Origin of the sequence: Sphingopyxis sp. MC1 (assembly GCF_000371385.1) — a bacterium.
In the GTDB taxonomy this organism is placed as follows: Bacteria; Pseudomonadota; Alphaproteobacteria; order Sphingomonadales; family Sphingomonadaceae; genus Sphingopyxis; species Sphingopyxis terrae.
In genome coordinates this window covers 1-113793 of sequence record NZ_AOUN01000006.1, presented here as the reverse complement: position 1 = coordinate 113793, position 113793 = coordinate 1, and the positions used below count along the sequence as shown (strand labels likewise).

Here is a 113793-nt window from a genome sequence, read left to right as displayed (position 1 = left end):
CGAGGATCAGCGCGAATTCATAGGCCGGCCCATAACAGGAGGCGCCCTGTGCGGCGCCGACGACGATCGGCCCCGGGTTTTCGCAGAAGCGGTCGAAGGCATCGGCCGCGGCGGCGGCATGATCGGTCGCGCATACCGATACGGTGTTCGCCTCCGGCCCGAAGCCCTCGATCTCGTCGAAGGCGAGTTTCGGCCCGGTCGCGATGACCAGATAATCATAATCGACGAAGGCGCCGTCGTTCAGCTCGACCTGATTTTCCTTGGGGTGGACGCGCTTTGCGCCGACCGCGGTGAAATCGATCCCCTTGCGCTTCATGACGGGGGGCAGGTGAACGCAGATCGCCTCGGGTTCGCGCCAGCGCACCGCGACCCAGGGGTTGGAGGGGACGAACCAGTAATTTTCCTGATCGGAAATCACCATCACCTCGGCCTTGCCCTTGGAAGCCTCCCGTATCTCGTAAGCTGCGATAGTGCCGCCGAGTCCGGCACCCAGAACGACGATCCGCGGTAACGACATCTTCTCTCTCCTTGCTCCGGCGCGCGTGGGGCGCCGCCGGCTTTCCCTGGGGGTGGCCGCGATGCGGGGCGGACGGTGTGCCTCCGCATCGCGACCGCACTCGATTTGGGGCGACCCAGAAGGATCGAGTGCAATATCTGTTGACCTTCATATTAGATTTAAATAATATTAGCAATAGCTGAATTAATCAACCCGCCACCGCTCGGGTCCGCGCAAGGAGATTTTGACCATGCTGAGCCTGTTTCGCCGTCCGGCGCACAAGGAAGTCACGCCGCACGCGCTTGCCGCGATGTTGGCGGCGGGCGAGGCGATTCTGGTCGATGTCCGCGAGGCCGACGAGTTTGCGAGCGGGCATGTCGCGGGCGCGCTGTCGATGCCGCTGTCGCGCTTTCAGGCGAGCGCGCTTCCCGCTGGCGGTAAGCCTGTGATCCTGACCTGCGCCGCGGGTCGCCGTTCGGCGATGGCGCTCGACAAGGCGGCGGCGGGGCGGCCCGACATCGACACCCATCTTGCGGGCGGCATGGGCGCCTGGCGCGCGGCCGGCCTGCCGGTCGTGACGGGGAATTGACGATGCGCCCATCATCCCTGCTCACCTCTGCGCTGCTCACCGGCGCCCTGTTCGCCGCATCGCTGTCGCTCGGTGGTTGTGGCGGCGAGACGAGCGCGCCCGCCGAAAAGAGCGCAGCCGTCGCGGGCGAAAGGCTGGCGTTGCAGCCGGTGACGATCACCGACTGGAAGGATGTTGGCGCGCTGGTAACGAGCGTCGACATGGCCGACGCCCGCGCGCGCATTCCCGGCATCCTCGACGGCCTGACCGTCCGCGAAGGCGACATGGTGCGCAAGGGACAGGTGATCGGACGCGTCGTCGACAGCCGGCTCGGCTATGAAGGCGCGGCCTATGGCGCGCAGGCGGCGGCGGCGCAGGCGCAGGCCGCACAGGCCGATGCCGAACTGGAGCGCGTGCGCTACCTCCATGCCAATGGCGTCTATGCGCAGGCGCGGCTCGATCAGGCCGAGGCGCAGGCGCGCGCGGCGCGGGCACAGGTTTCGGCGGCGCGGGCGCAGCAATCGGCGGTCGGTGCGGTCGCCGGGCAGGGCGCGGTGGTCGCCCCCTCGGCAGGGCGCGTGCTGATCGCGCAGGTTCCGGCGGGTTCGGCGGTGGCGCCCGGCACGTCGATCGCGACGATCACCTCGGGACCGATGGTCCTGCGCCTCGAACTGCCCGAAACCTTGGCCGACAAGGTTCATGTCGGTAGCGCGGTGCTGGCGACGGGGCTTTCGGACGACAAGGGCGCGGCGCCGCCGCGCGCCAGCGTCGGCCGCGTCTATCCCGCGGTCAGCGGCGGGCAGATGTCGGCCGACGTTCCGATCCCCGGACTTGCCAGCACGATGGTCGGTCGCCGCGTCACGGCGCGCGTTGCGGTCGGCGAGCGGCAGGCGCTGGTCGTTCCGCGCCGCTTCGTCGAAACCAGCTATGGCATCGACTATGTGACGATCATCGTCGGCAAGGATGCGACGTCGCGAGTGCCCGTCCAGATCGCGCCGACCGACGATCCGGCGCGGGTCGAGATATTGTCGGGCGCCACCAAGGGTGACACGCTGATCGCGGTGGCGCGCGGAGCGGCAGGCAAATGAGCCTAGGCCTGTCGGGGCGGCTGACGCGCGCGACGATCCGCAGTCCGCTGACGCCGCTGATGCTGCTCGCCGCCATAATGGTGGGGCTGCTCGCGATCATGACGATCCCGCGCGAGGAGGAGCCACAGATCAGCGTGCCGATGGTCGACCTGATGGTCGCGGCGCCCGGCCTGTCCGCGAGCGATGCGGTCGAGCTGATCGGCAAGCCGCTGGAGACGATCGTCAAGAGCGTCGACGGCGTCGAACATGTCTATACCCAGGCCGAAGACGACGGGGTGATGGTCACCGCGCGCTTTCTGGTCGGGTCCGATCCCGACGACGCCGCAATCCGCATCAACGAGCGGCTGTCGGCGAATATGGACAAGCTGCCGCAGGGCATCCAGCCGCCGCAGGTGACGGTGCGCGGGATCAGCGATGTGCCGATCGTCGTTCTGACACTGTCGCCCAAGGCCGGCGCGCGCGGCGACTGGAACGAGCAGGCGCTGCGGTCGCTCGCCGCTCGCTTGCGGACCGAGGTTGCGAAGGTCGACAATGTCGGCCTGACCTTCATCACCGGCGGGCAGGAGGAACAGCTTCGAGTCGTTCCCGATCCGGCAAAGCTCGCGGCGCATGGCGTCTCGCTCGGCGCGCTGATGGATGCGGTGGGGCAGGCAAACCGCAGCTTCCCGCTCGGGACGGTGCGCGAGGGCGGCGCGGCGACCGCCGTCGTTGCCGGACAGACGGTGCGCAGCGCCGAGCAATTGGCGACGATCACGGTGCGCGCCGCCAACGGCAATCCCGTCTATCTGCGCGATGTCGCGACGGTCACGCAGGGGCCGGGTGAGGATCAGGCGCGCGCATGGCGCTGGGCCAAGGGCGCGGGCGATCGCTGGTCGATGGCGCCCGCGGTCAGCCTGGCGATCGCGAAGCGTTCGGGGGCCAATGCCGTCAATGTTTCGGACGCTGTGGTCGCGCGGGTCGAGGCGCTGCGCGGCAGCCTGATCCCGCCGGGCGTCGAGGTCGCGGTGACGCGCAATTATGGCGAAAGCGCCAATGAAAAGGCGAACGAGCTGATCTTCCACCTCGGACTTGCCACGGTGTCGATCGTCATTCTGATCGGCTTCGCGATCGGCTGGCGCGAGGCGGGGGTGACGGCGGTGGTCATCCCGACCACGATCCTGCTCACCATGTTCGCGTCGAACATCATGGGCTTCACGATCAACCGCGTCAGCCTGTTCGCGCTGATCTTTTCGATCGGCATCCTGGTCGATGACGCGATCGTGATGATCGAGAATATCGCGCGCCACTGGGCGATGGCCGACGGGCGCAGCCGGATCGACGCGACGGTCGATGCGGTCGCCGAGGTCGGCAATCCGACGATCATCGCGACGCTGACCGTCGTCGCGGCGCTGCTTCCCATGCTGTTCGTATCGGGACTGATGGGCCCCTATATGGCGCCGATCCCGATCAACGCCTCGGCGGCGATGCTCTTTTCCTTCTTCGTCGCGATGATCATCGCGCCGTGGCTGATGGTGCGCTTTGCGCGCGATACGCTGGCGCAAGGCGCGCACGACCATGCGGGCGGGGGCAAGCTCGGCGCGGTCTATGGCCGCGTCGCCATCCGCGTGATCCGCGATCGCAAGAGCGCGCGCAATTTCCTGATTGCCGTCGGCGCCGCGACGCTCGTCGCCTGCTCGATGTTCTATTTCAAGGCGGTGACGGTGAAGCTGCTGCCCTTCGACAACAAGTCGGAGGTGCAGCTTGTCCTCGACATGCCCGAGGGCACGTCGCTCGAGACGACGGGGCGCACGCTCGACGCCGCCGCGGCGGTGGTGCGGCAGATTCCCGAGGCGAAGTCGATGGAGGCCTATGCGGGCACCTCGGCGCCGTTCAATTTCAACGGCCTCGTGCGGCACTATTTCCTGCGCAATCGGCCCGAGATGGGCGATTTGATGGTGACGCTGGCGCCCAAGGGCGAGCGCGACCGGTCGAGCCACGCCATCGCGCTCGATCTGCGCCAGCGGCTGAAGAAAGCGCTGCCGCTGCCCGCCGGTGGGTCGATCAAGGTCGTCGAAACCCCGCCGGGGCCGCCGGTGCTCGCGACGCTGCTCGCCGAAATATATGGTCCCGACGAAGCGACGCGGCGCAAGACCGCCGCGCAGGTCGAGGCGCTGTTCCGCACCGTCCCCTATGTGGTGGATGTCGATAACAGTTTCGGCGTCCCGCGCCCGCGGCTGCGGCTGATACCCGATCGGGCGCGGATGGACGCCTATGGCATTTCGGAGCGCCAGCTTTTCGACAGTATCGGCGCGCTGCTGGGCGGGCAGACCGTCGGCTATGCGCCGCGCGGCGACGGGCGTGACCCGCTGCCGATCCGCATCGCGCTCGATCAGTCGCAGCGCAGCTGGAGCGCCGACCTTGCCGCGACGCCGGTCGCGACGATGGGGCCGGGCGGGCGGCTCGTCCAACTCGGCGAGATCGTCGATGCGCGCGAGGAGGCGGGATCACCCGCGCTGTTCCGCCGCAACGGCCGCGCCGCCGATATGGTCACCGCCGAACTGGCGGGGGAATATGAAGCGCCCATCTATGGCATCTTCGCAGTCGACGATGCGATCGAGGCGTTCGACTGGAAGGCGCACGGGATGGAAAAGCCGGTGGTCCGCTTCAACGGTCAGCCCGACGATGAACAGGTGCCGACCCTGTTGTGGGACGGCGAGTGGGAGATCACCTGGGTGACCTTCCGCGACATGGGCGCCGCCTTCATGGTTGCGCTCTTGGGCATCTATGTCCTGGTCGTCGGGCAGTTCCGCAATTTCAAGATTCCGCTCGTGATCCTGACGCCGATCCCGCTGACCCTCGTGGGTATCGTGCTGGGGCATATGCTGTTCGGCGCGCCCTTTACTGCGACATCGATGATCGGCTTCATCGCGCTGGCCGGGATTATCGTGCGCAATTCGATCCTGCTGGTCGACTTCATCAACCATGCGAAAGGCGAGGGCAAACCGCTGCGCGATACGCTGCTCGAAGCGGGGATGATCCGCTTCAAGCCGATCGTGCTGACGGCGGCGGCGGCGATGATCGGGGCGGCGACGATCCTGACCGACCCGATCTTTCAGGGCCTTGCGATTTCGCTGCTCTTCGGACTCGCCTCCTCGACACTGCTCACCGTGCTCGTTATTCCCGCGATTTACATCGTCCTGCGCGACGATGGCCGTGAAGGAACCCTCTCCCCATGACCAAGCCGACCGACCTTTCGATCCTGAAGCGCGATGCGCGCGAGATGGCCGAGTATCTCAAGCTGCTCGCGCATCCCGAGCGGCTCCTGATGCTGTGCCAGATGGACGAGCGCGAAGTGTCCGTCGGCGAACTCACCGAGCTCAGCGGGCTGTCGCAATCGGCGGTGTCGCAGCATCTGGCGCGCTTTCGCGACCAGGGTATCGTGTCGGCGCGCGGCGAGGCGCAGACGCGCTATTATAGCCTGTCCGACGCCAAGATGCAGCGCATCATCGCGGCGCTGTGCGAGGCATGTCACGGGGACGAAGCGGCTTAACACTTGACCCGGAGCCGCCGCCGCGCTTGGAGCGCCGACGTGTTCCGGATACGCAAAACCCGTCTGCTGATCGCCGCCGCGCGGCAGCGTCGGCGGCTGCGCGAGAGTGAGGCGGCGTTCATCCTGCTCGCCGCGCTGGCGGGGCTGGCGGCGGGGGTGCTGACGAACATCCAGCAATTTCTGGCGCATGGCATCCAGCAGCTTCTTTATGGCGTCACGATCAACCGGCTGAGCGCGCTCGGCGAGATCCATCATCCGTGGAAGCTGGTCGCGCTGCCCATCGGCGGCCTTCTGCTCGTCCTGCTCGCGCGCGGCCTGCGCAACCGCAAGCGCATGCCCGTCGACGTGGTCGAGGCGAACGCGCTGCATGGCGGACGCATTCCCTTTGCCGACAATCTGGTGATCGCGTCGCAGACGATCATCTCGAACGGTGCGGGCGCGTCGGTGGGGCTTGAGGCCGCCTATGCGCAGATGGGCGGCGGCTTCGCCTCGCAGCTTGGCCAGTGGTTCGCACTGCGCCGCAACGATCTGCGCACGCTGGTCGGCGCCGGGGCGGGCGGGGCGATCGGCGCGGCCTTCGGCGCCCCGCTGACCGGCGCCTTCTATGCGTTCGAGATCGTCATCGGCAATTATACCCCCGCCGCGATCGCCCCGGTGATGGTCGCGGCGCTGTCGGCCGTGTTCGTCAGCCGCGCGCTCGGCGTCGATCCCTATCTGATCGCGACGACTGTCGACCGCGCCTTTTCGACCGCCGACTATCTTGCCTATGCGTTGCTCGGGCTGGTTGCCGCGCTGTTCGGCATCCTCATCATGCGGCTCGTCACCTTCGCCGAAATTCGCGTTCAGGGATGGCAAAGGATCGCAGGCTGGCGGCCGCTTATCGGCGGCTTGCTGCTGATCCCCTTGGCGCTGGTGTCGCCGCAGACGCTGTCGGCGGGGCATGGCGCGCTGCACCTTGATCTGGTGCTGCGCCCGGCGCTGTCCTTCCTCGCCATCGTGCTGCTGCTCAAGATCGCGGCGTCGGTCGTGTCGCTCAGCTTCGGCTTTCGCGGCGGGCTGTTCTTTGCCTCGCTGTTCCTGGGCTCGCTGATCGGACAGATCTTCGCGGGACTCGTCAACATGAGCCCCCTCGGCATCGCGCTCGATCCCAATGACGCGGCGCTGGTCGGCATGGCGGCGCTCAGCGTCTCGGTCGTCGGCGGGCCGATGACGCTCGCGGTGCTGATGCTCGAGACGACGCATGATTTCGCGCTGATGGGCGTGGTGCTGACCGCGACGCTGGTGTCGAGCGCGCTGACGCGCGAATGGTTCGGCTACAGCTTCTCGACCTGGCGCCTGCATTTGCGCGGCTCGAAGATCCGCAGTCCGCGCGACATCGGCCGGTTGCTGACGCTCACCGCCGGACGGATCATGCGCACCGACTGGACGGCCGTCCCCGCCGCCATGACCGTCGCCGATTTCCGCCTGCGCGTGCCGCTCGGTTCGACGGCCAAGGCGGTGCTGACCGATGGCGAGGGCCGCTATGGCGGAATCGTCGTCACAGCCGCGGCCTATCATCCCGACATTGCGGGTGATGCCCCGATCGCCAGCCTTGCGACGCTCACCGACGACACGCTGCACCCCGCAACCGGGGTCGAGGCGATGATCGCAGCCTTCGATGCCGCCTCGGCCGATGAACTGGCGGTGGTCGACGATGGCGGAAAGGTGATCGGCGTCGTCACCGAAAAACATGCACGGCGCCGCTATTTCGAAGCGCTCGAAGAGGCGCAGCGCGACCTGTTCGGCGAAAGCTGAAAAATTTGCGCCGGCGGATGGGGCCGCCGGCGCACCTCCCTAAGGGGGGAGGGAGAGGATAACGGAGTATCGTGCTTTGCCTTGCCGCTGTGGGCGTAATTGGCCGGCGGCGCGCCTGCGCTGCGCCGAAACGCGATTATCGCGCGACAAAGGTTGCGGGAGATAGCGCGGGAGGCCGGGGGCGCCGCGCCTGAGTTAGCGGGCGGCGCTCGCGGCCATCACCTGTCGTCCGTCGCTCGCGAAGGCACCAAGGACGATGGCATCATCGTCGCCGCGCAGCGCCAGATGCAATTCTTCGCCGCAGATCGCCGGAGACGTGCCGCGGAAATCGAAGCGGGTGAGGGCGTTGTCGCCGAAGTGCCGCGCCGCGAGGTCGAGAAGCAGCGTTGCGGTGAGCGGGCCGTGGACGACGAGGCCGCGATATCCCTCTTCTTCGGTCGCATAAGGCAGGTCGTAGTGGATGCGGTGGCTGTTGAAAGTCAGCGCCGAGTAGCGGAACAGCAGCGCCTCCGACGGCACAAGCATCCGGTGCGCGTCCCAGCCCGCGGGATCGAAGCGGCCCTCGCCCGGCGGCGGGGCTGGTGGGGCGCCGGCGGGCGCGGGTTCGCGGAAGACGATGGTCTGCGTCTCGCGCACCGCGAGTTCGCCGTCGCCATGCGTTTCGTGCGCGACCTCGGCAAAGACGAGCGTGCCGCTGCCGCCCTGCTTTTCGGTGATCGCGGCGACACGCGAGCTGCGCATCACCGACTGGCCGGGGCGCAGGGGATTGAGAAATTCGACCTTGCTTGCGGCCCACATGCGGCGCGGCAGTGGGATGGGGGGCAGGAAGCTGTCGTCGCTGTCCTCGCGTACCGGATGGCCGTCGGCGCCGAGGATCGCGGTAGGCGCGTCGGGGAGGCAGAGGCACCAGTGATAGGCTTGCGGAATGCTGTCGTCGGCGGGCGCGGCGCGGTCGAGCGTCGCGAGCCAGCGTTTGACTGCGCCGGCATCGACATGATCGTGGCGGATATCCTCGCGGCCGATCCAGGCACTCCAATCATTCATCAATTGCGTCCTCCGGTCAGCCCGCGCGCGATCACCTGCGCCTGAATCTCGGCCGCGCCCTCGAAGATGTTGAGGATGCGGGCATCGCAGAGCACCCGGCTGATCTCATATTCGAGCGCATAGCCGTTGCCGCCGTGGATTTGCAGCGCGGCGTCGGCGTTCGCCCAGGCGGCGCGCGCGCCGAGCAGCTTTGCCATACCGGCTTCGATGTCACAGCGTTTGCCGCTATCCTTGGCCCGCGCGGCGGCGTAGCTGAGTTCGCGCGCCATCACGAAGTCGACGAGGCTCATCGCCAGCTTGTCCGAAACACGCGGGAAATGGACGATCGTCTTGCCGAACTGCTTGCGGGTGCGCGCATAGTCGAGCCCGAGTTCGAGCGCGCGGCGCGCGACGCCGACCGCGCGCGCGGCGGTCTGGATGCGCGCGCCCTCGAAGGTGCGCATGAGCTGCTTGAAGCCCTGCCCTTCCTCGCCGCCGAGCAGCGCATCGGCAGGTGCGGTCATGGCGTCGAATTGTAGCGCATATTCGCGCATCCCGCGATAGCCGAGCACTTCGATCTCGCTGCCGGTCATGCCGGCGGCGGGGAAGGGATCGGCCTCGGTTCCGCGCGGCTTGGGGACGAGCAGCATCGAGAGGCCCGCATAGCCCTTGGCGTCGGGCAGGGTGCGCGCGAGCAACGTCATCAGGTCCGAACGCGCGGCGTGGGTGATCCAGTTCTTGGCGCCGTCGATGACCCAATGGTCGCCCTCGCGGCGGGCCTTCGTTTGGAGTGCGCCGAGGTCCGAGCCGACGTCGGGCTCGGTGAACACCGCGGTCGGCAGGATTTCGCCGCTGGCGATCCGGGGCAGCCATTCGGCCTTCTGCGCATCGGTGCCGCCATGAACGATCAACTCGCCCGCGATCTCGGACCGGGTGCCGAGCGAACCGGTACCGATCCAGCCGCGCGATAGTTCCTCGGTGACGATGCACATGACGAGCTTGCCGAGGCCGAGGCCGCCAAATTCCTCGGGAATACAGACGCCAAAGGTGCCTAGCTCAGCCATCGCCTGAACCGTCGCATCGGGGATCAGCTCATTGGCGAGGTGCCAGCTATGCGCGTGCGGGATGATCGCGGCGTCGGTGAAGCGGCGATACTGGTCGCGGATCGCGTCGAGGTCGGCGTCGTGGAGCGTCTCGCTTGGCCATTGACTTTCCGCTAGCGCGGCGGCGACCTCAGCGCGGGTGGCGGCATGGTCGGCGTCGAGCAGGTTCGCGCAGGCGTCGGCGAGCACGCGCGCCGCAGCGCCGAGGCCAAGATCGGCGGGGCGGAAAATCTCGTTCTGGCTCATCGGCAGGCCGCCGGTGAGCTGGCCGATGCTTTCGGCGAAAGCGAGGGTGGCGATCTTCGCGTCGAGCGGGTTTGCGCCCTTGCCAGCGTCGAGCCAGTCGAGTGTCGCTTCGAGCGCCGCGACCGTCGTCGCGACCCACGCGAAGCCATGCGCCGCGCGCTGCTCGCTGTCGATCGGACGCGCAGCCAGCCTCTCGGTCAGCGCCGCTTGCGCAGCGCTCCGATAGGCCTGTGCGGCGGCAAGCGCTTTGGTGAGATCGGCGCGCATCGTCAGAGCCTGCTCCCTTTCCCATCGTCACCCCGGACTTGATCCGGGGTCCATTGCGGCGCCGTTGTCATGGACCCCGGATCAAGTCCGGGGTGACGAGGAGAAGGGGTCGTGTTCAAGCTGGCCGCCGGTTTCTCATCGACCGCTGTCACGGTCAAACCGCGCGCTCGAAGATCGCGGCGATGCCCTGGCCGCCGCCGATGCACATGGTTTCAAGGCCGTATCGGCCGTCGCGGCGGACCAGTTCGCGTGTCAGATTGGCCAGGATGCGCCCGCCGGTCGCGCCGATCGGGTGGCCAAGCGAGATGCCCGATCCGTTGACGTTGAGGATTTCGTTGCGGCTGTCGTCCTCGCTCCAGCCCCAGCCCTTGAGCACGGCGAGCACCTGCGGCGCGAAGGCTTCGTTGAGTTCGACAAGGTCGATGTCGCCCCAGCCGAGGCCGTTACGCGCGAAGAGGCGTTCGACTGCGGGGACGGGGCCGATGCCCATGCGGCTGGGGTCGCAGCCCGCTGCGGCCGAGCTGTGATACCAGGCGATCGGTTCGAGCCCGAGTTCGTCGAGCTTGTCTTCGGCGACGACGAGGCACGCGGCGGCGGCGTCATTCTGCTGGCTGGCGTTGCCCGCGGTGACGACGCCGCCTTCGAGCGCCTTCAGTTTGCCGAGCGATTCCAGCGTCGCATCGGCGCGGTAGCCCTCGTCATGCGCGAAGACGACGGGGTCGCCCTTTTTCTGCGGGACCGAGACGGGGACCAGCTCGTCATCGAACAGGCCATTCGCCCAGGCGGCGGCGGCGCGCTGGTGGCTGCGCACGGCATAGGCGTCGCACGCCTCGCGGCTGATGTCATAATCCTTGGCGAGATTTTCGGCGGTTTCGATCATCCCGGTGATGACGCCGAAGCGTTCGACGGGCTGCGACATCAGCCGCCCGCGCGTCAGGCGGTCGTGTAGCGTCAGATTGCCCGCCCGCACGCCCTTGCGGATATCGGTCGAATAATGCTCGACGTTCGACATCGATTCGACGCCGCCCGCGACGACGACGTCGGACATGCCGGTCTGGACCATCATTGCCGCGTTGACGACCGCCTGCAGCCCCGAGCCGCAGCGGCGGTCGAGCTGATAGCCCGGCACGTCGAGCGGCAGGCCGGCGGCGAGCCACGACCAGTGGCCGATCGCTGGCGCCTCGCCATTGCCATAACCCTGCGAAAAGACGACGTCATCGACCCGCGCGGGGTCGATCCCGGTGCGCTCCACGAGCGCCTTCAGGATGACCGCGCCGAGGGCGCCGGCGGTCATGGAGGACAGCGAGCCGCCGAACTTGCCGACGGCGGTGCGGATCGGGGCGACGATGGCGGCGCGGCGAAGGGTCATTTTCTAATCTCCAAACATAAATTGCGTGTGCCCCCGCGAAGGCGGGGGTCCATCACCTGCCCTCTCAGCCCTCAGCAACCGCTGGCCGGCATCGCAAGGATCGGATGATGGGCCCCCGCCTTCGCGGGGGCACAGGAAGGGGAAGTGGGGCAATTCAGCCGACACCGACGATACCGGCATCGATCAGACGGGCAATTTCGCCCGAGGAGAGCGAAAGGCGCGAGGTCAGCACTTCTTCGCTGTGCTGGCCGTTGAGCGGGGCAGGGCGCGGGGGTTGGCGTTCCGCCTGCGGGATGGTCGCGAAGGCGCCCGCGGCGGGGTAGGCGAAGCCGCTGGGGTTCTGCGCCGCGCCGAAGATCGGGTTGTTCGCGACGAGCGCCGGGTCCTGAACCGCATCGAGCATCGTGCGATAGGGCGAATGGACGATCCCGCCCGCGTCAAAGGCGACGGCAAGGTCGGCATGGTCGCGGGCGGCGATCGCCTGTTCGAACAGCGGGTAGAGCGCATCGCGGTGGTCGAAGCGGAGTCCGTCGTCCTTGGCGAAGGAGACGCGGCGTTCGCTTTCGATGCGCGCGATGGCGTCGCCGAGATTGAGCGCCGCAATCAGGTTCGCCCATTGGCGCGGCGTGACGACGACGATCATCGTCCGCTGGCCGTCGCGCGTCACGAAGTCGCGTCCGAAGAGGCCGTAGACCGCGTTGCCGAGCCGCGGGCGGTTCTCGCCCGAATAGATGACTTCGGCGATGCCGCCGAGGTTGGCGACCGTGCCGATCGCGACGTCCGACAGGGGGATGCGGACCTCGGCGCCTTCGCCGCTGACGCTGCGCCGCTGGATCGCGGCGAGCAGCGCGAAGGCAGCATAGGCACCGGTGAGCAGGTCCCAGGCGGGGAGCACATGGTTGACCGGCTCGGGGCCCGCGCCGGTCAGCATCGGATAGCCGACGCTGTTGTTGACCGTATAATCAAGCGCGGGCGAGCCGTCGGCCCAGCCCATCACGCGCACGGTGATCAGGTCGGCGCGGCCCTCGGCGAGCCTGTCGTGCGAGAGAAAGCCGCCCGCCGGAAAGTTGGTGATAAACTGGCCGGTCGCGCGGACCAGTTCCTTGAGCAGCTCGCGTCCCTCGGGGCGGGACAGATCGAGCGCAACAGACTTTTTGGCGCGGTTGAGGTTTTCCCAATAGAGCGAGTTGTTCTGGGCGGTTACCGGCCAGCGGCGGAAATCGGGGCCGCCACCGATCTGGTCGACGCGGATCACTTCGGCGCCGAACTGCGCGCAATAGAGCCCGGCCGTGGGCGAGGCGACGAAGGAGGACGCTTCGATCACCGAGAGGCCGGAGAGGAGGTTATACATGGCCAACCCCGTTGCCGTGCCCCTGCGAAGGCAGGGGCCCATCATCTGTCCTCGCGATGTCCAACGACCGGCGGCGAGAGCGCGAAAGCATCGGTGATGGGCCCCTGCCTTCGCAGGGGCACAGGATAAGGAGGTGGACCACCCTCACGCCGCCGCAAACTCGCGGAGCATATGCTTCGCGATCTGGAGCTGCAGGATCTGCGTCGTGCCTTCGTAGATGCGATAGATGCGCGCATCGCGGAAGAAGCGCTCGGCGTCATATTCGGCGAGATAGCCCGCGCCGCCATAGACCTGAACGCAGGCGTCGACGACGCGGCCGCACATCTCGGAGGCGAAGACCTTGAACGCCGCGGCCTTGCGGAGAACATTCTCGCCCGCGTCGGCGCGGCGCGTGACGTCGTCCATCATGCATTCGGCGGCGTAGATGTCGATCTCGCTCTGTGCGAGCATCTGCTGGATGAGCTGGAAGTTCGCGATCGGCTCGCCGAACGCCTTGCGTTCGGTCGCATAGCGCACCGCGCTGTCGAGTGCGCGGCGGGCGTAGGCGGTCGCCGCGGCGCCGACCGACATGCGGCCGTTGTCGAGGCTCATCATCGCATAGGCAAAGCCTTTGCCGAGTTCGCCGCCGAGCAATGCCTCGCCGCCGACGCGGACGTCCTCCATGATGACGTCGGCGATATGGCTGCCCGACTGGCCCATCTTCTTGTCCGATTTGCCGATCGTGATGCCGGGGGCGTCGAAGGGCACCACGAAGGCCGAAACATGCGCGTTCTTCGGCAGATTTTCCTTGCTCGTCCGCGCCATGATCAGGCCGACCTTGGCGAAGGGCGAGTTGGTGATGTAGCGTTTGGTGCCGTTCAAGACCCAGCCATTGTCGGTCTGCGTCGCGCTGGTTTGCAGCCCCGCCGAGTCCGACCCCGATCCCGGCTCGGTCAGCCCGAAGCAGGCGATCTCGCCCGCCGCGACGCGCGGCAGCCATTCGGCCTTCTGCGCCTCGGTCCCGCCATTCTTCAATGCCGAGGCGAACATGCCGATGTTGATCGAGATGATCGAGCGGAAGGCCGGCATCGCATAGCTGATCGTGTGGATCGTCTTGATATATTGGCTGACGTTCATCCCCGCGCCGCCATATTCTTCGGGGATCGTCAGGCCGAAGAGGCCCATGTCGCGCATCTCGGACAGGATATCGTCGGGGATCGCGTCGCTCTCGATGATCTCCTTCTCGGCGGGGAGAAGGCGATCGCGCACATAGCGCTGAAGCTGTTCGATGAACTGTTCGAAGACGTCCGCGTCCATGCCGGGGTTGCTCATGAAAGGCTCCTCAACGCATTTCCAATTTCCGTATCCCCGAGCGAAGTCGAGGGGGCCGTTCGAGCGAAGCGAGAACCGGTGCCGTGATGGCCTCGGCTTCGCTCGGCAGAGGCCCTCGACTTCGCTCGGGGATACGGGTGGGTGGGAAGATTCATATTAGATCGGGTCGTAGGGGAAAACATGCGCCGACACTTCGTCGGCGCGCGCGAAGGCGGGGCGGAAGGCGGGGATCAGCTCGTCGGCGATTGCCTCGGCGGTCCAGCCTTCGAGCTTGGCCATCGAGCGCACGGGGCGCGGCTTCGAGAAAAGCAATATCTCGTTCTTGCGGACGCTGAAGATCTGGTTGGTCACATCCTTCGACAGGTCGGAGGCGAGATAGGCGACGAGCGGTGCGATCTTGTCGGGCGACATTTCCTGCAACCGCTTGACGCGCTCTTGCTCGGCCGGGGTCGTCGCCGGGATCGAACTGGTCATGCGGCTCCACGCGAAGGGCGCGATGCAGTTCGAGCGCACCCCGACGCGCGCCATGTCGAGCGCGATCGACTGCGACAGCGCGACGACGCCGAGCTTGGCGGCGGAATAATTGGCCTGTCCGATGTTACCGATAAGCCCGCTGGTCGAGGTGAAGTGGATAAAGCTGCCCGACTGCTGCTCGCGGAAGTATGGCGTCGCGGCCTTCGAGACGTTGAAGACGCCGGTGAGGTTGACCTCGATGACGCTCTTCCAATCCTCGTAGCTCATCTTGTGCCAGATGGTGTCGCGCAGGATGCCGGCGTTGTTCACGACGGCATCGATGCGGCCGAACTTTGCGACCGCATCCTCGATGATGCCGGCGGCTTCCTTGGGATTGGCGACATTGCCGAAATTGGCAGCAGCCTTGCCGCCCGCAGCGACGATGTCGTTCGCGGTGGTCTCCGCCGGGGCAGCGTCGCCGCCATCGCCCGCCTGCGCGACGCCGGGGTCGTTGACGATGACCGCTGCGCCTTGCGCCGCGCAGTGGAGCGCCAATTCGCGCCCGATTCCGCGTCCCGCGCCGGTAATCGCGACCACTTTGCCGTCCAGACAACCGCTCATGCCACTCTCCCGTCGAATCAATCGATAGCGCGATAGGGCGGGCAATGCATCATTTCAACATTGGGAATTGTTCTTTCATATATATGAAAATATAGAAGAGCCATGACTGGCCCCGTGCGTTCCGTTTCTCTGGCTTTCGCGATCCTGCGCCTGCTCGCCGACGCGGGACCGCTGACGCTGTCCGATATCGGCCGTAGCCTCGGCCTCAGTCCGTCGAGCTGCCTCAACCTTCTCAAGACGCTGGCGGGTGAAGGCGCGATCGAGCGCGCCGAGCCGGGCAAGCGGTACCGGCTGACGGCGGCCTGGCAGGCGGCTGCGCTGCTGCGCGACAATGGCGGCGCCGCTGCGCTTGCCGAACGCGCCCGCCCGCTGATGCTTCGCTTCGCGCAGCGCAGCGAGGCGGCGGTTGGCCTGTGGGCGGCGGTGTCGCGCGAGCGGATGCAATTGCTCGCGCATGCCGAAAGCGATGCCGGAATGCGGCTGCGCCTCGCCGACGAACAGCGCCAGCCGCTCGGCGGGGGCGCGGCCGGCCGAGCGCTTGCGGCAGCGCAGGGCGTCGATGCCCGTGAACTTGCGCGTCGTTTTGCACCGGTGCGCTGGCAGGCCGCGCTCGATTTCGACACCTATGCCGCGCAGGTGCGCGAGGCGGCGGCCAGGGGCTTTGCCATCGACGAGGGCTTCGCGCATCGCGGCGTCGTGACGGTCGCGGCGGGGCTGGCCGAGCCGCGCCCCGGCTTTTGCCTGTCGGCGTCGATCGTCGCGGGATCGCGCAGCGCGGCGGAGATCGAAGCGCTGGGGGATGGCTTGCGCCAATTACGCGATGCGCTCGGCGCGGGCGGGGTCGCCGACGCAGGGCGATAAGCTCTGGAATTGATGTGATAGCGGGACCATAGTGCGCGTCCAATCGCTCGGGATAGGATCATGGCCGAAGGCAAGCCCCGCTACACCCCTTACAAGCAGCCCGCGGGCGGATGGGGCGCCGCCGCGGCCACCGCAAAAGTGCTGCTCGAACAAAGCGTCGTTACCAAGGGATCGCGCGCGCTGCTGTCGATGAACCAACCGGGCGGTTTCAAATGTCCGAGCTGCGCCTTTCCCGATGCGAGCTGCACCAAGAAGCTGGAGTTCTGTGAAAATGGCGCCAAGGCGCTTGCGCATGAGGCGACGAAATTCCGGGTGACGCGCGACTTCTTCGCGGCGTACAGCGTCACCGAGCTGATGGCGCAGTCGGACTATTGGCTCGAGATGCAGGGGCGGCTCACCGAGCCGATGCGCTATGACGCCGCGACCGACCATTATGTGCCGGTGAGCTGGGACGACGCCTTTGCGCTGATTGGCCGGCACCTGCGCGCGCTCGACGATCCCGACCAGGCCGAATTCTACACCTCCGGCCGCACTCCGAACGAGGCCGCTTTCCTCTATTCGATCTTCGTGCGCGAGTTCGGCACCAACAATTTTCCCGATTGTTCGAACATGTGCCATGAACCGACGAGCCGTGGCCTGCCGCCTGCGATCGGGGTGGGCAAAGGGACGGTGATCCTCGACGATTTCGAGCATGCCGAGGCCATCTTCGTGATTGGCCAGAACCCCGGCACCAACGCGCCGCGCATGATGACCTGCCTCGTCGAAGCGCGGCGGCGCGGGGTTCCGATCGTCGCGGTCAATCCGATGCCCGAACGCGCGCTGATCCGCTTCACCGAACCGCAGGACATCGCGCAGATGGCGACCTTCGGCTCGACGCCGATCGCCAGCGAATTCGTGCATGTGAAGATCGGCGGCGATCTTGCGCTGATCAAGGGCATGATGCGCGCGATGTTCGAGCGCGAAGCCGCGGGCGAAACGGTCTTCGACCATGATTTCATCGCCGAGCATACCGAAGGTTTCGAGGAACTGCGCGACGACATCATGGCGCAGGACTGGGGCGAGATGGTCGCGGTGTCGGGCATTTCGGAAGAGCAGATCCGCCGCTGCGCCGAGGTCTACATCCGCTCCAACGCCACGATCATCTGTTACGGCATGGGGCTGACCCAGCATCAACTGGGATCGCGGCTGCTCCAGCAAGTTGCGGCGCTGCTGCTGCTCAAGGGCAATTACGGCAAGCCCGGCGCCGGCATCTCCCCGATCCGCGGTCATTCGAACGTGCAGGGCGATCGCACCGTCGGCATCGACGAAAAGCCGACCGAGGCTTATCTCGATCGCGTGCGCGATGTCTTCGGCTTCGAGCCGCCGCGCGCGCACGGCCATCACACCGTCGAATCGGTCGAGGCGATGATGGCGGGGACGGCGAAGGTCTTTATCGGGCTGGGCGGCAATTTCGTGCGCGCGGTGCCCGATACCGACCGCGCCTATGATGCGATGCGCAAGCTCGATCTGACCGTCGGCATCGCGACCAAGCTTAACCGCGGGCATCTCGTGCATGGCAAGGATGCGCTCATCCTGCCGGTCATCGCGCGATCCGAACGCATCGAAACCGCGGCGGGCGAGCAATTCGTCACGATCGAGGATTCGATGTCGAACGTCACCGCCTCGCGCGGGGTGCTCGATCCAGCGAGCGAACATTTGTTGCCGGAGGTCGAGATCGTCTGCCGCATGGCGATGGCGGCCTTGCCCGACAGCAAGGTCGATTGGGCGAGCTATATCGACGATTATGCCCGCATCCGCGACCGGATCGCCGATGTCTATCCTGCCGTCTACGCCGATTTCGGCGAGCGCATCAAAGCGCCCAAAGGCTTTCATCTCGACATCGCGCCGCGGCGCCGCGCATGGCTGACCCCGAACGGGAAAGCCAATTTCCTGCCGCTTCCCGGCCTGCACGTCGATGCGCCGGTCGATGATCCCGGCATGCTGCGGCTCGCGACGGTGCGATCGCACGATCAGTTCAACACGACGATCTACAGCTATAATGATCGCTATCGCGGCGTGTACAACGACCGGATGGTGGTGTTCATGAATGCCGAGGACATGGCGGCGCGCGGCTTGGCCGAAGGCGCGAAGATCACGCTGGAAACGATCAGCACTGACGGCATCGTGCGGCGGGTCGAGGGGCTGACCGCGATCGACTATCCGATGCCGGCAGGTTCCATCGCGGGCTATTATCCCGAACTCAACCCGCTGCTGCCGCTCGCCTATTATGACCCGATCAGCGGCTGCCCGGCGGCAAAGTCGATCCCCGTGCGGGTGGTCAGTATCTAAGCAAAGCGATCGAGATCGGACGGGTGGTTGATGTTCGGCAGGTCGACATCGCTCTCGACCGCACGCGCACCGATGCGGCGGGCGAAGCTGCGCACCGACCGGTCGTCCTCTTCGCCGAGGAGCGCGTCGAGCAGCGGAAGCGCCTGCACCGGCCACAGACCGATAACCGGCTGCGCGGCGAGAGATGCCGGCGGCGGGGCAAGCAGATCGCGCAGATTCGCGGGTAGCCGAACACAGTCGACCGGCACCGTCAGCACCGCATCGAAGCCTTCGCGCGCGGCATAGGCAAGCGCCCCGGCGATGCCGCCGAGCGGGCCGAGGTCGGGCTGCGGCCGGTCGGGTATCGCGGCGACGCGCCCGTTTTCGCGCCCGACGATGACGATCCGGTCGCATTGGGGGTTCAGCGCCGCGACGGCATGATCGAGGAGCGTCGTGCCGCCCAAGAGCGCCTGCGCCTTGTCGGAGCCGAAGCGGCGCGACTGCCCGCCGGCGAGTACCGCGCCGAGCAGCCTCATGCGATCATGCCCTGCGCGTCGCAGATGATAAGGGCATTGTCGGCGCGCGCCAGCGAGACGAGCGTCAGCCCGGCCGATGCGGCGCGCTCGGCGGCCAGGCTGGTGGGCGCCGAGATGGTGACGAGCATCGGGCAGCCCGCGCGTACCGTCTTTTCGACCAGTTCATAGCTACAGCGCGCCGACAGCAGGATGAAGCCGCCCGCCGGATCGGTAGCGCCGCGCGCGAGCGCACCGACAAGTTTGTCGAGCGCATTGTGCCGTCCGACATCTTCGCGAACGAGCAAAATTTCGCCATCGGGGTCGCAGAAAGCGGCGGCGTGGGCGGCGCCGGTCGCACGCCCGAGCGGTTGCCGCTCGGGGAGCGCCGCAAGCGCGCGCGCGATCGCCGCGCGCGGCACGGTGACGCGCGCGGTCACGGGTGGCAGCGGGCGCAGCACCGCGTCGATATTTTCGAGGCCGCACAATCCGCAACTGCTCTCGCTCACGCGCGTCCGGGCGCGGTCGAGCGCGCGCGCGGCGCAAGCGGGGGAAAGCCAGAGCCGCAGCGCATGGCCGCCGGGAACCGGCTGCGCGTCGATCCGGTCGATCTGCGCTGCCGTATCGACGAACCCCTCGGCCAGTGCGAAGCCGACGCCGAAATCTTCGAGATCGGCGGGCGTCGCCATCATCACGGCATAGGCGAGCCCCTGAACCTCGATCGAGACCGGCATCTCGACCGCGATCATGCGCTCGATGTCGGCATCGCCCGCCACCCCCAGACCCATCCGGCGCACCGGGCGCGGAAGGAAGGGCGGGGTATCGGCCATCAATAGGACCGCGGCATGCCGAGGACATGCTCGGCGAGGAAGGAGAGGATGAGGTTCGTCGAGATCGGCGCGACCTGATAGAGGCGCGTCTCGCGGAACTTGCGCTCGACGTCATATTCCTCGGCAAAACCGAAGCCGCCGTGGGTCTGAATACAGACATTGCCGGCTTCCACCGATGCGTCGGCGGCGAGCATCTTTGCCATATTCGCCTCGGCGCCGTTGGGCTGCCCCGCTTCATAAAGCCGCGCGGCTTCGTGAACCATCAATTCGGCGGCGCGCATATTGGCATAGGCACGCGCGATCGGGAAGGAGATGCCCTGGTTCTGGCCGATCGCGCGGCCGAAAACATGGCGTTCGTTCGCATAGTCGGCGGACTTCCGGATGAACCATTTGGCGTCGCCGACACATTCGGCGGCGATCAACGTCCGTTCGGCGTTCATGCCCGACAGGATGTAACGGAAGCCTTTTCCTTCCTCGCCCAACAGGTTGGCGGCCGGAATGCGCATATTGTCGAAGAAGACCTCGGTCGTCGCATGATTCATCATCGTGCGGATCGGACGGATGGTGAGCGACCCGTCGGCCAGCGCCTTTTTCATGTCGACGATTAAGGTCGAAAGGCCGTCGGTCTTTTTCGCCGCCTGATCTTTCGGCGTCGTGCGCGCGAGCAGCAGCATCAGGTCGCTATGCTCGGCGCGGCTCGTCCAGATTTTCTGGCCGTTCACGACATAATCGTCGCCATCGCGCACCGCGACGGTGCGCAGCGCGGTCGTGTCGGTGCCGCTCGTCGGCTCGGTGACGCCGAAGGCTTGCAGGCGCAACTCGCCGGTTGCAATTTTGGGCAGATAGGCTTGCTTCTGTTCTTCCGACCCGTGGCGCAGGATCGAACCCATGATGTACATCTGCGCGTGGCAGGCGCCGCCGTTGCAGCCTTCGGCCTGAATCGTCTCGAGGATCGCCGCCGCCGCCGACAGGCCGAGCCCCGATCCGCCATATTCTTCGGGGATCAGCACCGAGAGATAGCCCGCGTCGGTCAGCGCCTTGACGAATGCGGTGGGATATTCGCGCCTTACGTCGAGTTCGCGCCAATATTCGCCCGGAAACTCGGCGCACAGCCGCCGCACGCCCTCACGAATCTCGGGAAAATGCTCGCTGTCATAGGGGCTGAGCTGCATCGTCGCTGGTCCAATCCTCTCTTTGCTTCGCGCCGCTTAAGCCGAAGCGCCGCGCCGCCGCAACCGTCAAGCGTGAGAGCGCGGGCGGCCGATCACTCGGCCTCGGTGCTCAACCCCAGCGCCGGGATGCCGATCGACCGGCGTCCGCCGAAATCCGACCGCACCACCACCGCGCCCTGCCGCTCCATATATTCGACGAGGCGGCGGACCCGGCCCGGCGAGCGCGTGCCATAAGCCGCGCCGAGCGCATCGTCGTCGGGGCAGGGCGATCCCTCCATCGCGGCGCGCCCGATCAGCAGGAAGGGCGCGAGCATGTCGTCGGGCAGGCGCGTCGCCGCGTCGAGCAGGTCGTGCCATTGCGGCTCGGCGGGATCGAAGATGCCCGCCTTGGCGAGTGCGAAGCGGCGCCGGAACTGCGCAAGGTCGAGCGGCACCTGCCGCAGCTTCTGCATCCGGCAGCGCACCGAAAAATCCTGATAGAGAAAGGATTCGGCATGAAAGCCGCACGCCGGGTCGGCGAGCATGTCGCGCAGCGCCGCGATGACCACGGGTTCGGGATCGATCGGCGGTGCCGGCTCCGACGGCGGGCCGTCGTCGATGGGCGATGTGGCGGCTTCGGCGGGGACGACGAAGCGCTCCATCAACTCCTGCGCCGCGACCGGGCGTGGGGCCGGGGCGGGGGACGGCGCGGGTTGGGCGTCGAGATTGGCGAAGAGCATCGTCTGCATATCGGCCGGCTCGGCGCTTGGCAGCGGCAACAGGCTGTGCGTGCCCGCGCGCGTCGCGGTGCGTGTCGAGCCGATGCGGATCGATACGGGCCGCCGCGTGATCGCGGGACCAAGGCCGAGGAAGCAGCCGCGGTCGAGGTCGCGTATCTGCTCGGCCTGGCGGCGGTCCATGCCGAGCAGGTCGGCGGCGCGCGCCATGTCGATGTCGAGGAAGGTGCGCCCCATCAGGAAATTGCTCGCCTCCGCGGCGACATTCTTGGCGAGCTTTGCGAGCCGCTGCGTCGCGATGGCGCCGGCGAGGCCGCGCTTGCGGCCGCGGCACATCAAATTGGTCATCGCCGACAGCGAGGCGCGCCGAACCGCGTCGGACACTTCGCCCGCCGCGCTCGGTGCGAACATCTGGGCTTCGTCGACGACGACGAGCGCCGGGAACCAGTGCGCGCGCGGCGCATCGAACAGGGCGTTCAGGAAGACCGCGACGCAGCTCATCTGCGCCTCGATCTCCAGCGTGTCGAGGCTGAGGACGACCGAGGCGCGATGTTCGCGGATGCGCGCGCCCATCGCCGCGATTTCGGCCTCGCTATAATCGCCTGCGTTGACGACGATGTGCGAATATTGGTCGGCGAGGGTGACGAAATCGCCCTCGGGATCGATCACGATCTGCTGGACGAGCCCCGCGCTTTCTTCGAGCAAGCGGCGGAGCAGGTGCGATTTGCCCGATCCCGAATTGCCCTGGACCAACAGGCGCGTCGCCAGCAATTCCTGGACATTGACATGAACGGGCCGCTGCGCGCCGTCGATTCCGATTTCGATGCTGTTGTCCACTGCGCAGCCCCTAACGAGGCGTCCGCGCCGTGACAACCGGGCTCGGCGCTCGGCGACGGCGCGCGCCGCGTCAGCGGATGATCGTCCCGCCTTTCATCACATGATCGATCCGTTCGAGGACGCGGATATCGGTCAGCGGATCGGCCTTCACCGCGATCAGGTCGCCATAGCGGCCCGGTGCCACCGCGCCGACATCGCTACGGCCCATTTCTTCCGAAGCGCGGCCAGTCGCGGCCTGGATCGCCTGCATCGGCGTCATGCCATAACGGACCATATAGGCGAATTGCCGCGCGTTGAGCCCGTGCGGATAGACCCCCGCGTCGGTCGCGAAGCCGATCTTGACCCCCAGTTCGACGGCCCGCCTGAACGCCGCGCGCTGCGTGTCGGTGGTTTCGCGATTCTTGCGCAAATATTCCTCGGGCCAACCCTCTTTCGTCCCGATGTCGTTGATGTAATCGCCGTTGTAGATGTCCATCGCAAGCCAGGTGCCGTGCGCCTTCGCCATTTGCAGCGCTTCTTCGTCGGCGAGGCTTGCATGTTCGATGCTGTCGACCCCGGCACGGATCGCATTCTTGATCCCTTCGGCGCCATGCGCGTGAGCCGTGACGCGTTTGCCGCGTGCGTGGGCGATCGTCACGACGGCGCGAAGCTGATCCTCGGTGAGTTCGGGTGCACCGGGTTCGGTGCCGATCGCCAGCACCGCGCCGGTCGCAATCGTCTTGATGAAATCGGCGCCATGATCGAGCAGAAAGGCGGTCTTGGCCGCCGCCTCTTCGGGCGTCGCGGCGACCCCCAGCCGCATATCGGGCGGGAGCTGGTCATTGGGGACGACGCCGTTGAGTTCGCCGCCGCCGCCGGGGATGGTGATATAGGCGCCCGCGACCCACATGCGCGGCCCCGGTACATCGCCGCGGTCGATCGCATTGCGGAGTGCGACATCGGTCAGCCCGCGATAGGTGCCGACGTCGCGCACGCTGGTGAAGCCGGCGTCGAGCGTCACGCGTGCGTTGCGCGCGCCGACGAGCGCGGTTTCGGCGGGCGAGGCCTTCATCGGTGCGGCAAGATCGGCGCTCTGCCCCAGATCGGCGAGGTGCGTGTGCAGGTCGATCAGCCCGGGCAGCACGGTATAGGCCGACCAGTCGACGACCTGTGCGCCGTCGGGCGCCTTGCCGCACGGCGCGACCGCGACGATATGCTCGTCGGCGATGGTGATGCACTGGCCGGTGCGAACGGTGTCGGTCAGCCCGTCGATCAGGCGCCCGGCCTTTACATAGACGCTTGCCGCCGAAGCGGGCGCGGATGCCGCCGCCAGCGCGGCGATCAGCGCGAAGCGTTGAAGGTGTCGCACTGGCGCGGATCTCCGGTTTCCAGGCCGCGGCGCAGCCAGCTCATGCGCTGTTCGCTCGTGCCGTGGGTGAAACTTTCAGGAACGGGACGCTGCCCGGCCGAGCGCATCAGCGTATCGTCGCCGATCGCGTTGGCGGCGCGCATCGCTTCTTCCATATCGCCGGGTTCCATCACCGGCTGACCGTCCTTCGTCCGCGCGCGATTGGCCCAAACGCCGGCGTAGCAGTCGGCCTGCAGCTCCATGCGAACCTGCAGTGCATTGCCCTCGGCCTGCGACGATCGCGCCTGCATCTGGCGAACCTTGTCCGAAATACCGGTCAGCGTCTGGATGTGGTGACCGACTTCGTGCGCGACGACATAGGCCTGCGCCGCATCGCCGGCGGCGCCGAAGCGGCTGGCCAGTTCGTTGAAGAAGTTGGTGTCGAGGTAGACCCCTTGATCGGCGGGGCAGTAGAACGGGCCCATCGCGGCCTGTGCAGCGCCGCAGCCCGACCGGTTTTCGTCGGTGAAGAAATTGAGCGTCGGCTTGCGATAGCCGTCGACGAGCTGACCCCAGACCTGATGCGTCGAGCCGAAGACGTTGCAGGCGAATTTCTCCGCCGCCGTGTCGCAGGCAACCCCCTGCGGTGCGCCGCGGCTTTGTGCCATCGGGTCGGCGCTTCCGCCCCCGGTGCTAAGCAGGCTGGCGCCGGGACCGAGAAAGACGAAGGCGAGCACGCCGAGCAGCAGGATGGTCCCGCAGCCCATCTTGCGTCCGAGCAGCATCGGCAGCAGGCCGACGAGCAATCCGCCCATGCCGCCGCCCCCGCCGCCGAATCCGCCTCCGCCGCGACCGAGATCGCGAATGTCGTCGCCGGGATCATAATCGTCGAGGCGCATGCCTGTCTCCGCCGTCAAAGCCTTGTCGTAAAACGGTTGTGGCAGCAGCACCCCGCAATTGGAAGGGGATTCGCGCTGCACAGCGCCCTTGCATTGTTCGCTGTTGCGGCGCACAAAAGATGCGGGTGCCGACCCAGAAGAGGATCGTTTCCGAGTCCATGCCTCGCCGCGCTGCCCGAGCCGCCCTGCCGCTTCCCGACCTTGTGGTGCTCGTCCTGCAGGGGGGCGGTGCGCTTGGCGCCTTTCAGGCGGGCGTTTACGAAGCGCTGATCGATCTGGGGATCGAACTCGATTGGGTCGCGGGCATTTCGATCGGGGCGATCAACGCCGCCATCATCGCGGGCAATCCGCGCGACGAAGGGGTCGGAAAGATGCGCGCCTTTTGGGAGGGCGTGTCGTCGGCGCTGCCCTCGCTACCGGTGGTCGACAATGATGCGGTGCGCGAATGGGTGCATCTGGGCGCTGCCGCGCAGGTCGCGAGTTTCGGGGTGCCGGGATTTTTCGTTCCGCGCATCCCGCCGCCGCTTTTCGCCGAACGGCAAACGCCTGCCGCGGTCAGCTATTATGACACGACGCCGCTGCTCGCGACGCTCGACCGGCTGATCGACTGGGATCGGCTCAACACGGGTAATGTCCGGCTTTCGGTCGGCGCGGTCGCGGTCGAGACGGGCAATTTCCGTTATTTCGATACCCGCACCGACCGGATCGACGCGCGGCATATCATGGCGTCGGGTGCCTTGCCGCCGGGACTGCCGCCGATCGAGATCGACGGGCATTGGTATTGGGATGGCGGGCTGGTGTCGAACACGCCGCTCGAGCATGTGGTCGAGGCGGCGCACGAGGATATGCTCGTCTTTCAGGTCGATCTTTTCCCGGCGCGCGGCGATCGTCCGCACGATCTGGAAGAGGCCTGGTCGCGCGAAAAGGATATCCGCTATTCGAGCCGTACCCGGCGCATTTCCGACGGGCTGGTGCGGCGGCGCAAGGAGCATGCGTTGATCGACCGGATGCTGGCGAAGCTGCCGCCCGAGGCGCGCGATCTGCCCGAGGTCAAGGCGGTCCAGAAGATGGTCGATTGCAAGGCGCTGAACGTCGTGCAGCTCATTCATCAACCGCCCGCCTGGCAAACCGGTGCGCGCGATTTCGAATTCTCGCGCTCGACGATGGAGGCCAATTGGGCGCTCGGCCGCGCCGCGGTCGAAGCGGCGATGAAGGACGGACATCTTCTTGCCGAAAGCATCGCCGAAGGGCGATCGGACAGTTTCGCGGTGCAGGCCGACCTGCTGCGGCCCAAGGCCGGCTGACCGCCATCATTATCTCCCCCCGAAGAAAGGATTATTTATGCGACTGCAAGGCAAGACGGCTCTCGTCACCGGATCGACGTCGGGCATCGGCCTCGGCATTGCCAAGGCGCTCGCCGCCGAGGGCGCGAACATCATCATCAACGGCTTCGGCGAAGAGGCGGCGATCGAAGCCGAACGCGCGGCGCTGCAGGTGCTGAACGGCGGCAAGGCCGCCTATGATGGTGCCGACCTGACCAAGCCCGACGAGATCGAAGCGATGTTCAAGCGCGCCGACAAGGACATGGGCGGCGTCGACATCCTCGTGAACAATGCGGGCATGCAATATGTCGCGCCGGTCGAGGATTTCCCGGTCGAAAAATGGGACATGATCATCGCGCTCAACCTGACCGCGGCATTCCACACCATCCGCCATGCGGTTCCGGGGATGCGCAAGAAAGGATGGGGGCGGATCATCGGGACCGCATCGGCGCACTCGCTCGTCGCCTCGCCGTTCAAATCGGCCTATGTCACCGCGAAGCACGGCCTTGCGGGCCTGACCAAGACGGTTGCGCTGGAAGTTGCCGAAGCCGGCATCACCGTCAATTGCATCAGCCCGGGCTATGTCTGGACGCCGCTCGTCGAGAACCAGATCCCCGATACGATGAAGGCGCGGCACATGACGCGCGAGCAGGTCATCAACGACGTGCTACTCGCTGGTCAGCCGACCAAGCAGTTCGTGACGGTCGAGCAAGTGGCCGCGATCGCCGCCTTCCTGACCCGCGACGAGGCCGCGAACATCACTGGCGCCAATCTGAGCGTCGATGGCGGCTGGACCGCCGCCTGAGGGCGCTTGCGCGCGTCCCGCCCTTGAGCATTCGTCCGTCGCCTCCTAAGGGTTAACCAAAGCCGATCAGGAGAGACGGAGAATGCGGGGTCGCACTACGCTTGTTTCCACCCTGGCGCTGGGGTTGACCCTTGGCGCCTGCCAGACCGTGCCCGCCGTGCCGCCTTCGGCGGCCGACGCCCCTGCGTCCGCAGGAACGTGGCGCGCGACGGCGACCGATCAGGACAAGGAACGCATACGCAGCTGGTACAAGAGCTGGCAGGCGGCGCTGACCGATGCGCGCGCGAAAGGCTACGGCGCCGAAATCGAGCGCGAGGGCGTTTTGCTCGAGCCGATGGCGGCGCTGCCCAATCCGCACATTCCCGCCGGCGATTACCGGTGCCGGACGATCAAGCTCGGTACGCAGGGGCGCAGCACGCTCGCCTATATCGCTTATGACTGGTTCCGGTGCCGCATCGCCGACGAGCAGGGCATCGCGAGCTTCGTCAAGCTGACCGGATCGCAGCGTCCCGTGGGCCTGATCTTTCCCGACAGCCTGAACCGGCAGGTCTTTCTGGGCACGCTGCAGCTTGGCGACGAACGGCTGGCCATCGATTATGGTACCGACCGCATGCGCGATATGGCGGGGCTGGTCGAACGGATTGGCGACAATCGCTGGCGGCTGGTGCTGCCGGCGCCGGCCTATGAATCCTTGCTCGACGTGATCGAGCTGGTTCCCGCAAACTGACGGAAAGATTTGACGGGCGAGATTGACGGACAAAGGGGGATTTATGCGGATTTTGTGGACGGGCGTTGCGGCACTGGCGCTGACGATGCCGGCGGCGGCGCAATCGCTGGGCGATCAGGTGCAGCAGCAGATGCCCTCGCTGATGACGATCTACAAGGATCTGCACGCCAACCCCGAACTCAGTTTCATGGAGGTGCGCTCGGCCGGCATTCTTGCCGCCGAAGCGCGCAAGCTCGGCTTCGATGTCACCGAAAAGGTTGGCGGAACGGGCGTCGTCGCCGTGATGAAGAACGGCCCCGGTCCGGTGGTGCTGGTGCGCGCGGACATGGACGGATTGCCGGTGACCGAACAGACGGGCCTGCCCGGTGCGTCAAAGGTTCGCGTGACCACCAAGGAAGGCGTCGAAACCGGCGTGATGCATGCGTGCGGCCACGATACGCACATGACGTCGTGGATCGGCACCGCGCGGCTGATGGCGGCGAACAAGGATAAATGGTCGGGAACGCTGGTGATGATCGGCCAACCCGCCGAGGAGCGCGGCGCGGGCGCGCGGATGATGCTCGAAGATGGGCTCTATACCCGCTTTCCCAAGCCGCAATATGCGCTCGCCTTCCACGACGCGGCGCAGTTTCCGGCCGGAGCGATCGGCTATACGCCGGGCTATGCGCTCGCCAATGTCGATAGCGTCGACATCTTGGTAAAGGGGGTCGGCGGTCATGGCGCCTATCCGCAGGCAACCAAGGATCCGATCGTGCTGGCGAGCCGGATCGTCACCGCGCTGCAAACGCTCGTGTCGCGTGAAATCAGCCCGCTCGACAGCGCGGTCGTCACCGTCGGTAGTTTCCATGCCGGCGCGAAGCATAATATCATCCCCGACGAGGCGCGACTGCAGTTGACGGTTCGCAGCTATACCGACGAGGTGCGCAACCATCTGCTCGACGGCATTGCGCGCGTGGCCAAGGGCGAAGCGATCGCCGCAGGCCTCCCCGACGACAAATTGCCGGTGGTCAGCGTCGAAAAGGACGAATTCACGCCCTCGACCTTCAACACCCCCGATTTTACCGAGGATATGGCAGCGTTCCTGACGACGCGCTTTGGCGACAAGCGCGTGATCAAAATGCCTCCGGTCATGGGGGGCGAGGATTTCGGCCGCTTCTCGCGCGATGACAAGGACATCAAGAGCCTGATCATCTGGGTCGGCGGCGTGCCGCAGGCCGAACTCGATGCGGCGAAGAAGGAAGGGCGGACCCTGCCCAGCCTTCACTCGCCCTTCTGGGCGCCCGACGCGCCCGCGGTCATCTCGACCGCGACCGAGGCGCTGACGTCGATGGCGATGAAGCTGATGCCGAAGGGGTGATCGGCGGATTGGGGCCGACGCGCTGACCTGATTCGGGCGGCTCGGTCGCAGGCATGATCGGCCTGGCCCTAGCGCCATTTCCCAAATAAATTGGGATGGACCTGTCGGTGGCGCTGTGGTGAGCAAAATCCATGTCTGCGAATGACCCGTTTCCCGGCTTGTCTGCGCGTCTTACCGACCGGGAAGTGGAGGTTTTGCGCCTTTTGGTCGCCGGGCATACCGTCAAGACCATCGCGGCGCGCCTGGGGCGTTCGGAAACCTCGATCAATGAGCGCCTGCGCTCCGCCCGCCGCAAGACGGGGGTCGGCAGCAGCCGCGAATTGGCGCGCCTTCTCGACCTCCAAAAAACTTGTGACGAAAATATCGATCTTCCGAAACCGCCCTCCGATGTGGAGCCGTTGGCGCACACCGCAGCCATCGGGGTTCGCGGTTCGAAAGGATTGATCGCCATGCTCTTTGCAATATCCCTGGCCGCCGCCGGATTGATGTTTGCGGCCGCCCCGTCCGCCGACCAACCGGGTTCCTTGAACGCCGCCCATGATACGGCATCGCGTTCCTTGCCGCTGGTCGGAAGCTGGTCGCTGGACGCATCGCAGTTGCCCGAAAAAGAACGGCCCCGGCGGGTGACGATCAGCTTCCGGCCAGCGCAGGACGGCAAGTGGACGACGCGCGTCGAAATCGTTGCGCCCGATGGCTCGGTCAAATATTCGGAATCGACCGCCGCGCTCGATGGCGTCGCCGTGCCGATCACCGGCAATATGGGGTTCATCGACACCGTCGCCCTGCGTCAGCCGGCACCGGACACATTGGTAATGACTTTGGGCAAGGCAGGCACCCGGGTATCGACGCGGGTCTATACCGTCGCCAAGGATCTGAAATCGATGACCGAAACGATCGTCTGGTCGAGCGACAATAGCCAGAAGCTGGAAACCACGCATTTCAATCGCGTCGAGTGATCGACGCGTAGCGTCCCGTCGCCGGCAGGCGTTCTCCCAAATGTCCCCGGGAGGACTTGCAAGCGGCGGGGCGCTATCCTACATTTGAAAAGTGCGGGCCGGGCCCCTCTGGCGTCGGCGGGATATTTCCCGCCACGTGATGTCGGACCGCATCGGGTGACACCGATGCCTTGGCGGCCCATCCTCCCCCCTACCAAAGGGCCCGGCATCGGCGTCACCTGTTTTGAGCAATCTCAATCAGGAGGCGCCTTATGTCCATGAATACCCACATTTATCGATTGACCGTGCTGCACCGCAAGCTCGACGACGCCGTGCGTCGCGAGCGCGGACGGCGTGGCGGCGATCCGTTTCGCCTGTTGCGGCTGAAGAAGCTGAAGCTGGCGGTCAAGGATCGCCTTGCCATGCTCGCGCGGCGCCCGGCCTTCGGCCGCTAATCATCGATAATCCATGATATGGGCGCGTCGCTTGCGAGCGGCGCGTCCCTTCTTTTGGGACGGACGCATATGGAATTTCTGTTTTCCGACTGGCTCGGCACGCCGGTCTGGTTCTGGGCCGCCTTCATCGGCCTTGTCGTCGCGCTGACCGCATTCGACCTTGGCATCCTGCACAAGGAAAACAAGGAGATGGGGATCGGCGAGAGCCTGAAGCTCTCGGCGCTCTATATCGGTATCGCGCTGGCCTTCGGCGCCTGGATCTGGGCGGAGAAGGGCGGCGAGGCAGGCCTGCAATATTACACGGGCTTCTTCATCGAGAAGGCGCTGTCGATCGACAATATCTTCGTCATCTCGCTGATCTTCGCGACTTTTGCCATCCCCGCGCGCTATCAGTATCGCGCGCTGCTGTGGGGCATCGTCGCGGTGATCGTGCTGCGCGGGATCATGATCGCGGGCGGCGCGGCGCTGGTTACCGAATATGAATGGCTGCTCTACGTCTTCGCCGCCTTTCTGGTCTTCACCGGCGTCAAGATGCTGTTCCCGAGCGACAAGCCGATGGACGTTGCGGGCAATCCCGTCGTCCGCTGGCTGTCGCGGCACATTCCGATCACGCCCGATCTGCATGGCGAAAAATTCTTCGTCCGCACGATCGACAAGAAGAGCGGCAAGCTCGCGCTCGCCGCGACGCCGCTGTTCCTGGCACTGGTGGTCATCAATCTGGCCGACCTCGTGTTCGCGGTCGATAGTGTGCCGGCGATCTTCGCGATCACGACCGACACCTTCATCGTCTATACGTCGAACATCATGGCGATCCTCGGTCTGCGCGCGCTCTATTTCGCGCTCGCCGCCATGGTCCACCGTTTCCACTATCTGAAATATGCGCTGGCGCTGGTGCTCGTCTTCATCGGATCGAAGATCTTCGTTGCCGACTTCCTGCTCGGCGGGGCCAAATTCCCGCCGCTGATCAGCCTGGGCGTCACGGTCGCGTTGATCGCGGGCGGCGTGCTCTGGTCGCTCGTCAAGACGAAGGACGGCGACGCATCGGCGTCGACATAGGAAGCGTGCGGGCCGCTTCTATCCCCAACGGGGGGTAGAGGCGGCCCGAATTGCAACCTGCATGGGAACTCCGGCAGAATATGCCGGAGAGCCAGCGGACCGGATCAGATCGACAGGACGAGCGTGTCTTCGTCCTTTGGCGCCACGGGCTCAAAGGCCGGGAGCGGGTCGAAGCCTTCGTCGACCAGCTCGGTCTGCGCCAGTCCATCGAGCTTGAAATGGCCGAGCCGGCGCTCGTCGTCGGAACGCCAATTCTTGTCGAGGTTGAGCGCGCTGACGAACAGCGCGCCGTGGCGTTCGAACATCAGATGCGGCGCGAGGCGCATCACATTGCCATTGTAGCGCGCGGTCACGGTTCGCTTGCGCGCGATGGCTTCCATCAGTTTCAGTCGGGTATCGTTCATGGGGAGATGCCGTTTGTGGGGAGAGGGATTTTTCTATTTCCCCCATAATGCACGCAAATCGGCGGGATACAAGGCCAATGGGGTAAGTCACCGTATCCAGACAAAAATGCCCGCCGGACATCGATCGACGTCCGGCGGGCAGGCTTTCCTCCCCAGGAAAGCTCGGAAGGCGCGGGGGGCAACGAAAACCCCCGCGCCAAACTGGGTCAGGCGGCGAACTGGTTCATCGTATTGTCCTTGCCCGCGGCCTTGAGAGCCGCTTCGCCGGCGAAATATTCCTTGTGGTCGTCGCCGATGTCGCTGCCCGACATGTTCTGATGCTTCACGCAGGCGATGCCCTGGCGGATTTCCTTGCGCTGGACGCCCTTGACGTAGCCGAGCATCGCTTCGTCGCCGAAATATTCCTTGGCGAGATTGTCGGTGCTGAGCGCCGCGGTGTGATAGGTTGGCAGCGTGATGAGGTGGTGGAAGATGCCCGCCCGCTTCGCCGCGTCGCGCTGGAAAGTGCGGATGCGGTTGTCGGCCTCGATCGACAGCTCCGTCTCGTCATAATCGGCGCTCATCAGCTTGGCGCGATCATAGGCGCTGACGTCCTTGCCTTCGGCCTGCCAGCTGTCGAACACCTGCTGGCGGAAGTTGAGCGTCCAGTTGAAGCTCGGCGAATTATTGTAGGCGAGCTTCGCATTGGGCACGACTTCGCGGATGCGGTCGACCATGCCGGCGATCTGTTCGATGTGCGGCTTTTCGGTTTCGATCCACAGCAGGTCGGCGCCGTTCTGAAGGCTGGCGATGCAGTCCATAACGCAGCGATCCTCGCCGGTTCCGGGGCGGAACTGATAAAGGTTCGAGGGCAGGCGCTTCGGGCGCATCAGCTTGCCGTCGCGGTTGATCAGGACGTCGCCGGGGTTGCCCGCGCCTTCGACCTCTTCGCAGTCGAGGAAGCTGTTATACCGGTCGCCAAGGTCGCCCGGTTCCTTCGAGAAGGCGATCTGCTTGGTCAGGCCCGCGCCGAGGCTGTCGGTGCGCGTCACGATGATGCCATCCTCGACGCCGAGTTCCATGAAGGCGTAGCGGCAGGCGCGGATCTTCGCGATAAAGTCTTCGTGCGGCACGGTGACCTTTCCGTCCTGGTGACCGCACTGCTTTTCGTCCGAAACCTGATTTTCGATCTGCAGCGCGCAGGCGCCGGCTTCGATCATCTTTTTGGCGAGCAGGTAGGTCGCCTCGGCGTTGCCGAAGCCGGCATCGATGTCGGCAATGATCGGCACGACATGCGTTTCATGATTGTCGATTGCGGCCTGAACCTGCTTGGCCTTGAGTTCGTCGCCCTCGGCGCGCGCGGCGTCGAGATCGCGGAACAGCATGCCGAGTTCGCGGGCGTCGGCCTGACGCAGGAAGGTGTAGATTTCCTCGATCAGCGCCGGGACGCTGGTCTTTTCGTGCATCGACTGGTCGGGCAGCGGACCGAATTCGCTGCGTAGCGCCGCGATCATCCAGCCCGACAGATAGATGTAGCGGCCCTTGGTGGTGCCGAAATGCTTCTTGACCGAGATCATCTTCTGCTGCGCGATGAAGCCGTGCCAGCAGCCGAGCGACTGGGTGTAGTTGGCGGGATCGGCGTCATAGGCAGCCATATCGGCGCGCATGATCCGCGCGGTGTAGCGGGCGATGTCGAGGCCGGTGCGGAACTTGTTCTGGGCGCGCATGCGCGCGACGCTCTCGCCGCTGATGCCGTCCCAGGTGCCATCATAGTCGCGGATGAGGCGGCCAGCCTGTGCCATGTCTTCCTGATAACCCATCGTCATATCCTTGTGAGAGGTGATGGTTGGATGGTGGCGAAAGTGCCGCCGAAAGTGAAAAGCTTTGTCAATAATATTTGTGAAATATGGCCATCAGGTGTAAATTAGCGTGTAAATCGGTAAAGAAAGTTACAATTATGGCGGAGCGGCGGGTGTTTGCAGGTCCGGCGGTGCGCAAGGTCCGGCGCGAAGCGGCAATGACGCAGGCGGCGATGGCCGAGGCGCTCGATATTTCGCCGAGCTATCTCAACCTGATCGAGCATGGTCAGCGGCCCCTGTCGGCGACGGTGATCGTGCGCCTGGCCGAGCGTTTCGGCTTCGATGCCGCGAAATTGGGCGCCGAGGACGTGCCCGGCGGGCTTGCAGGCCTGCGGCGGCGGCTTGCCGATCCGCGCTTCGCCGATCTCGGCATCGGCGCGCAGGAGGTCGATGAATGGCTGCAGACTGCGCCCGCGACCGCCGCGGCCTTTGCGCGGCTGTTTGACGCGGCGCCGGAGGGGCGCGCGGACGTGGAGGGCGATGCCCCCGAAGTGGCCGCGGTGCGCCGCGCCATCGAGAAATGGCGCAACCATTTCCCCGACCTCGACGCCCGCGCCGAGGAACTGGCCGATGAATTGCGCCTTGCGGGCGGCGACCTTTACGGCACGATTTCGGAGCGGCTGCGCACACGCCACCAGCTTGGCATCCGCATCCTGCCCGCCGACGTCATGCCCGACCGGCTCCGCTGGCTCGACTGGCATGCGCGGCAATTGATGCTGAACGAACTGCTGCGCCCTGCAAGCCGGACCTTTCAGGCGGCGGCGACGCTGGCGCAGATCGAGGCGAAGGACGAGATCGATGCGCTGATTGCCGGCGCGGAATTTGCCGAAGCGGCGGCGGCGCGGCTGTTCGAGCGGCACCTGATCCAATATTTCGCGAGCGCGCTGATGATGCCCTATGGCCGCTTCCTGCGCGCCTGTGATGCGACGGGTTACGATCTGCTGTTGCTGCAGCGCCGCTTCGGGGCGAGCTTCGAGCAGGTGGCGCATCGGTTGACGACGCTGCAGCGCGTGGGTGCGCGCGGGCTACCCTTCTTCATGCTGCGCATCGACCGCGCGGGGCAGGGGAGCAAGCGTTATGCCGGCGCGAGCCAGTCGCCGCTCGTCGACGGCGATGCGCGCTGCCCCTTGTGGGGCGTCCACGAAGCGTTCGCGCGCCCCGGCGAGGTGGTCGCCGATCTGGTCGAACTGGAAGACGGATCGCGCTGGTTCACGCAGAGCCGCAACGTGGCGGCACCCGGCGCAACGGGGGGCGGGACGCCGGCACGGTTCGCGGTGTGCGTGGGCGTAGATGCCAAGGTTGCGGCGCCGCTGATCGCCGCGCGCGGCCTGGACCTGATGCGCAGCGCCGCGACGCCGATCGGCCTTGGTTGTCGTCGCTGCACGCGGACCGGCTGCGTCCAGCGATCGGCGCCGCCGATCGGCCGCCCGCTGCGCTTTCGCGAGGGCGAACGCGGCGTGAGCGCCTTCGATTTTGCGGGCGATTGAGTTTCCGTCCCAAAACGGGGCAGCGCATATACCCGCTTTTAAGAAAGTCTATGTAGCGCCGGAGGTTGGCATCGGGGGGATGCCAAGGACCTGTTGGGACCGCGCGTTATGTTGGTTCGGATAAAGCCCGAAGAGGCTCAGATCGGGATGTTCGTCCACGGCTTCGAAGGCTCGTGGTTCGATCACCCATTTTGGCGTCGGCATTTTCGCGTCGAAACGATGGAACAATTGCTGCGTATCCGCGCCTCCGCAATCGACGCGCTGATCATCGACAAGAGCCGCAGCGACATCGATGAAGCGACGGACGCGCCGTGGCCCGAGTCGGTCGCGGCGAAGCTTCCTGCGCGTCCCCAGCCATCGCGCGCCGCGGCACGGCCGATCGCCTGGCCCGAGCCCATGGTGCCGCCGCCTCCGCCGCCGCGCGACGAACCGCGCCAGCGCAAGGGCTATGCCGCCGAATGTCGCCGCGCGCGCCGCGCCATCGAACGGTCGCGCGAAGCGGTCAGCGAAATGTTCGAGACCGCCCGGCTGGGCCGCGCGGTCGAGGCCCGGCGGATGGTGCCGCTCGCCAAATCGATCGGCGCCTCGATCGAACGCGATCCCAAGGCGTTGATCAATCTCGTCCGCCTGAAGGAAAAGGACCAATATACCTATCTCCATTCGGTGGCGGTGTGCGCGCTGATGATGAATTTCGCGCGGCATCTGGAACTCGATGAGCGCGTCGTGCAGGATCTGGGCGTCGCCGGACTTCTTCACGATGTCGGCAAGATTGCGATTTCGGACGACATTTTGACCAAGTCCGGGGCGCTGTCGGATCTTGAGCGCGATTCGGTGCGCGGGCATCCGGCGGCCGGCCACCGATTGCTCGCCAATTCGAAGGATGTTCCCGACGCGGCGCTCGAAGTCTGCCTGCGGCACCATGAGAAGGTCGATGGCGCCGGCTATCCCGATGGCCTGTCGGGCGAGGCATTGTCGCTGTTCGCGCGGATGGGTGCCATCTGCGACGTCTATGACGCGGTGACGTCGGAGCGTCCCTACAAGGATCCGTGGACGCCGTGCGAGGCGCTGACCGAAATGCAGCAATGGCAAGGGCATTTCGATAGCCGTCTGCTCGAACAATTCGCCGACAGCCTGGGCATTTATCCGGTCGGGACGCTGGTGCGGCTGTCGTGCGGCGAACTGGGCGTCGTGACGGGCAGCGCGGGCGACTATGCTGAGGATGTCATGGTGCGCATCTTCTTCGATTGCGAGACGCTGACCGAGATCGCGTTCCACGACCGCGCCATCGGGCCATCGGCAGATAATCCGCGCATTGTGGGACGCGACAGCCCGACCTTCTGGCGCTTCGCCGATTGGGACGCGATGCGCCACCGGATATTGGCGGCGCAGGTCGATATCCTGCCCGCGGAGGGGGATGGCGCGCGCCTCGCGCCCTAACCGCGCGCCTTGGCGGCGGCGCGGACGTCTTGCGAGCGGTCGAGCGGCATGACGAGAATGTCGTCGCCGTCGACGATGACCGCGACGCCCTCCATCCCGACGAGCGACACGCGCTTGCCGCCGGCGCGGACAAGATTGCCGTGGCTGTCGTGCAGGAACGCGTCGCCGCTGACCGCGTTGCCGTCGGCATCCTTGCCGCCAGCGAGGGCGTGGACGGCCTGCCAGCTTCCGAGATCCGACCAGCCCATCGCCACGGGAACGACGGCGACGCGGTCGTCCTTTTCCATCACCGCATAGTCGATCGAATCGGAGGGCGCGGCAGCGAAGGCGTCGGCGTCGGCATAGAGCGCGTCGCCGTCATAACCGCCCGCAGCGACGGCGCGGTCGGCGGCTTCGAAGATCGCGCGGCAATGGGTGAGCATCGCATCGCGCATGCGGCCGGCGCGAAACAGGAAAATGCCCGCGTTCCAGCTATAGCCTCCTTCGGCAAGCATAAGTTCGGCCTCGGCCAGCGGCGGCTTTTCGACGAAGCGGGCGACCGCGAAACCATCGTCGCCGAGCGCGGCGCCGCTGGCGATATAGCCGAAGCCGGTTTCGGGGCGGTCCGGGGCGATGCCGAAGGTGACGAGCCAGTCCTGCTGCGCCAGATGCGCGCCCTTGGCGATGGCGGCGTGGAACGCGGGAACGTCGGCGATGATATGGTCGCTGGGCATGACGAGCAGCAAGCTGTCGGCGTCGGCGCGCGCCACCGCAAGCGCGATGGCGGCGGCGGTGTTGCGCGGCATCGGTTCGACGAGCAGCGCGACCTCATGATCGCCCATCTGGTCGCGCACGGTCGCGACATGGCCTGTCCCGCACAGGATCACGGGCGGCGTGAAATGCGGCCCGGCGGGGGTGCGGGCGACGGTTTGCCGGAACAGGCTTTCGGAGCCGGTCAGCGGCAGGAACTGCTTGGCGCGATCACCGCGCGATTCGGGCCAGAGGCGGGTACCCGCGCCGCCGCACAGGATGATCGGTTGAATTTCGGTACTCATCCCTTGGCTCTATCCTCTGTCAGTCGCGCGGTCATCCCCGAATAGGGCCCGGCGCGAGTGTAAAATTAACCGACACTTCACGCCTCGACCCTAGGATGACTGCCCGAAAGGGCCAGGCGCAACATGTTCCGTTTGTTCAAACATTATGTCCCGCACGCGGTCGTCTGGCTCGCATTGCTCGAATTTGCAGCGCTGTTTGCGTCTGCCAATGCGGCGTGGGCGCTTTATGCGCATATCGCCGGCTTCGATGCCGGTGACTTCGGCGATCGCTGGTTGCCGCTCACCACCTTTGCCGTCGCCAATTCGCTCGCGATGATGGCGACCGGCATGTATGGCGCCGAAGCGCTGCGATCGATGAAATTCGCGACGGCGCGCCTGCTCGCCGCGGTGTCGCTGGGCGTCATTTTCCTTTCGGTGGTCGGCTTTCTCTTGCCGACCGCGACGCTGTGGCGCGTCAACAGCTTTTACGCGATGGGATTGGCGATCGCGGCACTGTTTCTCATCCGGCTGGCGCTGACGCAAAGTGCGGGCGCCGATGCGTTCAAGCGGCGCATCCTCGTGCTGGGCGCCGGCGCGCGCGCAGCGCGGCTGCGCGCGCTGGCCGAGGCGCCGGGAAGCGGCATCGACGTCGTCGGCTTCGTTGCGATGACCGGGAACGAGCGCACGATTGCCGAGGCGGTCCCACGCGAAGCGATCGCGAACCTCTCCGACCATGTCGTCGCGCTGCGCGCGGGCGAGGTCGTGCTCGCGATGGAGGAGCGGCGCAACGCGCTGCCGCTCGCCGATCTGCTGCGCGTCAAGACCACCGGCGTGCATGTCAACGACATCGCCAGCTTCATCGAACGCGAAACGGGCCGCGTCGATCTGGCGACGACAAACCCCAGCGTGCTGATCTTTTCCGACGGCTTTTCGGCGGGGCAACGCATCTCCAAGGTCGGCAAGCGGCTGTTCGATATCGTTGCCAGCCTGATCGTGCTGGTGATCGGCCTGCCGCTCGCGCTGATCGCGGCGCTTGCCGTGAAACTCGATAGCAAGGGGCCGGTCCTCTATCGCCAGCCGCGCGTCGGTTTGTTCGGCGAACCTTATAATATCTTGAAGATCCGTTCGATGCGCACCGATGCCGAAGCGGCGGGCAAGGCGGTGTGGGCGGCGGAAAACGACCCCCGCATCACGCGCGTCGGCCACATCATCCGCAAGCTGCGCATCGACGAACTGCCGCAGCTCTGGTGCGTGCTGAAAGGCGAGATGAGCTTCGTTGGCCCGCGCCCCGAACGGCCGAGCTTCGTCGACGAACTCGAACGCCAGCTGCCCTATTATGCCGAACGCCATATGGTGAAGCCCGGCCTGACCGGCTGGGCGCAGATCAACTATCCCTATGGCGCGTCGGTCGAGGATGCGCGGGTGAAGCTGGAATATGATCTTTATTATGCAAAGAATTATTCGCCCTTCCTCGATCTTCTGATCCTGCTCCAGACGGTGCGCGTCGTGCTGTGGCCGGAGGGCGCGCGCTGACGATGACGCTGCTCGCCGGCCTTACGCATTTGCTCGCCGGGCTTGGAACCTTGGGCTTTTCGGGTGCCGCGATCTGGCTGCTCGTGCGGCCGCGCGCGCGCATGGCGGCCTTGCTCACCGCGCCGCGCGCCACGATTGCGGCGGCGGCGGCGATGGCCGTGTGGTGCGGCGCCTTGTGGCTCGCAGGGCCGGACAGTGCGGCCGCGCTCGTCGTTCAACCGCTGCGCGATGCGGCGATCCTGCTATGGCTCGGCGCCAGTTTCTGGAGTGCGGCGGCGCCGATGGGGCGGCCGCTGCGGCTGGTTCAGCGACTACTGCTGACGATCTGTTTCCTGATGTTCGGTATCGGCGCGCTGTCGATCTGGCAGGGCGGCGATGCGGCCGAATCCTGGGCGGCGCCGACGCTTGCGATTTCGGCGATGATCGTCGCGACCGGCGGCTTGATCGTCGTCGATGGCGGCGTGCGCCGCGCGAGCGCCGCGATCCGCACCCCGGTGCTGGCAATCGCCGGCGGCTTCGCGATGCTGTGGACCTATGAGCTCAATATCCAGTTCATCGGGGCGCTGACCGGTACCCGCGCGACGACGCTGATCGCGCTGCTTCCCGCGGTCGCGCTGTTGATCCTGCCGCTGTTCGTGCTCGCCGCGATGGACGTCGGGCGCGAGCGTATCCGCCTGTCGCGCAGCGTCGCGGCACGGGGGATGTTGCTGCTCGCTGCGGCCGCATATCTGGTGCTGATCGGCGTCGTCGGGGCGGTCACGCGGCTGATTGGCGGCGATTATGGAGAGGCGGCCCAGGGGATCTTCCTGATCGCGGCGCTGGGAATCGGCGGCCTGCTGCTGCTATCGGCGCCGACGCGCGCCTGGCTGTCGGTGATGATCTCCAAGCATTTCTTCGAGCATCGCTATGATTACCGTGCCGAATGGCTGCGCTTCACCGCGACGCTGGGCCAGTTCGGTGAACGGGCGGGCGATGGCGTGGAGGGGGGCGAGGATGGGGGCGATCTCCACCGCCGTGTCGCCAAGGCGCTTGCCGAACTGACCGGCAGTCCCGGCGCGCTGCTGCTGGTACCCGACGGGCAGGGCGGCTTTCGGGCCGCTGACCGGTGGCGCTGGGCCGAGGCGGGCGAAGGTGAGGGGCAGGGCGATGCGTCGCTGTCGCCGCGATCGGCCTATATGCTTCAGGAAACGCGGCACATCGTCGATCTCGACGCCGAACGCGCGGGCAAGCGGCAGGGGGCGGAGGATCTGGCGATTCCCGACTGGCTGCTCTCCGACCCGCGGGCGTGGGTGGTGGTGCCCGTGCTGCATTTTCAGCGGATGATAGCGGTCGTGGTGCTCCACCGCCCGCCGGTGTCGCGCGCGCTCGACTGGGAGGATCTCGACGTGCTGCGCATCGCGGGCCAGCAGGCGGCGAGCTATCTGGCCGAAGCGCAGGGACAGCAGGCGCTGTCGGAAGCCAAGCGCTTCGACGAATTCAACCGCCGCTTCGCCTTCATCATGCACGACATCAAGAATCTGGCGAGCCAATTGTCGCTGCTCGCGCGCAATGCCGAGCGCCATGCCGACAAGCCGGAGTTTCGTGCCGACATGATCGAGACGCTGCGCATTTCAGCCGGGCGCCTGTCCGACCTGCTCGAACGGCTGTCGCCGCGCGGGCGCGGACCCGCGGGGGAACGCGGACGGGTATTGATCGAGCCGGTGCTGAACGACGTTGCGGCCGAGGTGCGCGCGCGGCGCGCGCTGTTCGTCGGCTGTCAGGCTGGGCTGTCGGCGTGGGGCGATGCGGCGTCGATCCGCCAGATCGTCCAGCATCTCGTCACCAATGCCATCGACGCCTCGCCGTCCGATACGCCGGTGCAACTGATCGCGGTCGCCGAACAGGGCCGGGTGCGGATCGATGTCATCGACCAGGGCAGCGGCATGACGCGCGCCTTCATTCGCGACGAACTGTTCAAACCCTTTGTTTCGACCAAGGATGGCGGCTTCGGGCTGGGGGCGTTCGAGGCGATGGGATTGGCGCAGGCGATGGGCGGGCGGATCGAGGTGACGAGCGAGCCGGGCAAGGGCAGCGATTTCTCGCTGTGGCTGCCGCTCGCCGACGGGCGCGACGCGGTGAATGACGATCAGGACGACAGGAAAGCGGTAAATCAATGAGCGACACCGGCGCGCCCCACCCGAAACTGCTGGTCGTCGAGGACGATCCGGGGCTGCAGACGCAGCTCAAATGGGCGTATGAAGATTATGAGGTGCTGGTCGCGGGCGACCATGACAGCGCGATCGACCTGTTGCGCGCGGAAGAACCTTCGGTGGTCACACTCGACCTCGGCCTGCCGCCCGATCCCGACGGGACGCGCGAGGGCTTCCGCATCCTGCAGGCGATCCTCGAGCTGAAGCCCGATACCAAGGTGATCGTCGTTTCGGGGCATGGCGAGCGCGCCAGCGCCCTTGCCGCGATCGCGAACGGGGCGTGGGACTTCTATCAGAAGCCGATCGACATCGACGAGCTGGGGCTGATCGTCCGCCGCGCCTTTCACGTCCGCGCGCTCGAGGTCGAAAATGCGCGGCTTGCCGAGGCGGGGACGGGTGACAATCGCGTCCTCGGCGGCATGATTACCGGCGCCCCCGAAATGCAGAAGGTCGCGCGCACGATCGAGCGCGTCGCCAACCTCGACGTGTCGGTGATGCTGCTAGGCGCCAGCGGCACGGGCAAGGAATTGCTCGCGCGCGGGCTGCACGAGGCGAGCGGCCGCCGCGACGGCGCTTTCGTCGCGATCAACTGCGCCGCCATCCCCGAAAATCTGCTCGAAAGCGAATTGTTCGGGCATGAAAAAGGCGCGTTTACCGGCGCGCTCAAAACCACCGAGGGCAAGATCGAGCTGGCGCACGGCGGCACGCTGTTCCTCGACGAAGTCGGCGACATCCCGCTCCCGCTGCAGGTGAAGCTGCTGCGCTTCCTGCAGGAACGCACGATCGAGCGCATCGGCGGCCGCAAGCCGATTGCAGTCGACACGCGGATCGTCTGTGCAACGCACCGCGACCTCGACGCGATGATCGCCCAAGGGGCCTTCCGCGATGACCTTTATTACCGGCTCGCCGAAATGGTGGTGAAGATCCCCGCGCTCGCCGAACGGCCGGGCGACGCGGTGCTGCTGGCGCGGCATTTCCTGCATAAATATGCGCCCGAAATGAACCCGGCGGTGCGTGGCTTTACCCCCGACGCGTTGCAGGCGATCGATGCGGCGCGCTGGCCGGGCAATGTGCGCGAGCTGGAAAACCGGATCAAGCGCGCGGTCATCATGGCCGACGGCAAGCTGGTGTCGAAGGACGATCTCGACATGGCGGGGCGCGGCGACGAGCCCGGGGAAAGCCACCTCAATCTGCGCAGCGCGCGCGAAGCCGCCGACCGCGTGGCGATCCGCCGCGCGATGACGCAAAGCGAGGGGAATATCTCGCTTGCCTCGAAATTGCTCGGGATCAGTCGCCCGACGCTTTACGACCTGCTCAAGCAATATCGGATTCAGGCCTGAATGGCATGGCGCGGGCCTTGGCTGGCCGTGCTGGTCGCGGCGTCGGCGCTCGCCGGCTGCGCCGCGCCGCAGCCGCCGGGTTCGCGCGCCGACCTGCAGGAACGCCGCGCCGAACTGCAACGGGCGGTCGCCGACGATCCGCAATCGTTCGAACCGCGCATCCGGCTGATCCGCATATTGTTCCGGCTTGGCGACGGAGTGGCGGCTGAGGCCGCGGTCAAGGCGACGATCGAGGCGGGCGGCAATCGCGCCGTGCTGCGCCCGCTGCTCGCGCGCGCCTATGCGATGCAGGGCGACGGCCGCCGCGCCTTCGACGAACTCGACGGCGGTCCGATCGCGCCCGAAATGATGGGGGAGGCGGCGTGGGTCGCGGGCAACGTCCATCTGGCCAATGGCGACCTTGCGTCGGCGCGCGACGCCTATGACCGCGCGGTGCGCGAATTACCGCGCGATTCGATGTTGTGGGTCGATGTCGCGCGCTTCCGCAATGCCAATGCCGATATCAAGGGCGCCCGCGATGCGGCCGACTATGCGATCGAACTTGATGGAGCGAACAGCGCCGCGCTGGCGCTGAAGGCCAATCTCGTCCGCACCGAGGAGGGGCTGCGCGCATCGCTGCGCTGGTACGACGCGGCGCTTGCCGCCGATCCCGACAATGCCGGGGCGCTGATCGATCAGGCCGCGACGCTCGGCGACATCGGTCGCTATCGCGACATGCTGGTCGCGTTGCGCCACGCTGCGACGCTGATCCCCGGCGATCCGCGGATCTATTATCTGCAGGCGGTGCTCGCGGCGCGCGCCGACAATTATCAGCTCGCGCGCAGCCTGCTCCAGCGCACGCGCGGGCAGATGGACGACGAACCGGCCTTCATGCTGCTGAGCGCCATCGTCGAGTTGCAACTGGGCGGCGAGGCAGTCGGCGCGAGCTGGGCCGAGCGGCTGCTCGCCGAGCAGCCCGACAATTTCACCGCGCGGCGTGTGCTGGCTGCGGCGAACTGGGCCGATGGCGACGACGACGGCGCGATGGCGGCGCTGCAACCGATCGTCGATCGCGGCGACGCCGATAGCTGGTCGCTGCTGCTTGCTGCACGCGTCGCTGCCGAAGAAGGCCGAGGCGGCGTATCTGCGGATTATCAGGCGCGCGCCGCCAGTCTGGCGCGCGGCGAGGCGGGGCCCTTTGCGGTCGATAACGACTATGGCCTGGTCGCGATGGCGGCCGATGCCGCCCCGCTCGATCCGGCAAAGGCGATCCCGGCGATCGCGGCCGACATGGCAAGCGGCCAATATGCCCGGGCCATCGCGCGCGCGACGCGGCTGCGCGACGCCAATCGCGGCGTCGCCGACGCGCATATCCTGCTCGGCGACGCGGCGCTGGCGGGCGAGCGCTATGATCTTGCCATCGCCGCCTATCGTGCCGCGCGCGATCTCGACGCGGGCGAGCGCACGACGCTGCGGCTCGCCAACGCGCTGTATCGCTCGGGCGATCCGGCGGGATCGGGCGCGGCGATCCTCGCGCTGCGCAATCGCCAGCCATCGAGCCTCGCCGCCGAACGGCTGGCAGGGCACCTCGCGATGGACTTGCGGCATTGGGATCAGGCGATCGCCCATTTCGAACGGGTGCGGCAACGGATCGGCAACCGCGACGTGGTCATCCTGCGCGAACTGGCGCGGGCCTGGGCCGCAAAGGGCGACGACGCCCGCGCGCTGCCGATGATCGCGCTCGCCTATCGCCTGCAACCGCTGAACGCCGACATCATGCGGCTCTATGCCGATCTTCTGGAACGGCGGGGGAAGGACCAGGCAGCAGCCGACCTGCGCGACAAGGCCGATCAGATCGGACGGTGAGGGCTTAGCGTGCCCGCCCCCGGGCACAGATGCATTGTGACAGGCGAGCGCTTTGCGCTAAGGACGCCGAGGATTTCGGCCCAGGTGGGTGGGACGGCCGCAAGGAACAATGGAATGCAAAAGGAAGCGATGCCGCGCGTGAAGCGGCGCAAGCGGCTGGGCCCCGAAGTTCGCGAGGAGGGGCTGGCGGCGGCGCGGCGCTTGTTGCTTGAGGGCGGGCCCGGGGCGGTGACGCTGGCGAATATCGGTGACGACATCGGTATGTCGCATGCCAATGTCCTGCATCATTTCGGGTCGGCCGCCCGCCTTCAGTCTGCCCTGATGGGATCGATGATCAACGACCTGACGGTCGCACTTGGCCATGTGGTCGAATTGCTCAAGACCGACGCCGCGGCGCCGCGCGCGGTGACGGATCGGGTTTTCGACGCCTTCGACAAGGGCGGTGCCGGGCCGCTCGCGGCCTGGATCATCCTGTCGGGAGATGTGGCGCACCTTGAGCCCGTGCGCGAAGCGGTTTGCTCGCTCGTCGAAGCGATCGTTGGCCAATCGACGGACGAGGGCGCACAGAACCGGGTACGGGCAGCGGTGCTGATGATAGCGGTGAGTGCATTCGGCGACGCGGTGATTGGCCCTTATTTGCGCGACATGCTGGACCAGAAAGACGATGCGATGCGCGACCTGATGGCCCGTATCCTGCCCCTGTTCCTGCTTCCGTCGGGAATTCCGCCAGCCGCGTCCTGACCCTAGAATTGTTTTCGGATGTTAAGGCGGATGGTTCGGCCCAATGGGTCGATTTCGTCGCGCGTCAAACCGCGTCGCGTGGTCGCGCCCAAAACCGTCACCCTTTGATATCCGTTCAGAATATTCTGGACATCGAGGGATATTCTGAGATTGGACGCCCAATTTCGCGCGCGCGATATTCCGCCCTACCGTTCGGGCTCGACAAACAACCCCAGATTGAACTGCGCCCAGGATGGATAACGAAATTCCGTCGCGCCGACGGCGGCGTCCAAGCGGACGCGCGCCGGGCCATTCCAGTTCGCGTTCAGCGACGCCCCCATTCCGCGGCGCCCAACGGCCAGATTAAGCGCAACATTATGCCGGGGCAGCCCGCTGTCGCGTAACCGGTCGAGTACCAGAAGGCCGGGCCGTATGACCATTTTACTCGCCTGACCCGCCGGAATCTGGAAGATAGACCTCAGAATCGCTTCGCGATACTGAAGCCGAATATTCTTGGGTCCAGCGTAAATACGTTCGTGCTTAATCCCGTGTCGTCGCTGTTGGTGAAAAAGTCGGTGATGGGCGATTTGTTGAAGACATTTTTAACGTAGAACTGAAATGTCAATTCATCATCGGGCCGCATCAGTGTTACCGCCAGGTTGACATTGTCCCATCCCTTCAAGCGGTCATAGGCGCTATTATATACGCGTGCGAAGCTTTTGGACTGACGGTAATAATCGCCTCTCAGGGTCAGTTCCCAATCACCATTGTCGATGGGAATAGTATATTGGGCACCGATATTGAATGTCAGGCGCGGTGCGTTGGGCAGCTCATTGCCTTCCAGATCGGCAAAAAATCCGCGTCCGCCGTTGGGTGCATCGGTGATCGGATTATATTCGAACCCGTAAAACTGATAGAGCGGCAAGCCGTCGGTGATGGACGGGTCGAAGGTTCCCATTTCCTTGGACCCACCGCACAACGCCTGCAGGGCATTCAGGCCCACGCCGAACTGGGTCACGGGATTGCTGAGGATATTCTCGACGATCTCTCGCGGCGCGATGCAGTTCGATGGCAGCTGGATCCACGGGCGCAGCAACACCCAGTCCGGATTGCCCTGTGTGCGGTTCATCACGTCGATTGATCGGGCACCCTTCTTGAGGCGGGTTCGCAGATATCCCAGATTGGCGTCGACCCGGAAAGCGCGCGACGGCTGCCATGCGGTTTCGAGTTCGAGGCCCCAGCTCGTCGCGTCGAAATTTTCATTGAGCGAAATGCGATCGACGATCTGCGAGATCTGGTAGTCTTCGTAATCATAATAGAATGCCGTCGCGTTCAGCGTGACCCGCCCCCCGTCGAAGCTGTTCTTCGTCCCGATTTCAAAGGCGGTCACATATTCGGGCTTGAAGGTCGCCGGCAGTGGCTGGAACTGGACGATACGCGGGTTCAGATTTGGGCGCGGCGGGTTGGTGCCGCCGCCTTTGTAACCGCGCGAGGCAGACGCATAGATCAGAGTCTGGTCGGCAAAGCCCAGATCGGGCTTCCAGTCGATCACGATGCGGCCCGTCGGTTCCGACCATTTCTGGACGACATCGGGATCGGTCGGATATCCGAAGCTTACATTGCCGCCGCTCGTCCCGATGGTCCCGCCGCCGCCGCCAAGCAGCAACTGGCTTTGCACCGGCGTGGTGGTTTTCTTGTCCTTGGTCCAGCGCAGGCCTGCGGTGATCTTCAGATTTTCGGTGACGTTCCAATAAGCCTCACCAAAAATCGCCCAGGATTTCGTCCGCACCAGATTGCGGCTGAGAAAATAATTATGGCCCTGTTCATCGAGGGAATCGATCGGATTGGGGTCGACGTAAACGCAATCGCTTCCCGTCGTTCCGATCGGGCAGGGGTCGTAATTGGTCGTGCCATAGGGGGGCGAACGATTGTACAGATTATATGCGATGTAGGTGAAGGCGTTGTTGAAAACGAAATAGTCGTCCTGCGTTTTGAAATCGAGATAATTGACGCCAAGGTTGAAATTGAACGGTCCGTCGAAAGAGGATTGCAGACGAAACTCCTGCGACCATTGGCGATTGCGCGACCGGCTGAGATCGGCCGCCAGCAGGCGGTTGGAACAGCCCAGCTGCGGGTCGCAGAAAATGCCGCCCGGCGCGGCATGAGCCTGGCTTATCGGAACCCCTGTTTGCGGGTCGAGCAGCCCGGTCGTATCGCTGAACAACGGTCCGGATACGAAGCGATTATAATCCTGCGACGAATAGTAGCGATCGCGGGCATAGGCGGTCTGCGACACGAAGGTCAGGGCATCGGTGACGTCGAATTCCACATTACCCTGGAAGATATCGTTCTTGGCGCGAAAAACCGGATCATAGCCGGTCGCGATTTCCCTGAGGTTGCGCGACTGGGTTGCGTCGACAAAGGGGTCGGTCGGAAGGAAGGCATAGACCTGCTGAAAAGAATTGCCCGGCGGCAGGCCCATCGGAATGACCACCTGACCGGCGACGACAAAGGCAAGACCCGATCCGTTCGGCGTGCCATAGGCCGCATCGTCATACAGCGACGCCGACTGGCAACCCTGGCTGAAGCGGCCCCGCAGATTCTCTTCAAGTGGCGTGACGACGCCCGGCTGCGTCCCATCGGGAATCCGGATGCCATTGATCTCTGCCGGGCCGGGATCGCGCGTGCACAATTGTTTGCCGGTGCGCGACCGATCGTCATCTTCGTCGAAATGCTGCCAGATAGCATTGATTTTCAGGCGATCGCTGGGTTTCCACTGCATCGACAGGCGGGTCGACCAGAGCTGCCGGCCGTTGACGCGTCGCTGGGTAAATGTGTTGTAGTCGAACCCGTCGCGGCTTGTCAGTGCGCCGGCCGCGCGGATCGCCAGCGTGTCGGTGATGGGGACGTTGATCATCCCGCTGGCCCGCATCGTCTTGTAGTTGCCGACCTCGACCTTGGTATCGAGCTCGAACATGTCATCGGGCAACGCGGGAATCAGGTTCACCACCCCCGCCGTGGCGTTGCGGCCATAAAGCGTTCCCTGCGGGCCGCGTAGCACCTCGACCCGCTGCATGTCGAAGAGTTCGGATTCGAACAAGCGGTTGCGGATCAGCGGCGTGTTGTTGAAACTCACCGCGACCGCGGGATCGCTGGACGCCGAAATCGCCTTGGTCCCGATCCCGCGGATCGAGAAGTTGTACATGCTGAAATTGCTCTTGGAGAAATTCACATTCGGGACCGCGCGCAGCAACTCCGAGCCGCTTTCGATCTTGTAATTGTCGAGCGCCTCGGCGGAGAAGGCCGATATCGCGATCGGCACATCCTGAATGGCTTCTTCGCGCTTCTGCGCCGTCACGATGATCAGATTGCCGTCCGTTGCTTCCTCGGCCTGTGGCCCCTGCTGAGCGGCCGCGGGAGTCGCGATGGCGATTCCCAACGCGAGAAGGCTGACCGTGCGCGAAATGCGAGCGGGCCGGATGTGTAGCATATTCTCTCCCCTGATTTTGTGCCGGTAGCCGGCTGGAGCTTTCTCCTGCCAGGAAGCTGAGCCATGTTGATATTGATGTCAATATACATTAAAACCAATGTATATATGAATAAAGGCTTGGCGTCTTTTTAGTGACTTAGCGCACCTCTATGCCATGCTCCGCCCGCTCTCGGTCGCGCCCGCGCGCCCGAACGGAAGGCCGCCCCCCCCTTATCCGGTATCGTCCTGCGTGCGTGATACGCCCTGCGATCTTTGCCATCGCATCATGGGCGGGGCGCAAGAGGATCGCTATCGTCGTTGCAGCCGATATGAACGGTATCGGCTACGCCCTTTCGCGTCTCCCGGTCCACGCTCGCGGCGGCCGTCGCGCAGATCACAGGGCTGGGTTCCGCCGACGATGCGGCAGGATCGAGTCCCGTTCCATCCATTACGTGCGGGTATCGGCGATCGCGTGGCGTCCCAGCGGCGAGCCAATGGATCGACGCCCCTCACTCGCCGCGTTGCGGCCCCGCGGCTGGATCGGTGTCGAGCAAGTCTTCCAGAAACAGCGACATCAGCATGGCCTGGCTGCCGACGCCCGCCTTGGCATAGACCTGGCTGAGCTGCGCGCGCACGGTGCCCGGCGCCGCGCCGCGGAGCCGGGCGATTTCGGCGACGTCGCAGCCCTTGAGCGCGAAGAGCGCGACGTCGCTTTCTCCGCACGTCAGCGACCAGGTATCGAAGCGATGGGCAATATGGTCGGCGAGCGCGCCGCGCGCGCGGGCGAGCGCATCGTCGGCGCGCGCGAGGTCGCCTGCGATCCGGCGCAGATGGCGCGCGCCGAGCACGACGCCGGCGAGCAGGGCGAGGGCGACGAGGCATTCCATCATCACCTCGACGCTGAAGCCGCGTCCGGCCTGTTCGATCAGATCGTCGATGCCGTCGACGACGAAATAGCTCGCGGCGACGGCCTGAAGCGCCGCCACGGCGATCGGGCCGATCAGACGGGGCGAAAAGCGGCTTTTACCGGGCGCAGACTGGATAGATGGCATGGCACTTCCGCTTATCGGGACGGGAATAAGCGCCTGCTTATAGGGCGAAACGCTCCGCCGCGCTAATCGTGCGCCACACAAGGAGATGCAAATGACTGACAGGGAAAAGCAGGTGCTGACCAAGGTGCCGGCGGTGACGCTGGGTTTCTGGATCATCAAGATATTGGCGACCACCTTTGGCGAGACCGCGGGTGACACGGTGAGCATGTCGATGAATCTGGGCTATCTGGTCGGCACCGCGATTTTTGCGGCGGTGCTGGCGATCCTGATCGTCTGGCAGATTCGCGCCCGCGCCTTTCATCCCTTCCTCTATTGGGCGACGATCATCGCCTCGACGACGGCGGGCACGACGATGGCCGACTTTGCCACGCGCTCGCTCGGCATCGGCTATCCCGGCGGTTCGCTGATGTTGCTCGGTGCGGTACTGGCCTCGCTCGCGGTCTGGCACCGGATGCTCGGCAGCATCTCGATCCAGTCGGTGCACGAACCGCGGGCCGAGCTCTATTACTGGCTGACGATCACCTTTTCGCAGACGCTGGGCACCGCGCTCGGCGACTGGATTGCCGACGGCCCGCTCGGCTACCTGGGGTCGGCGATCATCTTCGGTGCGCTGCTCGCGCTGCTCGCCATCGCTTATTATCGCACCGCGATCAGCCATGTCGCGCTGTTCTGGGCCGCCTTCATCCTGACCCGTCCGCTCGGCGCCGTGGTCGGCGACTTTCTGGACAAGCCGGTCGACCATGGCGGGCTGGCGCTGAGCCGCGCCGGTGCCTCGGCGGTGCTTGCCATCGCGATCGTCACGCTGATCCTCGCTCTGCCGCAGCGCGCCGCCGCGGCGCACAGCGATGGTACGAACTGAGCGACCGGCTATTTCCGCTCGACCAGTTCGCGCAGCAGGAAGGCGTGGAGCATGGCCGCGCGCACCGCGTCCTCGGCATGGTCGGCGCCGACCGAGTGGCCGCCCTCCAGATATTCGTGATAATAGACGCGGTTGCCATAATCCTGCAGCTTTGCCGCAAATTTGCGGGCGTGGCCGGGATGGACGCGATCATCCTTCGTCGAGAGGTACAGAAAGATCGGCGGATATTTCACGCCTTTGCGGACATTTTGATAGGGCGAATATTTCGACAGGAAGGCCCAGTCGGCGGGATCGTCGGGATTGCCATATTCGGCAACCCACGAAGCGCCCGCGAGCAGCTTGTTATAGCGCTTCATATCCTCGAGCGGCGAGCCCGCAATGACCGCGCCATAAAGATCGGGGCGCTGCGTCATCGCGGCGCCGACCAGCACCCCGCCGTTCGAGCGGCCCGAAATGGCAATCCTGCCCTTGCTGCTGATGCCGGTCTTGACCAGATCTTCCGCGACGGCGTGGAGGTCGTCGAAGCTGTTCTGACGCTTTTCGCGCAGCGCCGCCTGATGCCAGGCGGGGCCATATTCGCCGCCGCCGCGAATGTTGGCGAGGACGTAAGCGTTGCCGTCCTCGACCCAGAACAGGCCGAGCGGGCCGGCGCGATAGGGTTGGCCAGTCAGATAGCCCGGCGTCTGCGCGGCGCGGAAGCCGCCATAGGCGTGGATCAGCGCGGGCACGGGGCCTTTGGCGCCGGCTTTGCGGACGAGGAAATAGGGGATCTTGGTGCCGTCCTTCGACGTCGCGAAGCGCTTTTCCACCGTCATGCCCTTGGCGTCGAAGGTCGCGGGGAGGCTTTGCACGACGCGCGGTGCGGCGCTGTCGGTGACGGCATAGAGCGTCGGCGGGTCGAGCATCGTTTCGGCGGTTGCGAAGATCGTGTCGCGCGTGGCGATCGCGCCGGCGAGATGGACCGTTGCATTGTCCGCCAGCGGCACCTCGCGCTGCGTCCAGGTGCCGCTCGCGGGATCGCGGCGCAGCGCGAACAGCTTGCCTTCGACATCGTCGAGCGCCTTGACCCAGAGGATATTGTCGGTCGCGCTGACTTCTTCGATCGCCTGCGCTTTCGTCGGCGCCATCACCGCCGCCATTTTCGCGGGGCGTCCGGCCGCCGCGTCGGCGAGCGACAGCGCGACGAGCGAGCCTTCGCCGAAGCCGTCGGCGGGCTTGTTGAGGAAGATGATCGCCTGACCGCCGATGACATCGCGCAGGTCGGCGGTGTCGGGGATCGGCGCCGGGACGAAGCCGGAGCCGTTGGCGGCGCGGATACTATAGTCGCTGGCATAGAAGCTCTTGTTGCGGGCGATGAGGATCCAGCGCGTCTTGCCGTCGTCGATCGCGATCGGGTTGATCCCGACGTCGCTCGCTTCGCCTTCGGCGACGACCGCTGCGCTGGCGAGCGGGGTGCCGCGCCTCCAGCGTTTGACGATGCGCGGATAGCCCGACGCGGTCATGCTGCCTTCGCCATAGTCGGTGGCGACGAGCAGCGTGTCGGCGTCTTCCCATGCCACCGCGCTCTTCGCCTGCGGCAACGCAAAGCCGTCGGCCACGAAGCGACCGGTAGTGCGGTCCCATTCGCGCACGACGTCCGAATCGGTGCCGCCGGGACTGAGCGAGACGAGGCAGCGCGTGTAGGTGGGGGCAAGACAGTCGGCGCCGTGCCAGACCCAGCTCTGTCCTTCCGCCTTGCCGAGCGCGTCGACGTCGATCAGCGTCGTCCATTCGGGCGTTCCGGCGAGATAGGCACTCAGCGGACTTTGCCGCCAGATGCCGCGCGGATGGTCCGCATCGCGCCAGAAGTTGGTGATGGTATCGCCCATCACCTGACCGGGGTCGGCAATCTGGCGGTCGTCGTCGAGGATCGCTTTCGCGCGCGCCCGATCCTGTTCGAAACCGGGGCGGTTCAAGATCAGCTTGTCGGTCGCGGCATTTTCCGCCTTCACCCACGCCAGCGCCTTCGCCCCCTCGATATCCTCCAGCCACAGCCAGGGGTCGGTATCGGTCGCGGCAAAGGCCGCCGCGGACAGCGAACAGGCAAGGGCGAGCGCGGCAAGGCGGGCGCGGGTCATCTCGGTCTCCATGAGCAGGGTCTGAAGCTGCTGTGCTAGCACTATCAGACACCCGATGGGAACCGCCTACTGGTCGATGACGATCGTTCCGGGGTGATGCTTGTCGAGATGCTTCCGGATGATGCGCAGGTTGCGCGTGTTCGACCGGAACAGAAAGTCGAAGGCGTCGCCGACAAGCGGGATGGCCCCAAGCGCAGTATCGACGCCGAGATTGCCCATCATCCGCCACAGCTTCCATTTGGGCATGCCCAGATTGCGCGCTTCCCAGATGATATAGGCCCCCATGACGGCGGTCACGACATCACCGACGACGGGCACCAGCCCGACGATCGCGTCGAGCCCGACCGGCCGATTGATGCCGGGAATGGTGAAGCTGCGTTCGAGGAGAAGCTCCAGCGTTTCGATGCGCTTGCGCAGCGCCGCGGGATTGTTGCGATCGGCAACCAGGGCTTCGAAAATCGCATCCGTATTGGGCGTCGAGGGGGGCATCGGCGTCCTTTCCAACCGCGCACGACGATGTGCGCCTATTATTAGTTGGGTTTGGCGAGCAGGCGATTCAATGGGTGGGCCGCTCGCGCATTGGGTTTGAACCCTGTAAGCCGCTGCGACGCGACCGACCAGCGCAGCGGCGTGGCGATCGGAATGAACGGGGTGTAGCGCCCCAGCATCGTTTCGATCTCGCCGATCTGGCGCGCGCGCTGGCCACTGTCGATATTGAGCACGGCCTGATCGATCTTCGCCTGTGCCTCGCGGTTGCACAGCGTGTCGCGCTGGCATGACAGCCGGCGGAGCGCCCAGAGCGCATCGTCGTTCGGCGCCACCTCGTCGATCAGGCGCAGGTCCGATGCCGCATCCATCGCGACGCGGCGGCTTTCGATACCGATACGGGCAAAGTCGGCGGCGACATAGGCAAAGAGAATGCGGCCACCCGGTGTCTGGGGGACCGCGATGCGGAGCGGCGCAATCTCTCGCCCGGCGGCGCGCCAGCTATCGACCACCCGCTTCGACTGGGCGAAGCGTGAATCATTGTCGAAGTCGGCCCAGGCAGGCTGCAAGGGTTCGGGGCCGCCATCGCGGCGGTACACCGCCGGCCGAAGCGAACGCTGCGGTTGCCATTCGGCAAGGCCAAAGGCGTCGATCAGGCGCTGCCGCCGCACGACGCGCGACAGGGCGTCGCGGTTGATATCGGAGGCGAGGAACCCTTCGGCGCTGGTGAAGGAGAGTCCGAAGAGCCCCGGCACCGGATCGACGATCAGGCGCGAGCGGCCGATGCTGGAGACGAGGAAATAGGGGAGGGTCGAAAAGCGGCCGCCGATCACGCCGTCGGCATAGCCATTATTGTAGCGTGCGAGCGCTCCGGCGGGCGTTGTGCCGACAAGTTCGACCGATGCGGCGGGATCGTTCGCGGCGGCTTCGGCGGCCTCGGGATCGTCGGCGAGCGGGTCGGGCGCGGGCGTCAGCAGCAGAGCGCGTCCGGCCTTGCGCGATCGCATCGGCCCCCAGCCCATGCCCTTGTAGACGATCGTCATCGAAGGCTGCGCGAGCAGTTCGAGCATATTGGGCTGCGGCACCGCGAGCCGGATTTCGATGACCTGATCGGTCATCGCACGGATCGTCTCGATCTCCGGGAAATCGTCCTTCAGCAGGTTGCGGCTGTTCGTGCCAAGATAGCCGCGCAGCACCGAAGCCACGTCGTCGGCCGTGACTTCGCGACCGTTCGACCATTTGGCCTCGCGCAGCCGGAAAATATAGCTGCGCGCGTCGCCGGTCACCGTCCAGCGTTCGGCAAGGCCGGTGTCGATCTGGCCGTCGGCGTCATAGCCGACAAGCCCCTGCGCCGTCATTTCGAGCAGCGCCGCATTGGGCGCGGACAGTTCGCCGTTGAGCGGGCTCGCCGCCGCGTTCAGCGGCCCCATTGCGGCGATCCGCACCGGACCTCCGCCGCCGCCGAACAGGCCGCACCCGGCGAGGCCGGCGACCAGCAGCACGGTGCCCGCGAACCGCGCGCCGCGGCGCGAACGGAGGCTGCGGCGCGTCATATCCCTGTGCTTCCCCTGTGCCAGCGGTTGGTGCGGACGGCGGGACTCGAACCCGCACACCCGTTCGGATAGCAGATTTTAAGTCTGCTGCGTCTACCGATTCCGCCACGTCCGCGCACCGCGGCCTGTCATGCCGATGGGTGAGGGGAGGTCAAGTCATCTTTGCCGCTTTGTCCTGGCGCGCTCCTCGGCTAGACCGGCGCGCATGACAGCGGTTCTGGAAATTTCCGGTCTGGGAAAGACTTACAAGAGCGGGCATCGCGCTTTGGCGGGTGTCGACCTCAGCATCGAGAAGGGCGAGATATTTGCGTTGCTCGGCCCCAATGGGGCAGGCAAGACGACGCTGATCAGCATCGTCTGCGGTATCGTGACGCCGAGCGAGGGCAGGGTGACGGTCGGCGGTCACGATCATGCCCGCGACTATCGCGCGGCGCGATCGATGATCGGGCTGGTGCCACAGGAACTGCATACGGATTCGTTCGAAACGGTGATGGCCACCGTCACTTTCTCGCGCGGGCTGTTCGGCAAGCCGCGCGATCCGGCGTTCATCGAGCAATTGCTGAAGGATCTGTCGCTTTGGGACAAGCGCGGCAGCAAGATCATGGAATTGTCGGGCGGCATGAAACGCCGCGTGATGATCGCCAAGGCGCTGAGCCATGAACCCGAAATCCTCTTCCTCGACGAACCGACCGCGGGGGTCGATGTCGAACTGCGCCGCGACATGTGGAATATGGTGCGGGGCCTGCGCGAGCGCGGGGTGACGATCATTCTGACCACCCATTATATCGAAGAGGCGGAAGAAATGGCCGACCGCGTCGGCGTCATCACGCGCGGCAAGCTGATCCTCGTCGAAGAGAAGAACGCGCTGATCAAGAAGCTGGGGCGCAAGACGCTGACGCTCAATCTTGCCGAACCGCTCGATGCCATTCCGGCCGAACTCGGCGACTGGACGCTCGAACTGGCGGGGGAGGGGCATGAGCTTGTCTATGAATTCGACAGCCAGGCGGAGGCGACCGGCGTGCCTTCGCTGCTGCGGCGGATGACCGATATCGGCATCGCCTTCAAGGATCTGCACACGCGGCAAAGCTCGCTCGAGGATATTTTCGTCGGGCTGGTACACGAACCCCGGGACGGCGAAGGAGCGGCGGCATGATCGGCAACGTCCGCGGTATCCGCGCGATCTACATGTTCGAGATGGCGCGCTTCGGGCGCACGGTGTGGACCAGCCTGATGCTGCCCGTTATCACCACCACGCTCTATTTCGTCGTCTTCGGATCGGCGATCGGTAGCCGGATGAGCGACGTCAGCTCGGTGCCCTATGGCGCGTTCATCGTGCCGGGGCTGATGATGCTGACGATGTTCACCGAAAGCATCAGCAACGCGAGCTTCGGCATCTACATGCCCAAATGGACAGGGACGATCTACGAGATGCTGTCCTCGCCGATGTCGCCGCTCGAATTGCTGATCGCCTATGTCGGCGCGGCGGCGACCAAATCGGTGATCATCGGCGCGATCATTTTCGCGACCGCGCATCTGTTCGTCGACATTCAGGTCGCGCATCCGCTGCTGATGGTCGGCTTCATGGTGCTGATGGCGGTGACCTTTTGCCTGTTCGGCTTCATCATCGGCATCTGGGCCCAGAGCTTCGAGCAGCTGCAGGTGATCCCGTTGCTCGTCGTCTATCCGCTGACCTTCCTTGGCGGCGCCTTCTATTCGCTAGACATGCTGCCGGCCGCGTGGCGCGCGGTGACGCTGTTCAATCCCGTCGTCTATCTGATCAGCGGCTTTCGCTGGACCTTTTTCGGACAGGGCGACGTGGCGATCGAGGTCAGCATGGGCGCGGTGGCGCTGTTTCTGGCGCTGTGCCTCGGCCTGATCTTCTGGATGTTCCGCACGGGCTACCGGCTCAAGAACTGAGGCTGAAATTTGTCATTGCGAGCGTAGCGAAGCAATCCAGAGCGGTTTACGCCGGCTCTGGATTGCTTCGCTACGCTCGCAATGACGAGGTGTGAACCTTCAGCCGTTCAGCCGCTCGCGCATTTCCTTGCCCGGCTTGAAATAGGGCACGCTCTTGGCGCTTACCGCGACCGGCGCGCCGGTGCGCGGATTGCGCCCGGTGCGCGACTCGCGTTCGCGGGTCGAGAAGGCGCCGAAGCCGCGCAGCTCGACGCGGCCCCCCGCCGCAAGCTGCTCGACGATGGCGTCGAAGAATTCATCGATGATGCGTTCCACCTCTTCGAGGCGCAAATCGCTGTTTTCACTCGCGATCATTTGAACCAGTTCCGACCGGATCATCAGCTTCCCCTAGTTATCACGCGCGCCCCACGGGCGCAGGCCATCCGGTCTTTGCCGGTTCCACAGCGTGAGGACCCCTCCCAACGCGGCATGGAACCTATCATGATTCAGGGTTCTTTCAAAACATATCGCTGAAAGAAAAAGGCCCGCAGAGGGACACTCTGCGGGCCTTTTGTTTCACCGCAAAAGCGGGGAAGGATTAATCCTTCTTGCCGGCCTTCAGCGCTTCGCCGAGGATGTCGCCGAGCGACGCACCCGAATCCGACGAACCATATTGTGCGACGGCTTCCTTTTCTTCGGCGATCTGCATCGCCTTGACCGAGAAGCTGGGCTTCTTCGAACGATCGAAGCCGGTGACCATCGCGTCGAACTTCTGACCGACCTGATAGCGTTCGGGCCGCTGTTCGTCGCGGTCGCGGCCGAGGTCGGCGCGCTTGATGAAGCCGGTGGCGCCATCTTCGCCGGCCTGGACTTCGAGGCCGTTGTCGCGGACTTCGAGGACCGAGACGGTGACGACATCGTTCTTCTTCAGCGAGCCCGAAGCGGCGACACCGCCGCCGACGGCCGGAGCACCCTTTTCAAGCTGCTTGATGCCGAGGCTGATGCGTTCCTTCTCGACGTCGACGTCGAGAACGACGACCTGCACATTCTCGCCCTTGCGGTGGAGGTGCAGTGCTTCTTCGCCCGAGATGCCCCACGCGATGTCCGACATGTGAACCATGCCGTCGACGTCGCCCGGAAGGCCGACGAACAGGCCGAATTCGGTCGCGTTCTTGACTTCGCCTTCGACAACCGAGCCAACCGGATGCGCTTCTGCGAAGGCACCCCAGGGGTTCGACTGGGCCTGCTTGAGGCCAAGCGAGATGCGGCGCTTGTCGCTGTCGACTTCGAGGACGATGACGTCGACTTCCTGGCTCGTCGAAACGATCTTGCCGGGGTGGACGTTCTTCTTGACCCACGACATTTCGCTGACGTGGACCAGGCCTTCGATGCCGGGTTCGAGTTCGACGAACGCGCCATAGTCGGTGATGTTCGTGACCGTACCGGTGAGCTTCGCACCGACCGGATACTTGGCGGCGACGCCTTCCCACGGATCGCTTTCGAGCTGCTTCATGCCGAGGCTGATGCGCTGCGTGTCGCGGTTGATGCGGATGATCTGCACCTTGACCGTGTCACCGATGTTGATGACTTCGCTCGGGTGGTTGACGCGCTTGTAGCTCATGTCGGTGACATGGAGCAGGCCGTCGATACCGCCGAGGTCGACGAACGCACCATAATCCGTGATGTTCTTGACCGCGCCTTCGATGATCTGGCCTTCTTCGAGGTTCTGGATCAGGCCCGAACGCTGTTCGGCGCGCGTTTCTTCGAGGATCGCACGGCGCGAGACGACGATATTGCCGCGGCGGCGATCCATCTTGAGGATCTGGAACGGCTGCGGCAGGTCCATGAGCGGGCCGACGTCGCGCACGGGGCGGATGTCGACTTGGCTGCCGGGAAGAAACGCCACGGCGCCGCCGAGGTCGACGGTGAAGCCGCCCTTGACGCGGCCGAAGATGACGCCTTCGACGCGGGCTTCCTTGTTGAATTCTTCTTCCAGGCGGTCCCAGGCGGCTTCGCGGCGAGCGCGGTCGCGCGACAGCATGGTTTCGCCATTGGCGTTTTCGACGCGGTCGACATAGACTTCGACTTCGTCGCCGACGTTGAGGTCGGCCTTCTGGCCGGGCATCGCGAATTCGCGAAGCGGCACGCGGCCTTCGCTCTTCAGGCCGATGTCGATCACTGCCAGGTCATTTTCGATCGCGGTCACGGTGCCCTTGACGACGCGGCCTTCAAAGCCGCCATCAGCACCACCCAGCGATTCGTCGAGCATCGCGGCGAAATCGTCGCGCGACGGAAAAGCCGTAGAGGCCATATGGGTTCTTCCTTACTTCATTTGTTCCGGCCAAGCGGTTGGTTCCGCTGGTCTTGTGGCCGATCCGTCCTGCCCGCCGGATGCAAAGCAGAACATCCTCGGGACCGGTTGGCGGCAGAAGCACGGGCAAAGCAAAAAGGGCGCGACGGGAATAACCCATCACGCCCGACGCTCGATATGGAGCGGCGGTTCGTCCGTGCCTCGACCGGCCACAAGGCCCGTCGGACGGCGCGCGTATAGTCGCGAACGTGGCTTTCGGCAAGGCGAAAAGCCCTATCGGCCGCGGGCCTCTGTCAGCCGCGCGCCTTTGTGCGATCCGTGACGAAGGCAATGGCGGCGGCGATCGCGGCATCGCGGTCCATCGCCGAGGTGTCGAGCAGCATCGCATCGTCGGCACGGAGCAGGGGGGCGTCGGCACGGCCCGTGTCGCGGGCATCGCGAGCGCGAACATCGGCGAGCACCGTGTCATAGCCGATCTCGACCCCGCGCCCCAGCATCTCGGCATGCCGGCGGCGGGCGCGTTCCTCGGCACTCGCCGTGACGAACAGCTTGGCGTCGGCGTGCGGCGCAATCACGGTGCCGATATCGCGCCCGTCGAGCACGGCGCCGCCGGGCTGGTTGGCGAAATCGACCTGCCGCTGGAACAGCGCCTTGCGCACCGCGGGATGCACCGATGCGCGGCTGGCGAGGCTGCCCGTGCTTTCATAGCGAAGCGCGGGATCGTCGAGCAAGGCGTCCGGAAAATCGCAGGCGGCGAGGGCATCGGCCGCCTTGTCTGGATCGCCATGATTGAGCTGCGTCTGATAGCCCACGGCGCGATAGAGCAGCCCGGTGTCGAGCACGGGGAGACCAAAATGCTCGGCAAGTGCCTTGGCGATGGTGCCCTTGCCCGACGCGGTAGGGCCGTCGACCGCGATGATCATGCCTGCAATCCGTCCAGCAACGCCTCGAAATTGGGAAAGCTCGTTGCGACCGGTGCCATGTCGTCGATCGTCACGGGGGCCTTGCTGACGAGGCCCGCAATCGCGAAGCTCATGCAGATGCGGTGGTCGAGATGGCCGGCGACGGTCGCGCCGCCGGGCAGCGGGTCGCCGCCGGTGCCGTGGATGACGAGGCCGTCTTCGCTCTCCTCGACGCGCGCGCCGATCGCCGCGAGACCCGCGGCCATGACCGACAGCCGGTCGCTTTCCTTGACGCGCAGTTCGTCAAGGCCGGTCGTCACCGTCGTCCCCTCGGCCAACGCGGTGGCGACGAAGAGGATCGGATATTCGTCGATCATGCTCGGCGCGATGGCCGGATCGACCGCGATGCCGCGAAGCAGGCTGTGGCGGACGCGCAGGTCGGCGACGGGTTCGCCGCCGACTTCACGGGGATCGAGCAGTTCGATATCCCCGCCCATTGCCTGCAGCACCTCGACAAGTCCGGCGCGGGTCGGGTTGAGGCCGACGTTGGCAATGGTGACGTTCGATCCGGGAACGAGGAGCGCCGCGACAATGAAGAAGGCTGCCGACGAGGGGTCGCCGGGCACGTCGATTGTCTGCGGCTGCAACTCGGCTTCGCCCATCACCGAAATCCAGCGGGTGCCATCGGGCTCCACCTCGACGTCCAGCGTGGCGCCGAAGCCCTTGAGCATCCGTTCGCTATGGTCGCGCGTCGGCACGGGTTCGATCACGGTGGTGATTCCCGCCGTATTGAGGCCCGCGAGCAGGATCGCCGACTTGACCTGCGCCGAGGCGACCGGAAGGCGATATTCGATCGGCACCGCGGGCGCGAGGCCGCGCACCATCAAAGGGAGGCGGCCGCCCGGCGAGGCCGTTATGTCGGCGCCCATCTGCGACAGCGGATCGATGACGCGCCCCATCGGGCGCCCCGACAGGCTGGCATCGCCGGTAAAGGTCGTCGTGATCGGGTGGCTGGAAACAAGGCCCATCAGCAGGCGGGTCGATGTCCCGCTGTTGCCCATGTCGAGCGCTTCGCGCGGCTGCAGCAGGCCGCCGACGCCGACGCCGTCGATCACCCATTCGCCGTCGCCGGTGCGGTCGATGCTCGCCCCCATCGCGCGCATGGCCGCGGCGGTGGCGAGGACATCATGCCCCTCAAGCAGCCCGCTCACGCGGCTGGTGCCGACCGCGAGCGCCGACAACATCAGGGCGCGATGCGAAATGCTCTTGTCGCCGGGAATCGCGATCCTACCTTTAAGCGGAGCGGACGCGGCGAAGCTGCGGGGGCGGGCAGTCTGGTCAGTCATGGCGTGCGGCTTTTGACAGCGGCCCGACAATCTGGCAAGGCGCACGCCGATTTGACGGATCGCCGGCCCGGCGCCCATCTTTTTCCGAAATATCAACCGATTTCCAAAAGGTTACGAGGCTTATATGGTAAAGGCTGAATGGGGCACGAAGCGTAGCTGCCCGAAATGTGCCACCCGATTCTATGATTTGACCAAGGATGATCCGGTCAGCTGCATCAATTGCGGCTATTCCTGGATTCCGGAATCGGTGCTGAAATCGAAGCAGCCGATGCCCTTCGAGGAAGTCGAGAAGCCGACCAAGGTCAAGGAAGAGGCCATCGACGAGGATCTGGATCTGGACGTCGATGTCGATGAAGACAGCGATTCGCCGGATAACGATGTCGATCTGGGCGGCGATGACGATCTGGGCGTCGCCACCGGCGACGACGAAGACGACGAAAGCTGATTTTTCGGCGAGGGGCCAAAAAAGCATCGCGGAGATGCATTTGGCCCCTTGCATCGAACGCAGGCGCTGCTAAAGGCGGCGTCCCGGTCGCACCACCCAGGGCGGCCAGACGAAATGGCACGGGGCCTTAGCTCAGCTGGGAGAGCGCTACAATGGCATTGTAGAGGTCAGCGGTTCGATCCCGCTAGGCTCCACCATTTCCTCGAAAACAAGAGGTCCGACGCACCGGCGTTCGGGCCTTTTTCTTTGCCGTGCCGGTTGGTGCGGCGCGTCAGAGCGCCATTTCTTCCTTTTCGAACACGGGTTCGAAGCCGATCGGGTCGGCCAGGCTGATCCGGTCGAGGATCGCGGCGGTATCGTCGCGCACCTTCAGCATCAGCGTGCGCATCCGGCATTCGGCTTCGGGAAGGCAATTCTTGCAGGTTTCGTGGGCGTTGCGGCTGGCGCACGGCACCAGCGCGAGCGATCCGCGCGTCAGGCGGACAAGATCGCCATAGCTGATGTCGACGGGCGGCAGCGCAAGCTGATAGCCGCCATCGCGTCCGCGCTGCGAGATGAGCAACCCTTCGCGCGCCATTTCCGACAGGATGACGGTCAGGAATTTGGGCGGGATATTCTGTGCCTCGGCAATGTCCGCGAGTTGGACCTGACCCTTGCCCCAATGATCGGCAAGATGCTGAAAGGCACGTATCGTGTAGCGGGTCTTCTGCGAGAGCATGGCGCGCTGTCTGATCCACTTTGCCGATAATTTCAACCTCCCGACATGACAATTATCGCCTCAGCGCCAGCCCCATTGATTGAAATCACAGCGCGGCGTAGTTTCGCGGCGATAAGCGGGGTCGCGATCACAGGTTTTGGCACGGGTTTTTGGAGCCGCATATGAAGCGAATCATGTTGGTCCCCGCCTGGGCCGCCGTCACCTTGCTGGCGGTGGCGCCCGCGCAGGCACAGTTCGGCGGGCTGTTGCGCAAGGTCACGACGCCGACGCCCGCCCCGACGGCGAGCGAAAGCGACAATGGCGGTTGTCCCAAGGGCAAGAAGGGCAGTAGCGTCGGCCGCGGCATATTGGGCGGTGTGATCCGGGATGCGGTGGGCGACGCGGCCAGCAAGGCAGGGGTCTATTCCTATGTGCCGATCGCCGAGGTCAGCGGGACGCTGACCGACGCCATCGCTTGCCGCCTCGACCCCGCCGAACAGGTGCAGGCCGCCAAGGCCACCGAAGAGGTGACACGCGGCGAAGCGGTCGGCGCGACGTCGAACTGGACCAGCGAAACGCGCGACAATGTCAGCGGGTCGTCGACCGTGGCTTCGATCAACACAGAGGACGGCGGCAGGAAGTGCATGACCGTCAACGACTTCGTGATCGTCGATGGCGAGGAAACCCGTGTGTCGAAACGCATGTGCAAGGGGCCGGGTGATACGCGCTATGTTCTTGCGGCCTGAATTGCCGAAGCTCGCCCTCACGGCGCTTGCGGTCGTCAGCCTGACCGCGGCGACCGAGATGGACCCGATCAATCCGACCTGTCCGCTCAACCCCAATTGGTCGGCCAATCCGACGATGAAGCTGACGGTCGAAAAGCGCGGCACGATGAAGGTGATGCTCGCCGAAGGCCGCGTTGATTCGGGACTGCCCGACCGGCTGAGCGCCGCGCTGAAGGCCAATCCGGACGTATCCGAGATATGGCTGCGTTCGCCCGGCGGCGATGCGCGCGCCGGCAACGCCGCGGGGCGCATCATCCGGTCGAACCCCGGCCTTGCGACGCGCATACCGAGCGGCTGGGCCTGTTTCAGCGCCTGCAATTTCGTCTTCATGGGCGGCGCGCCGCGGCTGATCGAGCCGGGCGGCGAGTTCATCGTCCATATGTTTACCAGCACCGGCGACCGCTCGCTGATCGACGAAAGCGTGGCGATGGGCACCGATGCGACGACCGAGCTGATCGGCGACGTCGAACAGGACAGCGCGCTGCTGGCGAGCGAGGACAATGATTTCCTGATCAAGATGGGCGTGTCGCGCAAATTGCTGACCGACATCATGTATCGGCAGAAGGCGGTGAAGGGCAGCGGCCCGGACAAATCGACGCGCCGCTGCCTGACGCTCGACGAAGCGCTGAAATATGGCGTGACCTACGCGGTAGAATAGCGACGGCTGAACAGCGTTGCATATCGCAACGAAACGCATAGACTGGCCGCCGATATATGGGAGAGCCAGCCATGACCGACATGACGCACGATCACGCATCCTTCCGTTCGATGATCGACGGGACGCAGGAAGATTGGGATATCATCGCGCGCGAGCAGAAGGAATTTGCGCCGCAGAACGGCAAGCGCATCCTCGATCATCTGAAACTGCTTGGCGGCGATTATGGCGGCTTTCCCGTCGACCGGCTCGAGCATTGCCTGCAGACCGCTACGCGCGCGCATCGCGATGGGCGCGACGAGGAATATGTCGTGATGGCGCTGCTCCACGACATTGGTGACACGCTGGGCGCGTTCAACCATCCCGATGTCGCGGCGGCGATCCTCAAGCCCTTCCTGTCAGAAGAAAATCTGTGGATCGTCCAGCACCACGGCATCTTCCAGGGCCATTATTTCTTCCACTATCTCGGGCTCGACCGCGACATGCGCGACCAGTTCAAGGACCACCCCTATTACGCGGCGTGCGCCGAATTCTGCGAGAAATATGACGCGCCGGCGTTCGACCCCGACTATGAAAGCGAACCGCTGGAATTCTTCGAGCCTATGGTGATGCGCCTCTGCTCCTATCCGCGCACGAGCATCTACAAGAAGGTGATGGTCGAAGAAGCGGCGGAGTAGGCCGCAGCGTTCATGGGTAATACCCGGCGAAAGCCGGGGTCAGAAGGCGCGCAAAAGGACCCCGGCTTTCGCCGGGGAGCACTAGTAGTTCACTTGCCCTTGAACTCGGTCTTGCGCTTCTGAAGGAAGGCCGCGATGCCCTCGGCGGCATCGGCGCTGTTGCCGGCCAGATACTGGCCCATCGCCTCGGCGTCGAGCGTGTCGGCATAGCTTTGCGTCAACCCGCCGCGCAGCACCTTGCGCATCGTGCCGAGCGCAACCGTCGGTCCGCTGGCCAGCCGCTTTGCGAGCGCTTCGGCTTCAGCCATCAGCGCGTCATCCTCGACCGCCTTGTAAATCAGTCCCCAATCGGCGGCCTGTTCGGCCGAGATTTTCTCGCCGAGCATCATCATCTGCGTCGCGCGCGGCAGGCCGACGAGCCGTGGCAGCAGCCACGACGATCCGCCGTCGGGGACGAGGCCGATATTGACGAAAGCCTGGAGGAAATAGGCGCTTTTGCCAGCAATCGCGAAATCGCCCGACAGCGCAAAGCTGCATCCGACCCCTGCGGCGGGGCCGTTGACCGCGGTCACGACCGGAATGTCGAGATTGGCGAGCGCGAGCAGCATCGGGTTATAATGGTTGCGCAGCGCCTTGCGACTGTTCGCGCCGCCGCCGACAGCGGTTGCGCTGCGATCGCCCGCCAGATCCGCGCCCGAACAGAAACCGCGACCCTCACCGGTAATCAGCAGCGCACGCGCGCCAAGGACGCCCATCCAGTCGAGCGCGGCGCGGATATCGTCGGCCATCGCGGGCGGCATCGAATTGAGCCGTTCGGGACGGTTGAGCGTGATCTTCGCGACATTGTCGCTGCACGCGAGCTTGATCGTGTCGAAGGTCGGTATGTCGGTCATGGGGAAGAATCCTCTCGCGGTCTTTACCTTTACGTTCACGTAAAGGTGTGACCGATTCGAAGGATGAGTGCAAGGGGCGTTGCACGGTAGCGACAGTGCGCTCGGGCCCCGATGCCCCGCGCCGGTTTGACATCGCGTCGGCAATCGCACACCGGAACAGATGATAGCTGGGGTGATTTGACCGGGGGGAGGGCGACTGTGAATCTGGAGCCATATCGGAGACATCGCCGAATTTTGACCGCAAGTCTGGTCGGCACCGCGGTCGAATTTTATGATTTTTATATCTACGGCACCGCGGCTGCGCTGGTCTTCGGGCCGCTTTTCTTTCCTTCGGAATCGCCGTCGGCGCAGCTGATGCTCAGCTTCATGAGCTTCGGGCTCGCTTTTTTCGCGCGGCCGGTCGGTGCCGTCGTGTTCGGCCATTTCGGCGACCGGATCGGGCGGAAGTCGACGCTCGTCGCCTCGCTGATGCTGATGGGGGCCTCGACGCTGCTTATCGCCTTTCTGCCGACCTATGCGATGGTCGGCTGGGTCGCGCCTTTGCTGCTGTGCATCCTGCGCTTCGGCCAGGGCTTCGGGCTGGGCGGCGAATGGGGTGGTGCGGCGCTGCTCGCGGTCGAAAATGCGCCGACCGGATGGCAGTCGCGCTTCGGCATGTTCCCGCAGCTCGGTGCGCCGGTCGGGTTCATCGCCGCCAACGGACTGTTCCTGTTGCTGGGCCTTTGGCTGAGCGATGCCGATTTTGCGGCGTGGGGCTGGCGTATCCCCTTTCTTGTTTCCGCCGTGCTCGTCGGCCTTGGCCTGTGGGTGCGGCTAAAGATCGGTGAGACGCCGGCCTTTTCGGAGGCGCTGGAGCGCGACGCGCCCGTCGGCGTGCCGATCGGCGAGTTGCTGCGCGGCCACTTCGTCGCGACGCTTGCCGGCACCTTCGCGGTCGTCGCCTGTTTTGCGATCTTCTATCTCGCGACCAGCTTCGCCCTCGCGCACGGCACCACCACGCTCGGCTATCCGAAGGAGGAATTTCTGCTCATCCAGCTCGGCGCGATCCTGTTCATGGCGGGCGGCATTATCTTTGCGGGCTATGCCAGCGATGCGTCGAGTGCGCAGCGCGTGCTGCGCTGGGGCTGCGGCGCGACGATGCTCGTCGGTTTGCTGTTCGGTCCGGCGCTGGCCTCGGGCAGCTGGCTGACGATCTTCGCAGGTCTCGCCACATCGCTGTTCGTCATGGGCCTCGTCTACGGCCCGCTCGGGAGCTGGCTGACCGGCCTGTTCCCCGTGCGCGTCCGCTACACCGGCGCGTCGGTCGCCTTCAATGTCGGCGGCATATTGGGCGGCGCAGCCGCGCCGATCGCGGCGCAGGCGCTCGGTGACTGGCGCGGAACCGAGGTCGTCGGCCTCTATCTGGCGCTCGCCGGACTGGTCAGCTTTTGCGGCCTGGCCTTGGTGGCAAAAATTGAACGCGGTGACGCGTGAGGCGCAATGTCATTGCCGCGTCATCATTGAATCTCTAACAAACGGATAGTCTCCCACCACCGCGAGATCTGCCCATGTCCTTGATCGCCCGCCGTTCTTTCATCGCCTCATGGCCGGTCATCGCCGGCCTCATGCTGCCGGGTTCCGCGGCCGCTTTGGCGCCGACGGTCTTCGCCACACCGATCAGGCTGCAGGGCAATCGCGTCTGGCTTGATGTGTCGGTGGAAGGCTTGCCTCCCGAACCGTTCATTCTCGACACCGGGACCACGGAAAGTCTGATTTCGGATAGCTGGGCGAGTTCCGTCAAGCTGCGCGAACGCGGCGCGAGCATAATCGGCGGCCTGGGCGGGGTCGAGCGAACGTCGGTCCTTCGGGTCGAGGATGTGGTGATCGGCGGCACCTTTCGCATCCCCTATATGGAATTTCACGGCACCAAGTCGGTCGTCGATTCGCGCACCCGGGGATTGATCGGCGCGCCGCTGTTTACCGATATGGACAGCGATCTTGATTTCGTCGCGAACCAGTGGCGCATCTATCCCGATGGCCGTAGCGAGCGGCCTGGCATGTATCTGATACCGGAAAGCTATATGCCCCGCCGGGCGAGCTACGGTTTGACCACGCCCGTGCAGATCGGCGATTTTTCCGGGCGCTTCCTGATCGACACAGGCGCACCCCGCAACATCCTGCTCGATGGCAAGGCGGCGCGCGACATCGGTTGGTGGGATAGCGAACGACCCTATGTTCCCGTGCGTGCAAGCGGCTTCGGCAAAGGAAGTCTGCGGACCCGTATGTTCCGGGCGGACAAGGTCCTTCTTCACAAATTCGCCTTTCCGCGCGCGCTGGTCACACTTGCGGAGCCCGGCCCGCGGAACGGCAATTTCGATAATGTCGAGGGGTTGGTCGGGTTGGACATGATCCGCCATTTCCACCTGTCGACGGACCCCAAGCGCAAACAGCTATGGATGGCGCCCAACGGACTCGATTTTGCAGGAACCGAGCGCTATCCGATGTCGGGGCTTTGGCTTGACCGTAAAGGCACGCGTATCGTGATCGAGGATGTCGGCAACGGCAGCCCGGCCAAGGACGCCGGGCTGCAACCGGGTGATACGCTTGTGGGGGTCGAATGGAACGCGATGTTGCGCCGGCTGGGCGGCAAGCCCGGGGATCAAGTCGCGTTCGATTACGAACGCGACGGGACGCGCGGTCACGCGCAGTTCAATCTGAAACCCTATCTTTAGGCAGCACGGAGCAGCGTCAGCTTAGCTTTTCCGACCTTTCGCTCCGCTTCGATCGCGAAGCCCGCGACGTCGACGCTTTCTTTCTCGCCTGTTTCGATCGAGATCCAGCTATCGGCATCGACCCAGCCGAGCCGCGCCAGCTTGTCGAGTGCGACACTGCCCGCGCCGGTTGCATAGGGCGCATCGAGCAGCAGCAGATCGAAACTGCGCGGTGCCGGGCCAAGCGCGAGGACCGAACCGGCCCGCACGTCAGCGCGTCCGGCCGCACCGAGCGCCGCCAGATTCTTGCGCAGGGCGTCAATTGCTTCGCGATCCTGCTCGCCGAACAGGCAATGCGCGGCGCCGCGCGACAAGGCCTCGATCCCCAGCGCGCCCGACCCCGCGAACAGGTCGGCGACATACAAGCCCTCGAAACTACCGAGCCGGCTTGCAAGCATGGAGAAGAGTGTCTCGCGCGTGCGGTCGGCGGTCGGGCGAGTGGCATCATTCTTGGGCGCGATCAACTTGCGACCGCGCCATTCGCCGGAAATGACGCGCATCAGCTCATCCGCCGCCGGAACTGGAACAAGGCATCGCGTGGTACGACCTCGACCGCGCCGACATCGAGGCCGTCGAGCTCGAAAGCGCCATATCGCGTCCGGATCAGGCGGCTCACCTGCAGCCCCAGATGTTCGAGCACGCGGCGAACCTCGCGATTCTTGCCCTCGGTCAGCGTCAGCTCGATCCACTGGTTGCGCCCCGTCCGCCGTTCGAGATTGGCGTCGATCTTGCCATAGCGGACCCCGTCGATCTCGACCCCCTCGACCAGTTCCTCGAGCTGCGCTTGGCTGATGTCGCCAAACGCGCGGGCGCGATAGGTGCGCTCGACCCCGCTGGCGGGCAGTTCGAGCTGGCGCTTGAATTCGCCGTCATTGGTCAGCAACAGCAAGCCCTCGGTATTATAGTCGAGCCGCCCGACGGGCATCAGCCGCGGCAGCCCCTTGGGCAGCACGTCATAAATCGTCTTGCGTCCCTTGGGGTCGCGCGCCGCGGTCAGGCAGCCGACCGGCTTGTAGAAGCGATAGAGGCGCGTCGATACGGGCTTTGCGACCGGATTGCCGTCGACGGTCAAGCCCTCGAGCGATGAGAGCAGCGGCGCCGGTTGCACGATCACCGCGCCGTTCAGTGCAATGCGGCCTTCCTCGATCATTCGTTCGACATCGCGCCGTGACCCGACGCCAGCGCGCGCCAGGAGCTTGGTGATGCGCTGCGGCCCGTCCTCGCGCTCCTCTTCCTTCGGCGGAGCCTTACGCGGCGGTTGTGCAGCGCGCGCGCTGCGGCGGCCACGCGGAGCGTCGCCCTGCGGGGAAGCGGGCGGGCGGGACGGCGAACGGGGTGGGCGGCGTGTCGTCATCGGAACGGATGCGGCTTTCATATCGTTATTCGGGAAAAGGGATGTTGTAATATGGCCACGCTCATAGCCGGAAAAGTGTCGCTTCGTCGATGGCAAGCAAAAGCAATCTTGCGAGGACGCGCACGCAGAGTCATGCGGCGGACGGAAGGTAGGTAAAATGCTCTTCGCGTCCCGCCCGTCCTGCTTCAAACGGCTGCTGATCGTCGAGGATGATCCGCTGGTCGCTTTCGACAATGAGCGGACCCTGAAGCATGGTGGCTATGACGTCGTTGCGACGGTCGATTCGGGCGAAGCGGCTGTCGCGATGCTGGCAGACAAGACGATCGATGCGCTGATCCTCGACCTCAAGCTCGCGGGGCACATGACGGGACGCGAGGTTGCGCGGCTCGCGCGCGACCGCGGCGTTGCCGTACTGCTGGTAACGGGGCAATGTCCCGAAGATGCGGGCGACATCGCGCTCGCCTGCCTGACCAAGCCGCACGGGGCGGCGGCGCTTCTCCACGCGGTTCGCGCCGTCGAGACGATGGTGTGCAAGCACAAGATGCCGCGCAAGGTGAGCGGGATGCAGACCTATTGGCGTCCCGAGGCCGCGTAACCGGCCCGCTGCCTCCACCGAACCGGCGGTTGAGTGCCGATGCGCGAGGAGGATCCCGTTGAAGATATTGCTTCCGCTGTTCAGCTTGGCTTTGGGGGCGGCCGCCGCGCTCCTGTTCGGGCCATCCGATCGACCGTCCGCCGCCATTGCGGCTTCGACGCCGCCCGCGGCGCCCGTGCTGGTCGAGTTGTTCACCAGCCAGGGTTGTTCCTCCTGTCCGCCCGCCGACCAGTTGCTCGAAAGACTGGATGCCGAAGGCTCCGTGGTCGCGGTCAGCCGCCCCGTTACCTATTGGGACCGGCTGGGATGGAAGGATACGCTCGCTCGCGCCGCGAACGATGCGCTTCAGGACCGCTATGCGCGGCGCGGGCTGCCGGGGGCGGGCGTTTACACCCCCGAAGCCGTCGTGCAGGGGGACGCGGCCGCCGTCGGATCGGACGAGCGGGCGCTGCGCCGGATGATCGGCTCCGCGCCGAACGACGCGGCGCTTCGCCTTGACGGCGACCGGGTGGTCGCTTCGCGGTCCGCAGCGGGTGCCGAAATGCGCTTTCTGGCGATTGCGCACCGCGCCTCGGTCGACGTCACCCGCGGCGAGAACGGCAACCGGAGGCTGGGTTATACCAATGTCGTGCTGGCCGAGGCGGCGGCTCCTTGCCCCGCAAGCGGCGCCTGCGCGGCTGCAATGCCCGCAGCGATCGCGGGCCAGCGCGGCGCCGACCGCTGGGCGGTGCTGTTGCAGGACCGCGCCGGCGGGCGCGTGCACGCCGTCCGCTGGATCGGGCGCCCCGCCAAATAGCTGCTTCCAATTTGGTCCTGTTGCTTTAGGCCGAACGGTTCGATGCGTCGCCGGTCGGCCGGGCGCGACAGGGAGGATCTATGCAGGCAGATATGGCGCCGCCGCCACCGCAAAGCTGGTGGGACAGCATCCGGCCCTATCTGGAACGCGCGCCGCTGGCGGCGCTGCTGCTCGGCATTTCGTCGGGATTTCCCTATGCGATGATCGGTGCGACCTTGACGACGCGACTGTCGCAGGACGGTTTCGAAAAATCGTCGATCACCGCCTTTTCGCTCGCCTTTCTCGTCTATAATTTCAAACCGCTATGGGCCTGGATCGTCGATACGATCCGCCTTCCGGGGGCAGGGGTGGTCGGCCAACGGATCAGTTGGCTGATCCTGACGGCCATGCTCGTCATGCTGGCGGTCGGCAATCTCGCGCTGGTCGATCCGCAGCAAGTCGGCCAGTCTCCCGTGGGGCACCTCATGCAGCGGTTCGGGCTTGGCCATGAAGGCGAATTCGCCGCGCTGTTCGAAATGGCGGTCGGTGCGGTTCTCGTGGGTGCAGCGGGCGCGACGTTCGACATTGTGATCGACGCCTACCGGATCGAGATATTGAAGCCCGAACAACTCGGAGTCGGATCGGGCATGTCGCAATATGGCTGGCGGATCGGATCGGCGGGGGCCGGTGCGCTCGCGCTCTATCTTGCCGCGCGGCAAGGATGGGAGGCGGCCTATCTGGCATGTGCGCTTTTTGCATTGCCGGCGGTCATTGCGGGCTTTTGGGTCGGCGAGCCCGAGCGGCACCGCGCGGCACTCTCGCGCGAAGGCAAGCCAGGACTTGTCGCGGGTATCATCGGTCCCTTCCGCGAGTTTTTCAGTCGCCATGGCGCCTGGCTGGTGCTGCTATTCATCCTGCTTCACAAGATCGGCGATACGCTCGCGAATCTGACGCTGCGCCTGCTGCTCAACGATCTTGGCTTCAGCAATGACGAGATTGCGATCTACGACGTCGGTATCGGCTTCTGGGCCTATCTGATCGGCATTTTCATCGGCGGGATTCTCTACGCGCGGATGGGCATGAAAAAGTCGGTACTGCTCAGCCTGATCCTGATGGCGGTGAGCAATTTCAGCTTCGCGCTGCTCGCGGCAGCGGGCCACAGCAATTGGGGCCTCGCCGGCGCGATCGGGTTCGAAAATATTGCGAGCGGCATCGGCGGCGTCGTCGTCGTCGCCTATTTCTCAGCACTCTGCGATCTGCGCTTCACAGCGGCGCATTATGCGCTGATCTCCTCCGCCGCGAGCATTGTCGGTCGTTTCCTGACCGGCACCACGGCGGGCGCGATGATGGACAATATGGGCAATGTGAACTTCTATCTGTTCACCGTCGCCGCGGCCCTGCCGGGTATTGTCCTGTTCTGGCTGATGATGCGCAGCGGGCTCGTTGACCAATCGGTCGGCACGGCGGGTACCCGGCATGCGCGCGAGGCGTCGGCCTAATCGGGCAATTCGCCGTTCGCGCGCAGCACCTCGCCCGCAAGGTAAAGCGAGCCGGCGATCAGGACGATCTCGGTCACAGGGTCTACGGCCAATCCGGCCAGCGCAGCTTCGATGGTCTCGGCCGCGAGCGCTTCCGGCCCGAAGGCTGAGGCGCCATGATGCTCGTGCCCGGGCACCGGCACGACGGTGATCGAGGCGAGCTTGCCGGCCAGGGGATCGATCAACGCCGAGGGATGCTTGTTGGCGAGCATCCCGGTGACCAGATGGATGCGGCGCGCATCGCCCGCAAAATGCTGCGCGAGTTGATGCCCTGCATCGGCGTTGTGCGCGCCGTCGAGCCACACCGTCGTGGCGGGCGGGAGCAGCTTTGCGAGCTGTCCGCTCTCCAGTCGTTGCAACCGCGCCGGCCAGTAAGCCGCGGCCACGCCGCGCTCGATCGCGCCCGCATCGGGCTTCGGACCTGGCGCGAGATGGAGCATCGCAATCGCAAGGCCTGCGTTGCGCATCTGATGCCCGCCCGCCATGCGCGGGCGCAGCAAGGCGGGGAGTTCCCCGTCCATCGACCGCCAGCGAAAGGCGTCGCCGACGGCTTCGACCGACCAGGTTTCGCCCTCGACGAACGGGACCACGCCCGCCGCCTCGGCCCGGTCCGCGATTACCCGCGCCAGCGGCGGCGGATAGGCGAGCGTCGCCAGTGCGGCGCCGCGCTTGATTATGCCGGCCTTTTCCCACGCGATCCGTTCGGCAGGACGCGTCGGGGTGCCGTCTTCGGGAGCGAGCAGAAAGGCCTCATGGTCGATGCCGAGCGAGGCGATGCCGCACACCGCCGGGGCCGGGATGATATTGGTCGCATCGAGTCGTCCGCCCAGCCCGACCTCTATGATGCAATCGTCGGCGGGGATGCGCGAAAAGGCAAGGAAAGCCGCCGCCGTCGTCACCTCGAAAAAGCTTGCGTGCAGCCCTTCCGCGACGTCGAGGACTTCGCCAAGCAAGGCGGCGAGCGCCGCGTCGTCGATCAGGGTGCCCGCCAGTCGGATGCGCTCGTTGAACCGGACGAGGTGCGGGCTGGTATAGGCGTGGACCCGGCGCCCCTGCGCCTCAAGTATCGCGCGCAGATAGGCGCACGTCGATCCCTTGCCGTTGGTCCCTGCGACATGGAAGGTCCGCGGCAGCCGGTCCTGCGGATCGCCGAGGCGCGCGCACAGTTCGGCGATGCGTTCCAGCCCCAATATGTCGCGACCCGGCGACAGCGCCGCTAGACGGTCGAGCTGCGCCTGAACGGCGGGATCGGAACTGTGCGCGTGGTCGGGCATGGATTCTCCCTCCGTCCGTCAGGAGGAGGGATCAAGCCGCCTTTTCGGGCGCGAGATAGCCGATCAGGCGGCCGAGCGTCGCGGGCAGCTCCTTGCGATGTACCACCATGTCGATCATCCCGTGATCGAGCAGATATTCGGCGCGCTGGAACCCTTCGGGCAGCTTTTCGCGGATCGTATTTTCGATCACGCGCTGGCCCGCAAAGCCGATCAGCGCATTGGGCTCGCTGATCTGCACATCGCCCAGCATCGCATAGCTCGCGGTCACGCCGCCCGTCGTCGGGTCGGTGAGCAGCACCACATAAGGCAGGCCCGCGCGGCGCAGCCGCTGGAGCGCAACCGTCGCGCGCGGCATCTGCATGAGCGACAGCGTGCCTTCCTGCATCCGCGCGCCGCCCGCGGCGGTGATCGCGATGTAGGGGACGCCGCGCTTGATCGCGGCCTCGACCCCGGCGACGAAGGCTTCGCCGACCGCCACGCCCATCGATCCGCCCATGAAAGCGAAATCCTGCACGCCGATCACGGCGCCCTGGCCCGAAATGCGGCCGAAGGCGTTCTGGTAGGCGTCGCGGTCGCCCGTCTGCGCGCGTGCGGCCTTGATGCGGTCGACATATTTCTTGGTGTCGCGAAACTTCAGCGGATCTTCGGGTGCAGCAGGGGCGGCGATCAACTCGTGCAGGCCGCCGTCAAAAAGCTGCGCGAAGCGCTCTTTGGCGCCGATGCGGTCGTGATGGTCGCAGCGCGGGCAGACGTTCAGATTGTCTTCCCACTCCTTGACGAACACCATCTGCTGACACTGGCGGCATTTGTGCCAGAGGTTGTCGGCGGTGTCGCGCTTGGCGGTGAAGGGCAGGGCGTTGCGAACGCGGTCGAGCCAGCTCATGCGGCGATCTCCTTTGCGCCGTGGATAGCATCGGCGAGCGAACGGGTGAAGGCTTCGACATGCGGCGCTGCGGCGTCGCCATGCTCGGCAATGATGTCGATGAAGGCCGATCCGACGACGACGCCGTCGGCAACCTTGGCGATGTCGGCCGCCTGCGCGGGGGTGCGAACGCCGAAGCCGACCGCGACCGGCAGGTCGGTCGCGGCTTTCAGGCGCGCAACCGCATCCTCGATGCTCGCCTGAGCGGCCTGCTGCATCCCGGTGATCCCGGCAACCGAAACATAATAGAGAAAGCCGCCCGCGCCGTTCAGCACGTCGGGCAGGCGCGCCGCGTCGGTCGTCGGCGTTGCGAGGCGGATCAGGTCGACCCCGGCAGCGCGGAGCGCGGGGCCGAGTTCGGGATCTTCCTCCGAGGGAATATCGACGCAGATGATGCCGTCGACCCCTGCTTTCGCGCACTCTGCGGCGAACCAGTCGGCGCCACGGATCGTCATCGGATTGGCATAGCCCATCAGCACGAGCGGCGTGTCGGGATGGCGCTGGCGGAAGGCGGCGGCGATACCGAACAGGTCGGCGGTGGTCGTCCCCTTGGCGAGGCTTCGCAGGTTTGCGGCCTGGATCGCGGGGCCGTCGGCCATCGGATCGGTGAAGGGCATGCCCAGTTCGATCACATCGGCACCTCCCGCGACGAGCGCGTCAAGGTTCGCGGCGGTGTCGCCATCGCCGCCGGTGATGAAGGCGACGAGCGCAGGGCGCGGCTTGGCGAAGGCGGCGGCGAAGCGGGTCACAGCTTTACCCCCAATGCTTCCGCCACGGTGAAGATGTCCTTGTCGCCGCGGCCCGAGCAATTGACGATGATGATCTTGTCCTTGCCCAGCGTCGGCGCGATGCGTTCGGCAGCGGCGATCGCGTGCGCGCTTTCGAGCGCGGGGATGATGCCTTCGAGCTTGGTCAGCTTCTGGAAACTTGCGAGCGCCTCTTCGTCGGTGACGGGTTCGTAGCGCGCGCGGCCGATGTCGTGCAGCCAGCTATGCTCGGGGCCGATGCCGGGATAGTCGAGCCCCGCCGAGATGCTGTGCGCCTCGGTGATCTGGCCGTCTTCGTCCTGCAGCAGATAGGTCTTGTTGCCGTGAAGAATGCCGGGCTTGCCGCCCGCAAGGCTGGCAGCATGCTTGCCGCCCAATCCTTCGCCAGCGGCTTCGACGCCGACGATCTCGACGTCTGTGTCATCGAGGAAGGGATGGAACAGCCCGATGGCGTTCGACCCGCCGCCGACGGGGGCGATCAGCATGTCGGGCAGGCGCCCTTCGGCTTCGAGAATTTGCGCTTTCGCTTCCTCGCCGATCACCGACTGGAAATCACGCACCAGTTCGGGATAGGGATGCGGCCCCGCGACGGTGCCGATGATGTAGAAGGTGTCCTCGACGTTCGCGACCCAGTGGCGGAGCGCCTCGTTCATCGCATCTTTCAGCGTCTTCGCGCCGCTTTCGACCGCGACGACTTCGGCGCCGAGCAGCTTCATGCGGAAGACGTTCGGCTGCTGCCGCGCGACGTCGACCGCGCCCATGAAAATGGTGCAGGGCAGGCCAAAGAGCGCTGCCACGGTCGCGGTCGCGACGCCGTGCTGGCCGGCGCCGGTTTCGGCGATGATCTTGGTCTTGCCCATCCGCTTGGCGAGCAGGATCTGACCGATGCAATTGTTGATCTTGTGCGCGCCGGTGTGGTTGAGATCCTCGCGCTTCAAATAGATCTTCGCGCCACCCAGATCGTTCGTCAACCGCTCGGCGAACCACAGCGGGCTCGGGCGGCCGACATAATTTTTGAGCAGATAGTCGAACTCGGCCTTGAAGGCAGGGTCGGCCTGCGCAGCGCGATAATGGCGTTCGAGGTCGAGGATGAGCGGCATCAGCGTTTCGGCGACATAGCGGCCGCCGAAGGCGCCGAAATGGCCGCGCGCGTCGGGCTGGGTGCGGAGGCTGTTGGGCAGGGTCGGTGCTTCGGTCATGGTCATTTCCATCGGTTACGGGTGGGCGCGCACTTGAAGATCGGGTCTCAAGCGGTCAGCGCCATCGTTTTCCGATGCGCATCATGAGGAACTGCGGTGTCAGCATCTGCCGACCGCTTTAAGGAAAGCGGCGATCTTGTCCATATCCTTGACGCCCGGTGCGCTTTCGACCCCCGACGACACATCGACGAGCGGCGCGCCGGTTTCGGCGATCGCCTGTGCGACATTGGCCGGGGTCAGTCCGCCTGCGACGCCCCAATCGATCGTGTGGCGATGCCCCTTGAGCAGCGACCAGTCGAAGCGGGTGCCGGTGCCGCCGGGTAACGCCGCTGCCGGCGCATCGAACAAGATGCGGTCGGCCGCACCTTCAAACTGCCGGATGCGTTCCAGCGTTCCGGCATCCTTCAGGCCGACCGCCTTCCAGACTTCGGCGGGAACGAGCCGTTTGACCGCGGCGAGCCATTGGGGTGTTTCATTGCCATGAAACTGGACGATGTCGGGGCGCACCGCGCTGAGCACCTCGCCAGTCACCTGTTGCGAGGCATTCACGAGAAGGAGCGCAACCTTCACTTTCCCCCCGGCGCGCTGGCGAAGCGCGGCAGCGGTCTTCAGATCGACGTGGCGCGGACTCGGTTCATAGTGAACGAGGCCGATGTGCGTCGCGCCGAGCCGGATAGCGGCGTCAACCGTTTCGGGCGTAGAGAGGCCGCAGATTTTGACAAGTGGGGGCATATATCAGGGTTCGATCATTTAGGTCATTGCGAGCGAAGCGAAGCAATCTCCAGCCATCGGCGTAACACAATCCCGATATCTGGAGATTGCTTCGTCGCCTTCGGCTCCTCGCAATGACGATGGTTGAATGAAAGTGTGTTTACAGCGTCGCTTCGATCGCGCGCGCCGCGAGGTCGGGATCCTGCGACTGGCTGATCGGTCGGCCGACGACGAGGATCGAGGCGCCGTCGGCCATCGCCTGCGCCGGGGTAACGATACGCTTCTGATCGCCGGCACGGCCGTCAGCAGGGCGCACCCCCGGTACGACAAAGAAGCCGCCCGGCCATGCCTTGCGCGCGGCCTTCACTTCCTGGCCCGAGCAGACGATGCCGTCGAGACCCGATTCGCGGGCCAGCGCGGCGAGGCGGACGACCTGGTCGTGCGGGGTGCCGCCGACGCCGATATCATCGAGATCGGGCGCGTCGAGGCTGGTGAGCACCGTAACGCCGACCACCTTGGTCGCGCTTCCCGCGACTGCCTTGGCCTCTTCCATCATCGCGCGGCCGCCCGCGGCGTGGACGGTCAGGATCGCGGGTTCGAGCGGACGCAGCGCCTGGATCGCCTTGGCAACGGTGTTCGGGATGTCGTGCAGCTTGAGGTCGAGGAAGATCGGCAGGCCGAGCTTCGCCATTTCGTGCACCCCGTGATGACCGTTGGCGCAGAAGAATTCGAGGCCGAGCTTCAGCCCGCCGACATGGTGGCGCACCCGCTGCGCCAGCGTCAGCGCGGCATCGAGGTGGGGGGTGTCGATGGCAAGATAGACAGGCGAGCTCATTGCGGATCCAGCGGCGAGGGTGGGATGTCGTTGACGGGCTTCGACTGCGGCGCCGGTTCGGAGGTGAGCGGCGTCTCGGCGGGGCGGTTGGCCATGGCGCGTAAGTCGGCAAGTTGCCGTTCGCTCGTTTCGATACGGCGCTTCAGCGACCAGCGTGAGGTACGCAGCGCGATCCACAGCGGCAGGCTGCCGATCAGGAAGGCGGCAAAGATCAGCACCGGCAATTTGGTGTCGAGCACCTGTCCCGGCCATATGGTCACGGTGACCGGATTCCAGTTGGCCATCGAAAAGACGACGAGAATGATGGTCAGCAACACCCAGATGACGGTTCGCACGATTCCCACGTTATTGCGCTCCTTTACCGGCCTCTGCATCGAACCCTAAGCGACTTTGGCGCACGATGCGAGTCTCTGGGCGAGGCCCGGCGCGTTCAGCCGCCGAACACCCGCGCAAAGATCGTGTCGACATGCTTCATATGATAGTCGAGGTCGAACAGTGCGTTCAGTTGCTCCGCCGACAGACGCGCGGTCACGTCGGCGTCGGCCTTCAGCAGTTCGAGCAACGAAAGCTCGCCGTCGCTTTCCCAAACCTTCATCGCATTGCGCTGGACGAGCGCATAGCTGTCCTCGCGGCTCGCCCCTGCCTGGGTCAGCGCGAGCAGGACGCGCTGCGAATGGACGAGGCCGCCCATGCGATCGAGATTCTTCTGCATGCGCTCGGGATAGACGAGCAGCTTGTCGACCACGCCGGTCAGTCGCGCGAGCGCGAAGTCGAGCGTGATCGTCGCGTCGGGACCGATGAAGCGTTCGACCGACGAATGGCTGATATCGCGCTCGTGCCACAGTGCGACATTTTCCATCGCCGGGATGGCGGCGCTGCGCACCATGCGCGCGAGCCCGGTCAGATTTTCGGTGAGCACCGGGTTGCGCTTGTGTGGCATGGCCGACGAGCCCTTCTGTCCCGGCGAAAAATATTCCTCCGCTTCGAGCACCTCTGTGCGCTGAAGGTGGCGGACCTCGACCGACAGGCGTTCGATCGACGAGGCGATCACGCCGAGCGTTGCGAAGAACATGGCATGGCGGTCGCGCGGAATGACCTGCGTCGACACGGGTTCGATCGCGAGGCCCAGCTTCGCCGCGACATGCGCTTCGACGCGCGGGTCGATATTGGCAAAGGTGCCAACCGCGCCCGAAATCGCGCAGGTCGCAATTTCCGCGCGCGCTGCGACCAGCCGCGCCTTGCAGCGGGCGAACTCGGCATAGGCTTCGGCCATCTTGAGGCCGAAGGTGACGGGCTCGGCATGGATGCCGTGGCTGCGCCCGATCGTCGGGGTCAGCTTATGTTCGTATGCGCGGCGTTTGATCGCCTCGAGCAGCGCGTCGAGGTCTGCGAGCAGGATGTCGGCGGCCTGCGCGAGTTGCACCGCGAGGCAGGTGTCGAGCACGTCGCTCGACGTCATGCCCTGATGCATGAAGCGCGCTTCTTCGCCGACATTTTCGGCGACCCAGGTCAGGAAGGCGATGACGTCATGCTTGGTGACCGCCTCGATAGCGTCGATCGCGTCGACGTCGATGACGGGTTTCGTCGCCCACCAGTCCCACAGCGCCTTCGCGGCGGACTGGGGAACCGTGCCCAGTTCCGCGAGCGCCTCGGTCGCATGCGCCTCGATCTCGAACCAGATGCGAAAGCGATTTTCCGGCGACCAGATGGCGGTCATGTCCGGGCGGGCGTAGCGCGGAACCATTGATGTACCTTCCTTTTGTGCGCCGCTGTTCGGCGCCTTGTCGCAAAACCGCGACGGAATCACGATGGGGCGCCCCCTAGCAGGGGTCGACCGCTTCGCCAATCACCCGCGCTCCGCAACTTCCAGCGAACACGGACGGTTGCCCCCATGCCCCTTCAGAAAAGGCGGCGGATCGCAAACAGATGCAGGTCCGCCGCCGATACAGGAGATAGATAATGTTGAAGCAAGTTCTTTTGATCGGCGCCGCCGCGATCAGTTTCCCCGCGCTGGCCCAGGAAGCACCGCCGTCGCCGGGCACCACGCCGCCGACCGAGCAGCCCGAGGCTGCGCCGATGCCCGATAGCGCGCCGGCACCGACCGACACGACGGCTCCTGCCCCTACCGAGCCGGCCACCGACACGATGGCGCCCGCGCAGACCGCCCCCGCCAGCCCCGCGCCGTCGAGCAGCGCAGCCGCGACCCCCGCGCAGATCGCCCAGATCGTCGAAACCGAATTTCCGACCTATGACGGCGACAAGTCGGGCGACCTTAGCTCCGCTGAATTCGGCGCATGGATGAAGAAGCTGCGCACCGCGCAGGATCCCGCCGTCGATCCCGAATCGGCCGATGTGAAGAGCTGGATCAATCAGGCCTATGGCGCGGCCGACGCCGACAAGTCGGGCAGCGTTACCAAGGAAGAACTGGTCGCGTTCCTTTCGCGCGGCGCCTGATTCCGCAGTCCTCCCCGCTTGGGGCGATGCAGCCGTCGGAGCGATCCGGCGGCTGCATTGCCATGACCGTCAAGTCGCGCGCGGCGGCTGCATGACCGCCCGGATCGTCAACGTCCGTTCGTGGCCGTCGCGATCGGGCCACAGGATCGCGCTGCCGGCGCGCATCCCGATCAATCCGGCGCCAATGGGCGTCAGGATCGAAATTCGTCCCGACGCGATGTCGGCATCCGACGGATAGACCAGCCGGACGCTGCGCACCGCGCCGCTCGCTTCGTCGACGAAATCGACCTCGCTGTTCATCGTCACGATGTCGCGCGGGACGTGGCGTTCCTTGTGGACGGTCGCACGGCCGATCTCGCGCATCAGCAGTTCGCTGACCTGCGGCATGCGCTTTTCGATGCCGAGGGCAAGATCGGTAAGCGCATCGGCCTCCGAATCGATCATGTGAATGGGTGGGCGTTTGCTCGCCTTGGTCGAGGTGGTCTTGGCTACTGTCATTCTTTTGGCTTTCCGCATGGAAAGGGCAGGGCGCGGCCGCGCTCCTGTCGGGATGGTTCGGAAATCTTGCCCCGGTCCGGGGCATGGCACGCCACAGCCCGGGGCTAGAAGCCCGCGAGAAGCTGACCCGCGTGAAGGCGGAAGCGAAGATGGCGCTGCCGAATCTGCATGACGCGATGATGTCGCCTGAGGCCGGGCAAGTAAAGCCCGGCCTTTTGGGCCTCCTGATTCAGAGCAGCCCGAGCGCGCGGAGGCTGCGGTGGCCGCTGCCGCCGATGATGATATGATCGTGCAGCGCGATGCCCAGCCGCCCTGCGGCATCAGCGAGGTCTCGCGTGATCGCGATATCCTGGCGGCTCGGTTCAGGATTTCCGCTGGGGTGATTGTGGACGATGATGATCGCCGCGGCGCCGAGTTCGAGTGCGCGCTTGACGACTTCGCGCACATAGATCGCCGATTGGTCGATCGACCCCTCGCTCGCGACCTCGTCGCGGATCAGCATGTTGCGCGAGTTGAGGTACAGCACCCGCACCCGCTCGACCTCGATCGGTCCCATGTCGGCGCGCAGCCAGTCGAGCAGCGCATCCCAACTCGACAATAGGGGCTTTTCGCGGAATTCCCCTTTCAGCATCCGGAGGCTGGCCTGCTGGACGATCTTGAGCGCGGCGATCGCGCCGTCGCCCATGCCGTCGATTCGGCGCAGCGATTCGGGATCGGCGCTGACGAGCTGTGCGAACGAACCGAATTCGCGCAGCAATGTCTTGGCGAGCGGCTTGGTATCGCGCCGCGGGATCGCAAGCGCGAGGAGATATTCGACCAGTTCGTAATCGGCCATACCGTCGGCATCGCCGCCGAGCAGGCGCGCGCGAAGCCGCGACCGGTGGCCCGCATGATCGGGGAGGGGGGCGGGCGCGTCGGCCATCGTCAGGGCAATAACCGCCTTGTGGGCACCACTCAACGCTCATAGACACAAGCGCCTATGTCGCGGCGCTTTTTCCTGCATCGAATGGCCTTGCCCTGCGTTGCCGATGGGCATGGGACAGCAATGGTATGCGCAGTGAGCTTTGGCCGGACCTATGATGACGGCGTGACGTCACAGGCGGCCGACGGGTTCGGTCGCGGGTGAGCGAGGCGGAGGCAGCCCGCGTGCGGCGGCGGCGCAAGGCGCCGTGGATCGTCGGCGGCGCGCTCGGCGCGCTGGCGCTCGGACTTTGGGTTGCCCGCGCCCCGATCGCCGACCGTTTCATTCAGGACCAGCTTGCGAAGAAGGGCGTGCCGGCACGCTACACGATCGAACGCATCGGCCTGTCGACCCAGCGGCTCAGCAATGTCGTTATCGGTAATCCGGCGCATCCCGACCTGACCGCGCGGGTGCTTGAGGTGTCGGTCGGGCTCGGCTTGTCCGGGCCCTATGTCGCATCGGTGCGCGCCGACGGCCTGCGGCTCTACGGCCGCTTCGTCGATGGGCAATTGTCGCTCGGCGCGCTCGACAAATTTCGCGACCCGACCGACAAGAGTCCGTTCGCTTTGCCCGATATGGCGGTCCGGCTTAGCGACGCGCGGGCGCGCATCGAAACGCCGTGGGGCAATGTTGGCGCGGCGCTGAACGGCGGCGGCAATTTGCGCCGCGATTTTGCGGGAACGCTCGCGCTCGTGGCCCCGCATATCGCCGCTGCCGATTGCCGCGGCACGGGAATCACTTTCTACGGCAAACTCGCGGTGCGCGATGTGCGCCCGCGGCTGACGGGGCCGTTGCGCGGCGCGGCCGTGACTTGCGGCGGCGCTCAGCCGGTCGCGGTCGCCGCGCCGCAGATCGCGCTGGACGTCTCGCTTGCCGAAAATCTGCAGCAATGGGACGGCACCGCCGACGCGCTGGTCCAGCGCCTGACGATGCCCGCGCTCGCCGCCGAGCAGGTCGGCGTGAAGGGCCGCTTCACCGGCACCGCCGATCGCACCGCGCTGACGCTGGCAGCGGATGTTGCCAAGCTGGCCGGGCCGGATTTTGCGGCGAGCGGCGTGCATCTGGAGGGCAAGGGCGCGGTCGGCAGCGTCACGCCCAATTTCGAAGGCCGGCTGCGCTTCGCCGATGCAAGCGCGAGCGCGCGTCTGCGCCGGTCGGTCGCGGACAGCGCCGCGGCGCTGGACGGCACTCCGCTCGGCCCGCTCGGCGACCGGGCGGCGCGCGCCTTTGCCGCGGCGCTGGCGGGCGCAAGCGGCGAAGCGGCGGTCGCGCTGACCGGGCAGGGCGAGGCGCTCCGTTTCGAGCTTGCCGCGCCCAGCCTGTCGAGCCGTAGCGGCGCACGCTTCGCGGGCAGCGCCGACAGCCGCATCGGTTACCTCTTCGCGGCACCGCGCCCCGAAGTCATTGCGACGGGGCGCTGGACCTTCGGCGGCGGCGGCCTTCCGGTCGGCGCGATGGAACTCGACCGCCGTGCCGACGGCCGCATGACCGGGCTGGCGCAAATCGACGCCTATCAGGCGGGGGGCGCGCGTCTGGCGCTCGATTCCGTGCGCTTTTCGAGCGCGCCAGGCGCCGCGATGCGCTTTTCGACCAGCGCCACCCTGTCCGGACCGCTCGCGGGTGGGCGGGTCGAGGGGCTTCGCGTGCCGATCGCCGGTGCGCTCGCGGCAACCGGCGGGATGGCGTTCAACGGCGGCTGCCACCGCGTCACCGCGAACAAGATCGATGTATCGGGGCTGCGCCTCGTCAATAACGGTGTCGATCTGTGCAGCGCCCCCGGCGCGCCGCTGTTCAGCGTCGGACCGGCGGGGGTGCGCGGTGCCGTCCGCCTTCCGGGCCTCAAGCTGCGCGGCACCAGCGGGGCATCGCCCTTTGCGCTCGATAGCGGTCCCGGCGAGATCGATCTGGCGCGGTGGCGCTGGTCGCTTGCCAACGCCGATGTCCGGATCGGGGCCGGAGACAGCGTGACGCATTTCGCCGCCGGACGCCTTTCGGGCGCGGCGGGGGGACAGGGGATGGCGGGAACGCTTGCCGATGCGCAGGGCAAGATCGGCGCCGTCCCGCTCGACATGAGCGAGATTGCCGGCAACTGGCGCTGGGCCGACGGCGCGCTGACGCTCGACGGCGGGCTGGTGCTGACCGATGCGGCGGCGGACAAGCGCTTTGCGCCGCTGATCAGCCGCGACGCGCATCTCCGTTTCGCCGACGGCGTGATCGACGCAAGGGCAGGTTTCGACGAGCGCGAGAGCGGCAGGAAGATTCTCGATACGGTGATCCGCCATCGCTTTGCCGATAGCAGCGGCGCCGCCGATCTGATCGTCAAGGAATTGCGTTTCGACGATAATTTCCAGCCCGAACAGCTCACGACGCTTGCGCAAGGCGTCGTTGCCAATGTCCAGGGCTCGGTCGTCGGCGACGGGCGGATCGAATGGAACGCCGACGGCGTCACGAGCCGGGGCACCTTTGCGACCGCCAATACCGACCTCGCCGCGGCCTTCGGCCCGGTGACCGGACTGACGTCGACGCTGACGTTCGACGATCTGCTGGGGCTCCATTCGGCGCCGGGGCAGACCGTCGCGCTGAGGGAAGTCAATCCAGGCATTCCGGTCGTGGACGGCAAGATCGACTATCAGCTCCTCGGCGGCAACCGGGTGCGGATCGAGGGTGGGCGCTGGCCCTTCGCGGGCGGCGAGCTTTTGCTGCACCCCGCCACGCTCGATTTCAGTGCCACCCAGCCCCGCCGCCTGATGTTCGATGTCGTCGGCGTCGATGCCGCGGTTTTCCTTCAGCAGTTCGGGTTCGAGAATATCAACGCGACGGGCAAGTTCGACGGGACGCTGCCGGTCGAGTTCGACGGGCTCGGCGGGCGCGTGGTCAACGGACGGGTCGATGCGCGCGACGGCGGCGGGACGCTCGCCTATGTCGGCGAGCTTTCCAATCACAACCTCGGCACGATGGCCAATTTTGCGTTCGGGGCGCTGCGATCGCTGAAATATGACGATCTGACGATTGTCCTCAACGGCAACCTCGACGGCGAAATGGTGACCGAAATCCGCTTCGGCGGAATCGGGCAGGGTATCGGCGCAAAGCGCAATTTCCTGGTTGATCAGGTCGCCAAAATCCCGCTGATCTTCAACATTCGTGTCGAAGGGCCTTTCCGCGGCCTGATATTCTCTGCAAAGAGCTTTTACGATCCATCGGTCCTGGTGGAGCAGAATTTGTCGCAGCTCTTGCAAGCGCAGCGCGACGCCGAAGCCGCCGCAGCGGCGAAGGCGGCGCCCGTTCAGCCTCCAGCAAGCGAGCCCGTGCAATGACGGTAAGGAAGACAGGAAAGATGAGGAGAGCGGCCATAGGCGGTCGGTGTCTGTTGCTGACGATTGGAACGATGGGCCTCGGCGGCTGCGTTCAGGTGTCGGCGCCCGACAAGCCGATCGAGATCAACCTAAATATCCGCATCCAGCAGGAAGTGGTATACAGGATCGACGGCGACGCGAAAAAGCTGATCGAACAAAATGGCTCTATCTTCTGACAGGGACGAAACAAGATGATGAAGCAGATGTTCAAACCCGCAATCACCGCGCTGGTCGCCGCCGGAGCGGTCGCCACGCTGGTCACGCCGGCGCTGGCGCAGCGCGACCCCGCCTATGAAAATGCGCGCGCCGCGGGCCTGATCGGCGAACAGCCCGACGGCTACCTCGGCTTTGTGACCACGCCGACCGATGCAGTGCGCAAGCTGGTCAGCGACCTCAATATCAAGCGCAAGGACGCCTATACGCGCAACGCGCCGGCGGGCAGCACGATCGAACAGTTCGCCTTTGTGACGGGCTGCAACCTGATCCTGAAAACCGCGCCGGGCGAGAAATACCGCACGCCCGACGGCAAGTGGCTGACGCGCGACAGCAGCCCGCCGGTGCGCGATCCGCGGTGCGCCGCCAACTGACGAATTAGCAGCAGGCCTTCGTGCCTCATTATGCCGCCGCGCCCCTAAACGCGGCGGCATTTTTGTGCGCCTGCGCACGGGCATTGACTTAATCGGGCGGCGTTCCTAAACGGGCCGCGCCTTAGGGGTCCCCCGGCTTTTTCCGGGCCTTTTTCGCGGGCGGTACCGATTCTTTTCGGTTCTGTTTCAGGAGGATGGCGGAAGATGACGGGGAAGGGCAGCGATCCGGATCAAACTTCGGAGGATTCGCGCCTGGTCTCGCTCGAAGAGCGATTGGACCGGGCCGAAGCCGCAGAAGCGAAACGGACCGCAGGCACCGCCAGTCCGGAATCCGATGCCAATTACCGGCTCGGGAACCGGGTGCTGGCGGAACTGCTGGGTGGATTGATCGGTGGCGCCTTGTTCGGCTGGCTGATCGATCGCATCGCGGGCACGTCGCCCTGGGGGTTGTTGGGAATGTTGTTCATGGGGATCGTCGTGGCGTTCCGGAACATCATTCGCATCGCTTCGGGTCCACGCAAGTAGCGCGGATCAAAGGGAATTTCTGGCGGGACGGCCCGATGAGCCGCCCCGCAATGCGCGTGGAGTGAAGAGTGGCGGCGGAATCCGGCAAGATCGACCCGATGCACCAGTTCGAGGTGACCCCGCTCGGCGGCGGTTTCCATCTGGGCGGGCACGAAATCCTGTTCACCAACAGCGCGCTGTGGATGGTCGTCGCGGCCATCACGCTCGGCATCTTCATGTGGGGCGGCATGCGCCGTCAGCTCGTTCCCGGTCGCTGGCAAGCCGCGGTTGAAGGTTTCACGGGCTTCATCTCGAGCATGATGACCCAGAATATCGGCAGCGAAGGGCGCAAGTTCACGCCCTATGTCTTCTCGCTGTTCATGTTCATCCTGTTCTGCAACCTGCTCGGCATGCTGCCGCTTGGCGTATTCGGCATTCATCCCTTCACCGTCACCAGCCACATTGCGATCACCGGGGTTCTTGCGCTGGTCAGCTTTGCGATCGTGCTCGTCGTCGGTTTCTGGCGCCATGGCCTGCACTTCTTCTCGCTCTTCGTGCCGCATGGCACGCCGCTGCCGATGATCCCGATCATCGCGCCCATCGAGTTCGTGTCCTTCATGGTCCGTCCCTTCAGCCTCGGCCTGCGTCTCTTCGTCGCGATGACGGCGGGTCACGTTCTGCTCAAGGTGCTGTCGGGCTTCGTCATCAACGGCTTCAACGCCGAAACGGTCTGGCTCGGCTCGATCGTCTCGGTCCTCAGCTTCATCCTGATGATCGGTATCAGCGCGCTGGAACTGCTCGTTGCCGGTATCCAGGCCTATGTTTTCGCCCTGTTGACCTCGCTTTACATCAACGACGCGGTCAACCTTCACTAATCCCGTTTATATCAAACGCTTACACCCAAGGAGTATTACAATGGACGCAGAAGCAGCAAAGCTGATCGGTGCTGGTCTCGCCGCTATCGGTGCCGGCATGGCCGCCATCGGCGTGGGTAACGTCTTCGGCAGCTTCCTCGAAAGCGCGCTGCGCAACCCCGCGGCCGCCGACGGCCAGCAGGGTCGCCTGTTCATCGGCTTCGCGGCTGCCGAACTTCTCGGCCTGCTCGCGTTCGTCGTCGCGATGATCCTGCTCTTCGTCGTCTGATTTCGGACGATCTGGCGTGGCCGGTTCTCGGATGGGGACCGGCTGCACCGATTTGCAGGTTTTTCATAAGTTTAAGGTTCGCCTTTCATGCCCCAGATAGCCCAGCTAACCGCTGATAACTGGTATCTCGCCTCGCAGCTTTTCTGGCTGCTGGTCGTGTTTGCCGGCATCTACATCGTCATCGGCCGCGGCATGCTGCCCAAGATCGAGGCGACGGTTGACGCGCGCGATCGCAAGGTCGCCGACGATCTGGCGGCGGCCAAGGCCGCACACGCGGCCGCCGACGGCCTCGAGGAAAGCTATCGCCAGCAGAGCGAGGCAAGCCGCGCTGCGGCGCAGAAGGCGGTTTCGGACGCCAAGGACAAGGCCGCTCGCGACGCCGAAAAGCGTCTGGCGAAAGTCGATGCCGAGCTTTCGGAAAAGCTGGCAGCGGCCGAAGCCGATGTGGGCGCTGCGCGTACCTCGGCAATGGCGGAAATCGAATCGGTCGCTGCGGAAGCGGCGACCGACCTAGTGGCCAAGCTGTCGGGCGTGAAAGTTGCCGCAACCGACGCAAAGGCTGCGGTGAAGGCGGTGCTGCATGGCTGATTTCCTGATGATCCTGTCCGAAGCTGCCGGCGCTGCCGGAGAGGCGCATGCCGATCCGACGGCTTTCGGGCTTAATGCCACCGTGTGGGTGTCGATCGCGATGCTCGCCTTCCTCGGCATTCTTGTCTGGAAGAAGGTGCCGGCGATGATCGGCGCGTCGCTCGACAAGAAGATCGCAGAGATTTCGAAGCAGCTCGGCGAAGCCGAACAGCTTCGCCTCGATGCCGAATCGCTCAAGGCCGAATATGAGGCCAAGCTTGCTGATGCGGCGAAGGAAGCCGACGAGCTTCGCGCCCGCGCCGAATCCGAGGCCGAAGCGCTCGTCGCCAAGGCGAAGGGCGATGCGACCGCGCTGATCGCTCGCCGCAAGCAGATGGCCGAAGACCGCATCGCAGCGGCCGAAGCCAACGCGGTTGCCGAGGTTCGTGCCGCGGCGGCCAAGGCGGCGACCGATGCCGCCGCAGCGCTGATCGCGGCCAAGCATGACGCGGGCGCCGACAAGGCGCTGATCGATCAGGCGATCGCGGCCGTCGCCAAGAGCTGATCTTTCCCGATCGGGCCATGAAAAGCGGCCGTCTCGACTAAGCGAGACGGCCGCTTTTTCGCGTCAATACTCGTCGAAATTGTCGGCCGCATCGCTGAACGGATCGCTGACCGCGGTGCCGCCTTTGCGATAGCAGGCGAAATCCATGATCGCCTCGTTGATGCTGTTGGCGGCGGGCGTCTTGTGCTCGGTGATCGTCTCGGACGGTTCGCTCTCGATGAAGCTGCCGTCGGCGCGATAATAGCTATATTCGAGCGTGCGGAAATAATTGCCACCGCAATCGAGCTCCTCGCGAATTTTTGCACCCACGATCGGTCCGCCGTTGAGCGGTTTGGCATAGACGCTCAGCACGTCGCCGACGATCTTGCCGCTCAGCGCGCGCAGGCTCGCAAGGTCGACATAGGTGCGGGTCGAATCATTGCCGCCCACCAGATACCATTCGGCGGCGGCAGCCGGCGTGGCGAGCGGCAACAGCGTGGCCGCCACAAAAATCATGCGCATAATATCCCCCCTTATGGTGCGCCCCGTGCACGGCCTGCCACAGCCGTTCGGGCGCGCAAAGCCGAAATTGGCGGCCTCAATATTTGATCATGATCCGGCGGGCGAGGGCGGGTGAGACGCTGTTGACGAGTTGCAACAGCTTCACCGCCCCCGCATTCACCTCGCGCTTGCCGGTGCGGATGCCGCGCACGATTTCGGCGGCGCAATCGTGCGCGCTCATCTTCTTCCCGGCGCGACCCGCGGTCATATTGGTTTCCACCACCGGCGGCAGCGCCTCGATCACCGCCACATTGCTGTCGCGCAGCAGGTGGCGGATCGCCTGCGTATAGGCGCGCAGCCCGGCCTTGGTGGCGCAATAGATCGAACCGCCGGCGCGCGGTGCGATCGCGAGCCCCGAGGTCACATTGACGATCGCGGCGGCAGGCTGGGCGTGCAGGATCGGCAGCAGCCGCGTGCAGAGTGCGATCGGCGCGTCGAGGTTGGTACGGATGCACTGCGCCGCGCTGTCGAGCGTCGCCGGCTCGTCCAGCTCATAATCGCTGCCGACCCCGGCATTGTTGACCAGAAGCGCCAGCGGTCGCCCCGCGACCCCCGCGACGACGGCATCGATTCCCGCCGGCTCGGACAGATCGCCGGCGATCGTTTCAAAACCCAGCGCCCGCATCCCCGCCAGTTTTTCGGGTGAGCGGCCCGTCACGACCACCTCGGCGCCCGCCGCCTGCAATTGCAGCGCGATTTCGCGCCCGATTCCATCGCTTCCGCCCGTCACCAGCGCCAGTTTGCCGTGTAATTCCATCGCCCCCTCCATGCTTTTACCTGCCACACTATGGCGGGCCGCGCGGCCATCGCCTACATGGAAATGATGGTCCGTCCCAACGCTCCCGAACGATTCAACGAAGAGAAGGCCACCTATGTCGTCCGCGGCGAGGGGGAGGGGGTCGACAAGCCCGATCTGGAGCGCGGTGCCGAGGTCATTCGCGGCGTCGTGCGCAAGCTGCCGGTGCGCCCCGGTGTCTATCGGATGCTCGATGCGCGCGGCGACGTTCTGTACGTCGGTAAGGCCCGCGCGCTGAAGAACCGCGTCACCAACTACACCCAGGTCGCGCGGCTGCCGCAGCGGTTGCAGCGCATGGTCGCGCAGACGCGCGCTATGGAGATCGTGACGACGACAAGCGAGGCCGAGGCGCTGCTGCTCGAGGCACAGCTCATCAAACGCTATCGTCCACCCTACAATGTCCTGCTGCGCGACGACAAAAGCTTCCCCTTCATCCTGCTCCGCATGGATCATGACTTCCCGCGGGTACAAAAGCATCGCGGCGCCCGCCGTGCCAAGGGACGCTATTATGGCCCGTTCGCCAGCGCGGGGTCGGTGAACCGCACTCTCAACGCGCTCCAGAAGACCTTTCTGTTGCGCAGTTGCACCGACAGCTTCTTCGCCAATCGTTCGCGGCCGTGCCTGCTCTATCAGATCCGGCGCTGTTCGGCGCCGTGTGTCGATCGTATCGACAAGGCCGATTATGCCGAACTCGTCGGCGATGCGCAGGATTTTCTGGAAGGCCGCTCGACCGCGGTGCAGAAGCGACTGGGCGACGCGATGACGCGCGCGGCCGAAGCCATGGATTTCGAGCTCGCCGCGGTGCTCCGCGACCGGTTGAAGGCGCTGACCTTCATCCAGGGTAGCCAGTCGGTGCATGCCGACGGGCTCGGCGATGCCGATGTCTTTGCGCTGGCCGCGAAGGGCGGGCAGCTCTGCATTGCCGGTTTCTTCATTCGCGGCGGGCAGAATTGGGGGCATCGCAGCTTCTTTCCCGCGCATGTCGCGGGGGTGCCCGAGCCTGAGGTGATGGCGAGCTTCCTCATGCAATTTTACGAGGGCGTGCCGCCCCCCAAGCTGATCCTCGTCGACCGTGAGCCCGAGGACGCCGCGGTCCTTGCCGAAGCGCTGGGCGAAACGGCGGGCCGCAAGGTCGAGATCAGCGTCCCGCAGCGCGGCAATCGCAAGCGACTGCTCGAACAGGCGGTGCGTAACGCCGGCGAAGAACTCGACCGCCGCCTTGCCGAAAGCAGCAGTCAGGCGAAACTGGGGCGTGAACTTGCCGATCTGTTCGATCTCGACGAACCGCCGCAGCGGATCGAAATTTACGACAACAGCCATATTCAGGGCACCAATGCGCTCGGCGCGATGGTCGTCGCGGGCCCGGAAGGCTGGATCAAGGGCGCCTATCGCAAGTTCAACATCAAGCGCCCCGAAACCCAGCCGGGCGACGATTTCGCGATGATGCGCGAAGTGTTCCAGCGCCGCTTCGCGCGCGCGCTCGAAGAAGATCCCGAACGCAGCAAGGGCGAATGGCCCGATCTGGTGCTGATCGATGGCGGCAAGGGCCAGGTTTCGGCGGCTGGCGCCGTGCTCGCGGAACTCGGTATCGACGATCTTCCTTATGTGGGCGTCGCCAAGGGACCGGATCGCAACGCCGGGCGCGAGACATTTTATTTGCCCGACGGCCGCGAATTCACGCTGCCCCCGAACAATGCCGTGCTTTTCTACATTCAGCGATTGCGCGACGAGGCACATCGCTTCGCCATTGGCGCGCATCGGCAGAAGCGGGCGAAGGCGATGGGCAGCTCGCCGCTTGACGAGGTTCCGGGCATCGGACCGGCGCGCAAGAAGGCGCTGTTGATGCATTTCGGCACGGCGCGGGCGATCCGCAGCGCCAGCCTCGACGATCTGAAAAAGGCGCCGGGCGTCAGCGCGGCGGTCGCGCAGGCCGTTTATGATTTCTACAATCCGGGAAGCTGAGGAGAAGAACGTGGATTTCGCAGCCGCCATGCCGCTCGCCGGAACGCTGGGCGTGACGATACAGGAAGGGACGAAAGAGCGCGTTACCGGGCGGTTGCCCGTGCGGCCCGACATCTGCACCGCGGGCAATATCGTCCACGGCGGCGCCATCATGGCGTTTGCCGACTGTCTGGGCGCGGTCGGCGCCTTCCTGACCTTGCCCGACGGCGCAAGCGGCACCACGACGATCGAAAGCAAGACCAATTTCCTTGGCGCCGGCCCGGTCGGGTCGGTGCTCGTCGGCGAAGCGACGCCGGTCAAGATCGGGAAGCGCCTGTCGGTCTGGCAGACGCGTATCCGCACCGAAGCGGGCGAAGAGGTCGCGCTCGTCACCCAGACGCAGATGGTGCTTTGGCTGGCCTGACCGCCGATGCCATCGTCTGCGCGGTTCGGGCGCATGGCGAACATGGCGCGATCCTGCGCGCCCTCACCGAACGCGCCGGCCTTGTCGCCGGCTATGTACGCGGGGGGCGATCGCGGCGCCTGCGCCCGATACTTATGCCGGGAAACCTCGTCGCGCTCGACCTGCGGGCGCGGACCGAGGATCAGCTTGGCGGCGCAACGGTTGAAATGATCGCCAGCCGCGCGCCACTGCTCGCCGAACCGCTGGCGGCCGCCGCGATCGACTGGGCGACCAGCCTGACCGCGGCGGCGCTTCCCGAAAGCCAGCCCTACCCGTCGCTCTACGCCGCGCTGTCGGCGCTTCTGGAGGCGATTGCGGTGGCGCCGGCGGCGCGGCTATGGGCAGCGGCGCTCGCGCGCTATGAGTTGCTGTTGCTTGCCGAGCTCGGTTTCGGGCTCAGCCTCGACGAATGCGTGGCGACCGGCACCGCCGACGATCTGGCCTTTGTCAGCCCCAAGTCAGGCGGGGCGGTCGGCCGCGCCGCCGCGGCTGGATATGAAGCGCGGCTGATGCCACTGCCGCCTTTTTTGCGCGGCCGCGATGCCGATCCGTCGATTGCCGACGTCATCGCCGGACTTGCCATCACCGGACATTTCCTCGACCGCGACATTCTCGATGGCCGAAACCGCGACTTGCTGGCGGTGAGGGAAAGATTGCTCGCCAGGCTGGGCAGGGCGGTTGCGTGAGGGGCCGCCGCTGTCTAAGCGGCTCGCGAAGATAGGAAAGGGCGACGCACGTGCAAATCCTGCTGCTGGCTGGCGACGGTATCGGACCGGAGATTATGGTCGAGGCCGAAAAGACCCTCGCCGCGCTGGCGCTGCCCATCACGATCGACCGCGCGCTTGTCGGCGGCGCGGCCTATGCCGCCACTGGCCACCCGCTGCCGCCTGAGACGCTCGCAAAGGCCAAGGCGGCCGATGCGATCCTGTTCGGTGCGGTCGGCGATCCGCGCTTCGATGCTGTCGAGCGTCATTTGCGGCCCGAGCAGGCTATTCTCGGCCTCCGGTCGGAACTCGGCCTGTTCGCCAATCTTCGTCCGGCCAAGTTGTTCGCGGGACTGGAAGACAGCTCTGCGCTGCGGCCCGAAGTCGCCTCGGCGATCGACCTGCTGATCGTGCGCGAACTCAACGGCGACGTCTATTTCGGCGAAAAGGGCATGCGCACGACCGCGACCGGGGAGCGCGAAGGCTATGACGTCATGGCATATAGCGAGAGCGAGGTGCGACGTATCGCGCATGTCGCGTTCCGCGCCGCGCAAGGGCGCCGGAAGCGGCTGTGCTCGGTCGACAAGGCAAACGTCCTTGAAACATCGCAGCTGTGGCGGGACGTCGTGATCGAGGTTGCGGCCGACTATCCCGACGTCGAGCTCAGTCATATGTATGTCGACAATGCCGCGATGCAGTTGGTGCGCAATCCGGGGCAGTTCGACGTGGTCGTCACGGGCAATCTGTTCGGCGACATTTTGTCCGATCAGGCATCGATGTGCGTCGGTTCGATCGGTCTTCTCGCATCGGCGTCGCTGAGCGAAGGCCGTCAGGGGCTGTACGAGCCCATTCACGGCAGCGCGCCCGATATTGCGGGTAAAGGGATCGCGAACCCGCTCGCGATGATCCTGTCGCTTGCCATGCTGCTTCGCCATTCGGGCGGCGACGAGGCGAGCGCGGCGCGCATCGAAAGTGCGGTAGCGAAAATCCTTGCCGATGGATGTCGCGGCGCCGATTTGGGCGGCTCGATGAGCACCGCAGCGCTTGGCGATGCGGTTGTCGCGGCTTTGAACGGATAAAGCGAGATGAAAAAGACGACGGGATTCGATCGCAGCAAGACGAGGAACTGGCGTCCGGCGACGCAGGCGGTGCGCGGCGGGACGTGGCGCAGCGAACATGGCGAAACGTCCGAGGCCCTGTTCCTGACCTCCGGCTATACCTATGACAGCGCCGAGGAAGTCGCGGCCCGCTTTGCCGGCGAGGCGCAGGGCATGACCTATTCGCGCCTGCAAAATCCCACCGTTGCGATGCTCGAAGAACGCATCGCGTTGATGGAAGGTGCCGAGGCGTGCCGGACGCAAGCCACCGGCATGGCGGCGATGACGACGGCGCTCCTGTGTCAATTGTCCGCTGGCGACCATGTTGTTGCTGCGAAAGCGGCCTTCGGGTCGTGCCGCTGGCTCGTCGATACGTTGCTGCCGCGCTTCGCGATCGAGACGAGCGTCGTCGATGGCCGTGACCTTGACGCGTGGAAGGCAGCGATCAAGCCGAACACCAAGCTTTTCTTTTTCGAAACCCCCGCCAATCCGACGATGGATATCGTCGACCTGCAGGCGGTGTGCGATCTCGCCAAGGCGCATGGCATCACGACCGTCGTCGACAATGCCTTCGCGACCGCCGCGCTTCAGCGCCCGCTGGAATTCGGCGCCGACGTCGTAGCCTATTCAGCGACCAAGCTGATGGAGGGGCAGGGCCGCGTCCTCGCCGGAGCGGTGTGCGGAACGGAAAAATTCATCAAGGAGGTGCTGCTGCCGTTCCAGCGCAATACCGGCCCGAACCTGTCGCCGTTCAACGCATGGGTTGTTCTGAAAGGGCTGGAAACGCTCGACCTGCGTGCCCGCCGCCAGTCGGAGAATGCGCTGGCGGTCGGCAAGGCGATCGAGGGGCGCGTGCGGCGTATCCTGCATCCCGGCCTGGCCAGCCACCCCCAGCATAATCTGGCGATGCGCCAGATGGATGGCTGCGGGCCGATCTTCTCCTTCTTCCTCGACGACCGGGTGCAAGCGATGGCGTTTCTGAACGCGCTCGAACTCGTCGATATTTCGAACAATATCGGCGATGCGCGCAGCCTGTGCTGCCATCCTGCGTCGACCACCCATTATGGCGTCAGCGCCGAGGCGCGCGCCGACATGGGCATCGAAGAGGGGATGCTGCGCATCAATATCGGGCTGGAGGATCCGCGCGATCTGATCGCCGATCTGGACCAGGCATTGACCAAGGTCGGGCTTTGAGCGACGCTGGCGGCGCGATGATCGACTCCCTCTTCCCCTTTGCCGCGACAACCGGGCCGATCACGGTGCGCGTGTCGGTCAGCTACCTGCCCGAACAGTCGCATCCGGCGCTGGGGCGCTGGTTCTGGGCCTATCATGTCCGCATCGAAAATCACGGTGAGGCCGCGGTGCAGCTGTTGACGCGGCATTGGCGGATCACCGACGGCCGCGAGCAGGTGAGCGAGGTTGAGGGCGAAGGCGTTGTCGGCGAACAGCCGCTCATCGCGCCCGGCGGGTCGTTCGACTATGTTTCGGGATGCCCGCTGCCGACGCCCGAAGGCGGGATGGTCGGCACCTATGTGATGGAAATGACCGACGGGTCGCAGATGCTGGCGGCAATTCCGGCCTTTCCGCTCGTGGCCCCCGCGACCGCGTCATGAAGCGCACCCATCTGCCTCTCAACGCGCTGCGCGTCTTCGACGCCGCTGCCCGCCATCTCAGCTTTACCCGCGCCGCCGACGAGCTGGCGGTGACCCCGGCGGCGGTCGGCCAACAGATCCGCGCGCTGGAGGACATGCTGGGCGTCGTCCTGTTCCGCCGGACCCCCAAGGGTCTTGAACTGACGGGGGAAGCACATGCCGGGCTCGACGCGCTGCGGCAGGGCTTTTTGCAGTTCGAGGAATCGGTCCGCGCAATGCAGGCGGGGCAGTCGTCGCAATCGCTGACCATCGCCGCGCCGCGCGACCTGACCGCCAAATGGCTGGCGCCGCGTCTCGCCCGGTACAGCCAGCAGGCGCCCGACGTGCGGTTCACGCTTGTGTCAGCCGATAGCGGCATTGATTTTACCGAGGCCAATCTCGATCTCGCGATTTTCTGGACCGATGGGGCCGGCGACCATGAAGGCGTCGCGCTGTCGGCGGCATCGATGGTCACCGTGGCGGGCCCTGGCGGCGGCAGCGACACGCGGATTGCGTGGCCGGGATGCCCCGTTGCCGAGGGTGAGCCCGCGTTGCGGCTGGGCGATGCCGGGCTTGCGATCGACGCCGCGGCCAACGGGCTGGGGCAAGCCTGCGTCCCGGCCATGCTCGCCGAGGCCGATATTGCCGCCGGGCGGGTGCGCCAAGTGGGTGAGGCGATGGATACGAAACGCGGCTATTGGCTCGTCGCGCCGACCCCGCAATGGCGGCAGGCGAAGGTCAAGGCGCTGGTGGCGGTGCTGACGGCGTAGCGCCCTCCTTGGCTGCGAGCGCGAGCAGCCGGGTGACGAGACCGGCGAACTTGTTGCCGTCAAGGTCCAGGGCCGCATTGTTCCAGCTTGCCGTGACGACGAACCATTTGCCGTCGGCCTTGCGCTGGCCGAGCAGGCTCATCGACACCACGCCAAGCTCCGACCCGCCCTTGTAGCCAAGGTAGGACCAGTCCGCCGCCGCTGCGGGGCCGACGCCGTTGTTGATCGCCAGCGCCGCCATCGTTTGCGCCGAACCGCGCGCCCGCAGGTCCGCAAAGGCCCGCGCTACATCCATCGGCGAGGCGAACCATTCGAGGCTGTCGATAAAGCGCGGTTTTCCTTCGAAGCTGACGCCGTCAACATTGGCGAGGGTGAAGCGATCGGCATTGTCATCGACGATCTTGCGTTGCTGCGCTTCGCTGCCCGAGAGAAAGGCTGAACGGAGATCAGCGAAATTGTTGCCCTTGAGCGCGAAGGCCTCGACCGTCGTCAAAAAGGGCGTGTTGCGTGCGGGTGCGCTATTGCCAGCCGCCCGCATCCGCGCTTCGATCGCCTCGCGGCCGAGCAGATGGATCAGCGTGTCGGCGGCGCCATTGTCGCTGACCGAGATCATCCAGTTCGCCAGCGTTTGCAGCGTCACCGGCGTGTTCAGCGGCCAATTGGCGGTCGCCGCCGACGAGAAGCTGGGATGGGCAAGCGGGACGACATCGTCCCAATGCCGCTTCCCCGCCGCAACCTGCGCAGCGAGCTCATCGAGAACATAGAGTTTGAATATCGATCCGACGGCATAGGGCCGATCGGCGCCCGAACCCGCAATCTGACGAATGTTGTCGCCGTCAACTTCGGCGACAAGAAACCCGGTATCGCCCGGTAAAGCAGCGATTTCCGCTGCAACTGCGGCGATGCTATCGTTGGCAGCCACAAATCCGGTTACTCGAAGTCCCAGCACCAGCGCTTCGGGGGCCGGGCCGACGTCCAGGCGGATCGTCGCGGTCCCGCGTTCGAAGCGGAGCAGTATCGTGCCCGATTGACCGTCGTCTGATGTCGCTCGCTTGACCGCGACCGGCTTGCCATATTGGCCGACCAGATTTTCGCTGATCTCCCGAAATCGCGCTTCGGGGATCGCCGCGCGAAAGGAAGGCGCAAAATATTCGGCATAGGGCACCCGCCCTTCGAACAGGGCGACGAGCTGACCGGCGCGGCGGTCGAAGGCGCTCTGTTCGGCGCGTGCGGCTGTGCCCGGCTGAGCATGGACGGTGCCGACAGGCAGCGCGGCCAAGGGGACGGCGAGCAGGGCAGCTGCAGCAAGGCGGTGCAGGCGGTTCATATCATTCTCCTTGTTCGGGGGCAGGGGCAGGCGGATCGCGATCGATCCGCGCTATCTGGCGCCGCAGCATCGCGGCGCCGCGCCGGTTGAGGAGCCAGATGGCCCCGAAAAGCAGCAACGGCCCGCCGATCAGCACCGTGCTACCAACCATGCCATAACGGTCATCCAGCGCCTGTGCGGTCATGAACAGCAGCAGACCGGGCAGCAAAGGTGAAAGATACCAGCGCCCGACGCGCGACAGCATATGCTCTTCACGAACGAGGCGCGCGCGGTAATAGGACCGGATGTCCGCGGCTTCGGCCGCCGGATCGGGACGCGAGGTTCGGCGGGTTAGCTGCCAGCTGACGAACAGTGTCCCGGCAATCACGAGCAGACTGCCCAGCTTGAACAGCAGGCCGGGAAGGACCACGGCATAGACGGCAAAACCCGCAATCACGATGGCGGCGGCCATATATTCGCGGCGATTTCGCCGGGCGACGATGTCGCCGAGCCGCGACGCGCGGCGCCTGACTTCCTCGACCGGCATCGGGTCGAACGCGGCCGTATCGCTTTGCCACAGGGTGTGAAGGGTCATGTCGTCGGAAAAATCGGTCATGTTGCATCTCCCAAGCCGACGAAACGGCGCGTGAGCATGGATTTGAAGCGATGGACCTTGGTTGCGACGGCCTCGGACGACACGCCCGTGACGTCGGCGATTTCGGCCGCTGGCATCCCTTCGAGATAAAGGAGCAATATCTGCCGGTCGGGCGGTCCGAGCCGGTCGATGATAGCCAGCATCAAGGCGAGCGCCTGATGGGTCTCGGCGCGCTCGGCGGGCGAGGGGGCTTCATCGGCAAGCGCTAGATCCTCGATATCGACCCACGGCCGCCGACGCTTGCGGGCTTGGGCGGCGACGTGCGAGGCGGCGCGGTTATGCACCACGCGCCAGACCCAGGTGCTCATCGCGCAGCGGGCATCGAAGCGGGCGAAGCTCTGCCAGAGCGCGACCTGCAACTCCTGGAGAAGGTCGCGTTGCAGTTCGGGATCGGCTTCATAGCCGCGCGCCATGCGGGCGATAGCGCCGCCGAAGCGGTCGATCGCCTCTTCGAACAGCCTGTCTTGCGCCTTTCCGGTCACCCCGATCTCCCAAAAGCCCGTGCCAATATCCGGTTAGTCGCCGGCGGCGCGTGTTTCTGACAGGGGAGGCGAAAAATTCGCTTCAGGCGTCGATCGCCGCCTCGTCCAGTGTTGCGGCATTGGCCTGAATGAACTGGAATCGATGCTCGGGATGCTTGCCCATCAGTCGGTCGACCAGATCCTTGACGATCTGCCGCTCCTCATACTCCTGCGGCAGCGTGACCTTGAGCAACGACCGCGTCGCCGGGTCCATCGTCGTTTCCTTAAGCTGGTTGGGATTCATCTCGCCCAGCCCCTTGAAGCGTCCGACCTCGACGCGCTTGCCCTTGAACAGGGTCGCTTCGAGTTCGGCACGATGGGCGTCGTCGCGCGCATAGGCCGACGTTGCCCCGGCGGTGATGCGATAAAGCGGGGGCTGCGCCAGATAGACATGGCCGGTGCGGACGATGTCGGGCATTTCCTGGAAGAAAAAGGTCATCAGCAGCGTCGCGATATGCGCGCCGTCGACGTCGGCATCGGTCATGATGATGATCTTGTCGTAGCGCAGGCGGTCGGCATCGCAATCCTTGCGCATCCCGCAGCCGAGCGCGAGCGCAAGATCGGCGATTTCCTGATTGGCGCGGATCTTGTCCGCGCTGGCGCTGGCGACATTCAATATCTTGCCGCGAATGGGCAGGATCGCCTGCGTCTTGCGATCGCGCGCCTGTTTGGCACTGCCGCCGGCGCTGTCGCCCTCCACGATAAATAATTCCGTGCCTTCCGGGCCGTTGTTCGAACAATCTGTCAGCTTGCCGGGCAGGCGCAGCTTGCGAGCGCTGGTCGCCGTCTTGCGCTTGACCTCGCGTTCCGCCTTGCGCTTGAGCCGCTCGTCCATCCGTTCGAGGATCAGCCCGAGGAGGGCGCGGCCACGATCCATATTGTCCGAGAGGAAATGGTCGAAATGGTCGCGCACGGCATTTTCGGTGAGGCGCGCGGCCTCCGGGCTCGACAGCCGATCCTTGGTCTGGCTCTGGAACTGGGGGTCGCGGATGAAGACCGACAGCATCATCTCGCCGCCGTTGAAGACATCTTCCGCGGTTATCTGCGCCGCCTTTTTCTGCCCGATCAACTCGCCAAAAGCGCGCAGCCCCTTGGTCAGTGCAGCGCGCAGCCCGGCTTCGTGCGTGCCGCCTGCGGGGGTGGGAATGGTGTTGCAATACCAGCTATAGCTGCCGTCCGACCACAGCGGCCAGGCGATCGCCCATTCGGCGCGTCCCTGTTCGTCGGGGAACTCCTGCCGCCCGACGAAAGGTTCGGCAGTGGCGCACTCGCGTGTGCCGATCTGTTCCTTCAGATGGTCAGCGAGTCCGCCCGGAAACTGGAACACCGCCTCTGCGGGCGTGTCGTCGCCAATCAGTTCGGGCGCGCATTTCCAGCGGATTTCGACCCCGGCGAAAAGATAGGCCTTCGACCGCGCCATGCGATAGAGCCGCTGCGGCTTGAACCGGCCATGTTCGCCGAAGATCGCGGGATCGGGCACGAAGGTCACGCTGGTACCGCGGCGGTTCGGCGTCGACCCCAGTTCTTCGAGCGCGCCCAAGGGCAGGCCTTGCGAAAAAGACTGGCGATACAATTGCTTGGAGCGTGCGACTTCGATGATGGTTTCGATCGATAGCGCGTTGACGACGCTGACCCCGACGCCGTGCAGGCCGCCCGACGTCGCATAGGCCTTGCCCTCGAACTTCCCGCCCGAATGGAGCATGGTCAATATGACTTCCAGCGCCGATTTCCCCGGAAACTTCGGGTGCGGATCGACCGGCATACCGCGGCCGTTGTCGACTACGGTCAGCCGGTTGCCGACGTCGAGCGTGATCTCGATCCGCGTCGCGTGGCCCGCAACGGCTTCGTCCATACTGTTGTCGATGACTTCCGCTGCAAGATGATGCAGCGCACGCTCGTCGGTGCCGCCAATGTACATGCCGGGACGGCGACGGACGGGTTCGAGCCCTTCCAGCACCTCGATCTGGGAGGCGTTGTAGCTTTCCGTCGCGGGGGCGGAGCTGTCGAACAAATCGTGACTCATGGCCTTGCTATAGGGGGCCGGGAAGGGCGCTGGCAAGCGCGGTTTTCGGGCGATCCAGGGCGCGGCGCGGACCGATTTCCTGCCGCTCGGCTCATCCCGTTTTCAGCACAGGCAGGAACTTCGCCGAAAGCCGGCGGGTTGATCGGGTGACTGCAAAGTCACTCAAAAAGTGGAGAAAATATATGAAACTCGCCTCTCTCCTCGTCGCTTCGGCGGCGACGATGCTGGCTGTCCCGGCCATGGCTCAGGTCGGCGGATTCACCGCGCGCGACAGGTCGCAGGATTTCAACGGCCCCTATGTCTCGGTCGGCGGCGGCGCGACGCTGCAGGGCAGCGATCGCGGCGAAACGCTCGTCTTCGATACCGATCGCGACGGCACCTACGGCGATCAGGTCACGACCTCGACCGGCGCCGACGCCTTCTCGCCTGGTTTCTGCAACGGCGCCGCGACAGGCACCGCGAACGGCGGCTGCCGCAACGACAAGGACGGCCCCGAATTCTTCGGCCGCGTCGGTCTCGACAAGCGTATGGGCAATTTCGTCGTCGGCGCGCTGATCGAGGGTGGTCACAGCGTGGCGCGTGACAGCGTCAGCGGCTTCTCGACGACCCCCGCGAGCTACACCATGAGCCGCGAAGCCGATTGGCAGGCCAGCGCCCGCCTGCGCGCCGGTTATACGCCCGGTGGCGGCGCTCTCTTCTATGTCACCGGCGGTCCCGCCTATGCGCGGCTCGACAACCGCTTTTCGACGACCAATACGGCGAACAGCTTTGCCGACAATGGCAAGACCAACGCCTGGGGCTATGCCGCCGGCGGCGGGGCCGAGGTGATGGTCACGAACAACATCGCGGTCGGCCTCGAATATCTCTACACCGACGTGAAGGACGATGATTATGTGGTGAATGTCGGCGCGGGCAGCGCGCCCGCAACCAACCCGTTCCTCCTCAACGGCGGCGGCACCAATATCCAGCGCAGCGATCCGCATTTCCGGACGCACAGCGTTCGCGGAACATTGAGCTTCCGCTTCTAATAGGCTGTAAGGAAAGGCGTCGGAGCGATCCGGCGCCTTTTCGTATGTCAGTCTATCGGCCGAGCGGGGCGTCGAAGATTGCGAAATTGCCGTTGGCACTCGCGACGAGCCGGTCGTCCTGATAGAGACGCGCATCGATATTGGCGATGCGTTTGCCCTGATGCAGCACGCTCGCATCGCAGATCAGCCGACCCTCGCGTACGCCGACATGATAGTTGAACTTGATTTCGAGCGTCGCGCACCATTTGCTGTCGGGCATCTGGCTGGTCAGCGCGCCGCCCATTGCCGTATCGGCGAGCGAATAGGCGACGCCGCCATGCGCAACGCCCTGCGGATTGAAGTGCCGCGCGCGGTCGATGTCGATCGCCATCCGGCATCGACCATCGCCGCGTTCGACCATTTCGAACCCCATGAAGCGCGCGAATTCGAAATCCTGTCCGAACGGCCTCACCGGACGCGCGGCCCCCCGAAGGGCGGCGGCGGCGGCGGGCGGCGCGTCCCGCGCGGCAGTTGTGCCTGATAGGCGCGTCCGCAATGTTCGACGCAATAGGGGAAGCCGGGGTTCACCGCCTCACCGCAGAAATGGAAATCGGGCTCGCCCGGATGGCCCATCGGCCAGCGGCAGATACGATCGTTGAGATCGAGCAGGCTGGTCTTGTCGGCGATCTCGGGGCTCGGCTTCGCGGGCACCAGGCGGCGCGGCGGCGCCGGCGGAATCGGAGCCTGCTGGTCGCCGGGTCCCTGACGAATGAAGCCTCCCGGGCCGATCGAGACGATGCGCGGCGCATCGGGCTTGGATGGCGCGTCGGCTTCAGGGGCCGAGGCATCGGCGGCAACCGGCTTTGGTTCGGCCTTGGGCGGTGCGGCCGCAGGGCGCGGAGCCGCCGGTGCGGCAGCACGGGGTGCAGCAGGCGCGGCCACCGGCTTGGGTGCAGCGGGCGCCGCCGCCTTGGGCGCGGGCGCCTTTACCGGCTTGTCGGTGGCTTTGACCGGCGACGGGCGCGATTTCAGCCCCAGACGGTGCGCTTTGCCGATGACGGCATTGCGGCTGACCCCGCCGAGCTCGTCGGCGATCTGGCTGGCGGTCAGGCCCTTTTCCCACATGTTGCGCAACTGTTCGATGCGCTCATCAGTCCATGACATCTTTATTCCTCATCATTCCACGCCGCGGGCGGATCGCATTCCCGAAAGGACGCGCGCAGTCACAGCCCAGCTTGCGGTAAGATCGGGGAGGCGATAGGCGAGAACGCCATGAACGACCAGCCCCAAATTTCGCGCCCGGAGTCGGGCACAGGCTCAGGCGATTTCCGTGCCGCGCCGCATTTCGCGGAACCCGGTGTCCCGCATATCCGGACGCTCAATGTTCCGGGGATGCAGGCGCTATATGTCAAGGAGGTGCGGCGCTTTTTCAAGGTGCAGCTCCAAACTATCTGGGCTCCGGCGGTCACGACGCTACTTTTCCTCGTCATTTTCACCGTCGCGCTGGGCGGTGCGGGTCGCCGCGTCATCGGCGTTCCCTTTGCCGATTTCATTGCCCCCGGCCTGATCATGATGGCAATGCTGCAGAACAGCTTCGCCAACTCGAGCTTCTCGCTCCTCGTCGGGAAGATTCAGGGCACCATCGTCGATTATCTGATGCCGCCACTCGCCGTGGGCGAGCTGATTATCGCGCTTGTCGGCGCCGCGGTGACGCGCGCGATCCTCGTCGGTATCGCGCTGTGGGCCGCCATGCTGTTCTGGCCCGGCGTCCACGTCGCCCCGCAGCATCCATGGGCGGTTGCTTTGTTCGGCGTCCTCGGGGCGATGATGCTGGGCTTCCTCGGGCTGCTGACCTCGGTGTGGGCCGAAAAATTCGATCATGCCGCCGCGGTCACCAACTTCGTCGTCACGCCCCTCGCGCTGCTGTCCGGGACGTTCTACTCGGTCGACAAGCTCGCCCCCTGGTTCCAGTCGGTCGCGCACGGCAACCCCGTCTATTATGCGATCATGGGGTTCCGGTACGGCTTCATCGGCACGGTCGATTCGACGATTGCCAATCCGGTCGCGACCGCAGCGCTGTTCCTGATCGGCGTAAATGCGCTGCTGGGCGTCATCACCTATCGTCTTCTGGCGTCAGGCTGGAAGCTCAAGGCCTGAAGAGTCCGCACCGACCCGCGAGGGCCGGTCAGGTCAGTGGCGGTGGATCGAGCGGACGCGGTAGCGACCGCGATCGAGCCCGTCGAACATCGCCTCGACCTGCGGGTGATCGACCGGCCCTTCGTCGCCGTCGGCCACCAGATTCTGCTGGCTGACATAGGCGATATAGGCGCTGTCCTCGCTTTCGGCGAGTAGGTGGTAATAGGGTTGTTCCTTGGCCGGGCGGATCGCCTCGGGGATCGCCTGATACCATTCCTCACTGTTCGCGAAGACCGGATCGACGTCGAACACGACGCCGCGAAAATCGAACATCCGGTGCCGCACGATATCGCCCGGCGCAAAGCGCGCGCGTTCGATCAGCGGCGCGGAAATTGCGGCGGAGGGCGTATCGGGCAGGGAAGTATTCTTGATCGTCATGTCGTTAACTTATGACGATCCGCGGGGGATTCAAGTCCATTCCCCAGTCCGGCGACGGGCCGCGCCACGGGTCGAAACATGGGGAAAAATGGAGGAGAGTGAGGGATTCGAACCCTCGGTACCGTTGCCGGCACTTCGCATTTCGAGTGCGACGCTTTCGACCACTCAGCCAACTCTCCTCGCTGAGGCGGTTGCCCCTAGCGGCGGTCCGCATATGTTGCAACCCCTTCGTCACAAAATTGCGTCCCGCCGTCATTTTTCACCGGTGCATCAGGGCCGGTCGGCCTCCCACCAATAGGGATCGCGCTTGCGATTGCCGGTTTCGGCTTCGTTGAGCGTCATCGGGTCGTAGAGCCGTCCGCCGAGCATCACGCGGTGGATATGTTCGGTGTTGCGGATATTTTCGGTCGGATCGGCATCGAGAATCAGCAGGTCGGCGAGCTTGCCGGCCTCGAGCGAGCCGACGTCCTTTGCATAGCCGAGCGCCGTGGCCGGCATGATCGTTGCGGCGCGCAATGCATCAATATTGCTCCACCCGCCGCGCACGAAGGACCAGATTTCCCAATGCGCGCCGACGCCGGCCTGCTGGCCGTGCGCGCCGATCGACACGTTGCGGCCGACCGCGGCGATCTTGCCCGCCTCGCGTGCCGAATCATCGTCGACATAGTCGCTCTCGGGCGCAATCACGCGGCGCTTGTTGTCCGCTGCCAGGATCGCAGGCGGGATGTGGCGCGCGAGGATCGGCTGTTCCCACACATTGGTATGCGCGCGCCAATAGGGATCGCCGGCAGGACCGCCGTATGTCACCACCAGCGTCGGGGTATAGTCGGTATTCGTCTGGCCCCACAGCTGCACCAGATCCTTGTAGAAGGTGTGCAGCGGAATATTGTGCTCGACGGTCGTGTTGCCGTCCTGGATGAGCGTCAGGTCCATCGTGTAGAGCGAGCCGCCCTCGGGCACGACCGCCATATTTTCGGCCTGCGCGGCCTTGACCACCATCTGTCGCTGTTCGCGGCGGGGCTGATTATAGTTTTTGACGCTATGCGCGCCTTGGGCCTTCAGGCGGCGGACATGCGCCAAAGCGTCTTCATAGCCGTCGATTTCGGCATAGATGCCTGCGGCCTTGGCGCCGTAGATGATCTCGCCGGTCGAAAAGATGCGCGGCGCGAGGATCAGGCCGGCACGCTGCATTTCCGACGACACGAAAATTTCGGACGCGCGCGACGACGGGTTGTGACTGGTCGTCGTTCCCATCGCGAGGTTGACCATCTCCGACCAATTCTGCTGCGGCACCAGTTCGTCATCGCCGTGCGGGCCGTGGGCATGGGCATCGACAAAGCCCGGAACGATCGTCTTGCCCGTCGCATCGACCGTCACCGCGCCCGCGGGAACGGTCACGGCGCTGGCAGGACCTACGGAAACGATGCGGTCGCCGTCGATGACGATCGCGCCATTGTCGATGATGCCGCCGTCCTTGGCCGCCATCGTCACGATTTTGGCACCGGTTATCACGACGATGCCTTTGTGCTTCGCCGCAGCCTGCGTCATCGAAAGCGAAACGCCCTCGGTAGGCGGCGTGTATTTCACCGCGCGGTCATCGCCCGGAGCATCGGCGAACATTGCGCCCAGGTCGGCGCTGAACAAGGTCGCGCCGCGCGTCCAGTGAAGCCGCCGACCGCCGTCCGACCAATGCATATAATCGGCGCCGCTGCCGCTGATCCGCGTGACGGGCAGGGCCCCGCTCTTGGTCGAAAGCGATACGTCCTGACCGCCGGGCATCAGCGGAGTGACATAGGCGTCATAATTCTCGCGGAAGGCGAGGGTGCGGCCGTCGGGCGAAATTTCATAGTCGCTGACCAGGTCGCCGCTGGCATGAACGCGCTTGTCCTGGCCGTTGAGATCGGTGCTGACCAGCTGGTTCTTGCCGTCGCCCGACGCGACCATGAAGATGCGGTCGCTATCGGTGCCGAACTGCGGCTTGGCGCCATTGTCGGTGATCCGGACGGGGGCGCCCCCGGTCGCTGCGACGCGGTAGATGCCGGGGTCGTCGCCCCAGCGCTGTGACGTCAAGCCGCCGCCCGAACGACGCTCGAATGCGATCAGCTTACCATCCGGGGAATAGCGCGGTTCGGCATAGTGGCCAGGTACGCTCGTTACCTTGCGCGACGCGCCGCCGCCTGCAGCGATGGTATGGATTTCGCCAAGACCGGCGTCGGTCCAGCGCACGAAGACGATCTGCTTGCCGTCGGACGACCAACTCGGCCAGAGTTCGAACGCGGCGCTTTTGTCCGCGGTCAACTGGCGCGCGGTGCCGCCCGTCGCGGGCTTGACCCAAAGCTTGCCGAGCGTCTCGAAAACCACCTGCTTGCCGTCGGGCGAGACTTCGGCCCAGCGCGGCATCTGGGTCTGGAAGCTGTCGGGTGCGACCTCGACCGCGGGATGCGTCGCATCGATGATCACGCGGTCATCGTCGATCTGGAAGGGAATGATCCGCGCATCGCCACCTCCGGCGGCCACGCGGCGCAGCTTTCCGCCGGCCCAGAACAGGATTTCTCCGCTATCGGGCGTCCACGCCATATTCGGGTAGACGCCGGTGACCGCCCAGGTTTCCTGCACATCCTGATCGAGCACGTCATAGACCTTCTTCTCGGCGCCCGAGGTCAGATCCTTGACGTAGAGTTTCGACTGCGCGCCCTCGCGGCGGACGAAGGCGAGCTTCTTGCCGTCGGGCGAGGGGGTGGGGCGCACCGCGCCGCCATCGCCCGATGCGGCGGTGTCGACCTCTCCCGTGTCGAGATTATAGCGTTCGATATGGAACAGGTCGGTGTTGCTGTCCTGCGCATATTCGAAAATCGGCCCCGGCGTGACGTTGCGCGTGTAATAGACATGCTTGCCGTCGGGCGCGAAAATCGGTTCGCCCAGCTCTTTCTGATGCCGCTCGTTCGGGCGCTTGACCAGCGGAACGCCTGCCCCGCCCGACACATGATAGAGCCAGACTTCGCCGGTGCCGAGCGAGCGCCCGGTGGTGAAATGCTTCTTGGCGACGATGAACTCACCGTCGGGACTCCAGCTCGGCTGGTTGAGCAGGCGGAAATCTTCCTTCGACAGCTGGCGCTTGTCGCTGCCGTCACGGTTCATGATCCAGATATTGTCGCCGCCGCCGCGGTCGGAGACGAAGGCGATGCGCTTGCCATCGGGCGAGAAGCGCGCCTGATGCTCATAAGCGAGCCCTTCGGCGATACGAGTGGGCGTGCCGCCCGCGATGGGCATGGTGTAGATATCGCCGAGGAGGTCGAAGGCGATCGTCTTGCCGTCCGGCGCGACATCAACGTTCATCCAGCTGCCTTCGTCGACCGCGATCGGTACCTTGTGCGTTACCATTCCGGGCGGCGCGTTGACGTCCCATTTTTCGGGTTTTGCGTCGGCCGCAGGCGCGGCTGCCTGTTGAGCGAAAACCGATGTCGAACAGGCCAGAGTCGCGGCCAGGGCGAGTGCGATGCGCGCCATGAAATTATCCCCTGTTGTAATTATGCTGTGAGCATATGGCGCTCCCCGCAAAGCGCAAGCCGCCGCTTTCGATGAAGACGCTGGCCGCGTCGACGGACGACTGCTAGCGATAGGTGGCAATAAAAAACCGGGAGGGATTTGTGCCGCTGACGGGAATACGCGTGCTGGATTTCGGGCGCTATATTGCGGGCCCTTATTGCGCCGCCTTGCTCGCCGATTATGGCGCCGATGTCATCCGGATCGAGGCGCCCGGCGGCAATGACGACCGTTTTACCGTGCCCGTCGCCGAGGATGGATCGGGCGCGATGTTCATGCAGATGGCGCGCGGCAAGCGGAGCCTGAGCCTGAAGCCCGGAACGCCCGAAGGGCGCGAGATCGTACGCAAGTTGGTCGCCGGCGCCGATGTCGTGATCGCCAACCTGCCGCACGATGTGCTGGGCAAGCTTGGACTGGACTATGAGAGCCTGTCGGCGATAAATCCCCGCATTATCCTGGCAACCGCCTCGGCCTTCGGCAGCGAGGGGCCGCTTTCGGGGAGCGTGGGCTTCGACGCGGTGGGTCAGGCAATGTCGGGGACGGTTCACCTGACCGGAACGCCCGACCAACCCTATCGCGCACAGGTCAATTATGTCGATTTCGGTACTGCGCTGCACTGCGCCTTCGGGGTCATGGTGGCGCTGCGCGAACGCGAGCGGACGGGGCGGGGGCAGTGCGTTTCGGGGTCGCTTCTCGGCACCGCACTGGCCTTTTCGAACGCTCTGACGATCGATCATGCGATCAACGGGATCGAGCGTGAGCCGATGGGCAACCGCAGTTTCAGTTCGGCACCCACCGATCTGTTTCGCACCCGCGACGGCTGGATCGTCACGCAGATCGTCGGCGGCGCGATCTTCGCGCGCTGGGCGGCGCTCGTCGGCCGTTCCGAACTGGTCGACGATCCGCGCTACGCAAGCGACATTGCCCGCGGCGACAATGGCGCCGAGCTGAGCGCGATCATGCAGCGCTGGTGCATCGAACGCAGCACCGAGGCGGCGATTGCCGAGATGGGCGCTGCGCGCGTTCCCGCCGCGCCGATCCTGAAGCCCGGCGAAGCGCTGGCGCATCCGCAGGTGGCGGCGATGGGCCTGATCGAACCGCTTGCCTATCCCGGCTCGCCGGCACCGGCGCCGGTGATCCGCGCACCGATCGGGTTGTCGGATGCGGCGAAGGCCACAGCGCGGCGCGCTCCGCAGGCGGGTGAGCATAGCGATGCGATCCTTGCGGAGCTTGGGTATGATGCCGCCAGCATTTCCGCTTTGCGCGCGCAAAGGATTATTTGATCCGCCTAGCGGTGGACGGGGTATCATCGCCTTCCTAAGTTGCGAACCACAACCGAAATCTAGCGCAGGAGTGTCCGATGGCCGACCAGAATGACTATGTGCCGCCGAAAGTGTGGAGCTGGGACAAGGAAAGCGGCGGACGTTTCGCCAACATCAACCGCCCGATCGCCGGCCCGACCCACGACAAGGATTTGCCGGTAGGCAAGCATCCGCTCCAGCTCTATTCGCTGGGTACGCCCAATGGGGTGAAGGTGACCGTCATGCTGGAGGAATTGCTCGCGGCGGGTCATTCGGGCGCCGAATATGATGCGTGGCTGATCAACATCGGTGAGGGCGACCAGTTTTCGAGCGGTTTCGTCGACGCCAATCCGAACAGCAAGATCCCGGCGCTCGTCGATCGCAGCGGCGACACGCCGATCCGGGTGTTCGAATCGGGCGCGATCCTGATCCATCTCGCCGAAAAGTTCGGGGCTTTCCTTCCCACCGACCCCGCGCAGCGCGCCGAAACGCTGTCCTGGCTGATGTGGCAGATGGGAAGCGCGCCCTTTCTCGGCGGCGGCTTCGGTCACTTCTATGCCTATGCGCCCTTCAAGCAGGAATATCCGATCAACCGCTATGCGATGGAGGTGAAGCGCCAGATGGATGTGCTCGACCGCCGTCTGGCCGACAATGAATATATCGCCGGCAGCGATTACAGCATCGCCGATATGGCGATCTGGCCCTGGTACGGCGCGCTTGCCAAGGGGTTGATCTATGACGCCGGCGAGTTCCTGCAGGTGCAGGACTACAAGAATGTCCAGCGCTGGACCGATCAGCTTGCGGCGCGTCCCGCCGTCAAGCGCGGGCGGATGGTCAATCGGGTGATGGGCGATCCGGCGAGCCAGCTTCGCGAACGCCACGACGCGTCCGATTTCGATCTGCGCACCGAAGACAAGCTGCAGGCAGCGAACGGATAATTTTGCGTATTTTGCGCGCCGGGCGCGCGGGCGATCGTTAACATTTGCCCGCGCGCCGCGCATTTCGGCGCCCGGCGCCGTATCTATAATCGGTAATTTGCGCAAAATTCCGGCACGTCGTCTTTGGGCGATGCTTGACGCGTGGCGGTCATGTTGGCCGCATGACAGGTTCATACCCCCGAAACGGCATCCGCCGCGCGGCCATCATCCGCGAGGCTCAGCGTCTGGCCCGCAACGAGCGGGCGGCGGCGATCGTCGAAATGGCGCTGGTGCTGCCGCTGTTCCTGACGCTGCTCATCGGCATCCTGATCTACGGGCAATATTTCCTCCTCGCCCATAATGTGCAGCAGGCTGCGAACGATGGCGCGCGCGCCGCGATCGTCGGCCTCGACGCCGCCGATCGCCGGGCGGTGGCGATCCGCGCGGTTGATCGCAGCATGGCGAGCATCGGCGATTACAGCCCCGCCAACCGCACGATAGCGGTCAGTGAGACAAGCGAGGCGGTGACCGTCGCGTTGACCTACACCGTTCCCGCCGACCATTTCCTTCGCTCCTCTTTCGTCCCGGCGCCCGGCCATGTGATCGGCGCCCGGGCGACCTTCGAACTGCCGGCGGATTGACGATGCGCCGGCCCATCTTGGCAAAGCTGGCGCGCGATACGCGCGGCGGGATCAGCATCGCTTCCGCGCTGGCGATGACGATGCTGATCGGCTCGGCGGCGCTCGCGGTCGACTTCGGATCGCTCTATCTCGACCGCCGCAAGCTTCAGGGCATCGCCGATGCGGCGGCGCTGGCGGCGGCGGGACGCCCCGGCGACGAACGGGCGGCGGCCGACCGGATCATCGCCGCCAACTGCAATTGCGCGATCACCATCTCGGCTTTCGAAGCCGGAACCTATACTGCCGACCCTGGCATCGCCGCCGAACAGCGCTTTGCCCCCGGCGGCAACAGTCCCAATGCCATCCATGTCGTCCTCACCCGCGAGCGCCCGCTGTTCTTCGGGCGCTTCCTGACCGGGCGCGACCATAGTGTCATATATGCCAGCGCCACCGCCGCGCGGCAGGGCTAAGCCGCCTTCTCGCTCGGTTCGCGCGTCGCCGCGGTGCATGGCGGTCTGCCTAATGCGCTGCTGTCGGCGCTCACGGGCAGTCAGGTCAATCTGAACCTGATGGACTATAAGGCGCTGGCCGATGCCGACATCGATCTGCTCGCTTTTTCCGACGCGCTGCGCACCGAACTCGATGCCGACGTGCTGACCTTTGGTCAGACGCTCGATACCCAGGCGACCTTACCACAAGTGCTGGGCGCGCTCGCCAAGGCAAGCGACGGGCAGGCGGCAAAAGCGATCGGCACGCTCGCCGATGCGGCACTGCCGCGTAGCCTCCTGCCGTCGCGCGCAATCGACCTCGGCCCGCGCGCATCGAGCATCCGGATCGACCCAGCCAATCCGGTGAAGGTCAACGCGCTCAGCATGGTGCGAACGATGCTGTTGCTCGCCAACGCCAATCGCCAGCTCGATCTTGCGACCGGCGTCACCATTCCCGGGGGTTCGGGGGTCGATGTGGCGTTGATGATCGGCGAGCCGCCGGCCAACTCGCCGCTGATCGCGGTGACCGAAAAGCAGGACGTCATCGTGCGCACTGCGCAGGTCAGGCTCAAGCTGGCGGCGAGCGTCAACACGCCGCTCGCCGCAATCGATATCCCGGTCTATACCGAATTGGGATCGGCCGAAGCGCGCATTTCGGACATCGACTGCCACCACGGCAGCGACGCGGTAACACTGGGGATCAAGACGGCCCCCGCAACCTTGTCGATCGGCAAGGTCAATGCGATCGATTTTCAGAATATGCAGCGCCCACTGAACCCGCAGCCGGTCAAGCTGCTCAGCCTGCCGCTCGCGAGCGTAAACGCAAAGGCCGAACTGGTGCTGTCCGATCTTTCCGAAAAGCCCGCCCGCTTCACGCGCGACGACATCGACGATGGCCGCGTCAAGACGGTCGAGAGCGGGGGATTGGTATCGGGCGCCGCCAAATCACTCGCCGATCGGATGGATTTGTCGGTCAACATCCTCGGGATCGGATTGAACGCCAAGGCGCTGACGAGCCTTGTCGGCGACACGGTCGGGCTGGCCGCGCCCGTGCTCGACGGCGTGCTCGAAAGCGTCACCGCGACGCTGGGGCTGCATCTGGGCGAGGCGGATGCGCGGGTCAACGCGCTGCGGTGCGGCAAGGCGCGATTGGTCTGATCGCTCCGTTTCGGCGCCATTGCCGGTACGCCGCGCTGCCAGCCGCCCCGCATTCCTCCCATAATATGTCCATGGCTTCGAAGGGGAGGCGAATTTGGCGACGGCACAGGAACCCGAACGGGTATCGGCGGCGGACTTCATCCGGGGCTTTGCGAGCTGGCGGCTCCGGTCAGCACGGCGGCCGGTCGTGGTAACGCACCATGGAAAGGACGCACACGTCCTGATCTCGCACGACGATTACCGTCGGTTGCGCAAGCCCGCGAGCGGCGAAGCGGTCGACGCGCTGCAGGCGTCGCTTGCGAACCTCGTCGAGGCGATCCGCGATGCGGTGCTGCTGTTCGATCGCGACCGGCGCATCGTGGCGCTCAACCCCGCCGCGCGCGATTTGGTCGCCGGTGATGACGATCTGCTCGGGCGCCAATTGGTCGATATATTTCCGGGTTTCGGGGCAAGTCTGGTGGCGAGCCACGTCGCCCGGCTGATCGAATGCCGCGAGCGCTTTGCAGGCGAGGTGCCCGGCCTTTTGCGTCCGCGCCAGTGGCTGCGCGTCGACCTGGTGCCGGTTCCCGTGGGCGGCGCGATGATCCTCCGCGACGTAAGCGCGACCTTCGAGGGGGCGGTCGAAGGCGACACGCGCGCCGCGACGATAGCGGCGATCGAGGCGCAGGGGATGATCGGCCACGCCCGCCTTTCGGTGCGCGAGGCGATCGAGGACGCCAATTCTGCGCTGATTTCGATGGTGGGCGTCGATGCGCTGGCGATCCGGCGCGTGCGCTTTTCGGCGCTGTTGTCGATCGCGACGCGGCGCTGCTTTGCCGAAGCGCTCGAAACCGTATTCCGCACCGGCGAACCCGCGCGCGTCGATGCCGAGTTGATCAGCCGCGAAGGCGAGGCGGTGCCCGTAACCTTGTCGATCGCCGAACGGCGCGGCGCCTATGCCAGCGATGGCGCGGTGGTCGTGGCGGTACCAAGGTCGCCGCGGGCCGGGTGAGCGGTCGATAACGATCAATTCCGGTCATTCGCTCCAGACCGGCGGCGAACGGCGACTTTGGGGTGTATTCTGTTGAAAAACTCCCGCTTGCAGTGAGGCGCGGGGAATG

106 protein-coding genes, 3 tRNA genes and 1 pseudogene (1 of these 110 only partly in view) are annotated in these 113793 nt (G+C 65.3%); 59 read left to right on the top strand and 51 right to left on the bottom strand.

The window, feature by feature from the left end; all coding sequences use genetic code 11:
• A protein-coding gene (locus EBMC1_RS09665; protein ID WP_003044349.1) for an NAD(P)/FAD-dependent oxidoreductase crosses the window boundary here: on the bottom strand, positions 1-517 show its 5' portion. Its footprint begins 761 nt before the window's first position; the window shows 517 of its 1278 coding nt (coding positions 1-517); it begins with the start codon at positions 515-517; its stop codon lies off the left edge, out of view.
• Positions 518-746: 229 nt separating this feature from the next.
• Here EBMC1_RS09665 and EBMC1_RS09660 point away from each other — a divergent pair, with 229 nt between their 5' ends.
• Genes EBMC1_RS09660 through EBMC1_RS09640 form a run of 5 tightly spaced genes read left to right on the top strand, consistent with a single transcriptional unit; the run spans position 747 to position 7475 of the window.
• A complete protein-coding gene (locus EBMC1_RS09660; RefSeq protein ID WP_003044346.1) occupies positions 747-1085 on the top strand; it encodes a rhodanese-like domain-containing protein in 339 nt (112 codons plus the stop codon).
• 2 nt (positions 1086-1087) lie between these two features.
• A complete protein-coding gene (locus EBMC1_RS09655; protein ID WP_003044343.1) occupies positions 1088-2152 on the top strand; it encodes an efflux RND transporter periplasmic adaptor subunit in 1065 nt (354 codons plus the stop codon).
• Positions 2149-5367 carry an efflux RND transporter permease subunit gene (locus tag EBMC1_RS09650; RefSeq protein WP_003044340.1) on the top strand — a complete coding sequence of 1073 codons (3219 nt, stop codon included), beginning with the start codon at positions 2149-2151 and terminating at the stop codon, positions 5365-5367. Before EBMC1_RS09655 ends, EBMC1_RS09650 begins: the two co-directional genes overlap by 4 nt.
• Complete coding sequence (locus EBMC1_RS09645; protein ID WP_003044338.1) at positions 5364-5681, top strand: ArsR/SmtB family transcription factor; 318 nt, start codon at positions 5364-5366, stop codon at positions 5679-5681. The genes EBMC1_RS09650 and EBMC1_RS09645 overlap by 4 nt, the downstream gene beginning before the upstream one ends.
• Before the next feature lie 39 nt (positions 5682-5720).
• Positions 5721-7475: a chloride channel protein gene (locus EBMC1_RS09640; protein WP_051066403.1), complete on the top strand. Its 1755-nt coding sequence runs from the start codon at positions 5721-5723 to the stop codon at positions 7473-7475.
• 195 nt (positions 7476-7670) lie between these two features.
• Here the strand turns inward: EBMC1_RS09640 and EBMC1_RS09635 are convergent, their stop codons facing one another.
• From EBMC1_RS09635 to EBMC1_RS09610, 6 genes are all read right to left on the bottom strand, one after another.
• Positions 7671-8519, bottom strand: coding sequence for an FAS1-like dehydratase domain-containing protein (locus tag EBMC1_RS09635; RefSeq protein ID WP_003044332.1), 849 nt, complete (start codon positions 8517-8519; stop codon positions 7671-7673).
• Positions 8519-10114: an acyl-CoA dehydrogenase family protein gene (locus EBMC1_RS09630; protein ID WP_003044328.1), complete on the bottom strand. Its 1596-nt coding sequence runs from the start codon at positions 10112-10114 to the stop codon at positions 8519-8521. Before EBMC1_RS09630 ends, EBMC1_RS09635 begins: the two co-directional genes overlap by 1 nt.
• Before the next feature lie 154 nt (positions 10115-10268).
• On the bottom strand, positions 10269-11483 hold the full coding sequence (locus tag EBMC1_RS09625) for an acetyl-CoA C-acetyltransferase (protein ID WP_003044326.1): 1215 nt from the start codon (positions 11481-11483) through the stop codon (positions 10269-10271).
• A 154-nt stretch (positions 11484-11637) separates the two neighbouring features.
• Entirely contained in the window at positions 11638-12834 is a 1197-nt protein-coding gene (locus tag EBMC1_RS09620) for a CoA transferase (RefSeq protein WP_003044322.1), read from the bottom strand.
• A gap of 144 nt (positions 12835-12978) precedes the next feature.
• Positions 12979-14145 carry an acyl-CoA dehydrogenase family protein gene (locus EBMC1_RS09615; RefSeq protein WP_003044320.1) on the bottom strand — a complete coding sequence of 389 codons (1167 nt, stop codon included), beginning with the start codon at positions 14143-14145 and terminating at the stop codon, positions 12979-12981.
• 156 nt (positions 14146-14301) lie between these two features.
• A complete protein-coding gene (locus EBMC1_RS09610; RefSeq protein ID WP_003044317.1) occupies positions 14302-15219 on the bottom strand; it encodes an SDR family NAD(P)-dependent oxidoreductase in 918 nt (305 codons plus the stop codon).
• Positions 15220-15333: 114 nt separating this feature from the next.
• On the opposite strand from EBMC1_RS09610, the gene EBMC1_RS09605 reads away from it, so the two are divergent.
• Together EBMC1_RS09605 and EBMC1_RS09600 are read left to right on the top strand one after the other, a co-directional pair.
• Positions 15334-16080: a helix-turn-helix domain-containing protein gene (locus EBMC1_RS09605; RefSeq protein WP_231292889.1), complete on the top strand. Its 747-nt coding sequence runs from the start codon at positions 15334-15336 to the stop codon at positions 16078-16080.
• A 60-nt stretch (positions 16081-16140) separates the two neighbouring features.
• Positions 16141-18408 carry an FdhF/YdeP family oxidoreductase gene (locus EBMC1_RS09600; RefSeq protein ID WP_003044311.1) on the top strand — a complete coding sequence of 756 codons (2268 nt, stop codon included), beginning with the start codon at positions 16141-16143 and terminating at the stop codon, positions 18406-18408.
• Here the strand turns inward: EBMC1_RS09600 and mobA are convergent.
• The 6 genes from mobA to ypfJ form a co-directional block, all read right to left on the bottom strand.
• Positions 18405-18923, bottom strand: a complete 519-nt coding sequence (mobA, locus tag EBMC1_RS09595; protein WP_003044309.1) for a molybdenum cofactor guanylyltransferase — start codon at positions 18921-18923, stop codon at positions 18405-18407. The genes EBMC1_RS09600 and mobA overlap by 4 nt on opposite strands.
• Complete coding sequence (gene fdhD, locus EBMC1_RS09590; protein ID WP_003044305.1) at positions 18920-19729, bottom strand: formate dehydrogenase accessory sulfurtransferase FdhD; 810 nt, start codon at positions 19727-19729, stop codon at positions 18920-18922. The genes mobA and fdhD overlap by 4 nt, the downstream gene beginning before the upstream one ends.
• Positions 19729-20901 carry an acyl-CoA dehydrogenase family protein gene (locus tag EBMC1_RS09585; RefSeq protein ID WP_003044303.1) on the bottom strand — a complete coding sequence of 391 codons (1173 nt, stop codon included), beginning with the start codon at positions 20899-20901 and terminating at the stop codon, positions 19729-19731. Before EBMC1_RS09585 ends, fdhD begins: the two co-directional genes overlap by 1 nt.
• A gap of 92 nt (positions 20902-20993) precedes the next feature.
• Positions 20994-22454 (bottom strand): ATP-binding protein, encoded by a 1461-nt coding sequence (locus EBMC1_RS09580; protein WP_003044299.1) that lies wholly within the window; start codon positions 22452-22454, stop codon positions 20994-20996.
• 70 nt (positions 22455-22524) lie between these two features.
• A complete protein-coding gene (locus tag EBMC1_RS09575) occupies positions 22525-23802 on the bottom strand; it encodes a Xaa-Pro dipeptidase (RefSeq protein ID WP_003044296.1) in 1278 nt (425 codons plus the stop codon).
• On the bottom strand, positions 23775-24680 hold the full coding sequence (gene ypfJ / locus EBMC1_RS09570) for a KPN_02809 family neutral zinc metallopeptidase (protein ID WP_003044292.1): 906 nt from the start codon (positions 24678-24680) through the stop codon (positions 23775-23777). The genes EBMC1_RS09575 and ypfJ overlap by 28 nt, the downstream gene beginning before the upstream one ends.
• A 158-nt stretch (positions 24681-24838) precedes the next feature.
• Here ypfJ and EBMC1_RS09565 point away from each other — a divergent pair, with 158 nt between their 5' ends.
• The 8 genes and pseudogenes from EBMC1_RS09565 (at position 24839) to EBMC1_RS09540 (ending at position 31337) form a co-directional block, all read left to right on the top strand.
• Entirely contained in the window at positions 24839-25984 is a 1146-nt protein-coding gene (locus EBMC1_RS09565; RefSeq protein WP_003044289.1) for a patatin-like phospholipase family protein, read from the top strand.
• A gap of 37 nt (positions 25985-26021) precedes the next feature.
• Positions 26022-26807, top strand: a complete 786-nt coding sequence (locus EBMC1_RS09560) for a 3-hydroxybutyrate dehydrogenase (protein ID WP_003044284.1) — start codon at positions 26022-26024, stop codon at positions 26805-26807.
• Between the two features lie 82 nt (positions 26808-26889).
• On the top strand, positions 26890-27534 hold the full coding sequence (locus EBMC1_RS09555; RefSeq protein WP_003044281.1) for a DUF4893 domain-containing protein: 645 nt from the start codon (positions 26890-26892) through the stop codon (positions 27532-27534).
• Between the two features lie 43 nt (positions 27535-27577).
• Entirely contained in the window at positions 27578-28891 is a 1314-nt protein-coding gene (locus tag EBMC1_RS09550) for an amidohydrolase (RefSeq protein WP_003044278.1), read from the top strand.
• A gap of 131 nt (positions 28892-29022) precedes the next feature.
• Positions 29023-29163: pseudogene (locus EBMC1_RS18785) on the top strand (LuxR C-terminal-related transcriptional regulator); the annotation flags it as partial.
• 252 nt (positions 29164-29415) lie between these two features.
• Positions 29416-29847, top strand: coding sequence for a hypothetical protein (locus tag EBMC1_RS18780; protein WP_231292900.1), 432 nt, complete (start codon positions 29416-29418; stop codon positions 29845-29847).
• 257 nt (positions 29848-30104) lie between these two features.
• Complete coding sequence (locus EBMC1_RS18090; RefSeq protein ID WP_003044272.1) at positions 30105-30281, top strand: DUF465 domain-containing protein; 177 nt, start codon at positions 30105-30107, stop codon at positions 30279-30281.
• A 69-nt stretch (positions 30282-30350) separates the two neighbouring features.
• Positions 30351-31337 (top strand): TerC family protein, encoded by a 987-nt coding sequence (locus EBMC1_RS09540; RefSeq protein ID WP_003044270.1) that lies wholly within the window; start codon positions 30351-30353, stop codon positions 31335-31337.
• A gap of 104 nt (positions 31338-31441) precedes the next feature.
• Here the strand turns inward: EBMC1_RS09540 and EBMC1_RS09535 are convergent, their stop codons facing one another.
• Both EBMC1_RS09535 and EBMC1_RS09530 read right to left on the bottom strand, forming a co-directional pair.
• Positions 31442-31741: a hypothetical protein gene (locus EBMC1_RS09535; RefSeq protein ID WP_003044268.1), complete on the bottom strand. Its 300-nt coding sequence runs from the start codon at positions 31739-31741 to the stop codon at positions 31442-31444.
• A gap of 206 nt (positions 31742-31947) precedes the next feature.
• Positions 31948-33540: an isocitrate lyase gene (locus EBMC1_RS09530; RefSeq protein WP_003044264.1), complete on the bottom strand. Its 1593-nt coding sequence runs from the start codon at positions 33538-33540 to the stop codon at positions 31948-31950.
• 137 nt (positions 33541-33677) lie between these two features.
• Between EBMC1_RS09530 and EBMC1_RS09525 the strand changes: the two genes are divergently transcribed.
• Both EBMC1_RS09525 and EBMC1_RS09520 read left to right on the top strand, forming a co-directional pair.
• Complete coding sequence (locus EBMC1_RS09525; protein ID WP_003044262.1) at positions 33678-35066, top strand: helix-turn-helix domain-containing protein; 1389 nt, start codon at positions 33678-33680, stop codon at positions 35064-35066.
• A gap of 108 nt (positions 35067-35174) precedes the next feature.
• The gene (locus tag EBMC1_RS09520) at positions 35175-36503 is read left to right on the top strand and encodes an HD-GYP domain-containing protein (RefSeq protein ID WP_003044259.1); all 1329 of its coding nucleotides are present in this window, start codon (positions 35175-35177) and stop codon (positions 36501-36503) included.
• On the opposite strand, the gene EBMC1_RS09515 is transcribed toward EBMC1_RS09520, so the two are convergent.
• A complete protein-coding gene (locus EBMC1_RS09515) occupies positions 36500-37537 on the bottom strand; it encodes a mannose-1-phosphate guanylyltransferase (protein ID WP_003044257.1) in 1038 nt (345 codons plus the stop codon). The genes EBMC1_RS09520 and EBMC1_RS09515 overlap by 4 nt on opposite strands.
• 123 nt (positions 37538-37660) lie before the next feature.
• Here EBMC1_RS09515 and EBMC1_RS09510 point away from each other — a divergent pair, with 123 nt between their 5' ends.
• The 5 genes from EBMC1_RS09510 (at position 37661) to EBMC1_RS09490 (ending at position 45164) form a co-directional block, all read left to right on the top strand.
• The gene (locus tag EBMC1_RS09510; RefSeq protein WP_003044252.1) at positions 37661-39049 is read left to right on the top strand and encodes a TIGR03013 family XrtA/PEP-CTERM system glycosyltransferase; all 1389 of its coding nucleotides are present in this window, start codon (positions 37661-37663) and stop codon (positions 39047-39049) included.
• A 2-nt stretch (positions 39050-39051) separates the two neighbouring features.
• Positions 39052-41205: an XrtA/PEP-CTERM system histidine kinase PrsK gene (prsK, locus tag EBMC1_RS09505; protein ID WP_040590083.1), complete on the top strand. Its 2154-nt coding sequence runs from the start codon at positions 39052-39054 to the stop codon at positions 41203-41205.
• A complete protein-coding gene (gene prsR, locus EBMC1_RS09500; RefSeq protein ID WP_003044247.1) occupies positions 41202-42578 on the top strand; it encodes a PEP-CTERM-box response regulator transcription factor in 1377 nt (458 codons plus the stop codon). The genes prsK and prsR overlap by 4 nt, the downstream gene beginning before the upstream one ends.
• The gene (locus EBMC1_RS09495) at positions 42579-44423 is read left to right on the top strand and encodes a tetratricopeptide repeat protein (protein ID WP_003044243.1); all 1845 of its coding nucleotides are present in this window, start codon (positions 42579-42581) and stop codon (positions 44421-44423) included.
• Positions 44424-44537: 114 nt separating this feature from the next.
• Positions 44538-45164, top strand: coding sequence for a TetR/AcrR family transcriptional regulator (locus tag EBMC1_RS09490; protein WP_003044239.1), 627 nt, complete (start codon positions 44538-44540; stop codon positions 45162-45164).
• A gap of 457 nt (positions 45165-45621) precedes the next feature.
• On the opposite strand, the gene EBMC1_RS09485 is transcribed toward EBMC1_RS09490, so the two are convergent.
• Together EBMC1_RS09485 and EBMC1_RS09480 are read right to left on the bottom strand one after the other, a co-directional pair.
• Positions 45622-48633 (bottom strand): TonB-dependent receptor, encoded by a 3012-nt coding sequence (locus EBMC1_RS09485; protein WP_003044234.1) that lies wholly within the window; start codon positions 48631-48633, stop codon positions 45622-45624.
• 488 nt (positions 48634-49121) lie between these two features.
• Positions 49122-49664, bottom strand: a complete 543-nt coding sequence (locus tag EBMC1_RS09480; protein ID WP_003044230.1) for a helix-turn-helix transcriptional regulator — start codon at positions 49662-49664, stop codon at positions 49122-49124.
• A gap of 91 nt (positions 49665-49755) precedes the next feature.
• On the opposite strand from EBMC1_RS09480, the gene EBMC1_RS09475 reads away from it, so the two are divergent.
• Entirely contained in the window at positions 49756-50523 is a 768-nt protein-coding gene (locus tag EBMC1_RS09475) for a COG4705 family protein (RefSeq protein WP_003044227.1), read from the top strand.
• A gap of 8 nt (positions 50524-50531) precedes the next feature.
• Here EBMC1_RS09475 and EBMC1_RS09470 read toward each other — a convergent pair whose 3' ends face one another.
• The 4 genes from EBMC1_RS09470 to EBMC1_RS09455 form a co-directional block, all read right to left on the bottom strand.
• Complete coding sequence (locus tag EBMC1_RS09470) at positions 50532-52640, bottom strand: prolyl oligopeptidase family serine peptidase (protein ID WP_003044225.1); 2109 nt, start codon at positions 52638-52640, stop codon at positions 50532-50534.
• 66 nt (positions 52641-52706) lie between these two features.
• Positions 52707-53129: a DUF4112 domain-containing protein gene (locus tag EBMC1_RS09465; RefSeq protein ID WP_003044221.1), complete on the bottom strand. Its 423-nt coding sequence runs from the start codon at positions 53127-53129 to the stop codon at positions 52707-52709.
• A gap of 41 nt (positions 53130-53170) precedes the next feature.
• Complete coding sequence (locus EBMC1_RS09460; protein WP_003044218.1) at positions 53171-54679, bottom strand: ABC transporter substrate-binding protein; 1509 nt, start codon at positions 54677-54679, stop codon at positions 53171-53173.
• 28 nt (positions 54680-54707) lie between these two features.
• Positions 54708-54794: transfer RNA gene (locus EBMC1_RS09455), tRNA-Leu, on the bottom strand.
• A gap of 90 nt (positions 54795-54884) precedes the next feature.
• Between EBMC1_RS09455 and EBMC1_RS09450 the strand changes: the two genes are divergently transcribed.
• The gene (locus EBMC1_RS09450; protein WP_003044215.1) at positions 54885-55832 is read left to right on the top strand and encodes an ABC transporter ATP-binding protein; all 948 of its coding nucleotides are present in this window, start codon (positions 54885-54887) and stop codon (positions 55830-55832) included.
• Complete coding sequence (locus EBMC1_RS09445; RefSeq protein WP_003044212.1) at positions 55829-56596, top strand: ABC transporter permease; 768 nt, start codon at positions 55829-55831, stop codon at positions 56594-56596. The genes EBMC1_RS09450 and EBMC1_RS09445 overlap by 4 nt, the downstream gene beginning before the upstream one ends.
• Positions 56597-56695: 99 nt before the next feature.
• Here the strand turns inward: EBMC1_RS09445 and EBMC1_RS09440 are convergent, their stop codons facing one another.
• The 4 genes from EBMC1_RS09440 to aroA form a co-directional block, all read right to left on the bottom strand.
• On the bottom strand, positions 56696-56974 hold the full coding sequence (locus EBMC1_RS09440) for an integration host factor subunit beta (protein ID WP_003044209.1): 279 nt from the start codon (positions 56972-56974) through the stop codon (positions 56696-56698).
• Between the two features lie 199 nt (positions 56975-57173).
• The gene (rpsA, locus tag EBMC1_RS09435; protein WP_003044206.1) at positions 57174-58886 is read right to left on the bottom strand and encodes a 30S ribosomal protein S1; all 1713 of its coding nucleotides are present in this window, start codon (positions 58884-58886) and stop codon (positions 57174-57176) included.
• Positions 58887-59179: 293 nt separating this feature from the next.
• Positions 59180-59809, bottom strand: coding sequence for a (d)CMP kinase (locus EBMC1_RS09430; RefSeq protein ID WP_003044203.1), 630 nt, complete (start codon positions 59807-59809; stop codon positions 59180-59182).
• Positions 59806-61134 carry a 3-phosphoshikimate 1-carboxyvinyltransferase gene (gene aroA / locus EBMC1_RS09425; protein WP_040590081.1) on the bottom strand — a complete coding sequence of 443 codons (1329 nt, stop codon included), beginning with the start codon at positions 61132-61134 and terminating at the stop codon, positions 59806-59808. The genes EBMC1_RS09430 and aroA overlap by 4 nt, the downstream gene beginning before the upstream one ends.
• Before the next feature lie 124 nt (positions 61135-61258).
• Here aroA and EBMC1_RS09420 point away from each other — a divergent pair, with 124 nt between their 5' ends.
• Positions 61259-61579 (top strand): TIGR02300 family protein, encoded by a 321-nt coding sequence (locus tag EBMC1_RS09420; protein ID WP_003044196.1) that lies wholly within the window; start codon positions 61259-61261, stop codon positions 61577-61579.
• A 121-nt stretch (positions 61580-61700) separates the two neighbouring features.
• Positions 61701-61776: transfer RNA gene (locus EBMC1_RS09415), tRNA-Ala, on the top strand.
• Positions 61777-61850: 74 nt separating this feature from the next.
• On the opposite strand, the gene EBMC1_RS09410 is transcribed toward EBMC1_RS09415, so the two are convergent.
• Entirely contained in the window at positions 61851-62297 is a 447-nt protein-coding gene (locus EBMC1_RS09410; protein ID WP_003044190.1) for an RrF2 family transcriptional regulator, read from the bottom strand.
• Positions 62298-62458: 161 nt separating this feature from the next.
• Between EBMC1_RS09410 and EBMC1_RS09405 the strand changes: the two genes are divergently transcribed.
• From EBMC1_RS09405 to EBMC1_RS09395, 3 genes are all read left to right on the top strand, one after another.
• Positions 62459-63022 carry a hypothetical protein gene (locus tag EBMC1_RS09405; protein WP_040590079.1) on the top strand — a complete coding sequence of 188 codons (564 nt, stop codon included), beginning with the start codon at positions 62459-62461 and terminating at the stop codon, positions 63020-63022.
• On the top strand, positions 63006-63719 hold the full coding sequence (locus EBMC1_RS09400) for a hypothetical protein (RefSeq protein ID WP_003044184.1): 714 nt from the start codon (positions 63006-63008) through the stop codon (positions 63717-63719). The genes EBMC1_RS09405 and EBMC1_RS09400 overlap by 17 nt, the downstream gene beginning before the upstream one ends.
• A 71-nt stretch (positions 63720-63790) precedes the next feature.
• Positions 63791-64393 carry an HD domain-containing protein gene (locus tag EBMC1_RS09395; protein ID WP_003044182.1) on the top strand — a complete coding sequence of 201 codons (603 nt, stop codon included), beginning with the start codon at positions 63791-63793 and terminating at the stop codon, positions 64391-64393.
• 89 nt (positions 64394-64482) lie between these two features.
• Here EBMC1_RS09395 and EBMC1_RS09390 read toward each other — a convergent pair whose 3' ends face one another.
• Entirely contained in the window at positions 64483-65286 is an 804-nt protein-coding gene (locus EBMC1_RS09390; RefSeq protein WP_003044180.1) for an enoyl-CoA hydratase-related protein, read from the bottom strand.
• Between the two features lie 234 nt (positions 65287-65520).
• On the opposite strand from EBMC1_RS09390, the gene EBMC1_RS09385 reads away from it, so the two are divergent.
• A complete protein-coding gene (locus EBMC1_RS09385; RefSeq protein ID WP_003044178.1) occupies positions 65521-66759 on the top strand; it encodes an MFS transporter in 1239 nt (412 codons plus the stop codon).
• A 131-nt stretch (positions 66760-66890) separates the two neighbouring features.
• Entirely contained in the window at positions 66891-67997 is a 1107-nt protein-coding gene (locus tag EBMC1_RS09380; RefSeq protein WP_196795406.1) for a pepsin/retropepsin-like aspartic protease family protein, read from the top strand.
• Here the strand turns inward: EBMC1_RS09380 and rsmD are convergent.
• Complete coding sequence (rsmD, locus tag EBMC1_RS09375; protein WP_003044172.1) at positions 67994-68536, bottom strand: 16S rRNA (guanine(966)-N(2))-methyltransferase RsmD; 543 nt, start codon at positions 68534-68536, stop codon at positions 67994-67996. The genes EBMC1_RS09380 and rsmD overlap by 4 nt on opposite strands.
• Positions 68536-69390, bottom strand: coding sequence for a pseudouridine synthase (locus tag EBMC1_RS09370; RefSeq protein ID WP_040590028.1), 855 nt, complete (start codon positions 69388-69390; stop codon positions 68536-68538). The genes rsmD and EBMC1_RS09370 overlap by 1 nt, the downstream gene beginning before the upstream one ends.
• Before the next feature lie 157 nt (positions 69391-69547).
• On the opposite strand from EBMC1_RS09370, the gene EBMC1_RS09365 reads away from it, so the two are divergent.
• The 3 genes from EBMC1_RS09365 to EBMC1_RS09355 all read left to right on the top strand — a co-directional run bounded on the left by EBMC1_RS09365 (position 69548) and on the right by EBMC1_RS09355 (position 72259).
• A complete protein-coding gene (locus EBMC1_RS09365) occupies positions 69548-69985 on the top strand; it encodes a response regulator (protein ID WP_003044165.1) in 438 nt (145 codons plus the stop codon).
• A gap of 58 nt (positions 69986-70043) precedes the next feature.
• Positions 70044-70781 carry a DUF1223 domain-containing protein gene (locus EBMC1_RS09360; protein WP_003044163.1) on the top strand — a complete coding sequence of 246 codons (738 nt, stop codon included), beginning with the start codon at positions 70044-70046 and terminating at the stop codon, positions 70779-70781.
• Positions 70782-70861: 80 nt separating this feature from the next.
• On the top strand, positions 70862-72259 hold the full coding sequence (locus EBMC1_RS09355; protein WP_003044156.1) for an MFS transporter: 1398 nt from the start codon (positions 70862-70864) through the stop codon (positions 72257-72259).
• Here EBMC1_RS09355 and EBMC1_RS09350 read toward each other — a convergent pair.
• The 8 genes from EBMC1_RS09350 to purB form a co-directional block, all read right to left on the bottom strand.
• Positions 72256-73572: a bifunctional folylpolyglutamate synthase/dihydrofolate synthase gene (locus EBMC1_RS09350; protein ID WP_003044154.1), complete on the bottom strand. Its 1317-nt coding sequence runs from the start codon at positions 73570-73572 to the stop codon at positions 72256-72258. The genes EBMC1_RS09355 and EBMC1_RS09350 overlap by 4 nt on opposite strands.
• Before the next feature lie 31 nt (positions 73573-73603).
• Positions 73604-74455: an acetyl-CoA carboxylase, carboxyltransferase subunit beta gene (gene accD, locus EBMC1_RS09345; RefSeq protein WP_003044151.1), complete on the bottom strand. Its 852-nt coding sequence runs from the start codon at positions 74453-74455 to the stop codon at positions 73604-73606.
• Positions 74452-75243, bottom strand: a complete 792-nt coding sequence (trpA, locus tag EBMC1_RS09340) for a tryptophan synthase subunit alpha (protein ID WP_003044148.1) — start codon at positions 75241-75243, stop codon at positions 74452-74454. The genes accD and trpA overlap by 4 nt, the downstream gene beginning before the upstream one ends.
• Positions 75240-76460, bottom strand: a complete 1221-nt coding sequence (gene trpB / locus EBMC1_RS09335) for a tryptophan synthase subunit beta (RefSeq protein WP_003044145.1) — start codon at positions 76458-76460, stop codon at positions 75240-75242. The genes trpA and trpB overlap by 4 nt, the downstream gene beginning before the upstream one ends.
• A 99-nt stretch (positions 76461-76559) precedes the next feature.
• Entirely contained in the window at positions 76560-77192 is a 633-nt protein-coding gene (locus EBMC1_RS09330; RefSeq protein ID WP_003044142.1) for a phosphoribosylanthranilate isomerase, read from the bottom strand.
• Positions 77193-77331: 139 nt separating this feature from the next.
• Positions 77332-78006 carry an orotidine-5'-phosphate decarboxylase gene (gene pyrF / locus EBMC1_RS09325; RefSeq protein WP_003044140.1) on the bottom strand — a complete coding sequence of 225 codons (675 nt, stop codon included), beginning with the start codon at positions 78004-78006 and terminating at the stop codon, positions 77332-77334.
• Entirely contained in the window at positions 78003-78350 is a 348-nt protein-coding gene (locus EBMC1_RS09320) for a lipopolysaccharide assembly protein LapA domain-containing protein (protein WP_003044137.1), read from the bottom strand. Before EBMC1_RS09320 ends, pyrF begins: the two co-directional genes overlap by 4 nt.
• A gap of 86 nt (positions 78351-78436) precedes the next feature.
• Positions 78437-79750, bottom strand: a complete 1314-nt coding sequence (gene purB / locus EBMC1_RS09315) for an adenylosuccinate lyase (RefSeq protein WP_003044135.1) — start codon at positions 79748-79750, stop codon at positions 78437-78439.
• Positions 79751-79965: 215 nt separating this feature from the next.
• On the opposite strand from purB, the gene EBMC1_RS09310 reads away from it, so the two are divergent.
• The gene (locus EBMC1_RS09310) at positions 79966-80460 is read left to right on the top strand and encodes a hypothetical protein (protein WP_003044133.1); all 495 of its coding nucleotides are present in this window, start codon (positions 79966-79968) and stop codon (positions 80458-80460) included.
• A 69-nt stretch (positions 80461-80529) separates the two neighbouring features.
• On the opposite strand, the gene rnk is transcribed toward EBMC1_RS09310, so the two are convergent.
• Positions 80530-80958: a nucleoside diphosphate kinase regulator gene (gene rnk, locus EBMC1_RS09305; RefSeq protein WP_081611175.1), complete on the bottom strand. Its 429-nt coding sequence runs from the start codon at positions 80956-80958 to the stop codon at positions 80530-80532.
• A gap of 229 nt (positions 80959-81187) precedes the next feature.
• On the bottom strand, positions 81188-81880 hold the full coding sequence (gene radC, locus EBMC1_RS09300) for a RadC family protein (RefSeq protein WP_003044128.1): 693 nt from the start codon (positions 81878-81880) through the stop codon (positions 81188-81190).
• 224 nt (positions 81881-82104) lie between these two features.
• Here radC and EBMC1_RS09295 point away from each other — a divergent pair, with 224 nt between their 5' ends.
• The 8 genes from EBMC1_RS09295 (at position 82105) to EBMC1_RS09260 (ending at position 88638) form a co-directional block, all read left to right on the top strand.
• On the top strand, positions 82105-85233 hold the full coding sequence (locus EBMC1_RS09295) for a YdbH domain-containing protein (RefSeq protein ID WP_040590027.1): 3129 nt from the start codon (positions 82105-82107) through the stop codon (positions 85231-85233).
• Between the two features lie 53 nt (positions 85234-85286).
• Complete coding sequence (locus tag EBMC1_RS09290) at positions 85287-85448, top strand: YnbE family lipoprotein (RefSeq protein WP_371830003.1); 162 nt, start codon at positions 85287-85289, stop codon at positions 85446-85448.
• A gap of 15 nt (positions 85449-85463) precedes the next feature.
• Positions 85464-85859: a YdbL family protein gene (locus tag EBMC1_RS09285; protein WP_003044119.1), complete on the top strand. Its 396-nt coding sequence runs from the start codon at positions 85464-85466 to the stop codon at positions 85857-85859.
• A 204-nt stretch (positions 85860-86063) separates the two neighbouring features.
• Positions 86064-86384, top strand: a complete 321-nt coding sequence (locus tag EBMC1_RS09280) for an AtpZ/AtpI family protein (RefSeq protein ID WP_003044116.1) — start codon at positions 86064-86066, stop codon at positions 86382-86384.
• A gap of 68 nt (positions 86385-86452) precedes the next feature.
• Positions 86453-87238, top strand: coding sequence for a F0F1 ATP synthase subunit A (locus EBMC1_RS09275; RefSeq protein ID WP_003044113.1), 786 nt, complete (start codon positions 86453-86455; stop codon positions 87236-87238).
• Between the two features lie 40 nt (positions 87239-87278).
• Entirely contained in the window at positions 87279-87506 is a 228-nt protein-coding gene (locus EBMC1_RS09270) for a F0F1 ATP synthase subunit C (protein WP_003044110.1), read from the top strand.
• 87 nt (positions 87507-87593) lie between these two features.
• A complete protein-coding gene (locus tag EBMC1_RS09265; protein ID WP_003044101.1) occupies positions 87594-88094 on the top strand; it encodes a F0F1 ATP synthase subunit B family protein in 501 nt (166 codons plus the stop codon).
• Entirely contained in the window at positions 88087-88638 is a 552-nt protein-coding gene (locus EBMC1_RS09260; RefSeq protein WP_003044099.1) for a F0F1 ATP synthase subunit B family protein, read from the top strand. Before EBMC1_RS09265 ends, EBMC1_RS09260 begins: the two co-directional genes overlap by 8 nt.
• Before the next feature lie 63 nt (positions 88639-88701).
• Here EBMC1_RS09260 and EBMC1_RS09255 read toward each other — a convergent pair whose 3' ends face one another.
• On the bottom strand, positions 88702-89139 hold the full coding sequence (locus EBMC1_RS09255; protein WP_003044095.1) for a surface-adhesin E family protein: 438 nt from the start codon (positions 89137-89139) through the stop codon (positions 88702-88704).
• A 76-nt stretch (positions 89140-89215) separates the two neighbouring features.
• Positions 89216-89935, bottom strand: a complete 720-nt coding sequence (locus tag EBMC1_RS09250; RefSeq protein ID WP_003044092.1) for an SDR family oxidoreductase — start codon at positions 89933-89935, stop codon at positions 89216-89218.
• Positions 89936-90001: 66 nt separating this feature from the next.
• Between EBMC1_RS09250 and uvrC the strand changes: the two genes are divergently transcribed.
• From uvrC to EBMC1_RS09215, 7 genes are read left to right on the top strand one after another with little or no spacing between them, the layout of a single operon-like run.
• On the top strand, positions 90002-91936 hold the full coding sequence (gene uvrC / locus EBMC1_RS09245) for an excinuclease ABC subunit UvrC (protein ID WP_040590071.1): 1935 nt from the start codon (positions 90002-90004) through the stop codon (positions 91934-91936).
• Between the two features lie 10 nt (positions 91937-91946).
• Complete coding sequence (locus tag EBMC1_RS09240) at positions 91947-92339, top strand: PaaI family thioesterase (RefSeq protein WP_003044087.1); 393 nt, start codon at positions 91947-91949, stop codon at positions 92337-92339.
• Complete coding sequence (gene recO / locus EBMC1_RS09235) at positions 92327-93064, top strand: DNA repair protein RecO (RefSeq protein WP_003044084.1); 738 nt, start codon at positions 92327-92329, stop codon at positions 93062-93064. The genes EBMC1_RS09240 and recO overlap by 13 nt, the downstream gene beginning before the upstream one ends.
• A 50-nt stretch (positions 93065-93114) precedes the next feature.
• Entirely contained in the window at positions 93115-94161 is a 1047-nt protein-coding gene (gene leuB, locus EBMC1_RS09230; protein WP_003044082.1) for a 3-isopropylmalate dehydrogenase, read from the top strand.
• 6 nt (positions 94162-94167) lie between these two features.
• Complete coding sequence (locus EBMC1_RS09225) at positions 94168-95373, top strand: trans-sulfuration enzyme family protein (protein ID WP_003044079.1); 1206 nt, start codon at positions 94168-94170, stop codon at positions 95371-95373.
• A gap of 17 nt (positions 95374-95390) precedes the next feature.
• Positions 95391-95792: a Co2+/Mg2+ efflux protein ApaG gene (gene apaG, locus EBMC1_RS09220; RefSeq protein WP_040590068.1), complete on the top strand. Its 402-nt coding sequence runs from the start codon at positions 95391-95393 to the stop codon at positions 95790-95792.
• Positions 95789-96580 (top strand): LysR family transcriptional regulator, encoded by a 792-nt coding sequence (locus EBMC1_RS09215; RefSeq protein WP_003044071.1) that lies wholly within the window; start codon positions 95789-95791, stop codon positions 96578-96580. Before apaG ends, EBMC1_RS09215 begins: the two co-directional genes overlap by 4 nt.
• On the opposite strand, the gene EBMC1_RS09210 is transcribed toward EBMC1_RS09215, so the two are convergent.
• From EBMC1_RS09210 to parE, 4 genes are all read right to left on the bottom strand, one after another.
• Positions 96549-97907: a serine hydrolase gene (locus EBMC1_RS09210; RefSeq protein ID WP_003044067.1), complete on the bottom strand. Its 1359-nt coding sequence runs from the start codon at positions 97905-97907 to the stop codon at positions 96549-96551. The two genes, EBMC1_RS09215 and EBMC1_RS09210, sit on opposite strands and share 32 nt — an antisense overlap.
• A gap of 1 nt (position 97908) precedes the next feature.
• Positions 97909-98502, bottom strand: coding sequence for a hypothetical protein (locus EBMC1_RS09205; protein ID WP_003044065.1), 594 nt, complete (start codon positions 98500-98502; stop codon positions 97909-97911).
• Positions 98499-99023, bottom strand: a complete 525-nt coding sequence (locus EBMC1_RS09200; RefSeq protein ID WP_003044063.1) for an RNA polymerase sigma factor — start codon at positions 99021-99023, stop codon at positions 98499-98501. Before EBMC1_RS09200 ends, EBMC1_RS09205 begins: the two co-directional genes overlap by 4 nt.
• Before the next feature lie 82 nt (positions 99024-99105).
• Positions 99106-101085: a DNA topoisomerase IV subunit B gene (gene parE / locus EBMC1_RS09195; RefSeq protein WP_003044059.1), complete on the bottom strand. Its 1980-nt coding sequence runs from the start codon at positions 101083-101085 to the stop codon at positions 99106-99108.
• A gap of 182 nt (positions 101086-101267) precedes the next feature.
• On the opposite strand from parE, the gene EBMC1_RS09190 reads away from it, so the two are divergent.
• Complete coding sequence (locus EBMC1_RS09190) at positions 101268-102113, top strand: outer membrane protein (RefSeq protein ID WP_003044056.1); 846 nt, start codon at positions 101268-101270, stop codon at positions 102111-102113.
• 52 nt (positions 102114-102165) lie between these two features.
• On the opposite strand, the gene EBMC1_RS09185 is transcribed toward EBMC1_RS09190, so the two are convergent.
• Both EBMC1_RS09185 and EBMC1_RS09180 read right to left on the bottom strand, forming a co-directional pair.
• Positions 102166-102564, bottom strand: a complete 399-nt coding sequence (locus EBMC1_RS09185) for a PaaI family thioesterase (RefSeq protein ID WP_003044053.1) — start codon at positions 102562-102564, stop codon at positions 102166-102168.
• Positions 102561-103256: a GcrA family cell cycle regulator gene (locus EBMC1_RS09180; RefSeq protein WP_003044050.1), complete on the bottom strand. Its 696-nt coding sequence runs from the start codon at positions 103254-103256 to the stop codon at positions 102561-102563. Before EBMC1_RS09180 ends, EBMC1_RS09185 begins: the two co-directional genes overlap by 4 nt.
• Before the next feature lie 108 nt (positions 103257-103364).
• Between EBMC1_RS09180 and EBMC1_RS09175 the strand changes: the two genes are divergently transcribed.
• Positions 103365-104249 carry an ABC transporter permease gene (locus EBMC1_RS09175; RefSeq protein WP_003044048.1) on the top strand — a complete coding sequence of 295 codons (885 nt, stop codon included), beginning with the start codon at positions 103365-103367 and terminating at the stop codon, positions 104247-104249.
• Positions 104250-104282: 33 nt separating this feature from the next.
• Here EBMC1_RS09175 and hspQ read toward each other — a convergent pair whose 3' ends face one another.
• The 3 genes from hspQ to EBMC1_RS09160 form a co-directional block, all read right to left on the bottom strand.
• Complete coding sequence (gene hspQ / locus EBMC1_RS09170; RefSeq protein ID WP_003044045.1) at positions 104283-104666, bottom strand: heat shock protein HspQ; 384 nt, start codon at positions 104664-104666, stop codon at positions 104283-104285.
• An 89-nt stretch (positions 104667-104755) separates the two neighbouring features.
• A tRNA-Ser gene (locus EBMC1_RS09165) sits at positions 104756-104845 on the bottom strand.
• A 91-nt stretch (positions 104846-104936) separates the two neighbouring features.
• Positions 104937-108173: an amidohydrolase family protein gene (locus EBMC1_RS09160; RefSeq protein ID WP_003044043.1), complete on the bottom strand. Its 3237-nt coding sequence runs from the start codon at positions 108171-108173 to the stop codon at positions 104937-104939.
• 140 nt (positions 108174-108313) lie between these two features.
• Here EBMC1_RS09160 and EBMC1_RS09155 point away from each other — a divergent pair, with 140 nt between their 5' ends.
• The 6 genes from EBMC1_RS09155 (at position 108314) to EBMC1_RS09135 (ending at position 113684) form a co-directional block, all read left to right on the top strand.
• Positions 108314-109492, top strand: coding sequence for a CaiB/BaiF CoA transferase family protein (locus EBMC1_RS09155; protein WP_003044040.1), 1179 nt, complete (start codon positions 108314-108316; stop codon positions 109490-109492).
• Between the two features lie 77 nt (positions 109493-109569).
• Positions 109570-110448, top strand: a complete 879-nt coding sequence (gene yghU / locus EBMC1_RS09150) for a glutathione-dependent disulfide-bond oxidoreductase (RefSeq protein WP_003044038.1) — start codon at positions 109570-109572, stop codon at positions 110446-110448.
• Positions 110449-110609: 161 nt separating this feature from the next.
• Positions 110610-111068, top strand: a complete 459-nt coding sequence (locus EBMC1_RS09145; protein WP_003044035.1) for a TadE/TadG family type IV pilus assembly protein — start codon at positions 110610-110612, stop codon at positions 111066-111068.
• Positions 111069-111070: 2 nt separating this feature from the next.
• Positions 111071-111517 (top strand): TadG family pilus assembly protein, encoded by a 447-nt coding sequence (locus EBMC1_RS17830; RefSeq protein ID WP_051066391.1) that lies wholly within the window; start codon positions 111071-111073, stop codon positions 111515-111517.
• A gap of 33 nt (positions 111518-111550) precedes the next feature.
• Positions 111551-112693 (top strand): hypothetical protein, encoded by a 1143-nt coding sequence (locus EBMC1_RS09140; RefSeq protein WP_051066390.1) that lies wholly within the window; start codon positions 111551-111553, stop codon positions 112691-112693.
• 94 nt (positions 112694-112787) lie between these two features.
• Positions 112788-113684, top strand: coding sequence for a PAS domain-containing protein (locus EBMC1_RS09135; RefSeq protein WP_003044032.1), 897 nt, complete (start codon positions 112788-112790; stop codon positions 113682-113684).
• The last annotated feature ends 109 nt before the right edge of the window (positions 113685-113793 follow it).

Coding starts and splice junctions, on each gene's coding strand:
- EBMC1_RS09660 (WP_003044346.1), top strand. CDS start 747: ATGCTGAGCCTGTTTCGCCGTCCGGCGCACAAGGAAGTCACGCCGCAC.
- EBMC1_RS09655 (WP_003044343.1), top strand. CDS start 1,088: ATGCGCCCATCATCCCTGCTCACCTCTGCGCTGCTCACCGGCGCCCTG.
- EBMC1_RS09650 (WP_003044340.1), top strand. CDS start 2,149: ATGAGCCTAGGCCTGTCGGGGCGGCTGACGCGCGCGACGATCCGCAGT.
- EBMC1_RS09645 (WP_003044338.1), top strand. CDS start 5,364: ATGACCAAGCCGACCGACCTTTCGATCCTGAAGCGCGATGCGCGCGAG.
- EBMC1_RS09635 (WP_003044332.1), bottom strand. CDS start 8,519: ATGAATGATTGGAGTGCCTGGATCGGCCGCGAGGATATCCGCCACGAT.
- EBMC1_RS09630 (WP_003044328.1), bottom strand. CDS start 10,114: ATGCGCGCCGATCTCACCAAAGCGCTTGCCGCCGCACAGGCCTATCGG.
- EBMC1_RS09625 (WP_003044326.1), bottom strand. CDS start 11,483: ATGACCCTTCGCCGCGCCGCCATCGTCGCCCCGATCCGCACCGCCGTC.
- EBMC1_RS09620 (WP_003044322.1), bottom strand. CDS start 12,834: ATGTATAACCTCCTCTCCGGCCTCTCGGTGATCGAAGCGTCCTCCTTC.
- EBMC1_RS09615 (WP_003044320.1), bottom strand. CDS start 14,145: ATGAGCAACCCCGGCATGGACGCGGACGTCTTCGAACAGTTCATCGAA.
- EBMC1_RS09610 (WP_003044317.1), bottom strand. CDS start 15,219: ATGAGCGGTTGTCTGGACGGCAAAGTGGTCGCGATTACCGGCGCGGGA.
- EBMC1_RS09600 (WP_003044311.1), top strand. CDS start 16,141: ATGGCCGAAGGCAAGCCCCGCTACACCCCTTACAAGCAGCCCGCGGGC.
- mobA (WP_003044309.1), bottom strand. CDS start 18,923: ATGAGGCTGCTCGGCGCGGTACTCGCCGGCGGGCAGTCGCGCCGCTTC.
- fdhD (WP_003044305.1), bottom strand. CDS start 19,729: ATGGCCGATACCCCGCCCTTCCTTCCGCGCCCGGTGCGCCGGATGGGT.
- EBMC1_RS09585 (WP_003044303.1), bottom strand. CDS start 20,901: ATGCAGCTCAGCCCCTATGACAGCGAGCATTTTCCCGAGATTCGTGAG.
- ypfJ (WP_003044292.1), bottom strand. CDS start 24,680: ATGCGCCTCGACGATTATGATCCCGGCGACGACATTCGCGATCTCGGT.
- EBMC1_RS09565 (WP_003044289.1), top strand. CDS start 24,839: ATGCCTCGCCGCGCTGCCCGAGCCGCCCTGCCGCTTCCCGACCTTGTG.
- EBMC1_RS09560 (WP_003044284.1), top strand. CDS start 26,022: ATGCGACTGCAAGGCAAGACGGCTCTCGTCACCGGATCGACGTCGGGC.
- EBMC1_RS09555 (WP_003044281.1), top strand. CDS start 26,890: ATGCGGGGTCGCACTACGCTTGTTTCCACCCTGGCGCTGGGGTTGACC.
- EBMC1_RS09550 (WP_003044278.1), top strand. CDS start 27,578: ATGCGGATTTTGTGGACGGGCGTTGCGGCACTGGCGCTGACGATGCCG.
- EBMC1_RS18090 (WP_003044272.1), top strand. CDS start 30,105: ATGAATACCCACATTTATCGATTGACCGTGCTGCACCGCAAGCTCGAC.
- EBMC1_RS09540 (WP_003044270.1), top strand. CDS start 30,351: ATGGAATTTCTGTTTTCCGACTGGCTCGGCACGCCGGTCTGGTTCTGG.
- EBMC1_RS09535 (WP_003044268.1), bottom strand. CDS start 31,741: ATGAACGATACCCGACTGAAACTGATGGAAGCCATCGCGCGCAAGCGA.
- EBMC1_RS09530 (WP_003044264.1), bottom strand. CDS start 33,540: ATGGGTTATCAGGAAGACATGGCACAGGCTGGCCGCCTCATCCGCGAC.
- EBMC1_RS09525 (WP_003044262.1), top strand. CDS start 33,678: ATGGCGGAGCGGCGGGTGTTTGCAGGTCCGGCGGTGCGCAAGGTCCGG.
- EBMC1_RS09520 (WP_003044259.1), top strand. CDS start 35,175: ATGTTGGTTCGGATAAAGCCCGAAGAGGCTCAGATCGGGATGTTCGTC.
- EBMC1_RS09515 (WP_003044257.1), bottom strand. CDS start 37,537: ATGAGTACCGAAATTCAACCGATCATCCTGTGCGGCGGCGCGGGTACC.
- EBMC1_RS09510 (WP_003044252.1), top strand. CDS start 37,661: ATGTTCCGTTTGTTCAAACATTATGTCCCGCACGCGGTCGTCTGGCTC.
- prsK (WP_040590083.1), top strand. CDS start 39,052: ATGACGCTGCTCGCCGGCCTTACGCATTTGCTCGCCGGGCTTGGAACC.
- prsR (WP_003044247.1), top strand. CDS start 41,202: ATGAGCGACACCGGCGCGCCCCACCCGAAACTGCTGGTCGTCGAGGAC.
- EBMC1_RS09495 (WP_003044243.1), top strand. CDS start 42,579: ATGGCATGGCGCGGGCCTTGGCTGGCCGTGCTGGTCGCGGCGTCGGCG.
- EBMC1_RS09490 (WP_003044239.1), top strand. CDS start 44,538: ATGCAAAAGGAAGCGATGCCGCGCGTGAAGCGGCGCAAGCGGCTGGGC.
- EBMC1_RS09485 (WP_003044234.1), bottom strand. CDS start 48,633: ATGCTACACATCCGGCCCGCTCGCATTTCGCGCACGGTCAGCCTTCTC.
- EBMC1_RS09480 (WP_003044230.1), bottom strand. CDS start 49,664: ATGCCATCTATCCAGTCTGCGCCCGGTAAAAGCCGCTTTTCGCCCCGT.
- EBMC1_RS09475 (WP_003044227.1), top strand. CDS start 49,756: ATGACTGACAGGGAAAAGCAGGTGCTGACCAAGGTGCCGGCGGTGACG.
- EBMC1_RS09470 (WP_003044225.1), bottom strand. CDS start 52,640: ATGACCCGCGCCCGCCTTGCCGCGCTCGCCCTTGCCTGTTCGCTGTCC.
- EBMC1_RS09465 (WP_003044221.1), bottom strand. CDS start 53,129: ATGCCCCCCTCGACGCCCAATACGGATGCGATTTTCGAAGCCCTGGTT.
- EBMC1_RS09460 (WP_003044218.1), bottom strand. CDS start 54,679: ATGACGCGCCGCAGCCTCCGTTCGCGCCGCGGCGCGCGGTTCGCGGGC.
- EBMC1_RS09450 (WP_003044215.1), top strand. CDS start 54,885: ATGACAGCGGTTCTGGAAATTTCCGGTCTGGGAAAGACTTACAAGAGC.
- EBMC1_RS09445 (WP_003044212.1), top strand. CDS start 55,829: ATGATCGGCAACGTCCGCGGTATCCGCGCGATCTACATGTTCGAGATG.
- EBMC1_RS09440 (WP_003044209.1), bottom strand. CDS start 56,974: ATGATCCGGTCGGAACTGGTTCAAATGATCGCGAGTGAAAACAGCGAT.
- rpsA (WP_003044206.1), bottom strand. CDS start 58,886: ATGGCCTCTACGGCTTTTCCGTCGCGCGACGATTTCGCCGCGATGCTC.
- EBMC1_RS09430 (WP_003044203.1), bottom strand. CDS start 59,809: ATGATCATCGCGGTCGACGGCCCTACCGCGTCGGGCAAGGGCACCATC.
- aroA (WP_040590081.1), bottom strand. CDS start 61,134: ATGACTGACCAGACTGCCCGCCCCCGCAGCTTCGCCGCGTCCGCTCCG.
- EBMC1_RS09420 (WP_003044196.1), top strand. CDS start 61,259: ATGGTAAAGGCTGAATGGGGCACGAAGCGTAGCTGCCCGAAATGTGCC.
- EBMC1_RS09410 (WP_003044190.1), bottom strand. CDS start 62,297: ATGCTCTCGCAGAAGACCCGCTACACGATACGTGCCTTTCAGCATCTT.
- EBMC1_RS09405 (WP_040590079.1), top strand. CDS start 62,459: ATGAAGCGAATCATGTTGGTCCCCGCCTGGGCCGCCGTCACCTTGCTG.
- EBMC1_RS09400 (WP_003044184.1), top strand. CDS start 63,006: ATGTTCTTGCGGCCTGAATTGCCGAAGCTCGCCCTCACGGCGCTTGCG.
- EBMC1_RS09395 (WP_003044182.1), top strand. CDS start 63,791: ATGACCGACATGACGCACGATCACGCATCCTTCCGTTCGATGATCGAC.
- EBMC1_RS09390 (WP_003044180.1), bottom strand. CDS start 65,286: ATGACCGACATACCGACCTTCGACACGATCAAGCTCGCGTGCAGCGAC.
- EBMC1_RS09380 (WP_196795406.1), top strand. CDS start 66,891: ATGCTGCCGGGTTCCGCGGCCGCTTTGGCGCCGACGGTCTTCGCCACA.
- rsmD (WP_003044172.1), bottom strand. CDS start 68,536: ATGCGCGTCATTTCCGGCGAATGGCGCGGTCGCAAGTTGATCGCGCCC.
- EBMC1_RS09370 (WP_040590028.1), bottom strand. CDS start 69,390: ATGACGACACGCCGCCCACCCCGTTCGCCGTCCCGCCCGCCCGCTTCC.
- EBMC1_RS09365 (WP_003044165.1), top strand. CDS start 69,548: ATGCTCTTCGCGTCCCGCCCGTCCTGCTTCAAACGGCTGCTGATCGTC.
- EBMC1_RS09355 (WP_003044156.1), top strand. CDS start 70,862: ATGCAGGCAGATATGGCGCCGCCGCCACCGCAAAGCTGGTGGGACAGC.
- EBMC1_RS09350 (WP_003044154.1), bottom strand. CDS start 73,572: ATGCCCGACCACGCGCACAGTTCCGATCCCGCCGTTCAGGCGCAGCTC.
- accD (WP_003044151.1), bottom strand. CDS start 74,455: ATGAGCTGGCTCGACCGCGTTCGCAACGCCCTGCCCTTCACCGCCAAG.
- trpB (WP_003044145.1), bottom strand. CDS start 76,460: ATGACCGAAGCACCGACCCTGCCCAACAGCCTCCGCACCCAGCCCGAC.
- EBMC1_RS09330 (WP_003044142.1), bottom strand. CDS start 77,192: ATGCCCCCACTTGTCAAAATCTGCGGCCTCTCTACGCCCGAAACGGTT.
- pyrF (WP_003044140.1), bottom strand. CDS start 78,006: ATGAGCTCGCCTGTCTATCTTGCCATCGACACCCCCCACCTCGATGCC.
- purB (WP_003044135.1), bottom strand. CDS start 79,750: ATGGTTCCGCGCTACGCCCGCCCGGACATGACCGCCATCTGGTCGCCG.
- EBMC1_RS09310 (WP_003044133.1), top strand. CDS start 79,966: ATGTTGAAGCAAGTTCTTTTGATCGGCGCCGCCGCGATCAGTTTCCCC.
- rnk (WP_081611175.1), bottom strand. CDS start 80,958: ATGACAGTAGCCAAGACCACCTCGACCAAGGCGAGCAAACGCCCACCC.
- radC (WP_003044128.1), bottom strand. CDS start 81,880: ATGGCCGACGCGCCCGCCCCCCTCCCCGATCATGCGGGCCACCGGTCG.
- EBMC1_RS09285 (WP_003044119.1), top strand. CDS start 85,464: ATGATGAAGCAGATGTTCAAACCCGCAATCACCGCGCTGGTCGCCGCC.
- EBMC1_RS09280 (WP_003044116.1), top strand. CDS start 86,064: ATGACGGGGAAGGGCAGCGATCCGGATCAAACTTCGGAGGATTCGCGC.
- EBMC1_RS09270 (WP_003044110.1), top strand. CDS start 87,279: ATGGACGCAGAAGCAGCAAAGCTGATCGGTGCTGGTCTCGCCGCTATC.
- EBMC1_RS09265 (WP_003044101.1), top strand. CDS start 87,594: ATGCCCCAGATAGCCCAGCTAACCGCTGATAACTGGTATCTCGCCTCG.
- EBMC1_RS09260 (WP_003044099.1), top strand. CDS start 88,087: ATGGCTGATTTCCTGATGATCCTGTCCGAAGCTGCCGGCGCTGCCGGA.
- EBMC1_RS09255 (WP_003044095.1), bottom strand. CDS start 89,139: ATGCGCATGATTTTTGTGGCGGCCACGCTGTTGCCGCTCGCCACGCCG.
- EBMC1_RS09250 (WP_003044092.1), bottom strand. CDS start 89,935: ATGGAATTACACGGCAAACTGGCGCTGGTGACGGGCGGAAGCGATGGA.
- uvrC (WP_040590071.1), top strand. CDS start 90,002: ATGGTCCGTCCCAACGCTCCCGAACGATTCAACGAAGAGAAGGCCACC.
- EBMC1_RS09225 (WP_003044079.1), top strand. CDS start 94,168: ATGAAAAAGACGACGGGATTCGATCGCAGCAAGACGAGGAACTGGCGT.
- apaG (WP_040590068.1), top strand. CDS start 95,391: ATGATCGACTCCCTCTTCCCCTTTGCCGCGACAACCGGGCCGATCACG.
- EBMC1_RS09215 (WP_003044071.1), top strand. CDS start 95,789: ATGAAGCGCACCCATCTGCCTCTCAACGCGCTGCGCGTCTTCGACGCC.
- EBMC1_RS09210 (WP_003044067.1), bottom strand. CDS start 97,907: ATGAACCGCCTGCACCGCCTTGCTGCAGCTGCCCTGCTCGCCGTCCCC.
- EBMC1_RS09205 (WP_003044065.1), bottom strand. CDS start 98,502: ATGACCGATTTTTCCGACGACATGACCCTTCACACCCTGTGGCAAAGC.
- parE (WP_003044059.1), bottom strand. CDS start 101,085: ATGAGTCACGATTTGTTCGACAGCTCCGCCCCCGCGACGGAAAGCTAC.
- EBMC1_RS09190 (WP_003044056.1), top strand. CDS start 101,268: ATGAAACTCGCCTCTCTCCTCGTCGCTTCGGCGGCGACGATGCTGGCT.
- EBMC1_RS09180 (WP_003044050.1), bottom strand. CDS start 103,256: ATGTCATGGACTGATGAGCGCATCGAACAGTTGCGCAACATGTGGGAA.
- EBMC1_RS09175 (WP_003044048.1), top strand. CDS start 103,365: ATGAACGACCAGCCCCAAATTTCGCGCCCGGAGTCGGGCACAGGCTCA.
- hspQ (WP_003044045.1), bottom strand. CDS start 104,666: ATGACGATCAAGAATACTTCCCTGCCCGATACGCCCTCCGCCGCAATT.
- EBMC1_RS09160 (WP_003044043.1), bottom strand. CDS start 108,173: ATGGCGCGCATCGCACTCGCCCTGGCCGCGACTCTGGCCTGTTCGACA.
- yghU (WP_003044038.1), top strand. CDS start 109,570: ATGGCCGACCAGAATGACTATGTGCCGCCGAAAGTGTGGAGCTGGGAC.
- EBMC1_RS09145 (WP_003044035.1), top strand. CDS start 110,610: ATGACAGGTTCATACCCCCGAAACGGCATCCGCCGCGCGGCCATCATC.
- EBMC1_RS17830 (WP_051066391.1), top strand. CDS start 111,071: ATGCGCCGGCCCATCTTGGCAAAGCTGGCGCGCGATACGCGCGGCGGG.